Origin of the sequence: Burkholderia sp. AU30198, assembly GCF_020419825.1 — a bacterium.
Classification (GTDB): domain Bacteria; phylum Pseudomonadota; class Gammaproteobacteria; order Burkholderiales; family Burkholderiaceae; genus Burkholderia.
On the sequence record NZ_JAIZSA010000020.1, the window covers coordinates 1 to 115343 of the forward strand.

Genomic DNA, 115343 nt, shown 5'->3' on the forward strand with positions numbered 1-115343 from the left:
CGCTGGCGAAGACGCTGCGCGACTGGGTCGGCAAGCAGATCGGGCCGATCGCGAAGCCGAAGGACATCCGCTTCGGCGACAACCTGCCGAAGACGCGCTCGGGCAAGATCATGCGGCGCCTGCTGCGCTCGCTCGCGAAGGGCGAAGCGATCACCCAGGACACGTCCACGCTCGAGAATCCGGCCATCCTCGAACAGCTCACCGAAGTGCGCTGATCGTACCGGTTGCGCATCACGCGCACGAGCCCCTGCGCGGCAATCCCGATTGCCCGCGCAGGGGCTTTTTGTTACATAACGGCATGACCGCTCCGACCCGTTCCGCGCCTGCCGCGCCACCGCCCGTTCCCGAACCGCTCGCGCGTGCCCATGCGCGCTACTGGCGCTTCAACGTCGCGCTGATCGCGGTGCTGATGGTGATCGGCTTTTCGGTGTCGTTCATCGTGCCGTTCTTCGCACCCGCGCTCGCGGGTATCCGCTTCGCCGGGTTCAGCCTGCCGTTCTATGTCGGCGCGCAGGGCGCGATTCTCGTGTATCTCGTGCTGATCGTCGTCTACATCGGGCTGATGCAACGCGCGGACCGGACGCTGCGCCGTGCATACGACGACCATGCGGCGCTGGCCGGCAACGCACGCGGCGGGCGCTGACTCATGCTGACGCATCGACTGATTCGCGCGTATGCGCTCTACACGCTGGGGTTTCTCGGGTTCGTGCTGCTGATGTGGCGGATCGAGCGCGCCACCGGCTCCGGCGTCTGGATCGGCTATGTGTTCCTGTTCGTGCCGATCGCCGTGTATGCGGTGATCGGGCTGCTGTCGCGCACGTCCGATCTCGTCGAGTACTACGTGGCCGGGCGGCGCGTGCCGTCCGCGTTCAACGGGATGGCGACGGCGGCCGACTGGCTGTCGGCCGCGTCGTTCATCGGCCTGGCCGGATCGCTCTATGCCACCGGCTACGACGCGCTCGCGTACGTGATGGGCTGGACGGGCGGGTTCTGCCTCGTCGCGTTCCTGCTCGCGCCTTATGTGCGCAAGCTGGCGCGCTACACGATTCCCGATTTTCTCGGGACGCGCTTTTCGAGTACGGCCGTGCGCGCGCTGGCGGCCGGCGCCGCGATCCTGTGTTCGTTCGTGTACCTGGTCGCGCAGATCCAGGGGATCGGCCTGATCGCGACACGCTTCATCGGCGTCGATTTCGCGATCGGAATTTTCTGCGGGCTCGCGGGCATTCTCGTGTGCTCGTTTCTCGGCGGGATGCGCGCGGTCACGTGGACGCAGGTCGCGCAGTACATCATCCTGATCAGCGCGATCCTGATTCCGGTGTCGCTGATCGCAATGAAGAACGGGCTCGGCCCCGTGCCGCAGTTCAATTACGGCAAGCTGATGGAGCGGGTCGCGGCGCGCGAGGCGCAGGTGCGCGATGCGTCCGACGAACAGCAGGTGCGCGACGCGTATCGCCGGCAAGCCGCGGATATCCAGACGCGGCTCGACCGGCTGCCGGCATCCTATGCGGACGCACGCCGGCACCTCGCCGACCAGCTTGCCGACCTGCGGCGCCACAACGGGCCGCTGCGCGAGATCAGCCAGCGCGAGCGCGAGCTGGCCGACTTCCCGCGCGATCCGGCGGCGGCGCGCGTCGCGTGGACGCAGGCGCGTGACGACCTGCTGGCCCGGGCCGAGCCGCCCGTGCCGATGCACGAGCCGTTTCCCGCCGCGAGCGACGACGAACGCAAGCCGCGCGAGCGGAATTTCCTCGCGCTGCTGCTGTGCCTGTCGCTCGGCACCGCGAGCCTGCCGCACATCCTGACGCGCTACAACACGACCACGTCGGTTGCGTCGGCACGGCGTTCGGTCGGGTGGACCTTGTTCTTCATCGCGCTGTTCTACCTGAGCGTGCCGGTGCTCGCGGTGCTGATCAAGTACGAGATCCTCTCGAACCTCGTCGGGCGGCCGTTCGCCGAATTGCCGGCGTGGGTCACGCAATGGCATCACTTCGAACCCGACCTGATCAGTGTCGTCGAGGTGATTCGCGACGGCATCGTGCACTGGTCGGAAATCCAGATGCAGCCGGACATGGTCGTGCTGGCCGCGCCGGAGATCGCCGGGCTGCCGTATGTCGTGTCGGGGCTGATCGCGGCCGGTGCGCTGGCCGCGGCGCTGTCGACCGCGGACGGGCTGCTGCTGACGATCGCGAACGCGCTGTCGCATGACGTCTATTACTGCATGGTCGCGCCCGACGCGTCGAGCCAGCGGCGCGTGACGATCTCGAAGGTGCTGCTGCTCGGCGTCGCGCTGTTCGCGTCGTATGTCGCGTCGCTCAATACGGGGAAGATCCTGTTTCTGGTCGGCGCCGCGTTCTCGCTGGCGGCCTCGAGTTTCTTTCCGGTACTCGTGCTCGGTGTGTTCTGGAAGCGCACGACGACGCGCGGTGCGATCGCGGGGATGGTGACGGGGTTGGCGGTGTGCGTGTACTACATCGTGTCGACCTATCCGTACTTCACGCAGCTGACGGGGTTCGCGGGGCGCACGTGGTTCGGGATCGAGCCGATCAGTTCGGGGGTCTTCGGGGTGCCGGCGGGGTTTGCGGTGGCGATCGTGGTGAGTCTGTTTGATCGAAAGCCGGATGAATATACACTGGCGCTGGTGGATTACATACGGCATCCGTGACGCGGGAGGCGCGGGCGGAGGCGGGGCGTGGCGGCAAGGTAAAAAGAAAAGCCCCTTGATCCAGGGGATCAAGGGGCTTCATGCATTCTGGCGGAGAGAGGGGGATTCGCCCACACGAGCGCGGGCCGCGGATTCGCTTGCAAGCGAATCCCTTCGAATCCCCCGCGCAAGCCGAACTGTCGGCTTGCTTCTCTCCGGAAACGAAAATGCCCGCTGGCGCGGGCATTGAATTCTGGCGGAGAGAGGGGGATTCGAACCCCCGATAGGCGATTAACCTATACACGCTTTCCAGGCGTGCGACTTAAACCACTCATCCATCTCTCCGGAAGACCGAGAGTATAGCAAACTCTGGCGGCAGTCCGCCACTCCGTCCGACGATCCATGCAAATCGGACGGGTTGCGAGGTCGGCGGCCCGCCAGACAACCGTCGAGCGTGCGGTCGCGCGATCGTGCGATCATGCCCCGTCCGCCTGCATTTTCCAGCCCTTCGTTCAAAGGAAACGCCACGCCATGTCGCCGTCCGCCTTGCTCGCCTTTGCCCTGATCCTGTCCGTCGGCGTCGCGACGCCCGGCCCGACGGTGTTGCTCGCGATGAGCAACGGCTCGCGGTACGGATTGCGTCACGCGATGGTCGGCATGCTCGGCGCCGTCACGGCCGACGTCGTGATGGTCGCGCTGGTCGGGCTGGGTCTCGGGATGCTGCTCGACGCGTCGGAAACGGCATTTGTCACGCTGAAGCTGGCCGGCGCCGCGTGGCTGGCCTATGTCGGCGTGCGGATGCTGCTGTCTGCCGGCGGCCCTGCTGCCGCGCAGGCGCTCGAGCACGCGACGCCCGATCGCCGGACCGCGTTCCTGAAAAGCTTCTTCGTCGCGATGAGCAACCCGAAGTACTACCTGTTCATGTCCGCGCTGCTGCCGCAGTTCGTCGACCGGTCGCACGCGATCGCGCCGCAGTACGCGATCCTCGCGGCGACGATCGTCGCGATCGACGTCGCCGGGATGACCGGCTACGCACTGCTCGGCGTGCATTCGGTGCGCGTGTGGAAGGCGGCCGGGGAGAAGTGGCTGAACCGCGTCAGCGGGTCGCTGCTGCTGATGCTCGCGGGGTACGTCGCGCTGTATCGCAAGGCTGCGAACTGACGCGGCGATGCATCGGGAACACGCCCCCCGCCGAGCGGCCCGGCGATGAAGCCGATCGAGCGCTTCACGCTCGAAACGCACGACGGTCCGTACGAAACGTGGCCGTCGCGCACCCAGGTGCGCGTGAACGGCGCACGTTCCGGCCTCACCGTTTCCGGCTATGTGCTGCTCCGCCAGTTCGAGACGCCGGACGCGTATCTGCTCGTCACTGACTACGACTGCCCGTTCGAGGAGGCCGTCACGTTCACGCTCGTGTCGAAGGATCCATTCAAGGCGCTCGCGCAGCGCACGGTCGGCGCGATGTATGCGTCGTGCCATCTGGACGACATCACGTGGACCGACGACCGGCATTTCAGCGCGACGTTCATGGGGATCGACGGACGCTGGGATTTCACGATTCGTGACCGATCCGTGCCGTTCATCGTGCCTCGGCTCGGCATGAGTCGCGTGCAGGAACGCTAACGCGGAATCGGCGCTCGCGGACGTCTCGTCCGCGCATGCGCACCGCTCGACACCCGCTAAAACAGCCGGTTTCATTTCTCTTTCGCATTGATCAGACGTGTAAGTTTGGCGGTGTCCAAATCTTGCGCAACCAACGCGCATCGCGGCAGGAACGGCGACGGGCGGGCATCGCATCCACCTGCCACATTACAAAATGAATGGTAATTGAAAGAATTCCTTCCCTTGACGCAAGGCGCTCGAGCCATTTATTGTCCGTCTGCCGACCGTGAGAGAGCACGACGGCAATCGCGGATGCGCGCCTCGCGCGCATGACAACACGCAGCAGAAAGCAGAAAAGGAAACGTGGTAGCCACATGAAGCCGCTATTCGATGACAAGAACTCCGATGCGGTCAGCGATCGTCCTTCCACCCCGTCTTCGTCACCCGTCGCAGTGCCTGTTGCCGCTGTCGCCGCCGCCGTTGCCGTGCCGGCAGCACGCCCGGTGGAGAACGTCCGCCTGATCACCGTCGACGAGATCGACCAGCTCGGCGCGACGCAGGGCACGCGGATCGCCGCCTTCTCCCAGCAGATTCTCGCGAGTGTCCGCGCGTCGGATGCCGACCAGTTCGGCGACAAGCTCAACGAACTGATCGCGACCGCGAAGGGGCTCGACCCGCGCGGCGCCGACAAGGGCGGGCTGCTCACGCAGGTCACGCGGCTGTTCCGCTCGACCAAGGAGAAGCTGCTGTCGCAATACGAGTCGGTGAGCAAGCGGATGGACACGCTCGTCGTCGAGCTCGAGAACCATGCGCAGCGCCAGAAGGCCGGCATCGACGAACTCGAGCGGATGTACAACGACAACTACGCGCTGCACCAGGAGCTCGCGCAGTCGAAGGCGCATGGCGAAACGGCGCTCGCAACGCTGCGCGCGCATCTCGCGGCCGGCCAGCAGCCGGCGGACGACGCGTTCGCCGCACAACGCCTGCTCGACGTGAAGCGCAAGGTCGACGCGCTCGAAAGCAAGCTCGACGACCTCGACCGCGCGATGCTGATGTCGAAGCAGCTCGCGCCGCAGATCCGGATGGAGCAGGACCAGAAGCGCACGCTGACGTCGAAGTTCATGACGATCAAGACCGTGCTGATCCCCGCTTGGACCAACGCATTCGCGCTCTACCTCGAGCAGCTCAGCACGAAGCGCGCGGCGGCGCTCGCGAACGCGACGTATGACGCGGCCGACGAGGCGATCCGCGCGCAGGCCGACCTGAACCGCCAGAACGCGCAGGAAGTTGCGAAGCTCGGCCAGCGCCCGGTGATCTCGACCGACACGTTCGAATACGCGCAGCAGCAGCTGTTCGGCGCGTTCGACGACGTCACGCAGATCATCGCCGACGGCAAGCGCCAGCGCGAGCAGGACGCGCCGCGCTTGCGCCAGCTCGAACAGGACCTGATCACCCGATTCGCTCCGAAGCACAACTGAGAGAACTGAGAGAACACCGCATGATTACGCTTGAGAAACGCGCGGCGAAGGTCGCGATCGTCCTCGAAAAACGCCAGATCCTGAAGCCGCCCGTCGTGCGCGTCGGCGCGGCGCTCGACATCTCCGGCTCCGCGAAGCCGCTGTACCAGTCGGGCGTGATCCAGGACACGCACGACCGGATTCTCGGCATCGCACTGAAGTTCGACGACAACGGCGAAGTCGACACGTGGACCTTCACCGAAGGCTACGATCGCCTGCCGACCGCGACGCCGGACAACTACGGCTCGTACATCTCCGATTACGTGCTCGAAGCGCGGATCGACAAGTGGGGCGGCACGCAGTACGCGCCGGTGATGAATGACATCGTCGATTTCTTCTTCCGCGCGCCGGAGCCGTCGCCGAAGCGCGAAGAGAAGCGGGGCTTCCTGAGCCGGCTGTTCGGCGGTGCGGACGACACGCCCGCACCGGCCGTGTCCGCACCGGTGAACGGTCATCTGCCCGCATGGGTGCTGTTCGTCACCGACGGCCAGAACCCGAAGAACGACCGCAAGCGCGTGCGCCAGCTGCTGGCCGAGTCGCAGCACTACCCGCTGTACTGGTCGCTCGTCGGTGTCGGCGATCCGAGCGAATTCGGCTTCCTCGCGGAAGTCGCGGACGAGATGCCGAACGTCGGCTTCCTGCATCTCGAATCGCTCGACGTCAGCGACGAGCAGATCTACGAACAACTGATCACGCAGGAATTCTGCGACTGGGTGCGCGCGAAGTAAGCGCGGCCCGCACGCCTTTTATCCAGAACTCGAATACCCCCATCATGTTGAAAGACTTCAAGATCCCGCTGTCGCTTACGGTGCTGGCGCTGGTTGCGGCCTATCTCCTCGGCGGCGTGAAGGACATGCTGATCGTCGCGGTCCTGTCGGTGCTCGAAATCTCGCTGTCGCTCGACAACGCGGTCGTCAACGCATCGGTGCTCAAGAACTGGTCGGAGAAGTGGCGCAACCGCTTCATGGTGTTCGGCCTGCCGGTCGCCGTGTTCGGCATGCGCCTCGTGTTCCCGCTGCTGATCGTCGCGGTGATCGGCCACATCGGCATGTGGGACGCGCTGACGCTCGCGATCGAGTCGCCGGAGAAGTACGCGGCGATCCTCACGTCCGCGCATCACCAGGTATCCGCATTCGGCGGCGCATTCCTGCTGATGGTGTTCTTCAAGTTCATGCTCGACACCGAGAAGGACGAGCACTGGATCGGCTTCCTCGAAGGCCCGATGAGCCATCTCGGCCGCATCACGGCGCTGGAAGTGGCGCTGACGCTCGCGATCATCATCGTCGCGTCGCTCTACGTGCCGGCAGCCGAGCAGGTGGGCTTCCTGCTCGCGGGTGCGTTCGGCGTGATCAGCTTCGTGATCGCGCACGGCATCGGCGACCTGATCGGCGGCGAGGAGACGGGCACGCGCGTGGTGCGGGAAGGCGTCGCGGGTTTCATGTATCTCGAAGTGCTCGATTCGTCGTTCAGCTTCGACGGCGTGATCGGCGCGTTCGCACTGTCGAACAACATCTTCCTGATCGCGCTGGGCCTCGGCGTCGGCGCGGCCTATATCCGGGAGATGACGCTCGTGCTGCTGAAGAAGGGCACGCTCGCGCAGTACCGCTATCTCGAGCACGGCGCGTTCTGGGCGATCGGTGCGCTCGCAACGATCATGTTCCTCGGCGTGAAGTTCGAGGTGCCCGAGGTCATCACCGGCCTGGTCGGCGCGGCGATGATCGCGGCGGCCGTGTGGTCGTCGATCGTCGTGCAGCGCAAGGAAGACCGGACCGCCGTGGCGGGCGAGTGACCACGCGACACGCGCGGGTCGAAAACCATCAACGAGGGGCCGCGCAGGGCGGCCCGGCATTGCCGCCGGCGCAACGGCGGTTCCAGCAGAAGAGGTTCAGATGATCAATTTGTCGAAAGGCGGTCGCGTCAACCTGTCGAAGGAAGCGCCCGGCACGCAGAAGTTCCGCATCGGTCTCGGTTGGGATGCGAACGCGACGGACACGGGGACGGATTTCGATCTCGACGTGTCGGTGTTCCTGTGCAAGTACGACGCGCAGAGCAATCCGAAGCTGATCTCGGATCAGCACTTCGTGTTCTACAACAGCGAAGTGCGCACGATGGAGCGCAAGGACACCTTCATCCAGCCGGGCGACGATTTCCCGAAGCGCGGGATGCCCGCGTCGAAGTGCCTGGGCGTCGTGCATAGCGGCGACAACCGCACGGGCAGCGGCGATGGCGACGACGAGGTGATCTTCATCGACATGACGAAGCTTGCCGCGGACATCGAGGAAATCTCGGTGGTCGTGACGATCGACCAGGCCGAAGCGCGCCGCCAGAATTTCGGCCAGGTGCGCAACAGCTACATTCAGATCGCCGACGAGGTGTCGGGCGCGGTGATCGCGAAGTACGCGCTCGAGGAAGACTTCTCGATGGAGACGTCGGTGCAGGTCGGCAGCTTCTATCGCCGTGACGGCCACTTCATGTTCAAGGCGGTCGGCGCCGGCTACAACCGTGGCCTGGGCGACTTCGTGCGCGCGTACGGCGGCGCGGTCTGACTGGCAGCAGCCCGGCCGGCGGGATACCGCCGCGCCGGGCAGGAAGCAGCGATGACGAATCCGTCTGACGAGCCGCAACGGCTCGAGTTCGATACGACGCCCGAGCGCACGCCCGGGCGTCTTGCGTTCGACGCGCCACCCGCGGCCGCGACGCCGGTTGCGCGTGCGCCCGAGCGGCCGGCGCCGCAGGTGCTCGACTTCGGGCCGGCGCCCGCGTCCGGTAAGGCCGTGCGCACGGCGCCGGCCGAGGCGGTCGGTCGTGCGGTGTTCGGCGAATCGAACCATCTGCAGCTCGAAGCGTGCTTCCGCGCCGCGCAGGCCAGCTTCCCGAATCTCTACCCCGACTACGCGCCGCGCATCGAGCGACACATCCGGCAACTGGTACCGCTCAAGCTTGCGATGGTCGCGACGATCGGCGACGGTGCGCTGGAGACGGCGGGCAATCTCGTCGAAGCCGTCGCGGCAACGACGCGCGAATTCAACGAACTCGGCGCGGCCGACATGATGGCCGGCATGCTCGCGCAGGCGACGCGCAAGGCCGGCATGTTCGAACGCTGGTTCGGTGCGGCAGCGTCGGGCCATGTCGACTACCGTGCGGCGATCGGGGCGCTCAAGCAGTCGCTCGGCTTCTTCCCGCGCCGCACCGAGGAGCTCGCCGCGAAGGTCTGCCATGCGGAAGAGAACCTCGTGGTCGTGCTCGCGGCGCTGAGCGCGGTGTCGGACGTCGTGCGCGCACCGGACGATGCGGGTGTCGAGCGCACGCTGTTCGACCGCCGCAACATCGTCGGGCAGTCGGTGCAGCAGATCCGCATGCAACCCGCGCAATTGCGCGGGCTCGACGAGCGCGTGACCGATCTGCTGTCGCGCGCCGATCATCTGATGAACGTCGTGCTGCCAGCGGCATTGGCGGCACGGCCGCAGCGCTGAGCGCACGGCTCGGCGGGCACGAATGCGCGCGCTGCGGTGCGCGCATTCGCTGCGCAGGCCACGCCGCGTCACGCCATTTCACGTGCACTGGCGCGAGTCTGCTATCTTCCCGGGCATCTCATTGCTTTCCCGCCGATTCTCCATGACTGACCGCATCGTTGCCGCATTCGATTTCGACGGCACCATCACCACGACCGACAGCTTTCGCCATTTCGTCCGTTATGCGGTCGGCACGCCGCGCTTCGCGTGGGCCGGATTGCGTGCGCTGCCGTGGATCGTCGCGATGAAGGCCGGGCTGCTGTCGCGCGGCGACGCGAAGGCGAAGTTCGCGTCGTTCGCGTTCGGACCGGTGCGCGAGGACGCGCTCGATGCGCAGGCGCGCACGTTCGTCGACAGCTATCTGCCGCGCCTCGTGCGTCCGGAAATGCTCGACCGCATTCGCGAGCATCGCGCACGCGGGCACGAGGTCGTGCTGGTGAGCGCGTCGCCGTCGCTGTATCTGGAGAAGTGGGCGAAGACGGCCGGCTTCGACGCGGTACTCGCGACGCGGCTGGCGTTCGAGCGAGGCACCTTCGCCGGGCGGCTCGACGGCGAAAACTGCTGGGGGCCGCAGAAGGTCGTGCGGCTGCGCGGGTGGTGGGGCAACCGGCCGCCGAAGCAACTGTTCGCTTACGGCGACAGCCGTGGCGACAAGGAAATGGCCGAGCTCGCGAACTGGTCGTGGATCCGCGGGCAAGGGCCGATGCCGCCGATCGGCGGCTGAGTGAGCGGCTGACTACGCGGCTGAGTCGGCGGGCGCCGGAGGCCGGCGTTACGCGTCGGCCTGCGCGTGGCGCGTGCCGCGCGACGGGCGATACACGCCCCAGCGATTCGCCCGCGCGAACGTGCCGACGTCGTTGAAGCGCACGCCGACTTCACGCAGTGCCGCATGCGCGGTGCGCGCGGTCAGCTGGCGGATATAGAACGGGTCGCGCACCACGAAGTGATGGATCGCGTGCGTGCTGCCGAAATTGAAGCAGAACAGCTGGAACGGCAGCATCCACCACGGGTTGAGCACCTGGGTCTGCTGGATCACGTTGCGCGAATCGATGTCGCCGAAGTAGTGCATGTTCGAGCTGACGAAGTTGATGCAGAAGCTGCGCACGAAGTTCGGCCCGAGCCACACCACGGCCAGGAAATCGACGACGCTCATCGCGCGCTCGACGAGGGCCGGCACCGTCACCGGGTAGCCGAACGCATGCAGTGCGAACAGGCCGACGTGATAGACGATGAACGCGTGCCACAGCACGTAGTACACGTGACCGACCGGCATGTACGACGACACCTGCTCAACGCGCAACTGCAGGCGCTCGGACGGATCCTGCACCGGCTGCGCGGCCACATACTGCTTCACCTTGCGGCGCATCGCGGCCGGCCGCAGCACGACGGCGAGCATGCCGTCCGCGATCATCAGCAGGCGCTTCACGCCCCAGCGCTCGCCGTTGGTGATGCCGAATTCCTCGAGATCCGATTCGCCGCCCGACACCTTGTGATGATGCAGGTGCATGCGCCGCCGCGTCCACGGGTTGATCGTGCCGGGCCGCGTGAGCCAGCACAGCGCCATCATCAGGTGATAGGCCCACGGCGTCTTCTTGAAGTACATCAGGTGGATCAGGTCGTGCTCGAGCTCGTGGATCAGCGACGTGACGAACGCGGCGAGCGGCAGCGCGACGTACCATGCGATCGCGCCGCGCGCATACAGCCAGGCGATCGCGAGCATCGCGCTCACCGAGACGGCCATCACGGTCGCGCCGACGAGGTTCTGGTTGTCGAGCAGCGGAATGCGCGCGCGGATTGCGTCGCTCGCGGCGTTGACCTCGCGGCGGACGTACGCGACCTTGTCCGCGTCGTTGCGAAAGGCGGTTCGTGCGGGTTGGCTCATCGACCGGGATTCCTGCGGAAAGGGTGGGGCGCAATGCCGATGTGACAAGCATAGGCGCGCGCCGGACCGCACGCGAGGGCCGCCGGTGCCAATGGCGGTGTCATTTCGGGCCACGATGGCCGGCCGGCGAGGCTAGAGTCCCGCCCCGGTGTCATTGCGGGCCAGCAACGCTACAATCCGCCGAAACCGCTCCGGAGTCCGCCGCATGGTCCTGTCCGTCCCGGATGCCGCGCGCCAGCTGAACAAGGCGACGGTGTCGTCCGCGTATGCGCTGTTCATGCTGATGCTGGCAGAGGAGCGCGGCATCGACGGCGGCCGCATTCTGGCCGGCTCGGGCGTCGAGCGCGACCGGCTCGCGCAGCCCGATGCGCGTATCACGCCGCTGCAACAGGCGGCGATCGTATTCAACCTGCTCGACGCGACGGACGACCCGTCGATCGCGATCGAGATCGGCCTGCGCAGCAGCCTGACGAAAGCGGGACTGATCGGCTTCGGGCTGATGAGCTGCGCGACGCTCGGCGAGGCGATTTCGCTCGGCATCCGCTACCTGCCGACACGCGTGCCGTTCTTCTCGGTGCGGCTCGCGCAGCTCGACGGAATCGTCGACATCGACGTGCTCGAAGCGTTTCCGCTCGGCCGGCTGCGTCAGTTCGCGGTCGAGAACTTCCTGGTAGAGACGGCGATCCTGTTCAATTCGCTGCTGTATCCGGTGCCGGGGCGCACGCTGCAGTCGCGTGCCGAACTCCATTTCGAATGGCCCGAACCGCCGTGGTTCGAGCGTTATCGCGCGCGGCTGCCGCGCTGCCATTTCGACGCGAGCACGAACCGTATCCGCTGCGATGCCGCGCTGCTGGACGAACCGATCGGCACCGCGAACGCGCATACCGCGCAGATGATCGTGCAGCAGTGCGAGGCCGAACTTGCGCGGCTCGGCTATGCGGAAAGCATCGTCGAGCGCGTGCGCAACCTGCTGATCTGCGGCGAGGGCGGCTATCCGTCGGTCGACGACGTCGCGCGCGAACTGCATGTGTCGGCGCGTACGCTCAAGCGCAAGCTCGCCGAGTATGGCGCGACCTACTCGGCGCTGCTCGACGAGATCCGGCTGCGCGACGCGCTGCGGCTGCTCGAGGGGACACGGCTGCCGGTCGACGAGATCGCCGCGCGTGTCGGCTATACGGATCGCGCCAATTTCACGCGCGCGTTCAAGCGCTGGACGGGCGTCGCGCCGAGCGAGCGGCGCTGAACGCGGGCATGCACGGGCCTGCCGAGGCATGCGCCGCGTGTCACTGCTTCAGACGATCGCGACCCAGTTCGCACCGCGCCCGCCGGCCACGCGCGCGCGCGGCGACAGCGCGCCGTCGTCCGGCGCGATCGCGTACACCGACACGTATTCCGACTGTTCGCCGCAGGCGACGAGCCAGCGCCCCGACGGGTCGATCGCGAACCCGCGCGGCTGCGTCTCGGTGGCGGTCGCGTGCGCGGGTTCGAACGTGCCGTCTTCGGTGCGGCGATAGCAGAGCAGGCGGCTCGACGTGCGTTCGCTGACATAGGCGAAACGCTCGTCGGGCGTCAGGTGCAGGTCGGCGGCCCAGACTGATGGCTCGACGGGCGCGGGCGGCCGTGCATGACCTTGCGCGAGTTCGGCGACGGCCGGATGGCGTGCGCTCACGTGTGCGTCGCTGAGCCGGCCGGTGTCGGGATCGCGCGCGAACGTCGCGAGCGTGGCCTGGAATTCGCTGACGACGACGAGCGCACGGCCGTCATCCGCGAACTGCAGGTGACGCGGGCCGAACCCGGCCGGCACGCGCGTTTCGCCGTGTTCGAGCGCGCGCAGGCCGGCCGCGTCCTCGACGAGCGCAAAGCTGAACACGCGATCCGAGCCGAGCGAACTGACGTACGCGAAACGGTTGTCCGGCGACACGATTACCGAGTGCGCGTTCGCGATGCCGCCGGCGACCTGCAGCGGCGTGCCGTCGCCGTCGCGCACGCGCGCGGCGTCGTAGAGGCTCAGCGAATTCCCGCCATACGACGCGCCGAGCAGCCAGCGGCCGCTGCGGTCGAGCGACAGGTACGCGTGGCTCGCGTCAATCGCGGTCGCGCCGATGCGCACGAGCGCACCGGTGGCCGGTACGACGCGGAACGCGACGATCGTCGGCTGTTCGCCGCGCGTCGCGACGTAAAGCCGCGCGCGGTCGGCCTGCACGGCGATCGGCATCGCGACGTCGGCTGCGTGATAGCGGGCGAGCGGCGCGAGCGTGCCGTCGCCGGCGAGGGAGAACGTGGCGAGATCGCCGTCTGCGGCATTCGAGACGACGACGGTCAGGCGGTCAGTGTTCGGCATGGCGGAGCATCGAAGCGTTCGTGAAGGAGTCGTCGGCCGGCAGGCCGCGCGGCGGATCGCTGCGCCGGTGCGTGCGCGCGAACAGCGCGGCGACCGCGGCGACGAGCGATGCGATCGCGAGCGCATACAGCCCGCCCGTGATCGACCCCGTATGTTGCTTCAGATAGCCGAAGGCCGTCGGTGCAACGAAGCCGCCGAGGTTGCCGACCGAGTTGATCAGTGCGATCACGGCCGCGGCCACGCGCGTGTCGAGATAGCCCTGCGGGATCGGCCAGAACAGCGACGACGCGGCCTTGAAGCCGAGCGCGGCGAAGCAGATCGACGCGAACGACCATACCGGATCGTGCGAGGTCGACGCGAACAGCCCGCATGCGGCGAGCACGAGCGCGCACGCAAGCCAGCGCTGCGGATGCTTCCACTTCGACGACAGCACCGCGAAGCCGTACATCGCGCCGATCGCGATCATCCACGGAATCGTGTTGTACAGGCCGACCTGGAAATCGGTGAGGCCGCCCATCTTGCGGATGATCGTCGGCAGCCAGAACGTGGCCGCGTAGATCGTCAGCTGGATCGAGAAATACAGGAAGCAGAACAGCATGATCTGCGGATCGCGCAGCAGCGCGGTGGCGCGCACCGGTACGTTCGAGCGGACGTCGCGTGTCGCGCGCTCCTCGTCGAGCGCGTTCTGCAGCGCCGTGCGCTCTTCGGCCGTGAGCCAAGTGGCGTCGCGGATATGCGATTTCAGCAGCAGCCAGCTCGCGCCGCACAGCGCGACCGAGAACAATCCTTCGATCAGGAACATCCATTGCCAGCCTTCGAGGCCGAAACCGCGGATCGACAGCAGTGCGCCGGTGACGGGCCCGGACAGCACCGACGCGAATGCGGAGCCGCCGAGAAAGATCGCCATCGCCTTGCCGCGTTCCTGCGGCGGCAGCCATTGCGACAGGTACAGCACGACGCCGGGGAAGAAGCCGGCCTCGGCGACGCCGAGCAGGAAGCGCAATGCGTAGAACGACGTGTCGTTCCACACGAACGCCATCGCGGCCGCGACGATGCCCCATGTCGCCATGATCCGCGCCAGCCACACGCGTGCGCCGTAGCGCTGCATCAGCAGGTTCGACGGCACTTCGAACAGCGCGTAGCCGACGAAGAACAGCCCGGCGCCAAGGCCGTACGCGGCCGCGCCGATGCCGATCGACGCCTCGAGGTGACGATCGACGAAGCCGACGTTCACGCGGTCGATGTAATTCGCGATGAACATGATCAGCACGAGCGGCAGCACATGCCACTTCACTTTCGAGACGGCGGACGCGAGCGGGTCGCGTCCGGGCAGGGCGGGCGAGGGCGGGTTCAAGCGTGTCTCCGGTCGGGCGGCGACGGACGGGGTGGTGGCCCACGTCCGCGTCTGGGTGGCGGTCGGTGTAGTATGTCGTCGTATGACATGGTACGCCTGAGACACGATGAAGACGTCGCGGGTTTACCCGAAAAATGCCTAGATATTGGGGAATTTCATGAGATCGGTCGATTATTGTGTCATGTCTGATGACGTATGACGTGAAATGAGTTTGCGCCAATCGCCGGATACCCGGTCGCGACCCGTGCACGTGGTGCATCGACCGGGCAGCCTGCCCGGCGCCCGCCATCGCGGCCCTCGCGGCCGTTACGCCATCGACACGACGCTGTTGAGCAGCGTCTTCACGAGCACGGCCTGCCGCGTCGCGCCCGTTTTCGCGAAAATGCCGCGCAGGTGTGCGCGGGCGGTGTTCTTCGTGGTGCCCGTCGCGGCGGCCGCTTCGTCGAGCGTCAGCCCGTCGACGAGCAGCAGCGCGATTTCGGTTTCCATCGGCGTGAGCCGGAACAGCCGGTGCAGCATGTCGCGGGACGTCTGCGGCGACGATGCCGGATCACGGACGAACACCGCGACGGCCGGCCGGTGCTGGCGGTCCTCGGCGCCGCGGTAGGGCGCGAGCGGGCGCAGCAGCACGCTCAACGGCATTGCGCCGCCGGGGCGCGACAGCGTGGTGGCCTCGATGCGCGCGAGCGCGCCCGCGTGGAAATGCTCGAGCGCGGCCTGCAGCGCCTTCTGCAGCCGCCGCTCGTCGAGCGGGCACGATGCATGGAGCCGCTCCTGGCGCATGCACAGCCCGTCCTGCTGCTCGATCAGCCGCTCGGCGATGCGGTTGCGCTTGATCACGCGGCCGTCCTCGTCGACGATCGCAGTGCCGACATCGAGCCGGTCGACGGTGCCCGCGTACAGCGCGCGTTCGGCATCGAGCACGTCGAACGCCGCGTGCAGTTCGACTGCCCGCTGCAGGTGCGGCAGCAGCGTCGCGACCTGCGCGCGCTCGGCCGCGTCGAAATCTCGGCCGCCGTGCGCGCGGCTCACGAAGAACGCGCATTCGACGCCGCGTTCGCCGCGCAGGTTCGCGCCGAGGATGTAGCGCAGGTCGAGCGGCTGCAGGTACTGCCGGTAGAAATCGTGCGCGCGCCACGCGGTTTCGCCGAACAGCCGGTCGGCCGTGAAGACCTGGCCGGGCGGCTGGTCGAGAAACGGACACAGCGCGTAGAACTGCTCGCTGTACGACGGCTCGCCGGGCAGCAGCGGGCCCTGCGCCGACGCATTGATGATGAGCCCGTGCCGTGCGCTGCCCGGATTGCGCAGCACCAGGGTCGTGAAACTCGCGTCGAGCCGCGCGCGGACCGCTTCGAGGAAGCCGGCCCACGGGGTCGGCTCCGACGGGCCCTGATAGACGAGCCCGAGCCACGCGCTGAGTTCGCGCGCCGTCCACGCCGCGTCGTCGAAACCGTCGTGTGCGGCCGGATCGCCGGGCGCCAGCGCGATGGGCATGCTCGTGTTCTCCTGATCGGGATGAAGGATTCCCGGACCAGCATACCGGCCGGCTGGCCGCCCGCGTCACCCGAACGGAGTAGGCGACGCGGGCAGGCGGGCAACCGCCGGGCTGCCCGCTTGCGGTGCTTACGCCGCGCGCTCGCGCAGCAGGTACGCGACGATGCGGTCGGCCGCTTCTTCCGGCGACTCGGCCACCGTATCGACGCGCAGTTCGGGCTGCGCGGGCGGTTCGTACGGCGAATCGATGCCCGTGAAGTGCTTCAGCTCGCCGCGCCGCGCCTTCCTGTACAGCCCCTTCGGATCGCGCTCCTCGGCGACCGCGAGCGGCGTGTCGACGAACACCTCGACGAACTCGTCGGGGCCGACCATCGCACGCGCCATGTCGCGTTCCGCGCGGAACGGCGAGATGAACGACACGAGCGTGATGAGCCCAGCGTCGAGCATCAGCCGCGCGACTTCTGCGACGCGCCGGATGTTCTCCACGCGATCGGCCTCGGTGAAGCCGAGATCGCGATTGAGCCCGTGCCGCACGTTGTCGCCGTCGAGCAGGTACGTGTGCTTGCCGAGCGCGTGCAGCCGCTTCTCGACGAGGTTCGCGATCGTCGACTTGCCGGCGCCCGACAGCCCTGTCAGCCACACGATGCGCGGCGTCTGCGCCTTCTGCGCGGCGCGCGCGGCGCGGTCGACGTCGACAGCCTGCCAGTGCACGTTGTGCGCGCGGCGCAGCGCGAAGTGCAGCATCCCGGCGCCGACCGTATCGTTGGTGAAGCGGTCGATCACGATGAAGCCGCCCGTGTGGCGGTTGCGGTCGTACGGATCGAACGCGACGGGGCGGTCGAAGCTCAGGTTGCACACGCCGATCTCGTTGAGCGCGAGCGTGCGCGCCGCGAGATGCTCGCGCGTGTTCACGTCGATCTTGTACTTTGGCGTCGCGCAGGTCGCGCCGACCGTCTGCGTGCCGAGCTTCACGAGATACGGGCGGCCGGGCAGCAGCGGCTCGTCGTGCATCCACACGAGCGTCGCCTCGAACTGGTCGGCTACCTCGGGCGGCGCATCCGCGCGCGCGATCATGTCGCCGCGGCTGATGTCGATCTCGTCGGCGAGCGTGAGCGTCACCGCGTCGCCGGCGCGCGCGACGTCGCTTTCGCCACCTTGCGTGATCACCGACGCGACGCGGCTCTCCTTGCCGGACGGCAGCACGCGCACACGTTCGCCGACACGGATCTCGCCCGACGCGATGCTGCCCGCGTAGCCGCGGAAATTCAGGTGCGGGCGGTTGACCCACTGTACCGGCAGCCGGAACGGTTCGTCGCGCGTCACGCGCGCGGCGAGCGGCAGCGTGTCGAGATGCTGCATCAGCGTCGGGCCCGCGTACCACGGCATCCGCGCGCTCGGCGCGATCACGTTGTCGCCGCGCAGCGCCGACATCGGGATGCTGACGATTTCCGCCAGCCCGAGTTCGGCCGCGAACGCGCGGTAGTCGGCGTCGATGCGCTCGAACACGGCGCGGTCGTAGTCGACCAGGTCCATCTTGTTGATCGCGAGCACCACGCGCTTGATGCCGATCAGCGCGACGAGGTGGCTATGGCGGCGCGTCTGCGTGAGCACGCCCTTGCGCGCGTCGATCAGGATTACCGCGAGATCGGCGGTCGACGCGCCGGTGATCATGTTGCGCGTGTACTGCTCGTGGCCGGGCGTGTCGGCGACGATGAACTTGCGTCGCGCGGTCGCGAAGAAGCGGTACGCGACGTCGATCGTGATCCCTTGCTCGCGTTCGGCCGACAGGCCGTCGACGAGCAGCGCGAAATCGAGTTCGCCGCCCTGCGTGCCGACCTTCTTCGAATCGACTTCGAGCTGGGTCAACTGGTCGTCGAACAGCATGTTCGATTCGTAGAGCAGGCGACCGATCAGTGTGCTCTTGCCGTCGTCGACGCTGCCGCACGTGATGAAGCGCAGCAGATCCTGGGTTTGCGCATCGTCGTCGGCGAGCGCGGCGGAATGGGGGCGCGCGAGCGTGTCGGGCGCGGTGAGAACGTGTGCCATCAGAAATATCCCTCCTGTTTCTTCTTTTCCATCGAACCGGCCGAATCGCTGTCGATCAGTCGTCCTTGCCGTTCGGACGTGCGCGTCTCGCGCATCTCCTGCAGGATGTCGTCGAGCGACGTCGCGTCGCTGTCGATCGCGCCCGTCAGCGGATAGCAGCCGAGTGTGCGGAACCGTACCTTGCGCATCTGCGGCACTTCGCCTTCGCGCAGCGGCAGGCGTTCGTCGTCGACCATGATCAGCGCGCCGTCGCGTTCGACCACGGGCCGTTCCTTCGCGAAGTAGAGCGGCACGATCGGGATCTCGTGAAGCTGGATGTATTGCCAGATGTCGAGCTCGGTCCAGTTCGAGATCGGGAACACGCGCAGGCTTTCGCCCTTGCGCTTGCGTGCGTTGTACAGCGACCAGAGCTCGGGGCGCTGGCGCTTCGGGTCCCAGCGGTGCTGTTCCGAACGCAGCGACACGATGCGCTCCTTCGCGCGCGACTTTTCCTCGTCGCGGCGGGCGCCGCCGAACGCGGCGTCGAAGCCGTAGTGATCGAGCGCCTGCTTGAGCCCCTGCGTCTTCCACACGTCGGTGTGCACGGCCGAGCCGTGTGCGAACGGATTGATGTCGTTCGCGATGCCGTCGGGGTTGATGTGCACGCGCAGATCGAGGCCGAGGCGTGCGGCCGTCTCGTCGCGAAACGCGATCATCTCGCGGAATTTCCAGGTCGTATCGACGTGCAGCAGCGGAAAGGGCGGCTTCGCCGGGTAGAACGCCTTCATCGCGAGATGCAGCATGACCGAGCTGTCCTTGCCGATCGAATACAGCATCACCGGGTTCTCGCTCTCGGCGACCACCTCGCGCATGATGTGGATGCTTTCGGCCTCCAGCCGCTCCAAGTGGGTCAACATCGTTCGTCTCCTTGTTTCATGCCGGTGCCGCGCGACATGTGCGGCGTTTCGTGCATGACACCGACGGTATCGAGCGAGCGGCATGCCGCTCTTCGTCCGGGTGGACTAAACCGCGGCACGGCGGTGGAGCGGATCTTTCCTTAGTCCACCCGGACGAAGTGGCGCGCGGCGGCGGCGCTTAAGGTGAGCGCTCGACCATCGGCGGAGACGACACATGACGGACGACACACGTGCTACGCAATTGCTTTCGGGCCAGACCTGGGCCGATTTCTGCGACACCCTGAAACGCAGCGGACAACAGATCCTGCGCGCCGAAGCGCCGGACGATCCGCTGACACGCGCGGAAGGCTTCCGCTACCTGAGCCGGCTGATGCGCATCGCGCTTGAAATGCACGTCGAGTTTGCGGACGGTGCGTGGCCGGGTTTTTTCTCGCCGTCGCACGAGACCGCGAAGATCGGCGCCGACAATCCCGACAACCTGTACCAGTACGCGCGCCTCGACGGCCGTTGCGAATACCGCGTGACGGGGCGGCGCGGCACGGTGGCTTACCTGAGCTTCGGCACGCAGAAGGGCGGCTACGAGACCGACGGCAAGATGCTGCAGACGGGCTTTCTCGACGCGAAGCAGCTCGAGATCGCGCCGGACGGCAGCTTCGAGATCGTATTGAGTGAGACGCCGCACGCGGGCAACTGGGTGCGCATGGAGCCCGGCACCAACGCGTTACTGGTGCGCCAGACTTTCCTCGACCGTCGCGCGGAAACGCCGGCGCAGTTGAAGATCGAGCGCATCGGTGCCGACGATCGCCCGGCGCCGCTCGACCCGCTCGTGCTGCAGGGCGGCCTCACGCGCGCCGCGCAGTTCGTCGAGCAGACGTCGAAGCTGTTCGCGGACTGGGCCGCGAGCTACCGGTCGCACGTGAATGCGCTGCCACCCGCCGACCAGGCGCTGTGCCAGTCGGTCGGCGGCGATCCGAACATCTACTACTACCACTCGTGCTGGTCGCTGGCCGACGACGAAGCACTCGTGATCGACGTCGACACGGTGCCCGATTGCGATTTCTGGAACGTGCAGCTCAACAACTACTGGATGGAGTCGCTCGATTACCGGCACTTCGATATCTGCGTGAACAAGCACAGCGCACGGCTGAATGCAGACGGCGGCGTAACGGTGATCGTCGCGGCCGCGCGGCCGGGCGACGCGAACTGGCTCGATACGGCCGGGCATCGCACCGGCACGATCTGCTGGCGCTGGGTGGGCGCCGTGCAGCCGGTGCATCCACGCACGCGTGTGGTGAAGCTCGCGACGCTGAAGGAGGCCGCATGAACGCGCCGCTTGACCGGACCCGCACGCTGCTCGCAGCCGACGGGTTGATCGCCGAAGCCGTATCGCGCACGGGCGGGCTCACTGCGTTCGGTGACGGGCCGTATCGCGAAGCGCTCGACGTGATGTGCGCGTCGCTGATCGACGAAGCGAACCTGTCCGCACGCGGTGCGGAGATGATGCGCGAGAAGCTCGTCGGCCAGCTCGTGAACCGGCTCGTCGTCGAGGACTACTTCCAGCGTCATCCGGAGATCGCGGACATTGCGATCGACGATCCGCTCGTGATCGTCGGCCTGCCACGCACCGGCACGACGCTGCTGCAGCGCCTGCTGGCCGTCGACCCGCGGTTTCATTCAGCCGCGTGGTGGGAAACCCGCTACCCGGCACCGCTCGCGGGCGAGACGCTTGCCGAGCCGACGGTGCGCATCGCGCGCGCGCAGGCCGAGGTCGCGACGATGATCGACTGCATTCCACAGATCCTGACGATCCATCCGCTCGATGCGATGCTCGCGGACGAAGAGTTCATGCTGATGGAGCACGCGTTCGTGTGCGCGATGGATTCATACGCGAACGTGCCGCGCTATACGGCCTGGCTCGCGCAACAGGATCTCACGCCGGTCTATACGTACCTGAAACGGATGCTGCAGTTCCTGCAGTGGCAGAAGGCACAGCGCGGCGTCGCGCCGGCCGCGCGCTGGCTGCTGAAGACGCCGCAGCACCTGCATGCGCTCGACGTGCTGTGCCGCGTGTTTCCGCGCGCGCAGGTCGTGCTGACGCACCGCGATCCGGCGCAGACGATTCCGTCGATGGCGAGCATGGCGCACACGCTGTGGCAGATGTATGCGGACGATCCCGATCCACTCGCCGTCGGCGCGCAGTGGAATGCGGGGATGGCACGCGCGATCGGCGCGGCGATGACGGCGCGCGACGCGCTGCCGGCCGACCGGTTCCTCGACGTGCGATTCGAGGACACGGTGTCGAATCCGCTTGGCGTTGCCGAGGCCGTGTATGCCTTTGCCGGCATGTCGCTCGATACGCGGCAGCATGCGGCGATGACGGACTGGATGGCGCGCAACGGCCGCGACAAGCGTGCCGCGCACGACTATTCGATCGCGCGCTTCGGCTTCACCGATGCGCAACTTGCGCGCGACTTCGCCGCGTATCGCGCGCGGCATCTGCGGGCGGCTGGCTGACGGCCGGGCTCGCGAGACCAACGACAACCAGGAGACAAGCCATGTTGCTGAAGGACAAGATCGTCGTGATTTCCGGGATCGGCCCGGGGCTTGGCGTGAAGCTCGCCGTCGAGGCCGCGCGCGAGGGTGCGCGCGGTGTGGTCGTCGCGGCGCGCACGATGGAAAAGCTCGACGACGCCGAAATGCGGATCCATGAACTCGGCGTCGATTGCGACGTGCTGAAGGTGAAGACCGACATCACCGACCGCGCGCAATGCCGGCAGCTCGCGACGCAGGCCGTCGAGCGCTTCGGCCGGATCGACGCGCTCGTGAACAGCGCATTCGTGCACGGCACGTTTCCGGAACCGGTGGAGGAAGCCGACCTCGACGGCTGGCGCACGGTGTTCGACACCAACGTGTTCGGCACGATGGCGCTCACGCAGGAAGTCGTGCCGCACATGAAGCGGCAGCAGCGCGGCGCGATCGTGATGATCAACACGCAGGCGACCCGCAAGCCTTTTGCAGGGGAAGGCGGCTACGCTGTATCGAAGGGGGCGCTCGCGGTTGCGGCAAAATATCTGGCGCGCGAACTCGGCGTGCACGGCATACGCGCGAACAGTATCCACATGGGGTGGATGTGGGGCGTGCCGACGCAGACGTATTTCCGGCAGGCGGCCGCCGAGTACGGGATGACGGAGGCGCAGATCATCGCGCCGATCGCGTCGAACATCGCGCTCGCGAAGCTGCCGACCGACGACGATTGCGCGCGCGCGGCGCTGTTCCTCGCGTCGGACTACGCGAACGCGGTGACGGGCGCGACGCTCGACGCGAACGGCGGCGATTTCATGCCCTGACGATGGAGCAAAGCATCATGCAGGACAACCACGAAGTACAACATTTCTTTGCGTTCAACGGCGATGCGGACGGGCTGTGCGCGCTTCAGCAACTGCGGCTCGCGGAGCGCGTGCGCGGCACGCTCGTGACCGGTGTGAAGCGCGACATCAAGCTGCTCGAGCGGATCGACGTGCGTGCGGGCGATCTCGTCACCGTGCTCGACGTGTCGCACGACCAGAATCGCGATGCGTGCGCGCGGCTGCTGCGCGACGGCGCGACGGTCCGCTATTTCGACCACCACTTCGCGGGCGAACTGCCCGACGGTCCGCGCTTCGCCGCGCATATCGACACGGCGGCCGACGTCTGCACGAGCGCGATCGTGAACCGTCATCTCGGCGGCCGGCACGTGCGCTGGGCAATCGTCGCGGCATTCGGCGACGAGTTGCCGGCGCTCGGCGACGCGCTCGCGCGTGCACACGGGATCGACGAAGCCGAGCGGGGCACGCTCGCCGAACTCGGGCTCTACCTGAATTACAACGCGTACGGAGAGTGTGTCGGCGATCTGCATTTCGACCCGGCGGCGCTCGCGGACGCGATGCTGCCGTGCGTCGATCCGCTCGATTTCGTGCGCGAGACGGCCGTGTTCGCCGCGCTGCGCGACGGCTACCGCGACGACATGGCGCGTGCGTGCGCGCTCGCGCCGCTGCGCGAGGTGCCGGGTGCGGCACTGGTCCGGATGCCTGATCATCCATGGGCGCGGCGCGCGACGGGCATGCTCGCGAACGAGCGGATGCGCAACGCGCCGCATGCGGCGCTCGCGGTGCTGTCGCCGCGCGCGGACGGTGGCCTTGTCGTCAGCGTGCGCGTGCCCGACGGCCGGCCGCTCGGCGCCGACGAGTTCTGTCGCGGCTTTCCGACCGGCGGCGGACGCAAGCGCGCGGGCGGCATCAACCATCTGCCGGAAACCGAGTTCGACGCGTTCGCCGAGCGATTCGAGGCGGCGTTCCGGCTCGATTGACGCAGCGGGCTGCGATGATGCGCACGCCGTGCAGCCATCGCTCGGCGTGCGCATCGTGGCCGGATCAACCGGTCGCGCCCGCGAGCACCGCCGGCACGTTGTGACCGTAGCAGCGCTCCTCGACGCGCTCGGCGATGCGCCAGCCCTGCGCGGTGCGCACGAACCGGTCGACGTACCACAGCCCGAGAAACATCACCTGCGTGCCGCCGTCGGGCAGCACGACCTCCATCGGATTGAAGCAGATCGTACGGCCGCGCGCGGTATCGCCGTCGAGCCGGATCGACAGGTTGCCGACCAGGTGCTGGTACTGCGGAAACTGCGGCAGCACGGCGCGCAGCCACGCCTTGACCTCCGGATAGCGGCCGGCGATGCCGCCCATCGCGCGATAGTCGATCGCCGCATCGGGTGTGAACACTGCATCGAGCGCGTCGAAGTCGCGTGCGTCGATCGCGCTCGAATACGCGACGATCAGCTCGCGGATATCGTGATGGTCGGACAGCGTTTGCAGATCGGGCATCGATGGCTCCCCGTCAGGCGCCGTTGCGCCGGCGTGTCGCATGGAGCGCTTCGGCCCGTTGCTTCACGTCGCGTGCGCACTGGTCGAAGCCCTGTTTCACCCACGCGCCGTGGTTCTGCATGATCGTGTCCGCGTTGATGCCGAGGAACTGGTCGGTCGTGAAATAGCGGCAGCGCTCCGCGTCGATCACATCGATGTACTGGTCGCGGCGCGCAGCGTCCTTGTTGTCGTCGGTCGGGCGCTGCTCCCACGACAGCAGGCGCTCGGGTTCGTACGCGACGAGGATCTCGTTGACGGGAATCACGGTCTCCGTGCCGGGAATGCGCACCTGCATGTGCACGAAATCGCCGAGCTTGCCGGTCGTTTCGAAGCCGACGCAAAACGTGTTCCATTCGCCGTAGCGCGGGAAGTCGGTCAGCACTTCCCAGACGACGGAGGCCGGTGCGTCGATGTCGACGGTGATCGAGGTGACGAGATTCGAGGGTTGGGTCATGGCGGCGTATCGGATGAAGCCGTGCGTACCCGGGTGACGGGCAGCGTCGCGGCGGTCGGAAGGATGCGCGCCGGCATCGGTCGGCGCGCGTGACGGGTGCGGATCGGGACGTGCGGAGTCGTTCGCGGCCGGCACGTGCCGCGCAGCGCGGCGCACCCGACATCGAGCGTAGGCCGGCGCACGCGGCGAAGAATCGTCGGAATGGACTAAGGCGTTTCACCGGGGGCAGCCGGGTGGCGCGACTGCCGTGACCGTCGGCGGCATTGGCCCGCCGGCGCGTCGAACGTCGACACCACGCCGCACAGCCGCGACAATGCGTGTCTCTTTCCGCTTTCGTTATCGAGGTGCCCGTGCCCGCCAAGCCGTCCGTTGCTCCCGCGATCGTGTGGTTCCGCGACGATCTGCGCGTGACCGACCAGCCCGCGCTGACGCGCGCGGTGGCATCGGGCCGGCCGCTCGTGTGCGTGTTCGTCGACGACACGGGCGACGGCGCCGGGCGAGCGCTCGGCGGTGCGGCGCGCTGGTGGCTGCACGGATCGCTGGCCGGGCTCGACGCGGCGCTTGCGCGTCATGGCGGACGCCTGCTGCTGTTGCGCGGCGACGCGCAGCGCGAGATCGAGCGCGTCGTGCACGACACGGGTGCGGCGGCCGTGTACTGGAACCGCCGCTATGCGCAACCTCAGCGCGATGCCGATGCGGCGCTGAAGGCGTCGCTCAAGGCGCGCGGCGTCACGGTCGAGAGCAGCAACGGCAGCCTGCTGAACGAGCCGTGGGAGGTGCTGACGGGCAGCGGCGCGCCGTACCAGGTGTTCACCGCGTACTGGCGCGCGGCGCGACGCGATCGCACGGTCGCCGCGCCGCTGCCGGAACCCGAACGGATCGGGTTTCATCCATGGCCGAAAGCGGTGAGTGACCGGGCGCTGGCGCTCGACGCGCTCGCGTTGCGGCCGCACGCGCCGGATTGGGCCGGCGGCCTGCGCGACGCATGGCCCGTGCCCGACGAAGCCGGCGCGCACGCGCAGCTCGACGCATTCCTGACGACATCGCTCGCCGATTATGCGGATGCGCGCGATCGCCCCGACCAGCCCGCGACGAGCCGGCTGTCGCCGTTCCTGCGCTTCGGCAACGTGTCGCCGCGACAGGTGTGGCATGCGACGCAGGGTGCCGCGAACGCAGGTGGCGCGGTGTGTGCAGCGGGCGCGGACAAATTCCTGAGCGAACTCGGCTGGCGCGAATTCAGCTACGCGCTGCTGTATCACTTTCCGGCGTTGGCAACCGACAACTTCCGCGCGCAGTTCGACGCGATGCCGTGGCGCGACGATCCCGCCGCGCTGCGCGCATGGCAGCGCGGGCTGACCGGCTATCCGCTCGTCGATGCGGGCCTGCGCGAACTGTGGACGACCGGCTGGATGCACAACCGGGTGCGGATGGTCGTCGCGTCGTTCCTGATCAAGCACCTGCTGATCGACTGGCGTGCCGGAGAAGCGTGGTTCTGGGACACGCTGGTCGACGCCGATCCGGCGAACAACGCGGCGAGCTGGCAGTGGGTGGCCGGCTGCGGCGCCGACGCCGCGCCGTATTTCCGCATCTTCAATCCGGTCGCGCAGGGGCAGAAGTTTGATCCGGACGGTGCGTACGTGCGGCGCTGGGTGCCCGAGCTTGCGGGCCTCGACACCGCATCGATCCATGCGCCGTGGGAAGCGTCGCCGCTGGAGCGCGACGCGGCCGGTGTGCGGCTCGGCGTCGACTATCCGGCGCCGCTGGTCGAGCATTCGGCCGCGCGTGCCCGCGCGCTCGATGCGCTGGCTGGATTGCCGAAGCGCCGCTGACCGCACGCGCCGGGTTGCCGCATCAATTGCAGAACGCGACGTGTTCGAGCAATGCGTACGCGACGCCTGAACCGAAATAGGCCGCGCCGCACCACGCGACGAACGCGAGCGTGCCGGCGGCGAGCGCCGCGCGGATCATGCCCATGCCGTGTTGCCCGATGCCGGACGCGCGACGCGCGCATCGTTGATCGGCAGGTGCAGCAACGCCGCGAGTACGCCGAGCGCGATCGAGCCGATCCACAGCGGCATATACGAATGTGTCGCGTCGTACACGAGCGCACCGAGCCAGACGCCGAAGAAGCTGCCGAGCTGGTGCCCGAAGAACACGAAGCCGAACAGCGTCGCGATGTAGCGCACGCCGAACACCTGCGAGATCACGCCGTTGGTCAGCGGCACGGTGCCGAGCCACGTGAACCCCATCACGGCCGCGAACACGTAGACGCTCGCGGGCGACAGCGGTGCGGCAACGAACGCGGCCATCGTGAGCGCGCGCACGAGATACAGCACCGACAGCACGTACTTGCGCCGCAGCAGCCCGCCGAGATGACCGCACGCGTAGGTGCCGGCCACATTGGTCAGCGCGATCAGTGCGAGCGCGACGCTTGCGTGGCGCGCCGGCAGCCCATGGTCGAGCAGGTAGGCGGGAAGATGCGTCGCGATGAATGCGAGCTGGAAGCCGCACGCGAAGAAGCCCGCGTTCAGCAGCCAGAAGCCGCGATGCGCGAACGCCTCGCGCACGGCTTCGCCGATCGACTGGTCGGGGCCGGCGGCGCCGGCGGCCTGCGCGGGCCGGTCGCGCAACAGCACGGCGAGCGGCGCGAGCAGCACCGCGACGAGCGCCAGCGCGATGAACGCATGCCGCCAGCCGATGCCGCCGATCAGCGTCTGGGCGACGGGCACCATGCAGAACTGGCCGAGCCCGCCGATCGCGCCAGCGACGCCGAGCGCCCAGCCGCGCCGGTCGGGCGGAAACAGGCGGCTCAGCGCGCCATAGATCGACGCGAACGCCGAGCCCGACAACGCGATACCGATCACGAGCCCGGCGCCGACCGTGAACATGCCGGTCGTCGCCGCATGCGCCATCGTGACGAGCCCGGCCGCATACAGCAGCATTCCGGCGACGATCACGCGCAGTGAGCCGAAGCGATCGGCGACCATGCCCGTGAACGGCTGCGCGACGCCCCAGATCAGGTTCTGCAGCGCCAGTGCGAGCCCGAACGCTTCGCGCGACCAGCCGTGGTCGAGCGATACCGGCGCGAGAAACAGGCCCTGCACGTGGCGGATGCCGAGCGCGGCACCCATGATCAGGCCGCCGGCCAGTACGGGCAGCCAGCGGCGGCGGACTTCCTGCTCGATCGGGGTCATGCGTGTCTCCGGATGATGGCGCGCGGCAAAGCGGCCGCGCTCGATCCGATTAGACGATCGGGCCCGTTGTCGCTCAAGCGATCATTCGGTCAGGTTGGCATGCGTGCGGGGAATGCGACGAAGGGCGCGTGGGGTGGGACGGGGGCGCTCGGCAGCGGTCAGGCTTGTTTGCACAGGCCGCGTTTACGTCGATGCCGTGTTGTGCGCGCGCATCGCGGTATCGCATTCGGCCGCTTCGGCGAGCATCCAGTCGCGGACGTCGGCGACTTCGCGGCGCGGGGCCGGATCGTGCTGGAACAGCCAGTACCCGTATGCATCCGACAGCGCCTGTGTGTGCGGCCCGAGCACCGCGAGCCGGCCGTCCGCGAGCATCGGTGCGACGAGCGCGAGGCGCCCGAGCGCGACGCCCTGGCCCGCGATCGCGGCCTGGATCACCTGGTCGTACTGGTTGAAGCGCAGCACGCCTTTCGGGCGCGCGTCGCCGAGCCCGGCCGCGTGCAGGTGCGCGCGCCACTGCAATTGCGGCTGCGGCGGCCCGTCGAATTCGAGCAGCACGTGGTCGGCGATCGCGGCCGCGTTCGTGACGGGCCGCGCGGCGAGCGCAGGATGGGCGACCGGCACGACGATCTCGTCGAACAGGCGCAGCGCGCCGGCCGGCGCACGGTCGCGCGGACAGTAGCGGATCCCGAGGTCGATGCCTTCGGCGCGCAAATCGAGTACCTTGTCGTTCGCGGCGACGCGCAGGTCGATCTCCGGCAGGCGCGTCTGCAGCCGCCCGAGCCGCGGCAGCAACCACAGCGCGGTGACGCCGATGCTCGCGGTGATCGTGACGGGCTGGCGCTCGCGCGCGGCGGCGAGCGACGCGACGGTGTCCTGCAGGCTGTGCAGTGCCGCATCCGCGACGCGAAACAGCCGCTCGCCTTCCGGCGTGAACGCGATCTTCCGGTAGCCGCGCTGCAGCAGCGCGACACCGAGATGCGCTTCGAGCGCGTGTACCTGGCGGCTGACCGCCGATTGCGTGACGCACAGGTCCTGCGCGGCGAGCGTGATGCTCATGCGGCGGCCGACGGCGACGAAACCGCGGACGAGGTCGAGCGACGGGAGACGGACGAGTGGCGTTGACATGCGCGTGACTCATGCGAACGGAGCAGCAAGATTGGTTGAGAACGCGGGGCGCGTCAAGTTCAATGGGGGCTGGTGCGGGCGGTGAGGGGTGGGGCAGGTGCTCGTGAGTTGACGCCAATGCCGGCCGTGAAGCTCGGGTACGAGTAGATGCTTAGGCGCCTACCGGGATCGCCCGCGAAGTATGGGGGCCGAGTAAGCGCTGAAGCGCTGACTCCAACCAACCACGCCACGGGACCGAAGTAAGCGCTAAAGCGCCAACTCGGATCGACCGCCGTGGGGTTGGAGTAAGCGCTGAAGCGCCAACTCCAACCAACCACGCCATGGGACCGAAGTAAGCGCTGAAGCGCTAACTTCGGTCGACAGGAGACAAGATGACGATTTCGAACGAAGGCAACGGAATGACGCAGGGCACCCGCGCGGCAGACGCATTGCCACCCGAGCCCGTGACGCTGCGCGCAGCCGACGGCTACGAATTGCGCGGGCATGTCTGGCGCCATCGCGGCGGCAGTGTCGCGCGGCCCGTGACGGTCATCAATTGCGCGACGTCGGTACGTTGCGACTACTACTTTCGTTTCGCGGCCTGGCTGTTCGCGCAGGGGCGCGACGTGCTCGTCTACGACTATCGCGGCATCGGCGGGTCGCGCCCGGCGCAGCTCGCGAAGTTGCGCGCGAACTGGCTCGACTGGGGGCGGCTCGATTGCGAAGCCGCGCTGCAATACGCACGCGACACGTTTCCGGGCCAGCCGATCGACGTCGTCGCGCACAGCATCGGCGGGTTCGTGCTCGGGCTCGCGGCATCGAACGTCCACGTGCGGCATGCGGTGACGGTCGGCGCGCAGTATGCGTACTGGCGCGATTACCTGCCGGCCGAACGGCGGCGCATGTGGTGGAAGTGGCACGTCGCGATGCCGGTGCTCGCGGCCGTGTTCGGCTACGTGCCCGCGAAACGGCTCGGCTGGATGGAGGACACGCCGCGTGGCGTCGCGTTGTCGTGGGTGCGCTCGCAGGCGCGCTTCGAGGAGGGCTATACGAGCGGCCTGCTCGCCGAACCCGCCGCGAGCCGCGCCGCGTTGCCCGCCCGCTTCGCGGGGCTGTCGGCGCCGATGCTCGCGATCGGCCTCGACGACGACGGGTTCGGCACGGTCGAGGCGATCGAGCGGCTGGTCGGCTACTACACGGGCAGCGACGTCGCGCATCTGCGGATCGCGCCGGCCGACATCGGCGTCGATGCGATCGGCCATTTCGCGTTTTTCCACAGCCGCTTCACCGACACGCTGTGGCCGCTTGCGCTGTCCTGGCTGCAACACGGTGTGCTGCCGGCCGATGCGCCGGGCAAAGTGCATGCACTTCACCCGGCATCGCGCGGGCGGGGAGCGGGCAGCGGTGTGCCGGGCGTCGTCGCGAACGGGTGACGGCCGCGCAACGCAGGCGCAGGCCGGGAGCACAAGTGCCAGCGCGGCGCACGGTGCCGGCGCTGACGCCGGCGGGCCGCAACGGCTCGCCGCACCGCTCGATCGATTAACATCGAACGTTTCATTCCACAGGCCGCCGCCCGTCGATGCTCGTCCCGTCCGATTCCGCTTCCCCGTCCGAACCCCCTCGCGCCTGGCGCATGCAGAGTCTCGACGCGCCGCCCGCCGCGTGCCGCGCCGGCGTGCGGATCGCGCGTGTCGATTTCGACTGGCGTGTGCCGCTCGCGTCGCCCGCGTATGCGGCACTCAGCGATGGCGAGCGCGCGCGGGCCGCGCGTTTCATGCGGCATGAGGATGCGGTGCGCAGCGCCGCGACGCGTGCCGCGCTGCGCGACGTGCTCGGTTCGGCCCTCGGCATCGCGCCGCAGGCGGTGGCGATCGTCGTCGACGCATCGGGGCGGCCGTCGCTCGACGGCATGCATCGCACATCGCTCGACTTCAACGTGTCGCATGCGGGCGACCATGCGCTGCTTGCGTGGGCACCCGCGGGCCGCGTCGGCGTCGATATCGAATGCTGCAATCGCGTGGCCGACTGGCGTGCGCTGACGCGCGAAGTCTGCGCGCCCGCCGAGGCCGCCTATCTCGACTGCCTGCCGCTTGCCGCGCGCGCCGGCGAATTCATGCGCGTCTGGTGTGCGAAGGAGGCGCTGCTCAAGGCGCTCGGCACGGGCATCGTCGGCGGGCTGAGCGCGTTCGCGGTCGTGCCGCCGCGCGATGGCGCGACTCCCGCGACGACGGTCGTCGAGCCGGCCGCGCCCGCCGCCGGTGTCGCGGCGTTCGATGCGGCGTGGCTCGACGCTGCCCCCGGCTACGCGGCGTGCGTCGCGTGGACGCGTGCGTGAGCCGGGATCAGCGCGCGGCGCTCATGCGAGCGGCGCGTCGTTCGGCGCCGCATAGCGCGCGTTGATCGCGTTGCTCATCGCGAAGTCGAACGACAGCCCCTTCGGCGGCACCGGCTTCATGAACCACGTGTCGTAGAGCGCGTCGATCTCGCCGCGCTTCATCGACTGCGCGAGCACGCCGTCGACGAGCGCCTTGAACTGCGGATCGTCCTTGCGCTTCATGAACCCGCAGGCTTCCGACGATTGCGGCGTGCCGACGATCTGCCCGTCGGCCGGCTTCGCGGCGCGCTGGCGCACGCTCGCGAGCAGCACGTCGTCCATCATGTACGCGGCCGTGCGGCCCGATTCGAGCGTGAGATGTCCTTCGCCGCAATCCTTCACGCTGATGCGATCTGAATGTTGCCAAAAATAAAATAAATACAACAAACATTAAGCGCCGGATCACATGGGCCGATCCGGCGGGCCGTCCCGGGCATCAGGGAAACTCCCAAGTCGAAATCGGTGAAATACGGGTTGTCTAGACAAGTTGGCGTGGCTACACTTCAATCCATTCCGAACTTGTCTAGACAGGATTGCTCACATGATTACGTTGACCCCCGGCCACCTGACCCTCCCGCAACTGCGCCAGATCGCACGTGAATCCGTGCAGCTCGCGCTCGACCCGGCCAGCTTCGCGAAGATCGACGCCGGCGCGAAGGCTGTCGCCGACATCGCCGCGAAGGGCGAGCCGGCCTACGGCATCAACACCGGCTTCGGCCGCCTGGCCAGCACGCACATCCCGCGCGACCAGCTCGAACTGCTGCAGAAGAACCTCGTGCTGTCGCACGCGGTCGGCGTGGGCGAGCCGATGGCACGCTCGTCGGTGCGTCTGCTGATGGCGCTGAAGCTGTCGAGCCTCGGCCGCGGCCACTCGGGCATCCGTCGTGAAGTAATGGACGCGCTGATCAAGCTGTACAACGCGGATGTCCTGCCGCTGATCCCGGTGAAGGGCTCGGTCGGCGCATCGGGCGACCTCGCGCCGCTCGCGCACATGTCGGCCGTGCTGCTGGGCGTCGGCGAAGTGTTCATCCGCGGCGAGCGTGCAAGCGCGATCGACGGTCTGCGCGTCGCGGGCCTCGCGCCGATGACGCTGCAGGCGAAGGAAGGCCTCGCGCTGCTGAACGGCACGCAGGCATCGACCGCGCTGGCGCTCGACAACATGTTCTCGATCGAAGACCTGTACCGCACCGCGCTCGTCGCGGGTGCGCTGTCGGTCGACGCGGCAGCCGGCTCGGTGAAGCCGTTCGACGCACGCATTCATGAACTGCGCGGCCATCAAGGCCAGATCGACGCGGCTGCGTCGTATCGCGACCTGCTCGAAGGTTCGCCGATCAACCAGTCGCACCGCGATTGCGACAAGGTGCAGGATCCGTACAGCCTGCGCTGCCAGCCGCAGGTGATGGGCGCGTGTCTGGACCAGATGCGCCATGCAGCCGACGTGCTGCTGGTCGAAGCGAACGCCGTGTCGGACAACCCGCTGATCTTCCCGGATACCGGCGAAGTGCTGTCGGGCGGCAACTTCCACGCCGAGCCTGTCGCGTTCGCGGCCGACAACCTCGCGCTCGCCGCGTCGGAAATCGGTGCACTGGCCGAACGCCGCATCGCACTGCTGATCGACGCGACGCTGTCGGGCCTGCCCCCGTTCCTCGTGCGGGACGGCGGCGTGAACTCGGGCTTCATGATCGCGCACGTGACGGCTGCCGCACTCGCATCGGAAAACAAGACGCTCGCGCACCCGGCATCGGTCGACTCGCTGCCGACCTCCGCGAACCAGGAAGACCACGTGTCGATGGCGACGTTCGCCGCGCGCAAGCTCGCCGACATCGCGGACAACACGAAGCACATCCTCGCGATCGAACTGCTGGCCGCCGCGCAAGGCGTCGACCTGCGCGCGCCGTACCACACGAGCCCGAAGCTGGCGCCCGTGATGGAAACGATCCGCGGCAAGGTCGCGCACTACGAGCTCGACCACTACTTCGCGCCGGACATCGCCGTGATCGCGAAGCTGGTCGGCGAGCGCGCGTTCGCGAAGGTTGCGCCGTTCTCGTTCGCATCGGAACAGTAAGCCCATGAGCGCGCCGGTCTACCAGGAGATCAAGGACTTCATCCTGGGCCGCATCCACGCAGGCGAGTGGGAGGAGGGCGACCAGGTGCCGTCCGAGAACGAGCTGGCGCGCGAATTCAAGGTGGCGCGCATGACCGTCAACCGCGCGCTGCGCGAGTTGACGGCCGAGCAGGTGCTCACGCGCATGAAGGGCGCGGGCACCTACGTCGCGCGGCCGAAGTACGAGTCGACGCTGGTGGCGATTCGCAGCATCTCGGAGGAAGTCGGTGCACGCGGGCATGCGTATCACGCCAGCGTGCTCGGCCTCGACACGATCCGCGCCGACGAGGCGCTCGCCGACGAGATGCAGGTGGCCGTACGCACGAAGCTGTTTCATTCGCAGGTGCTGCACTTCGAGAATGACGAGCCCGTGCAGCTCGAAGAACGATGGGTGAATCCGGCGGTCGCGCCGGATTACGCCGAGCAGGATTTCACGAACACGACGCCGAACCTGTACCTGATGCGCGCGGCTCCGCTGCAGCGCGTCGAGTACCGGATCGAAGCGGCGGCCCCGGCGCCGGAACGGCGCGAGCAGCTGCGGATGGACGACGTCGAGCCGTGTCTGGTTTTACATCGACGCACCTGGTCGCAGGGCGTCGTCGCCTCGGTGGCGAATCTGTGGCATCCCGGCAGCCGATACCGCTTCACCGGGCATTTCTGATTCCTATTTGATAGTCATTTTCCTTCGGGAGCAGTCGTCATGAACCATCCGAAACACATCGATCCCCGTCTCGATCCGACGCGCACGATCCGCGCGCCGCGCGGCAACGAGAAAGTCTGCAAGACCTGGCTGGCCGAAGCGGCCTACCGGATGATCCAGAACAACCTCGACCCGGAAGTCGCCGAGCATCCGCATGCGCTCGTCGTGTACGGCGGCATCGGCCGCGCGGCACGCAACTGGGAATGCTACGACCAGATCCTCGCATCGCTGAAGGATCTCGAAGAGAACGAGACGCTGCTGATCCAGTCGGGTAAGCCGGTCGGTGTGTTCCGCACGCACAAGGATGCGCCGCGCGTGCTGCTCGCGAACTCGAACCTCGTGCCGCACTGGGCGAACTGGGATCACTTCCACGAGCTCGACCGCAAGGGCCTGATGATGTACGGCCAGATGACGGCCGGCAGCTGGATCTACATCGGCAGCCAGGGCATCGTTCAGGGTACCTATGAAACGTTCTTCTCGGTCGCGAACCAGCACTTCAACGGGGATCCGTCGGGCTGCTGGATCCTGACGGGCGGCCTGGGCGGCATGGGTGGCGCGCAGCCGCTCGCGGCAACAATGGCCGGCTTCTCGATGATCGCAGTCGAATGCGACGAGACGCGCATCGACTTCCGCCTGAAGACGCGCTACGTCGACAAGAAGGCGACGACGCTCGACGAAGCGCTCGGCATGATCGAGGAAGCGAAGCGCACCGGCAAGCCGGTGTCGATCGGCCTGCTCGGCAACGCGGCCGACGTGTTCCCGGAACTCGTCAAGCGCGGCATCACGCCGGATTGCGTGACCGACCAGACGAGCGCGCACGACCCGATCAACGGCTACCTGCCGCAAGGCTGGACCGTCGCGCAATGGCGCGAAGCGCAGAAGGTCGATCCGCAGAGCATCGTGAAGGTCGCGAAGCAGTCGATGGCCGTGCAGGTGCAGGCGATGCTGGATCTGCAGGAACGCGGCGCGGCGACGCTCGACTACGGCAACAACATCCGCCAGATGGCGCTGGAAATGGGCGTCGAGAACGCGTTCGACTTCCCGGGCTTCGTGCCGGCGTACATCCGCCCGCTGTTCTGCGAAGGCAAGGGCCCGTTCCGCTGGGTCGCGCTGTCGGGCGATCCGGAAGACATCTACAAGACCGACCAGAAGGTGAAGGAGCTGATCCCCGACGATCCGCACCTGCACAACTGGCTCGACATGGCACGTGAACGCATCGCGTTCCAGGGCCTGCCGGCGCGTATTTGCTGGGTCGGCGTGAAGGATCGCTATCGCCTCGGCCAGGCGTTCAACGAGATGGTCAAGAACGGCGAACTGAAGGCCCCGATCGTGATCGGCCGCGACCACCTCGACACCGGCTCGGTCGCGAGCCCGAACCGCGAGACGGAATCGATGAAGGACGGTTCGGACGCAGTTAGCGACTGGCCGCTGCTGAACGCACTGCTGAACACCGCAGGCGGCGCATCGTGGGTGTCGCTGCATCATGGCGGCGGCGTCGGCATGGGCTTCTCGCAGCACTCGGGCGTCGTGATCGTCGCCGACGGTACCGCCGAAGCGCACGAGCGTCTCGGCCGCGTGCTGCTGAACGACCCGGCGACGGGCGTGATGCGCCATGCGGATGCCGGCTACGAACTCGCGCAGCAGACGGCCCGCGAAGCCGGCCTGAAGCTGCCGATGCTCGGCCGCTGAGCATGACGGCGCTCCACCAGGCGCCGGCGACCGCGACGATGATCCGCGCAGCGGATCTCGTCGCGTCGCCATGGAAGAACGGCGGCGGCGTGACGCGCGAAATCGGCGCGTTCCCGCCGGGCGCCGCGCTCGACGCGTTCGCGTGGCGCGTGAGCGTTGCCGACGTCGGCACGGCCGGGCCGTTCTCGCGTTTCGACGGCATCGACCGCACGCTCGTGCTGCTGTCCGGCGCGGGCATGACGCTCGCCGAGGAAGGCGGCGCCCGCCACGTGCTCGACGCACCGCTGGCCCGCGCGGATTTCGCGGGCGAGGTGGCGATCGACGCGACGCTGCATGACGGCGCGACGCGCGACTTCAACCTGATGACGCGCCGTTCGGCCGCGCGCGGCGCGCTCGACGTATGGCGCGCAGGCGCGCACCGCATCGAACGTGCCGATACCGTGCTGCTGTATTGCGCGGCTGGCGAAGCCGCCGTTGAAATCGACGGCGCACGCTACACACTGGAAGAAATGGACACGCTGCGGCTCGACGGGCCGCAGCGTGCGTTTGACGTCGTCATGAGCGGTAGCGGCGCGTTGCTCGCCGTGTCGCTCGCCATCGGCGAACGAGACTGAACGCATGAAACCGACTGTCTGGCATCACCTGAGGCTGTGTCCGCACGGCCATCCCGACGAGACGATCGACGACGCGGCGATCGCCGTCGACGAAACCGGCACGATCGTCTGGCTCGGCGCGATGTCCGCGCTGCCGCACGGTTACGCCCACTGGCAGCGCGAGGATCTGCACGGCGCGTGGGTGACGCCGGGCCTTGTCGACTGCCATACGCACCTCGTGTACGGCGGCACGCGTGCCGACGAATTCGCACAGCGCCTCGCGGGCGTCAGCTACGAGGAAATCGCGCGGCAGGGCGGCGGGATCGTGTCGACGGTGCGCGCGACGCGCGCGGCCGACGAGACGACGCTGTTCGTGCAGGCCGCGGCACGCCTGCAGCCGCTGCTCGCCGAAGGCGTGACCGCGATCGAGATCAAGTCGGGCTACGGGCTCGACCTCGCGAGCGAACGCAAGATGCTGCGCGTCGCGCGCCAGCTCGGCGAACGCTTCCCGGTCACCGTCTACACGACCTTCCTCGGCGCGCACGCGCTGCCGCCCGAATACGCGGGCCGCGCGGATGCGTATATCGACGAAGTGTGCGACCGGATGCTGCCGGCGCTGGCCGACGAGGGGCTCGTCGACGCGGTCGACGTGTTCTGCGAACGCATCGGCTTTTCGCTCGCGCAGACCGAGCGCGTGTTCGAAGCCGCGACGCGACGCGGGCTGCCCGTGAAGCTGCATGCGGAGCAACTGTCGAACGCGGGCGGCACGGCGCTCGCCGCGCGCTACCGCGCACTGTCCGCCGATCACCTCGAATTTCTCGACGAAGCCGGCATCGAGGCGATGAAGGCAGCCGGTACGGTTGCCGTGCTGCTGCCCGGCGCGTACTACTTCATTCGCGAGACGCAACTGCCGCCGATCGAGCTGCTGCGCAAGCACGGCGTGCCGATCGCGCTCGCGACCGATCACAACCCCGGCACGTCGCCGCTCGAATCGCTGCTGCTGACGTTGAACATGGGCTGCACGCTGTTCCGCATGACGGTGCCCGAGGTGCTGCAGGGCGTCACGCGCCATGCGGCCGCGGCGCTCGGCCGCGCGGATCGCCACGGCGCGCTCGAGGTCGGCCGCCAGGCCGACTTCGCCGCCTGGTCGGTCGGCTCGCTGGCGGAGCTCGCCTACTGGATCGGCCGGCCGCTGTGCGAGCAGGTCGTACGCGGCGGCACGACCGTGTTTCGCCGGATGAATGGATAGCCTCATGACCGACACCACGTTGTTTGCAGACCATGCGTACCTGCCCGATGGCTGGCGCCGTAACGTGCTGCTGCGCTGGGACGCGGCCGGCACGCTGACCGGCGTGACGCCCGACACCGACGCGCCCGCCGGTGTCGCGCGTGCCGCCGGGCCGGTGCTGCCCGGCATGCCGAACCTGCATTCGCACGCATTCCAGCGCGCGATGGCGGGGCTCACCGAATACCGCGCGAATCCGTCCGACAGTTTCTGGAGCTGGCGCGACCTGATGTACCGCTTCGCGCTGAAGATCACGCCCGACGCGCTCGCGGCGATCGCGCGCTGGCTGTATGTCGAGATGCTCAAGTGCGGCTATACGTCGGTGTGCGAATTCCACTACGTGCACCACACGCAGGACGGCTCGCGCTATCCGCAGATCGCGGAACTCGGCACGCGCGTGATCGACGCCGCGCGCGCGGCCGGCATCGGCATCACGATGCTGCCGGTGTCGTACCAGTTCGCCGGCTTCGGCAACAAGCCGCCGCGCGACGACCAGCGCCGTTTCATCAACACGCCCGACGGCCTGCTCGAGCTGCTCGACGCGATGCGTCGCACGGCGCCGGAGCACGGCGGGCTTCGTTATGGCGTCGCACCGCACTCGCTGCGGGCGGTATCCGAGAACGGGTTGCGCGTGCTGCTCGAAGGGCTGCCTGACGATGCCCCCGTGCATATCCATATCGCCGAGCAGACGGCCGAAGTCGACGACTGCGTGCGTGCCTACGGTGCGCGCCCGGTGCAATGGCTGCTCGATCGTTTCGACGTCGATGCGCGCTGGTGTCTCGTGCATGCGACGCACGTCGACGCGGCCGAAACGGCCGCGCTCGCGAAGCGTCGCGCGGTCGCCGGCCTGTGCCTGACGACCGAGGCGAACCTCGGCGACGGCGTGTTCCCGGCCGTCGACTATCTTGCGCAGGGCGGCGTGATCGGGGTCGGCTCGGACAGCCACGCGTCGGTCGACTGGCGCTCGGAGTTGCGCCTGCTGGAATACGGGCAGCGGCTCGTGCACCGCGCGCGCAACGTGCTGGCGAGCGACACGCAGGCGCATGTCGCCGATCGCCTGTTCGATGCATCGCTCGCGGGCGGCGCGCAGGCCAGCGGGCGGCGGGTCGGTGCGCTGCGCGAAGGGTGCCGCGCCGACTGGCTCGTGCTCGATCCCGATCATCCGGCGGTCGCCGAACACGACAGCGCGTCGTGGTTGTCGGGTATCGTGTTCGCCGAGCATGGCGAGACGCCGGTGCTCGACGTCTACACGGGCGGCGAGCGCGTCGTGAGCGGCCGCCGCCATCGCGACGAAGCCGTCGCGTATGCCGACTACCGCGCCGCGCTGGCGCAACTGCTGCGCTGACGCGCGCAACCGGCGCACGCCGCATGCGTGCGCCGGCAGACCTCCAACGGTGATGCGACATGACTGAACAACCGGCTGTATTCACGCTGAAGCAGGGCACGCTGCCGCTGCTGATCTCGATTCCGCACGCAGGCACGCACATCCCCGACGACATCGCTGCGACGATGACGGCCGATGCGCGTTTCGTCGACGATTGCGACTGGCATCTCGAACGGCTGTACGGCTTCGCGGCCGACCTCGGTGCATCGATCCTCGTGCCGTCGCACGCGCGTTACGTCGTCGACCTGAACCGTCCGCCCGACAACGAGAACCTGTACCCGGGGCAGGACACGACGGGGCTCGTGCCGGTCGATACGTTCGACAAGGCGCCGCTGTATCCGGCGGGCGCGCTGCCCGGCAACGACGAGATCATGCGTCGCCGCGACCGCTACTGGCTGCCGTATCACGACGCGCTGCAACGCGAGGTCGCGCGCCTGAAGCACGAGCACGGCCGCGTGCTCGTGTGGGAAGCGCATTCGATCCGCTCGCACGTGCCGCGCTTCTTCGACGGCCGCCTGCCGGACTTCAACTTCGGCACGTCGAGCGGCGTGAGTGCCACACCGGGCCTGGCAGAGGCGCTGGCCGCGCGCGTGCTCGAACACGGCGGCTATACGGCGGTCGCGAACGGGCGCTTCAAGGGCGGCTACATCACGCGTCACTATGGCGTGCCCCCTACCGGCGTCGAGGCCGTGCAGCTCGAGCTCTCGCAGATCACCTACATGGAAGAGACGCGTCCTTACGCGTATGACGAAACGCGTGCGGCACGGATTGTGCCGCTATTGCAGACGCTCGTCGAAACCGCGCTCGCGCATCGTTGAGCCCGGGCCGCACGGATGCGGCAGCGCGGCGGAGCAGGTGTGTCACGGTCCGCCGGCACGCAGCGTGCTGCACCGATGCAATGCACAACACGGCATCGATCCTCGAGATCGGTGCCGTTTTTTTTCGTCCGGCTTTCGTCTGATCGATGCCGTCATCGGCACCTGAAAATTTGACGCAATTTTTAGGTGATATAAGCTGAATGTTAGGAAGTCGTCACGCGCGCACCGGCGGTGAGGCCATCGATCGTGGCCGCCCTGTGCCGGCCTGCGCTGCGAGACACCTTGCCGACGTGCCGCCGCGCGGCGTTGCCGCATGCGCTTCATCGCGACACGTGTCCTGCCTTCATCCGTCAGTCGAGTACGATCGTGAAAGCCGCCAGCCCTTCGATACGCCGGACGCGAAGTCCGTCGGCGGGCGCGCCGCCTCAGGCCGGGCCGATCCGGCATGCTGATCGCGGCACGCGTGCCGCCTTTTTACGCGAACCTCGTTTCTTCGCCATTTCCCATCGCGGCCTGCGCCGCTTCAATCTCGTGACCGCGCGCGTGTTCAGCGCGGTGCAGTGCGACGGCAGCGCGTCATTGTTGCCCTAGCGTCCTTTTCGGCTTCCGTTCCGGGTCGCACCGCCTGTTGCCGCATCGTCCGCGCGGCAGGATCGCGTGTGAGCATGCGCCGCGTCGCGGTGCGCGCGTGCAGCGCCGGCACGAGCCATCATCGTTCCGCGTGCGAACGAGTCGCGCGCGATTACCGGAGAGACACCCATGCGCATGCGCCCGATCGTAGCCGTTACCGCCGACCGCATCCTGCGCGGGGCGCATCCGAACCACACGGCGGGGGAGAAGTACCTGGCCGCGCTCGTCGATGGCGCCGGCGCGCTTGCGTTCGTGCTGCCCGCGCTCGGTGCGCACCAGCCGGCCGACGCGATCGTCGCGGCAGTCGACGGGTTGCTGTTCACCGGCAGTTATTCGAACGTCGAGCCGCATCACTACGGCGGCGCCGCGAGCGCGCCCGATACGCTGCACGATCCCGCGCGCGACGCGACCGCGCTGCCGCTGATCCGCGCGGCGATCGAAGCGGGCGTGCCCGTGCTCGCGATCTGTCGCGGCATGCAGGAGCTGAACGTCGCCTACGGCGGCACGCTGCATCAGCGACTGCACGCGACGACCGGCTTCGACGATCACCGCGAGCGGCCGGCCGATCCGCTCGAACGGCAGTACGGCCCGGCGCACGTCGTGCAGTTCGCGCCGGGCGGCCTGCTGCAGCGGGTCGCGCGTGGTGCGCAGGAGGCGACGGTCAATTCGCTGCACGACCAGGGCATCGCGCAGCTCGGCGCGGGGCTCGTCGTCGAGGCCAGCGCGCCCGACGGACTGGTCGAGGCCGTCAGCGTGCGCGGCGCGCGCGCGTTCGCGCTCGGCGTGCAGTGGCATCCCGAATGGCGCTACGCGGAACAGCCGCTGTCGCGCGACATCTTCGCGGCATTCGGCGCGGCGTGCCGCGCGCGCATGACGCATCGCATTCATGCGGCCGGCGGCGCGATGCCGTCGCCGGCCGCATCCGACGTCGACTGATAGAGGCCGATCATGCAACCCGAACTGAGCGAATTCCTGCGTCAGCACCGCATCACCGAGGTCGAGGCGATCATTCCCGACATGGCCGGCATTGCGCGCGGCAAGATCATTCCGCGCAACAAGTTCGAATCCGGCGAATCGATGCGCTTGCCGCAGGCCGTGATGGTGCAGACCGTCACCGGCGACTATCCGGAGGACGGCACGCTGACCGGCGTGACCGACCCCGACATGGTGTGCGTGCCCGATCCGTCGACGATCTGCCTGATTCCGTGGGCCGTCGACCCGACCGCGCAGGTGATCCACGACTGCGTACATTTCGATGGCTCGCCGGTCGAGATTTCGCCGCGCTACGTGCTGCGACGCGTGCTCGATCTGTACAAGGAGAAAGGCTGGCAACCGGTCGTCGCGCCCGAGCTCGAGTTCTATCTCGTCGACATGAACGCGGATCCCGACCTGCCGCTGCGTCCGCCGGTCGGGCGTACCGGGCGCGCGGAGACCGGCCGGCAGTCGTATTCGATCGAAGCCGTGAACGAGTTCGATTCGCTGTTCGAGGACATCTACGAATACTGCGAGATGCAGGGGCTCGATATCGAGACGCTGATCCATGAGGTCGGCGCCGCGCAGATGGAGATCAACTTCGTACACGGCGATGCGCTGTCGCTGGCCGACCAGGTGTTCCTGTTCAAGCGCACGGTGCGCGAGGCGGCGCTACGCCACAACATGTACGCGACCTTCATGGCGAAGCCGATGCAGGACGAGCCGGGCTCCGCGATGCACATCCACCAGAGCCTGGCCGACGCGCGCACGGGGCGCAACCTGTTCTCCGACGAAGACGGTGCCGTGTCGCCGATGTTCCACAGCTATCTCGCGGGGCTGCAGAAGTACACGCCCGCCCTGATGCCGATCTTCGCGCCGTACATCAACTCGTATCGCCGCCTGTCGCGTTTCATGGCGGCGCCGATCAACGTGCAGTGGGGCTACGACAACCGCACGGTCGGCTTCCGCATCCCGCAGTCGGGCCCGTCGGCACGCCGCATCGAGAACCGGATTCCGGGCGTCGACTGCAATCCGTACCTCGCGTTCGCGGCGACGCTCGCCGCCGGCTATCTCGGCTTGACGCAACAGCTTGCACCGACCGAGCCGATCGCGTCGGACGGCTACAACCTGCCGTATCAGCTGCCGCGCAATCTCGAGGAGGGCATCTCGCTGATGGCGGCGTGCACGCCGCTGGCCGGCATTCTTGGCGACAAGTTCGTGAAAGCGTACCTGGCGCTGAAGGACACCGAATACGAAGCGTTCTTCCGCGTGATCAGTTCGTGGGAACGCAGGCATCTGCTGCTGCACGTGTGAGCGTGCGGCACTGTTATCCGGAGGAAGCATGACCGATCGAAACGAAGCCTTCTCACCCCATTCGACCGCGGATTACCGCGCGCTCGACGCCGCACACCACATCCACCCGTTCTCCGACATGGGCGCGCTGAACCGCGCGGGCAGCCGCGTGATCGTGAAAGCCGACGGCGTCTACCTGTGGGATTCGGACGGCAACAAGATCATCGACGGAATGGCCGGTCTCTGGTGCGTGAACGTCGGCTACGGCTGCAAGGCACTCGCCGACGCCGCGTATCGCCAGATCCAGGAACTGCCGTTCTACAACACGTTCTTCAAGACCACGCACCCGCCGGTGATCGAGCTTTCCGCGATGCTCGCGGAAGTCACGCCGAAGGGCTTCAACCACTTCTTCTATTGCAACAGCGGCTCGGAGGGCAACGACACCGTGTTGCGCCTCGTGCACCAGTACTGGCGCGTGCAGGGGCAGCCGCGGAAGAGGTATGTGATCTCGCGCAAGAACGGCTATCACGGCTCGACGATCGCTGGCGGCACGCTCGGCGGGATGGGCTACATGCACGAGCAGATGCCTTCGAAGGTCGAGAACATCGTGCACATCGACCAGCCGTATTTCTTCGGCGAAGCGGCGGCCGGCGAAACACCGGAAGCGTTCGGCCTGGCCCGCGCGCAGCAGCTCGAAGCGAAGATCCTCGAACTGGGCGCGGGGAACGTCGCCGCGTTCATCGGCGAGCCGTTCCAGGGCGCGGGCGGCGTGATCTTCCCGCCGTCGACGTACTGGCCGGAAATCCAGCGGATCTGCCGCAAGTACGACATCCTGCTGGTTGCCGACGAAGTGATCGGCGGCTTCGGCCGCACCGGCGAATGGTTCGCGCACCAGCATTTCGGCTTCGAGCCGGACCTGATCACGATGGCCAAGGGCCTCACGTCGGGCTACGTGCCGATGGGCGCCGTCGGCATTCACGAGCGCGTCGCGCGACCGATCATCGACAGCGGCGAATTCAATCACGGCCTCACGTACTCGGGCCACCCGGTGGCGGCAGCCGTCGCGGTCGCGAACCTGAAGCTGCTGCGCGACGAAGGGATCGTCGAGCGCGTGAAGAACGACATCGGGCCGTACTTCCAGCACCGGCTGCGCGATGTGCTGGGCGATCATCCGATCGTCGGGGAGATTGCGGGAGCGGGGCTGGTCGCGGGCGTTCAGCTTGCGCGTGACCGGAACCGGCGCGAGCGGTTCGGCGCGAATGTCGATATCGGCACGATCTGCCGCGACTTCTGCTTCAACGGCAACCTGATCATGCGCGCGACCGGCGACCGGATGCTGCTGTCGCCGCCGCTCGTGATTCGCGAAGCGGAGGTCGACGAGATCGTCGACAAGGCGAAGCGCGCGTTCGATGCGACGGCGGAACGGGTGGGGCGCGCGCAGTAAGCTGGCGCAGTATGCGCGTGCGCGCCTAGAGGCAGGCACGACGCCAAAACGAAAAGGCCCTGCGTCGTGAGACGCAGGGCCTTGAATTCTTTGGTGGGCGGTACTGGGTGGGGGTGTACGATCCCGGACTGTAAAGTGGCGCGGCCGAAAAGCCCGCCGCACCGTGAACGCGTTCCGGAAGACGATGAGGAAGTGGTGTTGCTGACCTCTGCGCGAGCGTCCTCGAACCCGAATCTGGTACCGGCCATCGAGTTTGCGTGAGCGAAGGCTATGCGGTCTGGCAGTGCGATGATCGGCGTCAGCGTGGCCGTATCACGGTAGTCTCCCCGACTGAAGATCACCCGTCATCGCAATCCTGCTGTTAGTGTTTTCCGTGAAGATTTTGGCATCGACGAAGCAATCGCCTGTCGGCGCAGCGCATTGTTCGCTGCCGCGCAAAGATGAGCGCCGGTGCATGGTGAGCCTGTTGTCTGCGCGGTGTCTTCACGATAAGCTCCCGCGACTCCCAACAAACATAATTCTGAGAGATGGCGAATACGTACAAATACGGGATTCATGAGGGCCTAACCCGTGAAGAGCTCTTCTTCCTGATCTTCATCGACGAGACGAGACGGGCAAGGAGCTAGGCATAGATGACGCTGTCGGAGTCGCAATGGTCCTGTCGGGTCAGCGGTTCATTCCGACACGCGGCAAGTTCGGCGGCGCGGTGAAGGGCACTTCGATTGCTTCGATCGTCTCCCGTCGCATGCTGCCGTACGAGCTTAAGCAGCGCATCCTTCCAACCGTGACCTCGTTCACGAGCCTGATCCTGTTGCGCATCAAGTTCACTCGGAATATCGGTGCGTTTGTCGGCCGCGCAATTCCGGGAGTGGGTTGGATAGTCCTGGCGTCCGACGTCACAATGATCTCGTATCGCTCCGTCACGACCTACAACAGCATGGTGAAGCCCGAGGACCGTTTGTATGGCTGATGCGTGGAAGCGCCTCGAAGAGTTCGTTGCTGCCGATGCGGGCAAGCCGCTCGTCGGTCGGCTCGAACTGACGCGAGACACGGACCTCTATCACGATCTGGACATGGAGCCGGACCACATCGATAAACTGGTTAGGCGATGGGCCGTGAAGTTCAGCGTGGACCTGTCCACGTTCGATATCCACTATTACTATCCGGCCGCGAAGCTCGGCATCGGTTCGTTCCTCGCGGCGGTCGTGAAATCCCCGTTCAGCACCTCCGCACGCGAGACGCTGGGCGGCCGGTCGCTGACGCTCGGCATGATGGAAGAGGCGATGGAGCGCGGGCGCTGGGAAGCGTAACGCGACGCGCTTTTGACTTCCGCATCTCCGACCAGAATCTAGCCTCGTAGCGCCTGCCGTCCGGCCGCGCCCACGCGTCGACCGGTGCGACCTGTCGCGAGGCCGTCTAGCGCCGGTTCCTCGCGGCGTCTTCCTTACCGTACATATTGGTGCGTACCGATGGGTCGAGCCGCGAACCGTCGATCGGCCGCAGGGTGTCGGAAGCAGGTCGCGAGAAAGGAGGGGAGGCGAGACTGCCGCACGCGTCCTTCAGGCTAAACCTACGGAGCCTGAGCGATCGTGGTCGGGCGTAACCCACCCTGGGACGCAGAAACTGACGGGACGCAGGGCGGGACTCGAACCGTCCCGTGACGCCGCTGGAAGAGGGGCGTGGAAAAGAAAAAAGGGTTTATGCATTTCTGCATAAACCCTCAATTTTCCGGCATTTCTGCCTTGAATTCTTTGGTGGGCGGTACTGGGATCGAACCAGTGACCCCTGCCGTGTGAAGGCAGTGCTCTACCGCTGAGCTAACCGCCCAAAGAAGAAAAGATTATGTCAGGAATTTTGGGGTCTGTAAAGCACTTTCTGCAAATATTTTCAGACCCGCGCAACGACCGGTCAGCCGGCCGTCGCTGGTTCGACGAGATCGAGGATCGACCCGTCGCGCTTGAGCGTCGCGAGCACGATGCTCGAGTTGATCGACATCACGCCTGCGGCGCGGTGCAGCCGGTTGATCACGAAATCCGAATAGTGATCGAGATCGCGCGCGCGAACCGTCAGCACGTAGTTCGACCCGCCCGTGACGATCTGCGCCGCGATGACCTCCGGCCACTGCTGGATCGCCTCCACGAACCGGTCGTGCCACTCGGGTACGTCCGGCCGCATCGACACATGCACGAGCGCCTCGAACGCGACACCGACCTTCTTCGGCTCGATCGTGCAGCGATACCCGGCAATGGCACCGCGTTCCTCCAGCAGCTTCACGCGCCGCAGGCAGGCCGACGGCGACAGTGCGACCGCGTTCGCGAGGTCCTGATTGCTGATGCGTCCGTCCCGTTCGAGGTGCCGGAGGATCCGCATGTCGGTTCGATCCAGAGTCATTTCGCAGAATCCGGTGAATTTTGAGATGAGATCCGCAGACTCTACTGCAATCGGATTGGTTCGTCATCGAAAAGTGAAGCTCATTCTATTTCGTCCTCGATAACATGCGCCCCATGTCCCGGCAGCTCATCCCGACGCAACGTGGTGCCGCCGGTGGTACCGCCGCCTTCAACCCTTACCGTCATTCCGCCATGTACGAACACGTTCCCGCCTATCCGGGCGATCCGATCCTGTCGCTGTTCCAGGCATTCCAGCAGGATGCGCATCCGCACAAGGTCAACCTGAGCATCGGCCTCTACTACGACGACGCGGGCCGGATTCCCGTCCTCGACAGCACGCGCATCGCGGCCGAGCAGCTACGCGATGCCGGTGCGCCGCACACGTATCTGCCGATGGAGGGGCTCGCCGCGTACCGGCAGGGCGTGCAGCGCCTCGTATTCGGCGCCGATTGCACGGCGCTCGCGGAAGGGCGCATCGCGACGCTGCAGACGCTCGGTGGATCGGGCGCGATCCGGCTCGGCGCGGAATTCGTGAAGCGTTATTTCCCCGACAGCGCGATCTGGATCAGCGACCCGACGTGGGACAACCACCGCGTGATCTTCTCGGCCGCGGGCCTCGACGTGCACACGTATCCGTACTACGACGCATTGCGCAACGACATCCGCGTCGACGCGATGCTCGCCACGCTCGATGCGTTGCCGGCGCGCAGCGTCGTGCTGCTGCAGCCGTGCTGCCACAACCCGACGGGGCTCGACCTCGGCCGCGACGCATGGCGCGCGGTGATCGACGTGCTCGCACGGCGCGGACTGATTCCGTTCCTCGACATGGCGTACCAGGGGTTCGGCGACGGTCTCGCCGACGACGCGTGGGCCGTGCGTGCGATCGTCGATGCCGGGCTGCCCGCGATCGTCAGCAATTCGTTTTCGAAGAACTTCTCGCTGTACGGCGAGCGCGTCGGCGGGCTGTCGGTCGTCTGCGCGAACGCGGGCGAGGCCGCGACGGTGCTGAGCCAGTTGCAGGCCGGCGTGCGCCGCACCTATTCGAGCCCGCCGCTGTTCGGCGCGCAACTCGTGTCGACCGTGCTGAACGACGACGCGCTGCGCGCGCGCTGGGAAGGCGAGGTCGCGCAGGTGCGCACGCGCATCAAGCGGATGCGCGGCGAACTGAAGGCCCGGCTCGATGCGCGGCTGCCGGACCGCGCGTTCGACGCACTCGTCACGCAGCGCGGGATGTTCAGCTACACGGGCATGGCCGCGACCGACGTCGACCGGTTGCGTGCATCGCACGGCGTCTATCTGCTGCGCTCGGGGCGCATGTGCATCGCAGGCCTGAACGATGCGAACGTCGACCACGTCGCGAACGCGATCGCCGAGGTGCTCGGCGTCGCGTCGCGGCGGGCCGCCTGAATTTCCCGACCGCGATCCGAAGGAGGACACGATGGCTGAAACGATCCCGGTCGACCTGCCGCAGCTCGCGCAACCGTTCTCGTGGGCGACCCGCGCGGGCGGGTTGATGTTCACGGGGCACGGGCCGGTCGACGCGTCCGGTGCGATTGCCGGCGACACGATGGCCGAACAGGCGCGCATCACGCTCGCGAATCTCGCGAAGGCCGTTGCGGCGGCCGGCGCGACGATGGACGACGTCGCGCAGGTGCTCGTCTACCTGTCAGACGTGAAGGCGATGCCCGAATTCGATGCCGAATACCGGCGCCACTTCCGCGAACCGTATCCGAACCGGACGTGCGTCGGTGTGCAGGGTTTCGCGCATCCGGCGATGCGCGTCGAACTCGTCGCGTACGTCGCGCTGCCCGCGGCGCGCATCTAGCAGGAACACCGCATTGCGCGGTGTGCAGTCACACAATCATCGACAAACTAGAACAGGACTGGAGGAGAACATGAGGACAATCCATCGATTCGCACTGCCAATGATGGCGGGTGCGCTTGCCGCGAGCGGCGCGATGGCGCAGAGCAGCGTGACGCTGTACGGGATCGTCGACCAGAGCATTCGCTATACGACGCATGCCGACGCGTCGAACGAGGCGAGCGTGCAGATGACCAACGGCGCGATCACGAACAGCCGCTGGGGGCTGAAGGGCAGCGAGGCGCTCGGCGGCGGGCTGAAGGCGATCTTCCAGCTGGAGAGCGGCTTCGAGCCGCAGAACGGGCAGCTCGACGGCGCGCTGTTCGGCCGCTACGCGTATGTCGGCCTCGCGAGCGACTGGGGTACCGTGAAGCTCGGCCGCCAGGCGACCGAGGCGTTCAACCTGTTCGGCGATCTCGATCCGCTGACGGTCGGCAACTACACGGCCAACATGTGGCCGTATTTCCTCACGCAAGGGCGGGCGAGCAACGTCGTCAGCTACGACGGCACGTTCGGCGGGCTGAACGTCGGCGCGAGCTACGGCTTCGGCGGCGTCGCGGGCAGCCTCGGCGCGAACGCGTACTGGGGCACGCACGTGTCGTACACGCAGGGCGGGCTGATGGTCGGCGCGACGTACCAGCAGGTGCGCGACCTGAACAGCCGTGCGCAGCAGGCGTGGGGCGCGGGCGCACGCTACGCGTTCGGCGCGGCGACGCTGTACGCGGGCTATCTCGGCGGCATCGACCGCACGGGCATGCTCGACCAGCAGCTGCTGAACGCGCCGGGCCGCGACGTGACCTACGGAGCGTTCGCGGACAACCCGCGTCGCGACGCGATCTTCTATACGGGCGCGAGCGTCAAGGTTACGCCGGCCGTGTCGGTGACGGGCGTCGCGTATTACGACGACATCCGCAACGTCAACGGCGTTGCCGGCAACGGCGGCAAGCGCTATACGGGCGTGCTCGAGGCCGAGTACGCTCTGTCGAAGGCCACGCAGGTCTACGCGACGGTCGACTACAACCGCGTGACGGGCGGCGCATTCACGGAAATGCCGGGACGCGGCAACCAGACGGGCATCGCGGCCGGCCTGCGGCACCTGTTCTGAGCACGCGGCGCGCGGCGGCCGGCCGGTCCGGCGCCGGCCCGCGCGCTGTTGACGTTCCGACCGGACAATCGCTTTCGAACGAGGTCACTCGATGCAACCAGAAGGGCAATTCCAGCATATCGCGGCGCGCGAGCAAGGCCTGCGCCGCACGCTTTCCGCACGGCAGATGGCGATGATCGCGATCGGCGGCGCCATCGGCACCGGTCTGTTTCTCGGCAGCGGCTTCGCGATCGGCTTCGCGGGCCCGAGCGTGCTCGTCAGCTACGCGATCGGCGCGTTCATCTCGCTGCTGCTGATGGGCTGTCTTGCGGAGATGACGGTCGCGCACCCGACCTCCGGTTCGTTCGGCGCGTATGCCGAACACTATGTGAGCCCGTGGGCCGGATTCCTCGTGCGCTACGCGTACTGGGCGTGCATCGTGCTCGCGGTCGGCACCGAGGTCACCGCGATCGCGCTGTACATGAAGTACTGGTTCCCGGGCGTGCCGGGCTGGCTGTGGATCGTCGGGTTCTCCGCGCTGCTGGTGTTTGTCAACGCGCGCAGCGTCGACGTGTTCGGCGCGGTCGAGTACGGCTTCTCGGTCGTGAAGATCGCGGCGATCGTCGGCTTCATCGCGCTCGGCGCCTATGTCGTGTTCGGCAATCCGGGGCTGGTCGGCGACGGTGCCGCACGCGCGGGATTCCACCATTACACGGATCACGGCGGCTTCTTCCCGAAGGGGGCGTGGGGCACGTGGGTCGCAGTGATCGTATCGATCTTCAGCTACCTGAGCATCGAGATGATCGCGGTCGCGGCCGGCGAAGCCGAGGATCCCGAGCGCGCGGTCACGCGTGCGTTCCGCTCGACGATCGTGCGGCTCGTGCTGTTCTACCTCGTGACGCTCGCGCTGATGCTCGCGATCGTGCCGTGGACGGCGGCGGGGCGCGACGAAAGCCCGTTCGTGAAGGTGATGGAGGCGATCCACCTGCCGGGCGCGGCCGGGCTGATCAACTTCGTCGTGCTGATCGCCGCGCTGTCCGCGATGAACAGCCAGCTCTACATCACGACGCGGATGATGTTCAGCCTGTCGCGTGCGGGCCATGCGCCGAAGGCGCTAGGAGAAGTGAACGCGCGCGGCGTGCCGTTCGGCGCGCTGATGCTGTCGACGCTCGGCATCGCGCTGGCGACCGTGCTGAGCGTGCTGTATCCGGACGCGTCGTTCACGATCATGATGGCGGTGTCGATGTTCGGCGCGCTGTTCACGTGGATGATGATCTTCGTCACGCACTACTGTTTCCGGCGTCGCCGGGCGGCCCTCGGCCTGCCGGCGCCCGCGTTCCGGATGCGCGGTTTTCCGCTGCTGACGCTGCTCGGCGCGGGCCTGATGCTCGCGGTGATGGTGACGACCTACTTCACGGCCGAATTCCACATGACGCTGATCTTCGGCATTCCGTTCCTGGTTGCGCTGTCGGTCGTGTACGCGGTGTGGTATCGGCGCGCGCAGCCGGTACTCCAGCCCGACGCGAAGTCGTGACGTAGCGGTGGGGGCGTGCGCTCAGCCCGCGAGCGCGGGCAATGCGTCGATCGATGCGCGCACGTAATCCGCGAAGCGCAGCGCGACCGGTTCGGCCGTGCCGCTGCGCTTCAGCGCGAGCGTGCGCGATTCGAGCGACGCATCCTTCAGCGGCCGGAACGCGAGCCGGTCGCTCTTCACCTGCTGCAGCACGCGCGGCACGAGCGCGACACCCATCCCGAACTCGATCATCGACAGGATCGTCTGCCACAGCCGTGCCTCGTGGCGGATCAGCGGGCTGAAGCCGGCGTTCACGCATTGCGCGATGATCAGGTCGTGATAATGCGGTGCCGCTTCGCGCGGGAACAGGATGAACGGTTCGGCGGCCAGCGCGGCGAGCGCGACCTGCTTGCGCTTCGCGAGCGGATGCGCGGCCGGCAGGCAGCACACGAACGGTTCCGCATAGACGGGCGTCGATTCGACCTCGGGCGGGACGTGGCCCCAGTGCGCATAGCCGAGATCGATCTGGCCGCGCTGGATCGCCTGCACCTGCGCCTGCGTGTTCATTTCGCTCAGCACGACCTCGACACCGGGGTAGTCGGCCTCGAAGCGCCGCACGGCATCGGGCAGCCCGCGATACAGCATCGAATGAACGAAGCCGATCCTCAGCCGGCCCGCAAGACCGGACGCGGAGCGCACCGTCAGGCGTTCGGCCTCGGCCGCCTGCAGCAGCAGCCTGCGCGCTTCGCCGAGCAGCACCTCGCCCGCGTTGGTGAGCGCGACGGTCTTGTTGGTGCGCGAGAACAGCTGGACGCCGAGCGCGTCCTCGAACTTGCGGATGTCGAAACTCAGCGCCGGCTGCGAGATGAACAGGCGCTTCGCCGCGCGCCCGAAATGCAGCTCCTCGGCGACCGCCACGAAGTAGCGCAACTGCCTCAGTTCCATGGTGTCTCCTCGCGGCGTCGGCATCGATAAGCGATATCTATCGTACCGGATAAATCCTGTATTGGACGCTTATCGATCGCGCGCCTACGCTCTGCGGAAGGCTTTGCACGGGACTGGCCAGGCGCCGCGGCGGCGCCGCCAGCCGACGTGCAGGCAACCCAGGAGACGCACGCATGAACGACACCGCTCGCACGCCGGACGCCGGCGCATCCAATATCCCCGACAGCCGGGGCATCAATTTCTTCTCGGTCGATCCCGATCTCGGCGCGTTGCTGAAGCTGCATCTCGGCGATGCGCACTATGCCGAGCTGGCGCCGCGGCTGCACGCGCTCGGTGCGCGCGTGTCGGGCGAGCTCGACGAATGGGCGTCGCGCGCGGACAAGCACCCGCCCGTGCTCGAGCACCGCAATCGGCGCGGCGAGGCCGTGCAGCGGATCGACAAGGATCCCGCGTATGTCGCGCTCGAACGCGTCGCGTATGCCGAACTCGGGCTCGCGTCGCTGAGCCACGGCGCCGAATCCGTCCCGCCGCTCGTCAAGTACGCGCTGACGTTCCTGTTCGTGCAGGCGGAGTTCGGGCTGTGCTGCCCGGTCAGCATGACCGATTCGCTGACGCGCACGCTGCGCCGCTTCGGCGATCCGGCGCTCGTCGCGCGCTACCTGCCGATGCTTGCGTCGCGCGACTTCGACACGCTGTACCAGGGCGCGATGTTCATGACCGAGCAGGCGGCCGGCTCCGACGTCGGCCGGATCGCGACGCGGGCGACGCGCGAGACGGACGCGCACGGCGAGACCGTCTGGCGCCTGACCGGCGACAAGTGGTTCTGCTCGAACGCGGATGCCGACCTCGCGATGGTGCTCGCGCGGCCCGACGGCGCGCCGGACGGCATCAAGGGACTCGCGCTGTTCCTGCTGCCGAAGACGCTGCCGGACGGCACGCGCAACCGCTACCGGATCGTGCGCCTGAAGGACAAGCTCGGCAGCCGTTCGATGGCGAGCGGCGAGATCGCGCTCGAAGGTGCGCAGGCGTACCTGATCGGCGAGATCGGCCGTGGTTTTCATCAGATGGCCGACATGATCAACATGTCGCGGCTGTCGAACGGCGTGCGCGCGGCGGGGCTGATGCGGCGCGCGCTGAACGAGGCGCTGCACGTTGCCGCGCACCGCGAAGCCTTCGGCCGCAAGCTGATCGAGATGCCGCTGATGCAGCGCCAGTTGCTGAAGATGCTGCTGCCGGCCGAGGCCGCACGCACGATGTTCATGCAGATCGCGCTGCTGCTGCCGCAGGCCGATACGGGCGACGAGCAGGCCGCGCGCTGCGTGCGGATCCTGACGCCGCTGATCAAGTTCCGCGCGTGCCGCGACGCGCGGCGCGTGACCGGCGATGCGATGGAGGTGCGCGGCGGCACCGGCTACATCGAGGAATGGAGCGACGCGCGCATCGTGCGCGACGCGCATCTCGGCTCGATCTGGGAGGGCACGAGCAACATCGTCGCGCTCGACGTCGCGCGGGCCGCGCAGCGTGAGCAGGCGCTCGATGCGCTGCGCGCGTTTCTCGGCGATCGCCTCGGCGCGGCGCCGCTGCCCGACGCGAGCCGCGCGGCGCTGCGACGCATTCTCGCGCGTGCCTGCGATGCGCTTGCGCGGGTCGCGGCCGAAGGCGACGACGCTCGCGTGCGGCAGGCCGCGTCCGCGCTGTACTACGCGAGCGCGGCCGTGCTGATGGCCTGCGAGGGCGCGCGGCTCGCGCCGGATTTCCGGCGGCTCGCGCTCGCGCATCTGATCGTGCGCCACAAGCTGCTGCCGGTCGATCCGCTCGCGCCGGCATCGAGCGACGACGAATCGGCCGCGTACGGCGCACTGCTGCGCGGCACGCCGATCGCGCTCGATACCGCGCTCGACCTGCTGCCGGAGGTCGAACGATGAGCACGACGCGTGGCGCACTGGACGGCCTGAAGGTCGTCGACCTGAGCCGTGTGCTCGGCGGCCCGTACTGCACGCAGGCGCTCGCCGACCACGGCGCGACGGTGGTCAAGATCGAGCCGCCGGACGGCGACGAGACGCGCGGCTGGGGGCCGCCGTTCCTTGGCGATACCGCGTGGTATTTCATGGGCGTGAACCGCAACAAGGAAGGGCTCGCGCTCGACCTGTCGCGCGACGAGGGGCGCGTGATCCTGTGGCGCCTGCTCGAAGAGGCCGACGTGCTCGTCGAGAACTTCAAGCCCGGCACGCTCGCGCGCTGGGGGATGGACTACGCGCGCGATTTGAAGCCGCGCTTCCCGCGCCTGATCCACTGCGCGGTGACGGGCTTCGGCGAAGGCGGCCCGCTCGGCGGACTGCCCGGCTACGACGCGGTGATCCAGGCGATGGCGGGGCTGATGAGCGTCAACGGCGAACGCGACGGCGACGCGACGCGCATCGGTCTGCCGATCGTCGACATGGTCACGGGCCTCAATGCGCTGGCCGGCATCCTGCTGGCGCTCGCCGAGCGCGAGAAGAGCGGGCAGGGCCAGTCGATCGATATCGCGCTGTACGACTGCGGCGTGTCGCTGCTGCATCCGCACCTGCCGAACTTCTTCGGTTCCGGGCGCGTGCCGGAGCGCAGCGGCAACGCGCATCCGAACATCGCGCCGTACGACAGCTATCGCACGGCGACCGTGCCGATCTTTCTCGCGATCGGCAACGACCGGCAGTTCGCGCGGCTCGTCGCGCATCTCGGCGTGCCGGCGCTCGCGGACGATCCGCGCTTCGTCGACAACCGCAGCCGCTGCGCGCACCGGCCAGAGCTGAAGGCCGAACTGGAAGCACGGCTTGCCGCGCACGCATGCGAGCCGCTCGCGCGCGACCTGATGGCCGCCGGCGTGCCGTGCGGGCCGGTGCGCACGGTGGCCGACGTCGCGCACGATCCGCATGCGCTGCACCGGAACCTGTTCGTCGAGATCGGCGCGTATCGCGGCACGGCGTCGCCGGTGAAGCTGTCGCGCACGCCGGCCACCTATCGTTCGCCGCCGCCCGCGCTGGGCGGCGATACGCGCGCGGTGCTCGATCGCCTCGGCGTCGATCCCGCGCTCCAGCAGCAACTGCTCGACGCCGGCGTGCTGAAGATCGCACCCGACCGGACGTGACCGACCGGCGCGCGCGCCGGTGAGCCTGGCCGGCCGACGAAGCGGAACGTCAAGCAGCGCAACGTCAAGCAACAACGCCAGCCGGCGGCGCAATGCCGGCCATCCGGCAACGCGCGCGCCAGTCGTGCCGCCGATCACAAACATGGAGACATCGATGAGCCGTCAGCAATCCCCGACCGCCGCGCCGCAGCCGCGGCCCGGCCGCGCCGCCCTCGCGGCGTTCGTCGGCACCACGATCGAGTGGTACGACTTCTACATCTACGGCACGGCGGCCGCGCTCGTGTTCGGCAAGGTGTTCTTTTCGAGCACGATGGATCCCGGCGTCGCGACGCTGCTGGCGTTCGTCACGTTCTGGGCCGGCTTCGCCGCGCGGCCGCTCGGCGGCATCGTGTTCGGGCATCTCGGCGATCGGGTCGGCCGCAAGACGGCGCTCGTGATCACGCTGGTGATGATGGGGCTGGCCACGACCGGCATCGGCCTGCTGCCCGGCTATGCGCAGATCGGCGTCTGGGCGCCGGCCGGCCTCGTCGTGCTGCGCGTGCTGCAGGGCATCGCGGTCGGCGGCGAGTGGGGCGGTGCGGTGCTGATCGCGAGCGAGAATGCGCCGAAACATCGCAGCATCCTGTATGCGGCGTTCGCGCAGCAGGGCTCGCCGACCGGCAACCTGCTGGCCACGGCCGCGTTCTTCGCGCTGAGCGCGCTGCCGACCCCATCGTTCCTGATGTGGGGCTGGCGCATTCCGTTCCTGCTGTCGGCCGTGCTCGTGATCATCGGCATGGTGATCCGGCTGAGGCTCGAGGAGTCGGCCGACATGCAGCGCGTGCTCGCGCGCAAGCGCACCGTGAAGCTGCCGTTGCGCGACGTCGTGCGCGATCACTGGGTGGTCGTGCTGCTCGCGGCCGGCACGCTGCCGGTGATCAACGTCACGTATTTCCGCAGCACGTTCGCGCTGTCGTGGGCGACCAAGGAGCTTGGCTACGCGCAAGGCACGTTCCTCGGCATCCTGTCGATCTCGCTCGTCGTGCAGTTCCTGATGCAGCCGGTCGGTGCGTGGTTCGTGTCGAAGGTCGACATGCGCCGCGCGATGTGCTGGATCCTGATTCCGGAAATCGTGCTGATGCCCGTGATGTTCCACGCGCTCGCGACGCGTTCGTACTGGGTGGCGGTCGCGGGCATGTGCATCTCGACGATTCCGTCGGCGATGTTCTATGGCGCGGTCGGCGGCGTGCTCGCGCGCGTGTTCCCGGCGAACATCCGTTACACGGGGCTGTCGCTCGCGTATCAACTGAGCGCGCTCGTCGTCGGCGGCGGCACGCCCGTGCTCGCGCAGGCGATCCTCAATGCGACCGGCAGCATCGTCGGCGTCGCGGTCGCATCGGGGCTTTACGCGTTCGTGTCGCTCGTCTGCATGCTGGCGCTGCTGAATCGCACCGGGTATCGCGCGGACGAATTGTCGACGGCCGAGCGCAGCGACGCGGCCGAATGGGGCACCGAAGGCGGCAGCGCGGAACCCGCGGCCGACGGGAACGGGCAGCCGGGCGAGGGCGGCGCGCTGAAGCCAGCCAACTGAGCGGTACGGCATACCGCCCCGCGCGAGGCCGGAACACGCCGAACGCGGGCCCCAAAAGAAAACGGCACCGTGCGAATCACGGTGCCGTTTTCTCCGGAGCGAGTGGCCGGCAACTTGCGCCGGCCGCGCGCCAACGCGTCTTCAGCCTTCCGTCGGCGGCACGTAGCCGGATGCCTGGTCCGCGCCGTCGCCGAAGAAGTACTTTTCGGTCTGCTTCATCAGGTACTGGCGCGCGCGCGGGTCGGCCATGTTCAGGCGGTTTTCGTTGATCAGCATCGTCTGCTGCTTGAGCCAGCCTTGCCACGCTTCCTTCGAGACGCTCTCGTAAATGCGCTTGCCGAGTTCGCCCGGCAGCGGCGGGAAATCGAGGCCTTCGGCTTCCTTGCCGAGCTTCGCGCATTGGATCATTCGAGCCATCGTGTACTTCTCCTGTAATCGGTCTGGGGGAGGGCAGTCGTGCCTGCGCTCAGAGCTGCTTCATCAGCACGAGCGACTTGCGCTGCCAGTTATAGAGTTTGCGACGGTCTTCCGGCAGGTCGTCGACGCTGACCTTGACGAAGCCGCGCTTGAGGAACCAGTGCTCGGTGCGCGTCGTGAGCACGAAGATATGCGTGAGGCCGCGCGCGCGGGCGCGCTGCTCGATGCGCTTGAGCAGGCGTTCGCCGTCGCCCGAGCCCTGCGCTTCCGGCGCGACCGTCAGGCACGCCATCTCGCCGATCTTCTCCTGCTGGTACGGATACAGCGCCGCGCAGCCGAACAGCACGCTGTCGTGCTCGATCACCGAGAAGTGGTCGATGTCGCGTTCGATCTGGTGACGGCCGCGCCGCACCAGCGTGCCGTCCGACTCGAGCGGCTCGATCAGCGACAGGATGCCGCCGACGTCGTCCGGCGTGGCCTCGCGCAGGCTTTCGAGGTTCTCGTACGAGATCATCGTGCCGACGCCATCGTGCAGGAACAGTTCGAGCAGCATGCTGCCGTCGAGCGTTTGCGGGATCAGGTGCGCCCGGGTCACGCCGCCGCGGCACGCGCGGATCGAATGCTTGAGGAAGAACGCGTCGTCGCCTTGCACGTTGCCGGAGTCGAGGAGGTCGGCTGCCGCGTCGAGCGACATTTCGCGGACCAGCTCGCCTTCCTCGCCGATGATGCCCGGCCCTTCGGTCAGGAAGATGATCTTGTCGGCGCGCAGCGCGATCGCGGCAGCCGAAGCCACATCTTCCATCGACAGGTTGAACGCCTCGCCGGTCGGCGAGAAACCGAGCGGCGACAGCAGCACGAGCTTGCGGCTCGCGAGCGAATGGCGGATCGATTCGGCGTCGATCTTGCGCACGATGCCCGTATGCGCGAAATCGACCCCGTCGAGAATCCCCACCGGCCGCGCGGTCACGAAGTTGCCCGACACGACGCTGATGTGCGCGTGCGCCATCGGCGAGTTCGGCAGACCCTGGCTGATCGCGGCCTCGATGTCGAGACGCACTTCACCGGCCGCTTCCTTCGCGGATTCGAGCGCGCGCGCATCGGTGATGCGCAGCCCGTGCGAAAACTCGGATTCGACACCGTGCAGGCTCAGCTGCTCCTCGACCTGCGGGCGCGAGCCGTGTACCAGCACGATCTGGATACCCATCGCCTGCAGCAGCGCGATGTCGGACACGAGCGCGTTCAGGAGCCCCTGCTGCACCACCTCGCCGCCAAACCCCACGACGAACGTGCTGTTGCGGAACTTGTGGATATAGGGCGCGACGGAGCGCATCCAGTCGACGAACTGCGCGTGACTGGCGGCCGAATCGTCGGCGGCCGGCGGCGTCGTGGCGCCGGTCTGGGCGGGGGGGAGGTCGGTTTGGGAATTCATGGGCGGGATTATAATGCGCCCCCATGTCGAATGTTTCTAAAAGTCCCGCGCCGACGCGGGCCAATACGCCGTCGGCCCGGCACCCGGATGGTGCGGCCGATGCACGCGAGCAGCAGGGCCAGCCGTCGCGCCAGCAGCAGGACAAGCCGGCAGGCACGCCGGCACACGCACCGCGCGGGCCGCGCGGCGATGCGCGCCAGCCGGCCGCGAAGGGCGCACCGCAGGCAACGGGCGAGCGCCCCCCGCGCCGCGAGCGTCCGCCGCGCGCCGTCGTCGCGCCGAACCCCGTCCCGCCGATCACGTACCCCGAAAGCCTGCCCGTGTCGGGCAAGCGCGATGAAATCGCGCGCGCGATCGCCGGCCATCAGGTTGTCATCGTCTGCGGCGAAACCGGCTCGGGCAAGACCACGCAGCTGCCGAAGATCTGTCTCGATCTCGGTCGCGGCCTCGGCGCCGGCGGCACGGGCCTGATCGGCCATACGCAGCCGCGCCGTCTCGCCGCGTCGTCCACCGGGCGCCGGATCGCCGAGGAACTCGGCACGCCGTTCGGTGAAGTGGTCGGCTACAAGGTGCGCTTTACCGACAATCTCGCGCCGGGCGCGTCCGTGAAGCTGATGACGGACGGGATCCTGCTCGCCGAGACGCAGACCGATCCGTTGCTGAAGGCGTATGACACGCTGATCATCGACGAGGCGCACGAGCGCAGCCTGAACATCGACTTCCTGCTCGGCTACCTGAAGGAAATCCTGCCGAGGCGGCCGGACCTGAAGCTGATCGTCACGTCTGCGACGATCGACGCCGATCGCTTCGCGCGCCATTTCGGCACCGACGAGCGCCCCGCGCCCGTGATCGAGGTGAGCGGGCGGCTGTATCCGGTCGAGATGCGCTACCGGCCGGTTGCCGAGGATCGCCCGGCCGTGAAGAACGCGGAAGGCACGGGCGGCCGCGACCGCGTGAAGACCGCGCGCGAAGCCGAGCGCGACCTGATGGACGCGATCGTCGACGCGGTCGACGAGCTGTGCCGCGAAGGCCCCGGCGACGTGCTGGTGTTCCTGCCCGGCGAGCGCGAGATCCGCGAAGCGGCCGAGGCACTGCGCAAGCACCACCCGCCGCACACCGAGATCCTGCCGCTGTTCGCGCGACTCTCGGCGGCCGACCAGGACAAGGTGTTCAAGGCGTCGAACGCGCGCCGGATCGTGCTCGCGACCAACGTGGCCGAAACCTCGCTGACGGTGCCGGGCATCCGCTACGTCGTCGATACCGGCCTCGCACGCGTGAAGCGTTATTCGTACCGGAACAAGGTCGAGCAGCTGCAGGTCGAGTCGATCTCGCAGGCGGCCGCGAACCAGCGCGCGGGCCGCTGCGGCCGTGTGGCCGATGGTGTCTGCATTCGCTTGTACGAGGAAAGCGACTACCAGGCGCGCGCGCGCTTCACCGATCCGGAAATCCTGCGCTCGTCGCTCGCGTCGGTGATCCTGCGGATGAAGTCGCTGCATCTGACGGCGATCGAATCGTTCCCGTTCCTCGAGCCGCCGCCCGGCCGCGCGATCGCGGACGGCTACCAGTTGCTCAACGAGCTCGGCGCGGTCGACGACGACAACGCGCTGACGCCGCTCGGCCGCGAACTCGCGCGACTGCCGCTCGACCCGCGCGTCGGCCGGATGATTCTTGCCGCGCGCGATCAGCAGTCGCTGCGCGAGGTGCTGATCATCGCGAGCGCGCTGTCCGTGCAGGATCCGCGCGACCGCCCGATCGAAGCGCAGGAGCAGGCCGACCAGGCGCACCGCCGGTTCGCCGACGAACGTTCCGAGTTCCTGCAGTGGCTGAAGATCTGGGCGTGGTTCGAGGAGGCGGTGGCGCACAAGAAGTCGAACCGCCAGCTCGTCGACGCATGCCGGCAGAACTTCCTGTCGCACCTTCGGCTGCGCGAGTGGCGCGACGTCCATTCGCAGCTGCTGACCGTCGTGCGCGAGCACGGCTGGCGGCTGAACGAGGTCGAGGCGACCCACGAACAGGTCCATCTGGCCCTGTTGACGGGCCTGCTCGGCAACCTCGGCATGAAGGCCGACGACGATCCGCACTATCTCGGCGCGCGCGGGATCAAGTTCTACCTGTGGCCGGGCTCGGTGCTCGCGAAGAAGGCCGGCCGCTGGGTGATGGCGGCCGAGCTCGTCGAGACGAGCCGGCTGTACGCGCGCTGCCTCGCGAAGATCGAGCCCGAATGGGTCGAGAAGATCGGCGCGCACCTGCTGAAGAAATCGCTGTCGGAGCCGCACTGGGAAAAGCGCCCGGCGCAGGTCAGCGCGTACGAGCGCGCGACGCTGTACGGGCTGCCGATCTACCACCGCCGGCGCGTCGCGTTCGGCAAGCAGGACCCGTCGCGGGCGCGTGAGCTGTTCATCCGCGGCGCGCTGGTCGAAGGCGAGTTCGACACGAAGCTCGCGTTCTTCGCGCACAACCGCAAGCTGCTTGCCGACATCGAGCAGCTCGAGCACAAGTCGCGCCGCCAGGACGTGCTGGTCGACGACGAGCTGATCTACGCGTACTACGACCAGGCGATTCCGGAAGGGATTCACACGGGCGCCGCATTCGAGCGCTGGTATCGCGACGAGGTGAAGAAGGGCGGCCAGCCCGAGGACAAGCTGCGGCTGCTGTACCTGTCGCGCGACGACCTGATGCGCCACGAGGCGGCCGGCGTGACGACCGAGCTGTTCCCGAAGCGCGCGACGATGGCCGGCGTCGAGATGGCGCTCACGTATCACTTCGAGCCCGGCACGCCGCGCGACGGCGTGACGCTCGCGGTGCCGCTGTATGCGCTGAACCAGGTCGACGCGCGTCGCTGCGAGTGGCTCGTGCCGGGGATGCTGAAGGAAAAGGTGCAGTTGCTGCTGAAGTCGCTGCCGCAGAAGCTGCGCCGGCATTGCGTGCCGCTGCCCGAGTACGCGGCCGGCTTCGTCGAGCGGATGGGCCGCGAGCGCTTCGGCGCGGGCGGGCTGGTCGAGGCGCTGATCGCCGACGTGCGCGGCGAGACGCAGATCGCGATGAAGACGGCCGACTTCAAGCTGGAAACGCTGCCCGCGCACCTGTTCATGAACTTCAAGGTGATCGACGAGCACGGCCGCCAGCTCGCGATGGGGCGCAATCTCGCGCAGCTTCGCCAGGAGCTCGGCGCGCAGGCGCAGCAGCAGTTCCAGAAGATCGCGGCGGCGTCGACGATCGCGGCGGGCGGCGATGCCGATGACGGCCAGCCCATCGGCCAGGCGCCGGCGGCGGTTGCCGCGACCGGTACCGCCGGCCGTAACGCCAAGGCCGGCAAGGGCACGGCGCCGCAGACGGCCGCTCCGGCGGAAGCCGGCGCGACCGCGCTGTACGAGAACCTGACGACGTGGAATTTCGGCAAGCTGCCCGAGCTGCTGGAAATCCGCCGGCGCGGCCAGACGCTGTACGGCTACCCGGCGCTCGTCGATCGCGGCACGCATTGCGACGTCGAGGTGTTCGATTCGCCGGAGGAGGCCGCGCGCATCCACCGGGCCGGCCTGCGGCGGCTGTTCGCGCTGCAGTTGAAGGAGCCGATCAAGTTCCTCGAGAAGAACCTGCCGGGCCTGCGCGAGATGGCGATGCAGTACATGTCGCTCGGCACGCAGGACGAGCTGCGCGACCAGCTGATCGACACGGCGCTCGACCGCGCGTGCCTGCAGGACCCGCTGCCCGACGACGACGCGAGCTTCCATGCGCGCCGCGACGAGGGCCGCAGCCGCCTGAACCTGCTCGCGCAGGAAATCGCGCGGCTGGTGGGGCAGATCCTGGCCGAATACGCGGGGCTCGTGAAGAAACTCGCGCAGGCGAAGCCGTTCGCGCAGGCCCACGCGGACCTGCAGCAGCAGCTGGCCGCGCTGGTCGGCAAGCGCTTCGTGATCGACACGCCCTACGCGCAACTGGCGCACTTCCCGCGCTACCTGAAGGGCATCGCGCTGCGGATCGACAAGCTGAAGGCCGATCCGGCGCGCGACGCGAAGCAGTCGGCCGACCTGTTGCCGCTGGCCCAGCAGTACCAGCGCGCGGTGTCGCAGCGTGGCGGCGTCGCCGATTTGCGGCTCGCGGAATTCCGCTGGCTGCTCGAGGAGCTGCGGATTTCGCTGTTCGCGCAGGAACTGCGCACGCCGATGCCTGTCTCTGTCAAGCGTCTGCACAAGGTCTGGGAGTCGATGCAGCGCTAGCGCAACATCGGTTTCCCGGGCCCGCACCGGCGGCCGGCCCCGGCCGGCCGCGCGGCGCCTGCCGCGCCGGCCGACAGGGCCGCCGCGGCGTGCGTCGAAGTGGCGCAATGCCGGCTTCGGTCAACCGGCCGGGCCGGTTGTACGTTTTACAATGACGGTTGTTCCACGACGTGAGTCTTCATGCGCACTTTCCTTTCCCTCGGCCGCACGCTCGCGCTGGCCGCCGCCGTGCTGGCACCCGCCGCACACGCGAATAACGTGATCATCCTCAATTCGGCCGAAGCGACGCTTTCGCTGATTGACCAGCAGACCCGCCAGGTCGTCGGCACGATGCCGACCGGCAAGGAACCGCACCACCTGATGGCGACGCCCGACAATTCGTCGCTGATCGTTGCAAATTCGGTCTCGAACAGCCTGATGTTCCTCGATCCGAAGACGGGCAAGCTGCAGCGCACCGTCGAAGGGATCGACGATCCTTACCAGCTCGGCTTCTCGCCCGACCGCAAGTGGTTCGCGGCCGCCGGCCTGCGCCTCGACCGCGTCGACATCTACGGCTACGACGGCCGCGACCTGAAGCTCGTGAAGCGCGTGCCGCTGGAAGTGATGCCGAGCCACCTCGCGTTCACGAAGGACAGCAAGACGCTGCTCGTGTCGCTGCAGGTCTCCGGCGAGATCGCGGCGATCGACCTGCCGACGCAGACGGTCAAGTGGAAGATGAAGGTCGGCAAGGTGCCGGCTGGCCTGTGGCTCACGCCGGACGACAAGTACCTGCTCGTCGGGATGACCGGCGCGGATTACGTCGCGGTGGTCGACTGGCGCAACCAGAAGGTCGTCAAGCAGATCTATACGGGCAAGGGCGCGCACAACTTCCGCTCGCTCGCCGACGGCACGCACGTCGCGGTGACGAACCGGGTCGCGAACACGATCAGCATCATCGACGAGAACACGCTCACCAACGTCGGCGACATCACCGGCCTGCTGCCGGGCCCGGACGACATGGAGCTGTCCGCCGACAAGAAGACGCTGTGGGTGACGTTCCGCTTCGCGAAGAAGGTCGGGATCATCGATCTTGCTTCGCGCAAGCTGGTGCAGACGATTGCCGTCGGCCGCTCGCCGCACGGCATCTATTTCTACGACCGCGCGCCGTGGCGCGCCGCGAACGGCGCGTGACGGGCGGGGGAGAGCGATGCTGCACCTGATCGATGCATTCGTATCGGATATCCAGACCTGGCTGTACGTCGACGTCGTGCAGCCGCTCCTCTTCAAGTTCAACCTGATGGACTATGACGAGGACACCTACGACGCGCTGTACTGGGTGATCGTCGGCGCGCTGCAGATGGTCCTGATGTTCGTGCTGCTGCGCCCGCTCGAGGCGCTGCTGCCGGTCGAGCGCTGGACGAACCGCCGTGCCGTGCGGGTCGACGTGATCTACACGGCGATCGCGAAGCTCGGCATCTATTCGCTGTTCTTCTTCTTCGCGCTGCAGCCGCTGTTCGACAACTTCCAGGCGTGGCTGCGCCTGCACGGCGTGGCGAACCTCAACCTCGACTACCTGTGGCCGGGCGTGACCTCGAAGCCGATTGTCACGTTCGTGATCTATCTCGTCGTGCTCGATTTCGCCGGCTACTGGTATCACCGCTGGCAGCACAAGTTCGGCATCTGGTGGGAGCTGCACGCCGTGCATCACAGCCAGCGCCAGATGTCGCTGTGGTGCGACGACCGCAACCACGTGCTCGACGACGTGATCCAGTCGTGCTTCTTCGCGGCGATCGCGCTCGTGATCGGTGTGACGCCGTCGCAGTTCGTCGTGCTGACCGCGTTCACCAACTTCATGCAGAGCATTCAGCACACGAATGCGCGGCTGCCGTTCGGCTGGCTCGGCGAGCGCCTGCTCGTGAGCCCGATCTTCCACCGCCGCCACCACGCGGTCGGCTACGGCCACGAAGGCACGAAGTACGGCTGCAACTTCGGCGTGCTGTTCCCGTGGTGGGACATGATGTTCGGCACCGCGTCGTGGAACCGCACGGTCGAGCCGACCGGCATCCGCGACCAGGTCGAGGGCGTGTCCTACGGCGAAGGCTTCTGGGCGCAGCACGGCCTCGCGTTCGTGCGGATCTTCCGACGCCTGTTCCCCGCCAAGCGCGGCGCGGCATCGGCCTGATCCGGCCATTCCCACGTTGAGCGGCTCTCCCACGCGGCCCGCATGCGCTTTGGCGCATGCGGGCCGCGTGGTTTATCCTTTCCCCGTTTTTCTCCGTCGATACAGGCTCGCATGAACGACTTGCTGCGTTCCTTCGTCCGGGCATTGGCGAGCGCACTGCATCCGCGCATGCTCTGGCTCACCCTGATGCCGTTTCTGGTCTCGGCCGTCCTGTGGGGCGTCGTGCTGTGGTTCTCGTGGCAGACGCTGCTGGACCTCGCACGCGGCGCGCTCGACGGCTTCGTGCTGACCGCCATGCTGTATCGCGCGTTCGACGCGATCGGCATGTCGCAGCTGCATGCGGTCGTCGCGCCGTTCGTGGTCGTGTCGCTCGCGATCCCGCTGATCGTGCTGACCGTGCTGCTGCTGATCGCGACGATTTCGATGCCGGTCGTGATCAAGCACCTGTCGAACCGGCAGTTCGCGGCGCTCGAGTCAAAGCGCGGCGGCACCTTCTTCGGCAGCGTGTTCAATTCGCTGGGGGCGGCGATCGCCGGTGTGATCGTGCTCGTCGTCACCATTCCGCTGTGGCTGATTCCGCCGTTCTTCGCGCTGCTGCCGCCCGTGATCTGGGGCTGGCTCACGTATCGCGTGATGACCTACGACGCGCTGGCGCTGCACGCGAGCCGCGACGAGCGCCGGGCGCTCGTGCGGCAGCACCGCTGGCCGCTGATCGGCATTGGCGTCGCGACCGGGCTGCTCGGCACCGTGCCGACCTTCGTGTGGGTATCGTCGGTCTGGATGATGGTGCTGTTTCCGTTCGTCGCGGCGGCCATGATCTGGGTTTACGCTTTCATCCTCGTCTTCTCGGCGCTGTGGTTCGGGCATTACTGCCTGCGCGCGCTGGAGGACCTGCGTGCGAGTTCGCGCGCCACCGCAATCGACATGGGGCAGGCATGAGCATCGGCATCATCATCATCGGCGACGAAATCCTTTCGGGCCGCCGGCAGGACAAGCATCTGGCGAAGGTCATCGAGCTGCTCGGCGCGCGCGGCCTCGCGCTCGACTGGGCCGAATACGTCGGCGACGATCCGGCGCGCATCACGGCGACCCTCGCACGCGCGATCGCGTCGGGCGACGTCGTGTTCTCGACGGGCGGGATCGGCGCGACGCCGGACGACCACACGCGCCAGTGCGCGGCCGCCGCGCTCGGCGTGCCGCTCGAGCTCCATCCGGACGCGAAGGTGCTGATTTCGGAGCGGATCCGCGAAACGCACACCGATCCGGCCACGCCGGTCGACTTCGAGTCGCCGGAGAACCAGCACCGCTTCAACATGGGCGTGTTTCCGGTGGGCGCGACGATCATCCCGAACGGCTACAACCGGATTCCCGGCTTCTCGGTCGGCGACCTTCACTTCGTGCCGGGCTTCCCGGTGATGGCGTGGCCGATGATCGAATGGGTGCTCGATACGAAGTACGCGCACCTGCATCACGCGACGCCCCACGCGGAGCGCTCGCTGTACGTGTTCGAGCTGCCGGAATCGACGCTCACGCCGCTGATGGAGCGCATCGAGCGCGATTTCCCGGGCGTGCGCGTGTTCAGCCTGCCGAGCGTCGGCGATGCGGAGCGCGGCGGAATCTACGCGCGCCGTCACATCGACCTCGGCGTGAAGGGCGAGCCGGAAGCGGTTGCAGCCGCGTACGTGAAGCTGCGCGAAGGCGTGCACCTGCTCGGCGGCGACGTTGTCGAACCCGAGACGCCGCGCGCCTGAGCGGCCCCTCGGCAGGCCGCACAAAAGCCACGGGCCGCGCAACGCGGCCCGTCATCGGCATGTCATCGCCCGGCTCGACGATAAGGTTGTCGCAACCGGCTGGAGCGGCGCGCCGTCAGGCGCCGATCCACGGCAGTTTCCGGAAGCACCAGCCTTCGACCGTCTTGCGGTGGCCTTCGGCGTCCTTCGCGCCCTCGAAGCCTTCGAGCAGGTCGAACGCCTTCGTGAAGCCGGCCTGCGTGGAGGCGATCGCGGCGAGCTTCGAGCGCGCGGCACTGCGGCACAGGAACAGGATGGGCGCATCGGCCGGGAGGGCCGCCTTCAGTTCGTTGACGAATTCGGCGTTCGGCACGCCGCCCGGGTAGCGCGTCCATTCGAGGTGCAGGTACTGGCCGTCGCCGACGAGCGGGCGGCCGATCCAGTCGAGTTCGGCGCGGGTGCGCACATCGACGAGGCGCGCCGACGGGTCGAGCTGCAGCAGTTCGAAAGCCTCGGCCGGCAGCAGCGCCCCGGCGTAGTTGAGCGCGCCTTGTGCGCGGCGTTCGTCGGCCTTCGCGTAAAGCTGGTCGAGCGTACTCATGGCAGGGAGTCTCCTATCGGTCAAACGAACATTCTAGCGCGGCGTCGCGGCGCGGATGTCCGTGTAGGGTACGGTGTGCGCACCCCACACGCGTTCACCAAAAGGGTGCAGAATGGCGCGCATGCACCAGAATGATTCCGTGGGCGCGGCGCATTGCACCGATTGCACCATCGAGGTGCTTTCGGTCGGCTGGCGGTGCGAAGCCGAGCCCCGGAATTGCGCAGCACAGCCCCGTCGTGACGAGCGCTGGCGCGATTCGCGCCAGTCTTGCGCGTAGGTGGCACGGAAGCTGCTTTATAGGATTCGGTCGAATCGGGGCGCGCTGCGCAAAAGCAAGACCCCGGTCAGCTCGATAAACGAGGCGGTTCCCAGTCCGCCGGAATTGTTCAATCAGGAGAAGAGGTTATGAGTAAAACCGTCGCCGACGTCATGCAACTCGTGAAGGACGAGGACTGCAAGTTTGTCGATTTCCGCTTCACGGACACGCGCGGCAAGGAACAGCACGTGTCGGTGCCGGTTTCGGCGTTTGACGAAGACAAGTTCGAAAGCGGTCATGCATTCGACGGCTCGTCGATCGCCGGCTGGAAGGGCATCGAGGCGTCGGACATGCTGCTCATGCCGGATCCGAACGCCGCCTTCATCGACCCGTTCTATGAAGAGTCGACCCTGGTGCTGACCTGCGACGTGGTCGAACCGGCCGACGGCAAGGGTTACGAGCGCGACCCGCGTTCGCTCGCGAAGCGCGCGGAAGCGTACCTGAAGAGCACGGGCATCGGCGACACGGCCTTCTTCGGTCCGGAGCCGGAATTCTTCATTTTCGACTCGGTCCAGTGGAGCACGGACATGTCGGGTTGCTTCGTGAAGATCAACTCGGAAGAAGCACCGTGGTCGTCGGCGAAGGAATTCGAAGGCGGCAACACGGGCCACCGTCCGGGCACGAAGGGCGGCTACTTCCCGGTCGCACCGGTCGACACGTTCCAGGACATGCGTTCGGAAATGTGCCTGCTGCTCGAACAGCTCGGCATCCCGGTCGAAGTGCACCACCATGAAGTGGCGGGCCAGGGCCAGAACGAAATCGGCACGAAGTTCTCGACGCTGGTCGAGCGCGCCGACTGGACGCAATGGTCGAAGTACATCATCCACAACGTCGCGCACTCGTACGGCAAGACGGCGACGTTCATGCCGAAGCCGGTCGTCGGCGACAACGGTTCGGGCATGCACGTTCACCAGTCGATCTGGAAGGACGGCCAGAACCTGTTCGCAGGCAACGGCTACGCCGGCCTGTCGGAACTGGCGCTGTTCTACATCGGCGGCATCATCAAGCACGCCCGTGCACTGAACGCGATCACGAACCCGACGACGAACTCGTACAAGCGTCTGGTCCCGCACTTCGAAGCACCGGTCAAGCTCGCCTACTCGGCACGCAACCGTTCGGCATCGATCCGCATTCCGCACGTGTCGAACCCGAAGGGCCGCCGTATCGAAACGCGCTTCCCGGATCCGATGGCGAACCCGTACCTGTTGTTCTCGGCACTGATGATGGCAGGCCTCGACGGGATCCAGAACAAGATCCATCCGGGCGAAGCCGCGGACAAGAACCTGTACGACCTGCCGCCGGAAGAGGATGCAAAGATCCCGACCGTGTGCGCGGGCCTCGACCAGGCACTGGAAGCGCTCGACAAGGATCGCGAGTTCCTGACCCGTGGCGGCGTGTTCACGGACAGCATGCTCGACGCGTACCTTGCGCTGAAGGAGCAGGAGCTGGCGAAGTTCCGCATGACGACGCACCCGATCGAGTTCGAGATGTACTACTCGCTGTAATCGGCGATGGCGCTTCGATTCAGCGCCGTCCTGCCGGTTCGTTCCCGTCGCGCGGCCTGCGACGGGAACGGCGGAGTCTGAAAGGGGCGGCGTCCAGCCGTCCCTTTTTTGTTCCGACGATTTTCCTTTTCCGGCCCGTTGAGGCGCGACAAGCACGCAGATGGTTCTGAAGAATCTGATCAAGGCGAAAACGGGGCAGCCCGAGCGACAGACGGACGACGAGCGGCTCGCGCGCTCGGGCCTGCTGGCGGGGCTGGAAGCGCTGCCGACGGTCGTGATCGTGCTCGACCGCAAGACGCTGCGGATCGCGTTCGCGAACCCGTCCGCGGAGGCGATGCTCGACATCTCGCGCCGGCAGCTCGCGCAGCGGCCGTGGGGCGAGATTTTTCCGAACGCGAACGAGCTGGCATCGACGATCACCGCGATCGGCGAGGAACGCTTTCACGCGACGCACCTCGATACCGTGCTCGACCGGCCCGGCCGCGAACCGCTGCATGTGCATGCGATCGTCGGCTTCCTCGAGACCGCGCCCGATTTCGTGCTCGTCGAGCTGTTCGAGAACGAGCGGCAGTCGCGCACCGATCGCGAGGAGCGCATTCACGACCTGACCGCGGTCAACAAGCAACTGATCCGCAACCTCGCGCACGAGATCAAGAACCCGCTCGGCGGCATTCGCGGCGCAGCCCAGCTGCTCGAATTCGAGCTCGGCGAGCGCGAGCGTGGCGAGTTGCGCGAATACACGCAGGTGATCATCAAGGAGTCCGACCGCCTGCAGACGCTCGTCGACCGGTTGCTGGAGCCGCATCGGCATCCGCACATCGTCGGCGACGTGAACATTCATGAAGTATGCGAACGCGTGCGCGCGGTGATGCTCGCGGAATTCCCGCGCGGTCTCACGATCGAGCGCGACTACGACGTGAGCGTGCCGGACCTGCGCGGCGACAAGGAGCAACTGATCCAGGCGCTGCTCAACATCGTGCGCAACGCCGCGCAGGCGCTGCGCGACCGGATCGCGCAGGGCGACGCGAAGATCGAGCTGCGCACGCGCATCGCGCGCAAGGTGACGATCGCGAAGCGCCTGTACCGGCTGGCACTGGACTTGCACGTGATCGACAACGGGCCCGGCATTCCGGAGGAAATCCGCGACCGGATCTTCTACCCGCTCGTGTCCGGGCGCGACGACGGCAGCGGCCTCGGCCTGACGCTCGCGCAGACGTTCGTGCAGCAGCACGACGGGATGATCGAGGTCGAAAGCCGGCCCGGACGTACCGAATTTCAGATCCTGCTACCGCTCGACCATTGAGCGGCGGCATGGCGATTCACCAGATTTACCAATATCTGACCGACCTATGAAGCCGATCTGGATAGTAGACGACGACCAATCGATCCGCTGGGTGCTCGAAAAGGCGCTCGCCCGGGACAGCTTCGCGACGAAGAGCTTCGCGAACGTGCGTGACGCGCTGGCCGCGCTCGACCACGAGACACCGCAGGTGCTCGTATCCGACATCCGGATGCCGGGCGGCTCGGGCCTCGAGTTGCTGCAGGCGATGCACGAGCGCCTGCCGGGCCTGCCCGTCATCATCATGACGGCGTTCTCCGATCTGGACAGCGCCGTCGCGGCGTTCCAGGGCGGTGCGTTCGAATATCTCGCGAAGCCGTTCGACGTCGACAAGGCGGTCGAGCTGATCCGCCGCGCGGTGGAAGAAAGCCTGCGCGCCGGCGCGCCGCAGGACGAGCGCGTGGCCGAGGCGCCCGAGATGCTCGGCCAGGCGCCTGCAATGCAGGACATGTTCCGCGCGATCGGCCGCCTGTCGCACTCGGCCGCGACCGTGCTGATCACCGGCGAATCGGGCACCGGCAAGGAGCTCGTCGCGCGTGCGCTGCACCGTCACAGCCCGCGTGCGAACGGGCCGTTCATCGCGCTGAACACCGCGGCGATTCCGAAGGACCTGCTCGAATCCGAGCTGTTCGGCCATGAGCGCGGCGCGTTCACCGGCGCGCAGACGACGCGGCAGGGCCGCTTCGAGCAGGCCGAGAACGGCACGCTGTTCCTCGATGAAATCGGCGACATGCCGTTCGACCTGCAGACACGCCTGTTGCGCGTGCTGTCGGACGGGCAGTTCTATCGGGTCGGCGGGCACAACCCGTTGCGCGCGAACGTGCGCGTGATCGCCGCGACGCACCAGAATCTCGAATCGCGCGTGCGGCAGGGGCTGTTCCGCGAGGACCTTTACCACCGGCTCAACGTGATCCGGCTGCGCCTGCCGGCGCTGCGCGAACGCAGCGAGGACATCGCGCTGCTCACGCGCCACTTTCTGCAGAAGAGCGCGCGCGATCTCGGCGTCGAGCCGAAGCGCGTGTCCGACGACGCGCTGGCTTACCTCACGTCGCTGGCGTTTCCCGGCAACGTGCGCCAGCTCGAGAACCTCGCGAACTGGCTGACCGTGATGGCGCCCGCGCAAACGGTCGAGATCAAGGACCTGCCGCCCGACCTCGTGCCGGCCGGTGCGCCGGTGGTCGCGACGGGCGACGGTGCGGACGCGCACTTCAGCGGTGGCGATACGGCGCTCTCGCAACCGGCGATCGGTGCGGTACCGGTGGCGTCCGCGCCTGTCGCGGCCGCGCCGAACGGCGGCGCGCCGGCTGGCTATCCGGTCTGGGAGCATGGCTTGCGCACCGAAGTCGCACGGCTGTTGCGCGAGAACTCGGCCGACGTGATGGACGAACTCGCGCGCCGCTTCGAGGCGGCCGTGATCCGCGAGGCGCTCGACTTCACGCGCGGACGCAAGGTCGAGGCCGCGGAGCGGCTCGGCATCGGCCGCAACACGATCACGCGCAAGATCCAGGAACTCCATCTGGAGCCCTGAGCACGATTCGCGGCATGCGCTGGCATCGCGCATGCCGCAATCGGACATAATCGCGGTTTGCACGCAGCGTGCCATTCCGCCCATCCGCAATGTCCGATTCTTTCCGCTGGCCCACCGGGGCCGACCCGTTCCGTTTCCTCGAAGCGCTCGACAGCAAGCGCGCCCGCACGTGGGTCGACGAGCAGAATGCGCGCACACGCGCCGCGCTGCGTGACGACGACGCGTATCGCGCGCTGACGGCGCGCCTCGCCAAAGCGTACCTGCCGCGCGAACGCCCGGTGATTCCGACCCGCTGGCGCGACTGGGCGTATGACCTGTGGCAGGACGATCTCCATCCGAAAGGGCTTTGGCGCCGCACGCGCTGGGATGACTGGCGTGCGGGAAAACCGGCGTGGGAAACGCTGCTCGACGTCGACGCGCTCGGTGCGGAGGAGGGTGAGTCGTGGGTGTTCGAGCAGGACTCGATCCTGTATCCGGACGGCGATCGCGCGCTGCTGTCGCTGTCGCCGGGCGGCGCCGACGCGGTCGTCGTGCGCGAATTCGATCTCGTCGAACGGCGCTTCGTCGACGGCGGCTTCACGATCGACGAGCCGGGGCATCACACGGTCGGCTGGATCGATCGCGATACCGTCTACGTGAGCTGGGATCGCGGCGAAGCGCATGCGACCGCGGCCGGCTATCCGTATGAAGCGCGCCGCTGGGTGCGCGGCACGACGCTTGCCGATGCGCCGGTCGTCTTCCGCGGCGAACCCGACGACATCAGTGCCGGCGCGGGGTTCGATCCGATCGACAACCGCCACGTCGCGTGGCGCAGTGTCGACTTTTTCGATTCACATGCGTACCGCTTGACCGACGCGGGCGAGTGGGTACGTTACGACGTGCCGACCCATGTCGAGGTCGGATTCTGGGAAGGCTGGCTCGTGCTGGAGCCGCGCCTCGACTGGGATTGCGACGGCGTGCGCCATGCGGGCGGCTCGCTGCTCGCGATCCGCGAGCAGGCGTTCCTGGCCGGGTCGCGCGCACTCACGACGCTGTTCGCGCCGCAACCGTCGACGTCCGCGTGCACGTGGACGCACACGCGCACGACGTTGATCGCGAGCTGGCTCGACGACGTGCACAACCGCACGATGCTATGGCAGCCGAGCCAGGCCGACGACGGCACGTGGACGTGGGATGCGCGGCCGTTCGAGTGGCCGGGGCCGTGCGATGCGCAAATCGACGTCGAGCCCGTCGAATCGACGCTGAATGACGAGATTTACGTAGACGTCGACACCTATCTCGATCCGCCTGAATGCTGGCTGGCCGATCTTGCGGATCGCGCGGACGATGCGCCGTCGCGCCGCGTGCTGCTCGACCGGCCGCCGGTGCAGTTCGACGCGGCCGGGCTCGTCGTGCGCCGCGCGAACGCGCGCTCGCAAGACGGCACGATGGTGCCGTACACGCTGATCGGGCCGCGCGATGCACTCGACGTGGCCGACGGTGTCGCGCGTGTTGCGCGGCCGTGCCTGCTGTCGGGCTATGGCGGGTTTGCGATCCCGAACCTGCCGGGCTACAGCGATGCGTTCGGTATCGGGTGGCTCGAGCGCGGCGGCGTGATGGCGTTCGCGCACATCCGCGGCGGCGGCGAGTTCGGGCCGCGCTGGCACGTCGATGCGCAGCGCGAACACCGCCAGCGTTCGTTCGACGATTTCATCGCGGTGGCCGAGGATCTGGCCGCGACCGGCGTAACGACCGCCGCGCAGCTCGGCATCGAAGGCGGCAGCAACGGCGGGTTGCTGGTCGCCGCGTGCATGGTGCAGCGGCCGGAGCTGTTCGGCGCGGTGCTCTGCCGTGTACCGCTGCTCGACATGCGGCGCTACCCGAAGCTGCACGCGGGCGCCGCGTGGCTCGACGAGTACGGCGACCCGGACGATCCGCACGAAGGCGCGGCGCTGGCCGCGTACTCGCCGTATCACCGCATGCGCGAAGGCGTCACGTATCCGCCGCTACTGCTGACGACGTCGACGCGCGACGACCGTGTGCATCCCGCGCATGCGCGCAAGATGGCCGCGCGCATGCATGCGCTCGGTCATGAACGGGTGTGGTACTGGGAGAACACCGACGGCGGCCACGGCAGCGCCGACGATCTGGAACGCGCGGAAGCCGACGCGGCGGAATTCGGGTTCCTGTGGGCCCATCTCGGGCCGGCGCCCGCGCGGCGCTGAGCGCGCGCGGGCGGATTGAACGATCAGCCGACGACTGCGACGACAGGCGTGTGGTCGGACGGCTGTTCCCACGTGCGCGGCGTGCGATCGACTTCGCACGACGTGCACGTCTCGGCGAGTGCCGGCGACAGCAGCACGTGGTCGATGCGCAGCCCCGCGTTGCGGCGGAACGCCATCATCCGGTAGTCCCACCACGTGAAGGTCTTCTCCGGCTGTTCGAAGCGGCGGAACGCATCGACGAAGCCGAGCTCGATCAGTTGCGCGAAATGCGCGCGTTCCTGCGGCGACACGAGGTTCTGGCCTTCCCATTTCGCGGGGTCGTGCACGTCGCGGTCTTCCGGCGCGATGTTGTAGTCGCCGAGCAGCGCGAGCTTCGGGTAGCGCTGCAGCTCGGTGCGCAGCCATGCCTGCAGCGCGTCGAGCCATTGCATCTTGTAGACGAACTTGTCGGAGTCGGGTGCCTGGCCGTTCGGGAAATACGCGGACACGATGCGCACGCCGTCGACCGTCGCGGCGACCACGCGCTGCTGCGGATCGTCGAAACCGGGGATGTTGCGCACGACATCCGCTTCGTCGACGGACAGCGTGTCGCGCGCGAGGATCGCGACACCGTTGTAGGTCTTCTGGCCCGTGAACCAGCTGCGGTAGCCGGCGGCTTCCAGCTCGGCGCGCGGGAATTTCTCGTCCGGCAGCTTCAGTTCCTGCAGGCACAGCACGTCGGTTCCGCTTTGCGCGAGCCAGTCGAGCACATGCTGCTTGCGGACGTTGAGCGAGTTGACGTTCCAGGTGGCGATTTTCATGAACGGGAGTGTGCGTGCGGGGTGAATGCGAAGGCCGCCATCTTACCGCGAGCACGCGATGCGAACGCGCGCATCGTGCGGGGCGGGGGAGGCGCCGCGCGCCGCTGTTTCGATGAATGAAGAAGAAATTGTGACAAAGGTGTTGACGTGAGTGCTACCTCACCCTATAATTTATTTCTCTGACGCGGGGTGGAGCAGTCTGGCAGCTCGTCGGGCTCATAACCCGAAGGTCGTAGGTTCAAATCCTACCCCCGCAACCAAGCACACCAGACGATGTGCAGCGCAAGTGACCGATGCGCGCTTCGTCGACAGGAACCCGGCCCCGTGCCGGGTTTTTTGTTTTCTGCGTCCGAATGTTATTTCGGCGCGCCCGTGCTCCCGGGCAGGAAGCCGTTCTCGAGCCGATAAGTCGACGTGTTGACGAGCGTAGCCCGTGCATTCGGCGTACCGGCCAGCACCGCGCACCTGTCCTTGCCCGTATTCAGCCGGATCGACCGTTCGGTCGTCGGATAGTCCACATCCTTCAGATAGAAATGCGGCAGTGACGTCGTGTACCGTGCATACGGCACGCACGGCCGCTTCGTCGGGTCGCTTGATGCACCGTTGAACGGGAAGTACTCATCGAACAGGTAGGCCGAACTCGACAGGCCGCCCCAGTCCGCCGGTACGGCGATGCTGCCGGTCGGCCTCGTGACGCCGGTGGCGACGTCCGTGATGAAGCCTTCGACGGTCGAGCGCCCGTCGTTGCGATCGGCCTGCGTATGGACGACTTGCAGCCGGTACGCATGACCCGGTTTCCATGCGTAGGCGAGCGAGCATGATGTTCCCGCGCCGCCGTCGGCGCCACCGCGGCAATTCGTGGACAACGGCGTCGTGCCAGTGCCGAATGCGCTGAAGATCACGAGATTGCTGCCTTGGGTGCGCGGCTGGATGCCGGTATAGATCGCGTGCCCGCCGTGCTCGGACGACAACTGGTTGGCCCAGTAGTAACTGGCATTGACGTTGGTCGGCACGACCTCGGGTGTGATATCCCATGCCATGCGGTCGAAACCGCCGTTGGGCGTCGCCGTGGCCGACGCAGTGATATTGGGATCGGCGTGCGCGTCGAGCATGGTCGACACGGCGAGCAGCGCACCGACCACGGAGCTGAATCTGTTCATGTCCAGGTTCCTGTTGGTGGAAAAAGAGATTGCACGAGCAGCGTCGATTGCAGCGACTCCGCTCGCATACCAATTTGCGTTCACTTTATTACCAATGGATAACCGGTCGCGTTGGCGAGGCCGCATGGTGCGCGTCGCCCGATTCGCGGGCTGTGCCAGCCGAGCCCCGTGCAGCGGGCGAGAGCAAGGTGTTGCGAACAGGGCGACGAGGGCGCCGGAATGGTGATTCCCGTCACACGGAATAATCCGGCCGCGAAAATGCGGTGATGGTTGCCGGCGAGCGTGGCGGCATCCGGCCGAACGCCGTGCGACGGCGCGCGGGTGTCAGCCCGCCGCCCACTCGACCGCCGCCTTCGCATGCAGCGCGGTCGTATCGAACACCGGCAGCGGCGAATCGTCCGCGCCGATCAGCAGCGTGATTTCCGTGCAGCCGAGGATCACCGCCTGCGCGCCGTGCTGCGCGAGCGTATCGATGATCCGCACATACGTCGCGCGCGATGCCGGCGAGATGATGCCGTGGCACAGCTCGTCGTAGATGATCCGGTGCACGTCGTCACGCCCGCTTTCGTCGGGCACGAGCACGTCGAGGCCGAACTTCTCGCGCAGCCGCTCCGCGTAGAACGGCAACTCCATCGTATAGCGCGTGCCGAGCAGCGCGACGCGCTCGACGCCCGCATCGCGCAGCGCCGCGCCGGTCGGATCGGCGATATGCAGGAACGGCAGCGTCACCGCGGCTTCGATCGCGTCGTGGACGCGATGCATCGTATTGGTCGTCAGCACGACGAGATCGGCGCCGGCCGCTTCGAGCTGTCGCGCGGCGCCGGCCATCCGTTCGCCGAGCGCGACCCAGTCGTGCGTGCGCTGCAGCGCTTCGATCTCCGCGAAATCGACCGTGACCAGCACGCTCTTCGCATTGTGGTGGCCGCCGTGCAGCGCCTTCGAATGACGATTGATCATCCGGTAATACTCGGCCGACGATTCCCAGCTCATCCCGCCGATCAGTCCGATCGTCTTCATCCGTCACCTGTGCGTTTCGTGTCTTGCGGCTGACGAGTATAGGCGCCGCTGCCCGCGCAGGGCCGGTACGATCCGCGCAAAGCGGGCCGGTACGGTGCCGCCGGGCATGGCAACACGCGACAGTTGAAACCGGCACTGTGTTTTTGTACAGTATCGGCACCGTGAACCCGACCATCATTCCGCCTGCCGATCCGCACGCACCGCCGCCGGGCGACGCGCTGCCGCGCATGCGCAAGATCATTCATTGCGATTGCGACTGCTTCTACGCGTCGGTCGAGATGCGCGACGACCCGTCGTTGCGCAACCGGCCGCTCGCGGTCGGCGGCCGGCCCGACCAGCGCGGCGTGATCGCGACCTGCAACTACGAGGCGCGGCGCTACGGCGTGCATTCGGCGATGTCGTCGGCGCTGGCGATGCGCAAGTGCCCGGACCTGCTAATCCTGCCGTCCGCGATGGACAAGTACCGCGCGGCGTCGCGGCAGATCATGGCGATCTATCGCGACTACACACCCGACGTCGAGCCGCTGTCGCTCGACGAGGCCTACCTCGACGTCAGCGGGTCGGAGCGCTGCCAGGGCAGTGCGACGCTGATTGCACGGGAGATCCGCCAGCGCGTGTACGACACGGTCGGCGTGACCGTGTCGGCCGGCGTCGCGCCGAACAAGTTCATCGCGAAGATCGCGTCCGACTGGAACAAGCCCGACGGGCTGTTCGTCGTGCGGCCGCACGAGATCGACGCGTTCGTCGCGGCACTGCCGGTACGCAAGCTGCATGGCGTCGGCAAGGTGACGGCCATGCGGCTCGACCGGCTCGGCATCCAGACCTGCGCGCAGTTGCGCGATTGGCCGCTGATCGACCTGCACCGCGAATTCGGCGCGTTCGGGCGGCGGCTGTACGAACTGTCGCGCGGGATCGATGAGCGGCCCGTGCAGGCCGACCAGGAGCGCAAGTCGGTCAGCGTCGAGACGACCTACGTGACCGACCTGACGACGCTCGAACAGTGCGCGGATGAAATCCGCCGCCTCGTCGTGCAACTCGACGCCCGGATCGAACGGGCGGGTGCTGCGCGGTCGATCCGCAAGCTGTACGTGAAGATCCGCTTCGCCGATTTCCAGCGCACGACGGTCGAGTGCGTGGCCGACGCGACGAATGCGGACACCGCCGTCACGCTGCTCGCGAAGGGGCTGCAACGGCGTGCGCAGGCGGTGCGGCTGCTGGGCGTCGGCGTGCGCATCGACGAGGATACCGCCGAGCGCCACGGGCAGTTCTCGCTGTTCGACGACGAAGCCGGCAACACGAACGATGCCGACCACGCGGATGACGCTGGAAACGAAGCGCCGGCACCATGAAAAAAGGCACCGCCGCAGCGGTGCCTTTCGATGCGCCCGGAAGAACCGGGCAGGGCGCCGTGCTCAGTGCGCGGGCGCGGCCATCCCGTTGTGGCGCAGCAGCGCGTCGATCTGCGGCTCGCGGCCGCGGAACGCCTTGAACGAATCCATCGCCGGGCGGCTGCCGCCGACCTCGAGGATTTCACGTCGATAGCGCGTGCCGGTCGCCGCGTCGAGCACGCTGCCGCTCGCGGCGGCCGCTTCCTCGAACGCTGCGTATGCATCGGCCGACAGCACTTCGGCCCACTTGTAGCTGTAGTAGCCGGCCGCGTAGCCGCCCGCGAAGATGTGGCTGAACGTGTTCGGCCAGCGCGAGAACGCGGCTTGCGGGATCACGTGATAGCGCTCGTTGATCTCGCGCGCGAACGCGGTCACGCCGGTGGCGCCCGCCGGGTCGAAGTCGACGTGCAGCAGCATGTCGAACATCGAGAACACGATCTGGCGCAGCGTGCCGAGCCCGCTCTGGAAATTCTTCGCGGCGATCATCTTGTCGAACAGCTCGCGCGGCAGCGCGGCGCCCGTGTCGACGTGCGACGACATCGACGACAGCACGTCCCATTCCCAGCAGAAGTTTTCCATGAACTGCGACGGCAGCTCGACGGCATCCCATTCGACGCCGTTGATGCCCGACACGCCGAGCTCGTCGACGCGCGTGAGCATGTGGTGCAGCCCGTGGCCGAATTCATGGAACAGCGTGATGACTTCGTCGTGCGTGAAGCACGCGGGCTTGCCGCCGACCGGCGCCGAGAAGTTGCAGGTGAGATAGGCGACCGGCGTCTGCACGGTGCTGCCGCGCTTCGCGCGCGAACGCGCGTCGTCCATCCATGCGCCACCGCGCTTGCCTTCGCGGGCGTACAGGTCGAGATAGAACTGCGCGACGAGCGAGCCGTCGCGGTTCTCGACGCGGAAGAAGCGCACGTCCTTGTGCCACACCGGCGCGTCGTCCGGCTTGATCTGCACGCCGAACAGCGTCTCGGTGACGGTGAACAGGCCCTTCAGCGCGGCCGGTTCCGGGAAGTACTGCTTGACCTCGTTTTCCGAGAACGCATAGCGCTGCTCGCGCAGCTTTTCGGCCGCGTATGCCACGTCCCACGGCGCGAGTTCGGCGAGGCCGAGTTCCTTCGCGGCGAACGTGCGCAGCTCGTCCCAGTCCTTGTCCGCGTGCGGGCGCGCGCGCGTCGCGAGATCCTCGAGGAACGCGATCACCTGCTGCGGCGATTCGGCCATCTTCGGTGCGAGGGACACTTCGGCGAAGTTGCGGTAGCCGAGCATCTGCGCCTCTTCGCGGCGCAGCTTCAGCGCATCGGTGACGATCGCCGTGTTGTCCCATTCGGCCTTGCCGTCGCCGTACTGCGGCCCGAGTTCCGATGCGCGCGTCGCGTAGGCGCGGTAGAGCGTCTCGCGCAGCGCGCGGTTGTCCGCGTATTGCAGCACCGGGAAGTACGACGGGAAGTGCAGCGTGAATTTCCAGCCTTCCTTGGCATCCTTTTGCGCGGCTTCACGGGCGGCTTCGATCGCGTCGCCGGGCAGGCCGGCCAGTTCGGCCTCGTCCTGCACGATGTACGCGTACGCGTTGGTCGCATCGAGCACGTGATCGGAGAATGCCTTCGACAGCGCGGCCTGCTGTTCCTGCAGTTCGGCGAAGCGCGGCTTCTGGTCCTCGGGCAGCTCGGCGCCCGACAGGCGGAAATCGCGCAGCGCGTTGTCGAGGATCTTCTTGCGTTCGACGGACAGCGTCGCGTATTCGGCGCTCGCGGCGATCGCCTTGTACTTCTCGTACAGCGCGAGGTTCTGGCCGACGCTCGACCAGAATTCGGTCACGCGCGGCAGGTTCTCGCCGTAGGCGGCCCGCAGTTCGGGCGTATCGGCGACCGCGTTCAGGTGGCCGATGATGCCCCAGGCGCGACCCAGCGGCTCCGTCACGTGCTCGACCGTCTCGACAATGGCTGCCCAGGTTGCCGGCGTCGCGGCCGCGCTTGCCGTTTCGACCGCGCGGTTGGCGGCATCGAGCAGCGTGTCGAGCGCGGGCGTCACGTGTTCCGGGCGGATCTCGCCGAAGCGGGGCAGGCCCGAGAAATCGAGAAGCGGGTTGGTATTGGCGCTGGCGGACATAAGACTCCCTGTCTGTTGCCGGATGAACCGGAGTGAAAAGGGTAAGGCGCGCACGGCAACGCAGCGCCCGATATCGACATTATTGGGGCGCATCGCGCGCTTTCCAATCGTTAGTTTCTAACGACGCGATTGACGCGGGGGTGAAGGCGGGAGGGAGGGGCGCCAGGTGGCGCGACCGGCGCGGTGTGGCCGGCGAGGCGCCGGCGCGCAGTTGCGCGCGCCGGCTGAACGGGCAGGGGGTCAGGCGGCCGCGTCGGCGGCGCGCTCGGCGGCTTCGATCGTGTTGATCAGCAGCATCGTGATGGTCATCGGGCCGACGCCGCCCGGCACCGGCGTGATGTGGCCGGCCACTTCCTTCACGCCCGCGAAGTCGACGTCGCCGCACAGCTTGCCCGCGTCGTCGCGGTTCATGCCGACGTCGATCACCGTCGCGCCGGGCTTCACCATGTCGGCGGTCAGGATGTTGCGCTTGCCGACCGCGGCGACCACGATGTCGGCCTGTCGCGTGTGCGCAGCGAGGTCGCGCGTCTTGCTGTGGCAGATCGTCACGGTCGCGCCGGCGTCGAGCAGCATCATCGCCATCGGCTTGCCGACGATGTTCGAGCGGCCGATCACGACCGCGTTCGCGCCCTGCAGCGGGATATCGTGCGCCTCGAACATCTTCATCACGCCGTACGGCGTGCACGGGCGGAACAGCGGCTTGCCGGTCATCAGCGCGCCCGCGTTCGCGATGTGGAAGCCGTCGACGTCCTTCTCCGGCGCGATCGCCTCGATCACCTTGTGGCTGTCGATGTGCTTGGGCAGCGGCAGCTGGACGAGGATCCCGTGGATCTTCGGATCACGGTTCAGTTCGTCGATGCGCGCGAGCAGGTCGGCCTCCGACAGCGTGTCCGGGTACGCATCCTTCAGCGAGAAGAAGCCGTTGTCCTCGCACGCCTTGATCTTGTTGCGCACGTAGACTTCGCTGGCCGGGTTGGCGCCGACGAGGATCACCGCGAGGCCGGGCTGGTGGCCGCGCGCGGTCAGGGCGGCGGCGCGTTCGGCGGCCTGGGCGCGCAGGGTCTTCGAGAGGGCGTTGCCGTCGATGAGGAGGGCTGTCATGGTGGTGGGTTCTGCCGGGAAGTTGGAATGCGGGCGTGCGGCGCCCGAGGGGCACCGCAGCAAAGCACGGAATTATACCGTCCGCCTGCCGCCGTCCGACAGCGAATGCACGGGAAGCGTCATGGCTGCGGCGCTCGCGCGCCGGGAAAAACGCCGCCGCGCGAGTGGGCCGCATCGCGCGACGGCGGTGGCGCGGCCCGCCGGGCAGGGCTGCCCGGGCCGCGCGGCAACAACGCTCAGGCCTGCTTCTTCGACAGCGCGAGGCGCAGCAGGTCGGCCACCGTGTTGACGTTGAGCTTTTCCATGATGTTCGCGCGGTGCGCTTCGACCGTCTTGATGCTGATGCCGAGATCGTCGGCGATCTGCTTGTTCAGGCGGCCCGCGATGATCCGTTCGAGCACCTGCTGCTCGCGCGCGGTCAGCTTCGACAGGCGTTCGCTCGCGGCACGCTGTTCCTGAACGCTCTTGCTTTCGTTTCGGGCCTTGTCGAGCATCCGCTCGACGAGCTTGCGCAACTCGGCTTCGTCGAACGGTTTCTCGATAAAGTCCATCGCACCCTTTTTCATCGTCGAGACGGCCATCGGCACGTCGCCGTGACCCGTGACGAAGATGATCGGCAGCGCGGCGTTGTCGGCAATCAGGCGTTCCTGCAGCTCGAGGCCGCTCATGCCCGACATCCGTACGTCGAGGATCAGGCAAGCGATCTGGCCGGCCTGCTGTGCAGGCTGGTAGGCATCCAGGAACTGCTCGGCGCTCGAGAAGCATTGCACGCGATAGCCGTTCGCCTCCAGCAGCCAACGCAGCGAGTCCCGTACGGCCTCGTCGTCGTCGACGACAAAGACGGTTTCCTGTGTGGTGGTGACAGGGCTATTCATAGTTCTCCCGTAACAGTATGTGATGCCGATGCCTCGCGCCCCCCTCGGCCGAGATCAGCGGGTTCCCCAATGGGCAGGCTGCAGTGGAACGTTGCGCCGGAAATGCGGCCATCCGGCTCGACGTTGTTGACCACCCACAGACGCCCCCGATGCGATTCGATGATCGAACGGCAGATGTTCAGCCCCATGCCCATGCCATCGGACTTGGTGCTGTAAAACGGTTCGAACAGGCGCTCGGCGGTCGCTTCGTCGACGCCCGGGCCCTGGTCGATCACGCGGATGTCGACGAAGCCCGCCTCGATGTCGGCGGTGACGCGGATCACGCCGTCCGCCGACGCCGGCTTCACGTCGGCCATCGCTTCGGCCGCGTTCTTCATCAGGTTCACGAGCACCTGCTCGATCAGCACGGGGTCGACATAAATAATAGGCATTCTTGCGAGGATTTCCGTGACGATCCGGATCCTGCGCTTCCTGGCCTCGATTTCGGCGAGCCCGACCGCGTCGGCGACGATGTCCGCGACCCGCGCCGGCTGGCGCTTCGGCTCGCTGCGCTTCACGAATTCGCGGATCCGCTTGACGATCATCCCCGCGCGCAGCGCCTGCTGCGCGGTCTTTTCCAGCGCGGGCTGCAGCGTCTCCGGCGTACCGCGGCCGCTCTTCACGAGCGCGAGCGTGCCCGAGCAGTAGTTGTTGATCGCGGCGAGCGGCTGGTTCAATTCGTGAGCAATCGACGACGCCATTTCACCCATCGTCATCAATCGGCTCGTGAACTGCAGTTTCTCTTCCTGCTGGTGCGCGAGTTCCTGTGCCTTCTTGCGGGTCGTGATGTCGGTCGCGATCTGCATCTGCGCGAGGTGGCCGTCCACCCACTGGATGTACTGGCGGCGCACCTCGAACCACTTCTGGATGCTCTCGACGTACACCTCCTGCGCGTCGGCGGTGCTGCTCGTCAGCGCGGCGGCCGGCAGGCCCGCGAACGCGTCGACCATGTCGATCGAATCGGACGATGCCTGCGCGCGGTCGAAGCCGCCGCCCGACAGCTCGAGATGGCCGTCCGGACGAATGCCGAACAGGTGGCGGTAGTAGCGGTTCGCGAACAGCAGCTCGGCCTCGTCGGCGGCCAGCACCGACACCGCGGCGTCGAGGCTTTCGAGCACCGTCGTGAAGCGCTCATGGGCGGCCGCGAGTTCTTCGCGCGCGCGCTTCGGCTCGGTGATGTCGGTCATCGACGACATCCAGCCGGTCTGGCGGCCCGAGCTGTCGATCAGCGGCGACACGTACAGGCGCGCATGGAACAGCGTGCCGTTCTTGCGCCGCACGCGCAGCTCGAAGCCCGAGCTCGGCGCCTTGCCGCGCAGCGTCATGTCGAGCTGGCGCTGCATTTCCGGGTACGCGTCGCGCGGCCAGTACGGGAACGGCGCGACTTTGCCGACGAGGTCGGTCTCGTCCCAGCCCGTCATCCGGCAGAACGCGGGGTTCACGTGCGTGATGCGGCCGTGCATGTCGAGCACGCGCATGCCGATCAGCACGGAGTTTTCCATTGCGCGGCGGAAGAACGCTTCCGCATACAGCGCCTGCTGCGCCTCGAAACGCTGGCGCGTGTGCTTCCACAGGCTCCAGAGGCTCCACAGCACGAAGCACGACAGGCCGGCCACGAGCCACACGAGCGTGTTGTTGGTCAGGTTCGTGAGCTGCGGGAATGCGTACACACGCACGGTCAGCCCCTGGCCGGGCGGATCGAGCGGCAGGTCGTAGTGCGAGTCGCGCGGCAGGCGCGGGCGGGTGGAGGTGGACGACAGCTCGCGGTTGTTCGCGTCGGTGATCGAGATCTTGTACTTCGACGACAGTTCCTGCGGGATGTCGTGCTTCAGGATGCCTTCGACCGAGAACACCGCGGCGATCGAGCCGAGGTACTCGCGGTCGCCGCGCATCACGGGCGTCTGCAGCGTGATGAAGCCGTTGCCGAAGTCGTCGTAGATCAGCGGCGAATAGGCCTGGCGGCGCGTGCTGCGCGCGTCGTCGTAGGCGCCGCGCACGGCGTCCTGCATCTGCGCTTCGCCGGGCTTCGCGAGCCGCTGGCCGAGCAGCGGCGGATGCACGGTCGGCCAGCGCTGCACGCCGGGCGACGTGTACCAGTTCAGGTAAAGGATTTCCGGATGCGTCTGCATCACGTCCGCGACGGCCATCTGGAACGCGTTCTGGTCGAGGCGGCCGGACGCGAGATCGCGCGACAGCGCCTGGAGCTGTTCCTGCGCTCCCGTCATCGACAGGCGGATCTGCTGCTGGGCCCACGCGACGTTACGGAACAGGGTGTCTTCCTGCTGTTGCTGCTCGCGGCGATTGAGGCTCCACAGAATGAGGCTCATTACCACCAGGAACACGAGGATCGACAGCAGTGGCGTCAGCAAATAGGAATTGGACCACCACGGTCCGTGGTGCCAACGGGACGGCTGCGACTCCGCCGGCGGGCCCGACGGTCGCGCCGAGCGTGCGAAAAGCCGATCGGTCAACATGGCAGGATTGTAGCGCAGCGCAATACATGGAAAACCTATACCGGATATGTTGAACGGAAACGGATTTGTTCAGCCGGGACGTGCCGGAGAGCCCCGAATGATGGGTGCGGCGCAGCAATATTTCGTATTGCGAGAAAAGATCTCATAATTCGAAAATTTTGTTGCGCGTGCCCGTACCCGCTCATTACAATCCGCTGGAGCTTGCCCGCAGCCGGTCGCGTCGCGTCGTCTGCACGAGAGCGATCCTCACATTCCAGGACCCAGGAGACGAGAATGTCCGCTGTACCGAACGAAGTGATGAAATATGTCGCCGCCGAACATGACGACGACCCGCAAGAAACCGTCGAGTGGCTGGAGTCGCTCGATGGCGTGATCTCCTCCGTGGGCACTGGCCGCGCGCACTACCTGATTGAAAAGCAGATCGAATTCGCCCGCGTGCACGGCGAACACCTGCCGTTTTCCGCGAATACCCCGTACATCAACACGATCCCGGTCGCCGCGCAGGCGAAGATCCCGGGCGACCAGGACATCGAGCACCGCATCCGTTCGTACACGCGCTGGAACGCGCTGGCGATGGTGCTGCGTGCCGGCAAGGACACGAACGTCGGCGGCCACATCGCGTCGTTCGCGTCGGCCGCGACGCTCTATGACGTCGGCTACAACCACTTCTGGCACGCAGCGTCCGACCAGCACGGCGGCGATCTCGTGTTCGTGCAGGGGCACTCGTCGCCGGGCGTCTACTCGCGCGCGTTCCTGCTCGGCCGCCTGAAGGAAGAGCAGCTCGACAATTTCCGCCAGGAAGTCGACGGCAACGGCATCTCGTCGTACCCGCACCCGTGGCTGATGCCGGATTTCTGGCAGTTCCCGACCGTGTCGATGGGCCTCGGCCCGATCATGGCGATCTACCAGGCCCGCTTCATGAAGTACCTGCAGGCGCGCGGCATCGCGAAGACGGAAGGCCGCAAGGTGTGGGCATTCCTCGGCGACGGCGAGACGGACGAACCGGAATCGCTCGGCGCGATCGGGATGGCGAGCCGCGAGAAGCTCGACAACCTCGTGTTCGTGATCAACTGCAACCTGCAGCGTCTGGACGGCCCGGTGCGCGGCAACGGCAAGATCATCCAGGAACTCGAATCGGAATTCCGCGGCGCCGGCTGGAACGTGATCAAGGTCATCTGGGGCAGCCGCTGGGATGCGCTGTTCGCGCGCGACAAGTCGGGCGCGCTGATGCGCCGCATGATGGAAGCCGTCGACGGCGAATACCAGACGTACAAGTCGGAGTCGGGCGCGTTCGTGCGCGAGCACTTCTTCAACACGCCTGAACTGAAGGCGCTGGTCTCCGACTGGTCGGACGACGACATCTGGGCGCTGAACCGCGGCGGCCACGATCCGCACAAGATCTACGCGGCGTTCCACGAAGCCAGCAACACGAAGGGCGCGCCGACCGTCATCCTCGCGAAGACCATCAAGGGCTACGGGATGGGCGAGTCGGGCCAGGCGATGAACATCACGCACCAGCAGAAGAAGCTGCCGGTCGAGCAACTGAAGAAGTTCCGTGACCAGTTCCGCCTGCCGATCACCGACGAGCAGATCGCCGACGTGCCGTACCTGAAGTTCGAGGAAGGCTCGAAGGAGCTCGAATACATGCGCAAGCAGCGCATGGACCTCGGCGGCTACCTGCCGCACCGTCGCCAGAAGGCGACGTCGCTGCCGGTGCCGGTGCTCGACGCGTTCGAGCCGCTGTTGAAGGGCACGGGCGAAGGCCGCGAGATCTCGACGACGATGGCGTTCGTGCGGATCCTGAACATCCTGCTGAAGGACAAGACGCTCGGCAAGCGCGTCGTGCCGATCGTCCCGGACGAATCGCGTACGTTCGGCATGGAAGGCCTGTTCCGCCAGATCGGTATCTGGAACCAGCAGGGCCAGAAGTACGTGCCGGAAGATTCCGACCAGCTGATGTTCTACAAGGAATCGGAAACCGGCCAGATCCTGCAGGAAGGCATCAACGAAGCGGGCGGCATGTGTGACTGGATCGCAGCGGCGACGTCGTACTCGACGCACGGCGAGATCATGGTGCCGTTCTACATCTTCTATTCGATGTTCGGCTTCCAGCGGATCGGCGACCTCGCCTGGGCCGCAGGCGACATGCGTTCGCGCGGCTTCCTGCTCGGCGGCACCGCGGGCCGCACGACGCTGAACGGCGAAGGCCTGCAGCACGAAGACGGCCACTCGCTCCTGTGGGCGGCATCGGTGCCGAACTGCGTGAGCTACGACCCGACCTTCGGCTACGAACTGGCCGTGATCATCCAGGACGGCCTGCGCCGCATGGTGCAGGACCAGGAAGACGTGTACTACTACGTCACGGTGATGAACGAGAACTACGAGCACCCGGCGATCCCGCAGGGCGAGCACGTGGCGGCCGACATCATCAAGGGCATGTACGCGTTCAAGAAGGCCGACGCCGACCAGAAGGCACCGCGCGTGCAGTTGCTGGGTGCGGGCACGATCTTCAACGAAGTGATCGCCGCTGCCGACCTGCTGAAGAACGACTGGGGTGTCGCTGCCGATCTGTGGAGCGTGCCGAGCTTCACCGAGCTCGCGCGTGAAGGGCACGAGATCGAGCGCTGGAACCTGCTGCATCCGACCGAAGAGCGTCGCCTGTCGCACGTGCAGAAGTGCCTGAAGGACACGCAGGGCCCGGTCATCGCATCGACCGACTACGTCCGTGCGCTGGTCGACCAGATCCGCGGCCAGATCGATCGCCGCTTCGTCGTGCTGGGCACGGACGGCTTCGGCCGCTCGGATACCCGCGAGAAGCTGCGTCACTTCTTCGAAGTCGACCGTCATTGGGTCACCGTCGCCGCGCTCAACGCGCTGGCCGACGAAGGCACGATCGAGCGCAAGGTGGTCGCGGACGCGATCGCCAAGTACAACCTCGATCCGTCCAAGCCCAACCCGATGACCGTTTAACGCACACGCCGTGTGATGCTGCGCGCCGCTCCCGCGAGGGGCGCGCGCGGCCATGGAGACAGAAACAGATGAGTCAAGCGATCGAAGTGAAGGTGCCGGATATCGGCGATTACAAGGATGTGCCGGTGATCGAGATCGGCGTGAAGGTCGGCGATACGGTCGAGCCGGAGCAGTCGCTCGTCACGCTCGAGTCGGACAAGGCGACGATGGACGTGCCGAGCCCGGTAGGCGGCGTCGTGAAGGAAATCAAGGTCAAGGTGGGCGATTCCGTGTCGGAAGGCTCGCTGATCATCCTGCTCGACGGCGGCGCCGCGGCGCAGGCGAACGGCGCGGCAGCGCCCGCCGCCGCTCCGGCTCCGGCGGCAGCGCCGGCACCGGCTGCTGCTGCACCGGCGGCCGCACCGGCAGCAGCCGGCGGCACGCTCGAAGTGAAGGTTCCGGACATCGGCGACTACAAGGACGTGCCGGTGATCGAGATCGGCGTGAAGGTCGGCGACACGGTCGAGAAGGAGCAGTCGCTCGTCACGCTCGAATCGGACAAGGCGACGATGGACGTGCCGAGCCCGGCCGCCGGCGTCGTGAAAGAGATCAAGGTGAAGGTGGGCGATTCCGTGTCGGAAGGCACGCTGATCGTGCTGCTCGACGCGGCAGGCGCAGCGCCCGCCGCGGCCGCACCGCAGGCGAGCGCACCGGCACCGGCCGCTGCGGCGCCGGCACCGGCCGCCGCACCCGCACCGAAGGCTGCGCCGGCACCGGCTGCTGCACCGGCCGCGGCCGCTGCACCGTCGGGCGAATACCGCGCGAGCCACGCATCGCCGTCGGTGCGCAAGTTCGCACGCGAACTCGGCGTCGAAGTCGCACGCGTGCAGGGTTCGGGTCCGAAGGGCCGCATCACGAAGGAAGACGTCACGGGCTTCGTGAAGGGCGTGATGACCGGCCAGCGCGCAGCACCGGGCGCGGCAGCCGCGCCGGCAGGCGGCGGCGAGCTCAACCTGCTGCCGTGGCCGAAGGTCGACTTCTCGAAGTTCGGCCCGTTCGAAGCGAAGCCGCTGTCGCGCATCAAGAAGATCTCGGGCGCGAACCTGCATCGCAACTGGGTGATGATCCCGCACGTCACGAACAACGACGAAGCGGACATCACCGAGCTCGAAGCACTGCGCGTGCAACTGAACAAGGAGCACGAAAAGGCGGGCGTGAAGTTCACGATGCTCGCGTTCGTGATCAAGGCGGTCGTCGCCGCGCTGAAGAAATTCCCGACCTTCAACGCAAGCCTCGACGGCGACAACCTGGTGTTCAAGCAGTACTACCACGTGGGTTTCGCGGCGGATACCCCGAACGGCCTCGTCGTGCCGGTGATCCGCGATGCGGACAAGAAGGGTCTCGTCGACATCGCGAAGGAAATGGCCGAGCTGTCGAAGGCCGCACGCGACGGCAAGCTGAAGCCGGACCAGATGCAGGGCGGCTGCTTCTCGATCTCGTCGCTCGGCGGGATCGGTGGCACGAACTTCACGCCGATCATCAACGCGCCGGAAGTGGCGATCCTCGGGTTGTCGCGCGGCCAGATGAAGCCGGTGTGGGACGGCAAGCAGTTCGTGCCGCGCCTGACGCTGCCGCTGTCGCTGTCGTATGACCATCGCGTGATCGATGGCGCGGAAGCCGCGCGGTTCAATGCGTATCTCGGCGCGTTGCTCGCGGATTTCCGTCGCATCATTCTTTGATGAGCGGGGAGGGGCTCGCGGGGGCGTGGTTTTTTGTCGGTTGTCCATGCCCTGTCGTTGAACCTGTTTTGCTTACGGTCTATTAGCGTCGCCCCTGCGCGGGGCGGCGGTCACTTTTCTTTGTCTTCCAAAGAAAAGTAACCAAAAGAAAGGCGCGTCCTTGGGCGGACAGCAAAGGTGGTTCTGCCCAGGTTCGCGTTCTTTTGTCAGGCCGTAGTCGGGTTCATTCGCGGGTTCCTCCCCCTCTGTCTGCAGTCAATCAAGAAGGGGACAGTAATGAGTCTCATCGAAGTCAAGGTTCCGGATATCGGCGATTTCAGCGGCGTCGATGTCATCGAAGTCAACGTGAAACCCGGCGACGTGATCGAAAAAGAGCAAACGCTCATCACGCTCGAATCCGATAAAGCCTCCATGGAAGTGCCCAGCGACGTCGCCGGCACCGTCAAGGAAATCAAGGTCAAAGCCGGCGAGAAAGTCTCGCAAGGCACCGTCATCGCCATCGTCGAAGCAGCAGCAGGCGCCGCCGCACCCGCGAAAGCACAGGAACCGGCCAAGCCCGCAGCAGCTGCGCCGGCACCGGCCGCCGCCGCTCCGGCACCCGCGCCGCAAGCCGGCAGCTACGCAGGTGCCGCCGACATCGAGTGCGACATGCTCGTGCTCGGCGCCGGCCCCGGCGGATACTCGGCCGCGTTCCGCGCTGCCGACCTCGGCATGAAGACCGTGCTCGTCGAACGCTACTCGACGCTCGGCGGCGTGTGCCTGAACGTGGGCTGCATCCCGTCGAAGGCGCTGCTGCATACGTCGCTCGTCGTTGAGGAAGCCGCGGCGCTCGCGTCGCACGGCATCACGTTCGGCAAGCCCGAGATCAACCTCGACAAGCTGCGCGACTTCAAGTCGGGCGTCGTCAAGAAACTGACGACGGGCCTCGCCGGCATGGCGAAGGCACGCAAGGTCGAAGTGGTCACGGGCGTCGGGTCGTTCGTCGATCCGTATCACATGGAAGTGCACGGCGAGAACGGCAAGAAGGTCGTCCGCTTCAAGCAGGCGATCATCGCGGCCGGTTCGCAATCGGTGAAGCTGCCGTTCCTGCCGGAAGACCCGCGCATCGTCGATTCGACCGGCGCGCTCGAACTGCGCCAGCAGCCGAAGCGGATGCTCGTGATCGGCGGCGGCATCATCGGTCTCGAAATGGCGACGGTCTACTCGACGCTCGGCGCCGAGATCGACGTCGTCGAAATGCTCGACGTCCTCATGAACGGCGCGGACCGCGATCTCGTCAAGGTCTGGGAAAAGTACAACGCGAAGCGCTTCGGCAACGTGATGCTGAAGACCAAGACGGTCGGCGCGGAAGCGAAGGAAGACGGCATCTACGTGACGTTCGAGGGCGAGAAGGCGCCGGCGGAGCCGCAGCGCTACGACCTCGTGCTCGTCGCGGTGGGCCGTAGCCCGAACGGCAAGAAGATCGGCGCCGACAAGGCCGGTGTGGCCGTGACGGATCGCGGCTTCATCGACGTCGACAAGCAGATGCGCACGAACGTGCCGCACATCTTCGCGATCGGCGATATCGTCGGTCAGCCGATGCTCGCGCACAAGGCCGTGCACGAAGGCCACGTCGCAGCGGAAGCCGCGCACGGCGAAAAGTCGTACTTCGATGCGCTGCAGATCCCGTCGGTGGCCTACACCGATCCGGAAGTGGCCTGGGCCGGCAAGACGGAAGAGCAGTGCAAGGCCGAAGGCATCAAGTACGGCAAGGCCGTGTTCCCGTGGGCCGCTTCGGGCCGCGCGATCGCGAACGGCCGCGACGAAGGCTTCACGAAGCTGATCTTCGATGAGGAAACCCATCGCGTGATCGGCGGCGGCATCGTCGGCCTGAACGCGGGCGACCTGATCAGCGAAGTGTGCCTCGCCGTCGAGATGGGCGCGGACGCGGAAGACATCGGCAAGACGATCCATCCGCACCCGACGCTCGGCGAATCGGTCGGCATGGCCGCCGAACTGTACGAAGGCGTCTGTACCGACCTGCCGCCGCAACGCAAGAAGTAACGCGACCGGCACGGCCGGTCAGGTGCCGGCCATGAAAAACGCCGCCGCTCGGGAAACCGGGCGGCGGCGTTTTTATTGCTGCATGACCAGGGCAGGGTGGGGCGGCCTATGCCGAAGGCGTGGGTCCGCGCACACGCAGAACGGCGGGGTCTACTTCGCCGCCTTGACGAATTGCGGAGCGACGCCGAGTTTTTCGCGGAGTTGCCTGATGAACGCGTGTAATTCGTCGCGTGGCGCGGCAGCGCCGTGCGGCGGGGGCGTCTCGCCCATCGAGACCTCGATCGTGAGGTAGGATTTGTTCGGACTCGATTTCGCCGGCGTCACGACGATCAAGTAGCGGTAATGGCTGGTGTTGTCTTCTCCAGCGATCACGTGTTCGTCGGAAATCACCACCGTTCCATTCTTCGTCAACCATGACCGGGCCGCATCCACGATGCCGGCAAAGGGTAGCTCGACCGCGTACATTTCCATCGGTGGCGTTTCTGCCGGTTGAGACGTCGCGGCGGGCGGGGCGGCCGTGGCCCGGCCAGGCATCGCAAGCGCCGCGACGGAAATGGCCGTGGCGACGGTGATGGATCCGAGCGTTCTGTACATGAAGGAAAAGAGAAGGCGAAACGTTCTTCTTCGGGATGGGCATGCGTGATGCCACACAACGAAAGAGGGCAATGACCGGCAGCGATTGTCGCCCGATTGCATGTTCTGGCGCCAGAAATGAAAAAGCCGCGCTTGTGCGCGGCTCTTTCAGGAGCAGGGGACGCTTACGCGGCCGGCTTGCTCGTACGACGTGCAGCAGCGGCGGTAGCAGCCTTCGTTGCGACGGCAGCAGCAGCGTTGAAGTTCGTTTCAGCGATTTCGACGGCTTGCTTCGTGGCCTTCTGAACCGTTTCGTACGTGGTGTTCGCAGCGTTCAGTGCCGACTTCAGGGCAGCGACAGCCGTTTCCGAACCAGCCGGGGCATTCTTCGCGACGTTGTCGACGAGTGCCTGGACCTTCTTGTTCTGCTCTTCGAATTGCGCTTCGGCAACCTTCGTGAACTCGGCTTGCGTCGACGATGCGATTTCATACAGGTGACGGCCGTACGACAGCACCTTTTCCGCGACCGGCTGCGACAGGCTGGCTTGCAGCGCGATCAGTTCCTGTGCGTCCTTCACCGACAGCAGACGCTGTGCGTTTTCCTGGCTCTCGGCCAGCGTCGACTTCACGACCTGCAGGTTGAGTTCGATCAGCTTTTCGACGCCTTCGAATGCCTTGGTCGTCAGACCGAACAGGCTTTCGAGGTTGGCTTTCTGGGCGGCGGCGATTTGCTCGGGGGTCAGCAAGGACATGTCAAGCTCCTGAAAAGCGATCGCGTCGATCGCAGGGGAAAGGGCACTACGCTGGGGAACCTCGGATGCGCGTGCTTTGTGCAACGCAGCAATGAGGCTTATTTTAGGGCAGACAAAACCATTGTCAAGTATTTTTTGTGCGTTGCACAATCGTGACAAATTATCGATAAAACAACGAGTTATCGTGCCCGTCCGGAATCGGTTTCATGCGTGTTCCCAGATGGTGCGCACGACCGTGGGGCAGGCGCGGCGCACCATGATCATGCACAGGTAAACCTGACAGGCCTGTGGAACGTTATCCTTCTGTTCCTGTCGAAAAACGCGCCGTTTCGATGCGCGTACCGTGGCGACGTGCCGCCGCCACGGCCGAGACTGGCGCCCCTGGCACCCCGAGCGCCGGATACGTAGTTTCCCCGCTTTAAATCGCCTCCGAAGTGACGTTATCTCAATTAACCGTGTGTAATCGGGAGACGGGTACTGTCGGGCAGCGCATCCCATGAATTTTTTCGATGGGAGCGGGAGGGTTCATTGGTCAGAGGTTGGCCGACCCTTACATTCCGGTTTAACGACGATCGGTAAGTGCCTAATATTGCTCTTTTTTTCAGCTTTAACTACACTTGCGGAAACCTCCCGCCCGCTTTGTCCAGACCCCAATGAAAGCCGAATCGTTTTCACCGCGCAGATTGTTGCAGAGCATGACGCTCGGCACGGCTGTGTCGGTCGCAGTCGCCTTGCTGGCGACCACCGCGACCGTCGCGCCTGCTGACGCCTTTGCCGCCACTGCGAAGACCCAACAAGCCGCCAAGAAAAAGGCTGTCGCTCCTGCTTCGTCCGCGAAGAAGAAGTCTGCCAAGGCCAGCTCCGACAAATCCGCCAAGGTCGCCGCAGCCGATGCGCCGCGCGCGAAGGCATCGCGCAAGCGCGTGACGCTCGCGTCGAACGTGCATGGCGGCCATCACGGCGCAGTCCGCAAGGTCGCGTTCCAGCCGCGCCGGCCGACCGTCGGCCAGGCGTTCGGCCTGCACGACACGCCCGACGCGCTCGCGCTGCGTTCGAGCGTCGCGTACGTCGTCGACCAGAACTCGGGCGAGCCGCTGTTCGACAAGAATTCGCACGCCGTCGTGCCGATCGCGTCGATCTCGAAGCTGATGACGGCGATGGTCGTGCTCGACTCGAAGACGCCGATGACCGACCAGATCGAAGTCACCGACGAAGACCGCGATTACGAGAAGGGCACGGGCTCGCGCCTGTCGGTCGGCTCGGTGCTGTCGCGTGAAGACATGCTGCACATCGCGCTGATGGCGTCGGAAAACCGTGCGGCCGCTGCGCTGTCTCGCTACTACCAGGGCGGCCGTCCGGCGTTCATCGCCGCGATGAACGCGAAAGCGAAGTCGCTGGGCATGACCGACACGCACTTCGAGAATTCGACGGGTCTGTCGAGCTCGAACGTGTCGAGCGCGCGCGACCTCGTGAAGATGGTCAATGCGGCGTACCAGTACCCGATGATTCGTCAGTTCTCGACCGATCGCACCTACGAGGTGTATACGGGCAAGCGCAACCTGGTCTACAACAGCACGAACGCGCTGATCCGCGGCAACGGCTCGTGGGACATCGGTCTGCAGAAGACGGGCTTCATCAACGAAGCGGGCGAATGCCTTGTCATGCAGGCGACGATCCACGGCAAGCCGATGGTGATGGTGCTGCTCGATTCGTTCGGCAAGTATTCGCGCTTCGCCGATGCGGCGCGCCTGCGCAACTGGCTCGATGCCGGTGGCGGCGAGCGCCTGACGGCGGCCAACACGCCGAACGGCGGGACCTGATCGCACGCTGGCGTGGCGGTTCGCCGCGCGCCGACGGCTGAAAAAAAGCCCCGCAATCGCGGGGCTTTTTCATTGGGTGCGCGGGAGCGGTTTACGCCTGCCGCTGCAGCCCGTCGACATCCTTCGCGGGCGCCGGCCGGTAGCCGAGCGATTCCGAAATGGTGAGGGCCGTCCGGCTCAACTGGCCGAGCCACGCATCCTGCAGGCGATCGGCCGGTGCCGACAGCGACAGGCCCGCGACGAGCTTGCCCGAATCGTCGTAGATGCCGGCCGCGATACAGCGCACGCCAAGCTCCAGCTCCTCGTTGTCGCGTGCGCACGATTGCTGACGGACGATCGTCAGCTCGCGCTCGAGCTTCGCGATGTCGGTGATGCTGTTCTGCGTATGACCGGACAGCCCCGTGCGCGTCGCATAGGCGCGCACGCGCGACGTTTCGTCGGCCGCGAGGAACAGCTTGCCGACCGACGTGAGGTGCAGCGGCGCGCGGCCACCGATCGCACGGACGACCTGCATCCCCGAACGCTCCGAATACGCACGCTCGATGTAGACGATCTCGTCGCCCTGGCGTACCGACAGGTTCACGGTCTGCCCGGTAAGACGGTGCAGTTCGCGCATCGGCATCAGCGCCGCGTCGCGTACCGACAGGCGCGCCTTCACGAGGTTGCCGAGCTCCAGCAGCCGCATGCCGAGGCGGTACGTGCCGGGATCGGAGCGGTCGACGAGACGGCAGGTCACCATGTCGTTGAGGATGCGGTGCGCGGTCGACGGGTGCAGCTCCGTCCGCTGCGCAAGCTCCTTCAGGCTGACAGGGTCGCTGTGCGCGGCGAGCGCGTCCAGCAGCCGCATCATGCGTTCGATCACCTGGATCGACGTTTTTGAATCCGGGGTGGGTTGGCTCATGTCGGGGGAGAAATCGGTTGACGCGTCAAGCGGTGTTGCAACGATTGTATCTCGTATCGTGAAAAAAGCGAACGCCGTTCGAGGAAATCCTCGTTTCGCGCGGTGCGGGCTTGCGCGCGAGCGGCGTTGGTCTTGCCGGCCAAACGGCGGATAATGAGAGCCGTTTTCTCGAAGGAGCACGTATGCGAGTCGGTTTGTTCGTGACCTGCCTGGTCGATCTGATGCGCCCCGAAATCGGTTTTTCGGCGCTCAAGCTGATTCGCGACGCCGGCTACGAGGTGATCGTGCCGCCCGCGCAGACTTGCTGCGGCCAGCCGGCCTACAACTCGGGCGACCGCGCGCTGGCGCGCGATCTCGCGGAAAAGACATTGCGCGAGTTCGAACAGTTCGACTACGTCGTCGCGCCGTCGGGGTCATGCGGCGGGATGATTCGCGCGCACTACGGCGACCTGTTCCGCGACGACCCCGAGCTGATGGGGCGCTATACGCGGTTCCAGCAGAAAGTCTACGAACTGACCGATTTCCTGGCGAATGTCGCGAAGGTGTCGCTTGCGCCGGGCGAATTCACGGGGCCCGTCACCTATCACGATTCGTGCTCGGGCCTGCGCGAGCTCGGCGTGAAGGCGCAGCCGCGCGCGCTGCTCGCGCAGCGCGGCATCGCGGTTACCGAGATGAAGGACTGCGAGCACTGCTGCGGCTTCGGCGGCACGTTCGCGGTCAAGTACGGCGACATTTCGGCGGCCATCGCGGACGAGAAATGCGCGAACGTGCGCGCGTCGGGTACGGGCGCCGTCGTGCTCGGCGATCTCGGCTGCATGCTGAACATCGAAGGGCGGTTGCGCCGCACCGGCGACCGCGACACGCGCGTGCTGCACGTCGCGCAGGTGCTGGCGGGCGACGTCTGACGCCCGGTTCCGCTCACTTTTCCCCGATACCGCGATGCAAGTTCAATCGATGCATTTCAAGGCGCGCGCCGGCCAGAAGCTGGCCGACCAGCGCCTGCAGCAGAACCTGAAGAAGTTGTCGACGAAGTTCGTGTCCGCGCGCGCCGATGCGATGACCGCGATCGACTTCCCGGCCACGCGCGCCGCGCTGAAGGCTCGCCGCAACCGCGCGCTGGAGAACCTCGACGTGTGGCTCGAGGCGTTCGAGCGCGAGGCGACGCGGCGCGGCACGACGGTGCTGTTCGCCGAAACGACCGCGGACGCCGCGCGGCTCGTGGCCGACATCGCGCGCCGTCACGACGTGAAGAAGGTCATCAAGACCAAGTCGATGGTGTCGGAGGAAATGCGCCTGAACGCGGTGCTCGCGGAGATGGGCGTGCAGTCGATCGAGACGGATCTCGGCGAATACATCCTGCAGATCAACGACAACGAGCCGCCGAGCCACATCATTGCGCCCGTCGTGCACAAGGACAAGGACGAGATCGCCGACCTGTTCGCGCGCACGCACCATCGCGAGCGGCTCACCGAGATTCCGGACATGACGCGCGAGGCGCGCGAGGTGCTGCGCCCGCATTTCATGTCGGCCGACATGGGCGTGACGGGCGGCAACTTCGTGATCGCCGAGACCGGCTCGGTCGCGATCGTGACGAACGAAGGGAACGAGGGGATGTGCACGGTGATGCCGCGCGTGCATGTGGCGGTGACGGGCATCGAGAAGGTGCTGCCGACGCTCGAGGATCTCGCGACCGCGATGCGCCTGCTGCCGCGCTCCGCGACGGGGCAGAAGACGTCGAACTATTTCTCGCTGCTGACCGGGCCGCGAGGCCCGGGCGACGAGGACGGCCCCGAGCACAACTACGTGGTGCTCGTCGACGGCGGCCGCACCGGGCTGATCGGCGGCGAGTTCCAGGAGATGCTGCGCTGCATCCGCTGCGGCGCATGCATGAACCATTGTCCGGTTTATCAGAAGGTCGGTGGCCATGCGTACGGCTGGGTCTATCCGGGGCCGATGGGGTCGGTGCTGACGCCGAGCTACGTCGGGCTCGACCGCGCGCTCGACCTGCCGCAGGCCGCGACGCTCTGCGGGGAATGCGACAGCGTGTGCCCGGCCGGGATTCCGTTGTCGCATCTGTTGCGCACGCTGCGCGAGAAGCAGGTCGAGCGGCACCTGCGGCCGTGGCGCGAGCGGGCGGCGCTCGCCGCATGGGGCTTCGTCGCGCGCCGGCCGATGCTGTACGCGCTGACGACCAAGCTCGCGGTGCGCATCCTCGAACGGCTGGGCGGCAACGGCGGCACGCTGCGGCGCTTGCCGATGATGGGTGGCTGGATGGATACGCGCGACATGCCGACCCCGACCGGGCGCACGTTCCGCGAGCTGTACGCGGCGTCGCAAAGCCACCTCGGCTGACGACTGTTCATCCGGCGACAACAGTGCGTTCGCTATTTGTATATTTATCTCGATAGGTGCGGTCTATAGAATCCTGTCTGTAGTCCCCGGAATTGGGTTTCGGGGTACGAGGTCAAGGAGGTCCGCATCATGAGAAAGACAATATCGATGTACTGGCCGCTGGCAATCGTCGTTCCGCTGGCTGCGGCTGCCTATCTGCATGCGATGGCCGATGCGCCGTCGCGTGGTCCGCTCGCGGTTCACCAGGCATCCGCCGAATTGGCGCGTACGGTGTCGTTCGGGCTGGTCGGCGACGCGGCGAAGCCGCTGCCGGCGGCATCCGGCGACGTCGTGCTCGCCGCGCCGAAGGCGCTGTAAGGCACGGCGCCGTCGCTTTGCGCGGCGGCGCGATTTCGGCCGCCTTTGTATAATGGCGTGCTCTTCTCCCACGCGGTCCGCCGCGGCTTTCCGATAGTGCGATGAACCGCGTTTCGATCTGTTTCGTCTGTCTTGGCAACATCTGCCGTTCGCCCACCGCGGAAGGCGTGATGCGCCACCAGGTCGATGCGGCCGCGCTGGCCGACCGGATCGCGATCGATTCGGCCGGCACCGGCGACTGGCATGTCGGCGAGCCGCCCGATACGCGTGCGCAGGCGGCCGCTCGCGGCCGCGGCTACGATCTGTCGGCGCTGCGCGCACGGCAGGTGAGCGCGGCGGATTTCGAGCGCTTCGACCTGCTGCTCGCGATGGACGAGGCGAATCTCGCGGAGTTGCGCCGCCGTTGTCCGCCGCAGCATCGCGACAAGGTGCGCCTGCTGATGGAATTCGCGCCGGACTCGACCGAAACTGAAGTGGCCGATCCGTATTTCGGCGGCGCACAGGGCTTCGAGCAGGTGCTCGATCAGGTCGAGCGTGCATGCGCGGGCCTGCTGGAGACGCTCCGGGCCCGCACGGCGCGCTGATCGAACGATATTCAGCGGTCTGCGAATACCCTATCAAAGACATGGATACTTGACTAAAATCGTCAAATATTTATACTTGACCAAAATCGTCAAGATTGCAGTCCCCTAGACACCATGAGACTCACCACTAAAGGCCGTTTCGCCGTCACGGCGATGATTGACTTGGCACTGCGCCAGGAGCAGGGCCCGGTGACGCTTGCAGGCATCAGCCAGCGCCAGCGGATTTCGCTCTCGTATCTCGAACAGCTGTTCGGCAAGCTGCGCAGGCATGAAATTGTCGAATCCGTGCGCGGCCCGGGCGGTGGCTACAACCTCGCGCGTCGCGCGCAGGACGTCACCGTTGCCGACATCATCATCGCGGTCGATGAACCGCTCGACGCCACGCAGTGCGGCGGCAAAGGCACGTGCGACGGCTCGAAGCAGCCCGACGGCCATTGCATGACGCACGAGCTGTGGTCGACGCTGAACCAGAAAATGGTCGAATACCTCGATTCGGTGTCGCTGCAGGATCTCGTCGATCAGCAGCGCGCTCGCGAGGGCGCACCCGCGGTGCTGCGCGACCGACGCACGCCGGAGCCCGCCGCGGCGCCGGCCGAGCCGGTGCGCACGATGCCGCTCGGCCCCAATTCGGTGTTCAACATCGCGAGTTCGTGAGCGCGAAGGCGCCGCCATACCCCATAACGCACATAGTCCCTGCACAGAATTCCCGGAGCGACAGATGACCCAAGACACTCTCCACCTGCCCATCTATATGGATTACAGCGCGACGACGCCGGTCGACCCGCGCGTGGTCGACAAGATGGTGCCGTACCTGCGCGAGCAGTTCGGTAACCCGGCGTCGCGCAGCCACGCGTATGGCTGGGATGCGGAGCGTGCGGTCGAGGAAGCGCGCGAGAACGTGGCCGCGCTCGTGAACGCGGATCCGCGCGAGATCATCTGGACGTCCGGCGCTACGGAATCGGACAACCTCGCGATCAAGGGTGCCGCGAACTTCTACAAGGGCAAGGGCAAGCACATCATCACGGTGAAGACCGAGCACAAGGCCGTGCTCGATACCTGCCGCGAGCTCGAGCGCGACGGTTTCGAAGTCACCTACCTCGACGTGAAGGATGATGGCCTGATCGACCTCGACGTGTTCAAGGCCGCGCTGCGCCCGGACACGATCCTCGTGTCGGTGATGCACGTGAACAACGAAATCGGCGTGATCCAGGACATCGAGACGATCGGTGAGATCTGCCGCGAGAAGGGCATCGTGTTCCACGTCGACGCCGCACAGTCGACCGGCAAGGTCGCGATCGACCTCGCGAAGCTGAAGGTCGACCTGATGTCGTTCTCGGCGCACAAGACCTACGGCCCGAAGGGCATCGGCGCGCTGTACGTGCGCCGCAAGCCGCGTGTGCGCATCGAAGCGCAGATGCACGGCGGCGGCCACGAGCGCGGCATGCGTTCGGGCACGCTGGCGACGCACCAGATCGTCGGCATGGGCGAAGCGTTCCGCATCGCACGCGAAGAAATGGCGACGGAAAACGAGCGCGTCCGCATGCTGCGCGACAAGCTGCTGCGCGGCCTGTCGCAAATCGAGGAAACGTACGTGAACGGCGACATGGAGCGCCGTGTCCCGCACAACCTCAACATCAGTTTCAACTTCGTCGAAGGCGAGTCGCTGATCATGGCGATCAAGGACGTCGCGGTGTCGTCGGGCTCCGCATGCACGTCGGCGTCGCTGGAGCCGTCGTACGTGCTGCGTGCGCTCGGCCGCAACGACGAGCTGGCACACAGCTCGATCCGCTTCACGGTCGGTCGCTTCACGACGGAGCAGGAAGTCGATTTCGTGATCAACCTGCTGAACAGCAAGATCGCGAAGTTGCGCGAACTGTCGCCGCTCTGGGAAATGCACCAGGATGGCATCGATCTGTCGACGATCGAATGGGCCGCACACTGAGCGCCGGATTGAACATACCCGCGGGCGGATTCGCGCACGCAGACGTAACGAGTCAAGGAGTCTGAGTCATGTCTTACAGCAACAAGGTTCTGGATCACTACGAAAACCCGCGCAACGTCGGTTCGTTCGCGAAGGACGACGACACGGTCGGCACGGGCATGGTCGGCGCGCCGGCCTGCGGCGACGTGATGAAGCTGCAGATCCGCGTCGGCGCGGACGGCGTGATCGAAGACGCGAAGTTCAAGACCTACGGTTGCGGTTCGGCGATCGCATCGAGCTCGCTCGTCACCGAATGGGTGAAGGGCAAGACGCTCGACGAAGCACTGTCGATCAAGAACACGCAGATCGCAGAAGAACTCGCGCTGCCGCCGGTGAAGATTCACTGCTCGATCCTCGCGGAAGACGCGATCAAGGCAGCCGTGGCTGACTACAAGAAGCGTCACGACACCAAGGAAGGCGATCAGGCAGCAGCCTGAGCGGCATCGAGCAGCTTGAGAAGGACCGCGGCGAGCCCCGGGTGGCGTGCCGCGGCAAGGACATCATGGCAATTACACTGACCGAAAAAGCAGCACAGCACGTCCAGAAATACCTCGTCCGTCGCGGCAAGGGTGTGGGCCTGCGGCTTGGCGTTCGCACGACCGGGTGCTCGGGGCTCGCGTACAAGCTCGAGTATGTCGACGAGCTGGCTCCCGAGGATCAGGTGTTCGAGAGCCATGGCGTGAAGGTGATCGTCGATCCGAAGAGCCTGGCCTACATCGACGGCACCGAGCTCGATTTCGCACGCGAAGGCCTGAACGAAGGGTTCAAGTTCAACAACCCGAACGTGAAGGACGAGTGCGGCTGCGGCGAATCGTTCCGCGTGTGACCACGCGGATCTCCGCGCGATGCGGGCAAGAGGCGGCACGGGCCGCCTTTTTAATGTGCGGCGTTTGCCGCGCGACGAACCGGAATTGAACGCGACGATGGTCTCGCTGAAAGACAGCCACTTCGACCTGTTTCACCTGCCGGCGCAATTCGCGCTCGACGAGACGGTGCTCGACGCCGCCTATCGGACGGTGCAGACGCAGGTGCATCCGGACCGCTTCGCGGCGGCCGGCGATGCGCAGAAGCGCATCGCGATGCAATGGGCAACCCGCGCGAACGAGGCGTACCGCACGCTGCGCGATCCGCTGAAGCGCGCGTCGTATCTGCTGTCGCTGCGCGGCGTCGACATCGGTGCGGAAAACAACACCGCGATGGAGCCGGCGTTCCTGATGCAGCAGATGGAGTGGCGCGAGGGCATCGAGGATGCCGCGGCCGCCCGCAACGTCGACGCGCTCGACGCGCTGCTCGCCGAGTTGCGCGAAGAGCGGCGCGTGCGGGTGGAGCGCCTCGGCACGCTGCTCGACAGCGGCGCCGATCAGGCGGCCGCCGAAGCCGTGCGCCAGCTGATGTTCATCGAACGGGTCGCGTCGGAAGTGGGCGCGCAGATCGAGCGCCTCGAAACTTAACCGCGTGCCTTGCGGCACGCGCAGCAAACGGGCCGAGCGCCCGAACGAACCAAGATGGCTTTACTGCAAATTTCCGAACCGGGCATGGCGCCGGCGCCGCATCAGCGGCGACTCGCCGTCGGGATCGATCTCGGCACGACGAACTCGCTCGTCGCGGCCGTACGCAACAGCGTGCCCGAAGTCCTGCCGGACGAAGCGGGGCGCGTGCTGCTGCCGTCGGTGGTCCGCTATCTCGAGAAGGGCGGCCGCCGCATCGGTCACGAGGCGAAAGAGCAGGCCGCGACCGATCCGCGCAACACGATCGTGTCGGTGAAGCGCTTCATGGGCCGCGGCAAGGCCGAAGTCGAAGGCGCGGCGAACGCACCGTACGAATTCGTCGATGCGCCGGGCATGGTGCAGATCCGTACGATTGACGGCGTGAAGAGCCCGGTCGAAGTGTCGGCCGAGATTCTCGCGACGCTGCGCTATCGCGCGGAAGATTCGCTTGGCGATGACCTGGTCGGCGCGGTGATCACGGTGCCCGCGTATTTCGACGAAGCACAGCGCCAGGCGACCAAGGATGCCGCGCGCCTCGCGGGCCTCAACGTGCTGCGCCTGCTGAACGAACCGACCGCCGCGGCGATTGCCTATGGTCTCGACAACGGGGCCGAAGGCCTCTACGCGGTGTACGACCTCGGCGGCGGCACGTTCGACCTGTCGATCCTGAAGCTGACGAAGGGCGTGTTCGAAGTGCTGGCCGCAGGCGGCGATTCCGCGCTCGGCGGCGACGATTTCGACCATGCACTGTTCGGTCATGTGCTCGCGCAGGCCGGCATCGACGCGAAGACGCTCGCGCCCGAGGACGTGCGTCTGCTGCTCGACCGTGTGCGCGTGCTGAAGGAAGCGCTGTCGTCCGCGCCGCAGGCGTCGCTCGACGTCACGCTGTCGGGTGGCGCGCACCTCGTGCAGACGATCTCGCACGACACGTTCGCGTCGCTCGTCGAGCCGCTCGTGCAGCGCACGCTCACGCCGACCCGCAAGGCGCTGCGCGACGCGCAGGTCACGCCGGCCGACATCAAGGGCGTCGTGCTCGTTGGCGGCGCGACGCGCATGCCGGTGATCCGCGACGCGGTCGCGAAATATTTCGGCCAGCCGCCGCTCGTGAACCTCGATCCGGACCAGGTCGTCGCGCTCGGCGCGGCGATCCAGGCCGACCTGCTCGCAGGCAATCGCGGCACCGGCGACGACTGGCTGCTGCTCGACGTGATCCCGCTGTCGCTCGGTGTCGAGACGATGGGCGGCCTCGTCGAGAAGATCATTCCGCGCAACTCGACGATTCCGATCGCGCGCGCGCAGGAATTCACGACCTTCAAGGACGGCCAGACCGCGATGGCGATCCACGTCGTGCAGGGCGAGCGCGAGCTCGTCGCCGACTGCCGGTCGCTCGCGCGTTTCGAGCTGCGCGGCATTCCGCCGATGACGGCAGGCGCCGCACGCATTCGCGTGACCTACCAGGTCGACGCGGACGGCCTGCTGTCGGTGTTCGCCCGCGAGCAGTTGTCGGGCGTCGAGGCATCGGTCGTCGTGAAGCCGTCGTACGGTCTTGCCGACGACGACATCGCGAAGATGCTCGAGGACAGCTTCAAGACCGCCGAAATCGACATGCGCGCTCGCGCGCTGCGCGAAGCGCAGGTCGAGGCCGAGCGGATGCTCGAGGCGACGCAGGCTGCGCTGGCGGCCGACGGCGAACTGCTCGACGCGGACGAACGCACGCAAGTCGACACGCTGGCCGCGGCGCTGCGCGCGGTGGCGCAAGGCGACGATACGAGCGCGATCGAAGCGGCGACCAAGGCGCTGGCCGACGGCACCGACGAATTCGCGGCGCGCCGGATGGACAAGAGCATCAAGCGCGCGCTGTCGGGCCGCCGGCTCGACGAGCTCTGAACTCACGCACTGCGCATCGGCCGGCGACGGCCCGCGCGATAATGAACCGTGCGGCGCCTGGCGCCGCACCCTGACTGACGGAACGGACATGCCTCAACTGGTAGTGCTGCCTCACGTCGAACTGTGCCCGGATGGCGCGGTGATCGACGCGACGCCCGGCAAGAGTATCTGCGACAACCTGCTCGAACACGGGATCGAGATCGAGCATGCATGCGAGAAGTCGTGCGCGTGCACGACGTGCCACGTGGTGATCCGCGAAGGCTTCAACGATCTGACGCCGTCCGAAGAGGACGAAGACGATCTGCTGGACAAGGCGTGGGGCCTCGAGCCGACGTCGCGCCTGTCGTGCCAGGCGCTCGTGAAGGAAGATTCGGACTTGGTGGTCGAGATTCCGAAGTACTCGATCAACCACGCGAAGGAAAACCACTGACAGGAACCGGAGGCAGGCGATGAAATGGACCGATTCGCGTGAACTAGCCATTGCGCTGGCGGACAAGTACCCGGACATCGACCCGCAGCGGATCAACTTCGTCGACCTGCGCCAGTGGGTGCTGGAGCTCGACGACTTCGACGACGATCCGAAGCATTCCGGTGAGAAGATCCTCGAAGCGATCCAGGCGCACTGGATCGACGAATCGGACTTCGACGACGAAGACTGAACCCGGCGTGCGCCGCAACGGCGCAGACGGTCGGCAATAAAAAACGGCTCGTGAGCAATCGCTCACGAGCCGTTTTCATTTTCAGGCCGATTCCCTGCGCACATTACGCGGGCAGGGGATCACGCGATCACGCGCCGACCAGCGACCCGTTCTCGATCCGCACGCGCTGGCCCTGGCCGAACGGCGGCTGCTGGTTGTGGTACGTGAACGTGCGCGTCGCGCCGCTCTCCATCTGCACTTGCACCTGGTAGTCGGTTTCCGCGCGCACCTGCTTTTCGACCTGGTTGCCGGCCAGGCCGCCACCCAGTGCGCCGATGATCGTCATCGCGGTGCGGCCGTTGCCGTGACCGAACTGGTTGCCCAACAGGCCGCCCGCCGCGGCGCCGCCGACCGCACCGATGCCCGAGCTCTGGCCGGGTGTGCGGACCGGGGTGATCGCGACGACCGTACCGCAGCTCTGGCAGTAGGTCTGCGCGGGTGCCGACGGTTGCTGCGCGTATTGCGGCGGTTGCGGTGCCGTGGTGTGACGGCGGTGCGGCGCAGCCGGACGCGGCGCGGGTTTCGGCTCGGCCTGCGCGACGGCGGCCTTCTGCTGTGCTGCAGCCTGTTCGGCTGCCTGCTGCTGGGCCTGCGCGGCGAGCGCGGCGCTGGCGGCCGCGGCCGTATCGACGGCCGGCTGCGATGCGATCAGCGCGGCCTGGGTCTGGCCGTTCTGCTCGTTGCTGCTACTGGCCTTCGGGAACACGCCCGTGATCGCTGCCGTGGCCGCGAGGCTGGCGACGATGACGGCGCCGGCGGCGGTGGCGATGAGCGGGTGGAGGCGTTGCTTTTGCGGCGTGGTCTGATTCTGGTTGTCCATTTTTTTCTCCGATGTCGATCCGGATCGGCACATCGGTGCCGGGCCGGACCCCACGCCCGGGAGCGAGCAGACTTGGCGTTCCTGCGCCTCGTTCTGGTCCCGTGGTCATGCGTGGTGACGCAACAGGAGTGTCATCCACCGGCGCGCGGCGCACCGTATCAAGGTGTAACGAATTGCAGCGGGGCACAGGCGGTCGTTACCGGGAAAACCCGAAGAAGGCCGTTGCGACGAGGGGATAAAACGGGGGAGGATCGAAAGCCGGCGGACGCCGGCTGGCGGGATTTACGCGTCGTTACAAAGCTGACGCGTGCGCGCCGCGGGGCGCGGCGCACACGCGGGCGCAGCGATCAGTCTTCGCGGCGCAGATGCGGGAACAGCAGCACGTCGCGGATCGTCGGGCTGTTGGTCAGCAGCATCACGAGACGGTCGATACCGATCCCGCAGCCGCCGGTCGGAGGCATCCCGTATTCGAGCGCGCGGATGTAGTCGGCGTCGAAGAACATCGCTTCCTCGTCGCCTGCATCCTTCTGTTCGACCTGCTTCTTGAAGCGCGCGGCCTGATCTTCCGGATCGTTCAGCTCCGAGAAGCCGTTCGCGATTTCGCGGCCGGTCATGAACAGCTCGAAACGCTCGGTGATGCCCGGCACCGTATCCGATGCGCGTGCGAGCGGCGACACCTCGACCGGGTAGTCGATGATGAAGGTCGGCTCCCACAGCTGCGCTTCGGCCGTTTCCTCGAACAGCGCGAGCTGCAGCGCGCCGATACCCGCGTTCAGGAACGCCGGCTGCGACACGTCGACGCCGAAGCGCTTCAGTTCGGTGCGCAGGAACGCGTCGTCCGACAGCTGGCCGGCGGTGTAGTCCGGTGCGTACTTCTGGATCGCCTGCGTGATCGTCAGGCGGTGGAACGGCTTCGCGAGGTCGAGCTCGCGGCCCTGGTACTGGATCGTCGCGGTGCCGAGCGCATCGATCGCCGCCTGGCGGATCAGTTGCTCGGTGAAGTCCATCAGCCAGCGATAGTCGGTGTACGCGGCGTAGAACTCCATCATCGTGAATTCCGGGTTGTGACGCGGCGACACGCCTTCATTCCGGAAGTTGCGGTTGATCTCGAACACGCGTTCGAAGCCGCCGACGATCAGGCGCTTCAGGTACAGTTCCGGCGCGATGCGCAGGAACATCTGCATGTCGAGCGCATTGTGATGCGTGACGAACGGCTTCGCGGCCGCGCCGCCCGGGATCGGGTGCAGCATCGGCGTCTCGACTTCCATGAAGTCGGCGTTGTCCATGAAATTGCGGATCGACGCGATCGTCTTGGTGCGGGCGCGGAACGTGTCGCGCGTTTCCGGCGTGACGATCAGGTCGACGTAGCGCTGGCGGTAGCGCATTTCCTGGTCCGACAGGCCGTGGAACTTGTCCGGCAGCGGGCGCAGCGCCTTCGACAGCAGGCGCAGCTCCTTGCACTGGACCGACAGCTCGCCCTTGTTGGTGCGGAACAGCACGCCGCGCGCGGCGACGATGTCGCCGAGGTCCCACTTCTTGAATGCGTCGTAGGTTTCCGCGCCGACGTCGTTCGGCGTCACGAAGAACTGGATCTGGCCCGAACCGTCCTGCACCGTCGCGAAGCTCGCTTTGCCCATCACGCGCTTGAGCATCATGCGGCCGGCCACGGCCACCTCGACCTGCTTCTCTTCGAGGGCCGCCTTGTCCGAGTCGGCGAAATCCGATTGCAGATCGGCTGCGTGATGCGTCGGGCGGAAATCGTTCGGGTAGGCGACGCCTTGCTCGCGCAGGGCGTGCAGCTTCTCGCGGCGCTCGGCGATGATCTGGTTTTCGTCCGCGGTGACGGCGGGCTGCGTTTGGGTCGGTTCGGTCATGATGGTCGGAATTCGGAGTGGTGCGGCAACGCAAACGGGAAGGGCAAGGGGGCGCGACCCGGCAGGGCCGCGCCGCGGCGCTTACACGCCCTGTTTGAGGCTCGCGCTGATGAAGTCGTCGAGGTCGCCGTCGAGGACGGCCCGCGTGTTGCTCATTTCGACGTTCGTGCGCAGATCCTTCACGCGGCTCTGGTCGAGCACGTACGAACGGATCTGGTGGCCCCAGCCCACATCGGTCTTGCTCGATTCGAGCTTGTCCTGTTCGGCCTGGCGCTTGCGCATTTCAACTTCGTACAGGCGCGACTTCAGCATCGCCATCGCTTCGGCGCGGTTGCGGTGCTGCGAGCGGTCGTTCTGGCACTGCACGACGATACCGGTCGGCATGTGCGTGATCCGCACCGCGGAGTCGGTCTTGTTGATGTGCTGACCACCCGCGCCCGATGCGCGGTACGTGTCGATGCGCAGGTCGGCCGGGTTGATCTCGACTTCGATCGAGTCGTCGATTTCCGGATAGACGAACACCGACGAGAACGACGTGTGGCGGCCGCCCGACGAGTCGAACGGCGACTTGCGCACGAGGCGGTGGATGCCCGTTTCGGTGCGCAGGAAGCCGTATGCGTATTCGCCCGTGACCTTGACCGTCGCGTTCTTGATACCGGCGACGTCGCCGTCGGAATCTTCGAGCACCTCGGCCTTGAAGCCCTTGCGTTCGCAGTAGCGCAGGTACTGGCGCAGCAGCATCGACGCCCAGTCGCACGCCTCGGTGCCGCCGGCGCCGGCCTGGATGTCGATGAAGCAGTTGTTCGGGTCGGCCGGGTTCGAGAACATCCGGCGGAACTCGATGTCGCCGACGCGTGCCTCGAGCTTCGCAGCGTCTTCTTCCGACGCGACGAGCGTGTCCTCGTCGCCTTCCTCGCGGGCCAGCTCGAACAGGTCGAGCGCGTCGCGCAGGTCGCTATCGAGCACGGTGAGCGTCGTGACGACGCCTTCGAGCAGCTTTTTCTCGCGACCGAGCGCCTGGGCGTTCTTCGAATCGTTCCAGACGTTCGGGTCTTCGAGTTCCTTGTTGACTTCGGTCAGACGCGCAGCTTTGGCGTCGTAGTCAAAGATACCCCCGGAGCTCGCCCGCGCGGTTGCGCAGGTCGAGCAGGGAGCTTTCGATCGCGTTGAGACGTTCCGCTTCCATGATCGTTCGCTTTTCTTGCTTCGTAAAAAAGCGGAATTATAGCCGATCGGCGGGGTTGCCCGGTGACGCAAACGGTGCTCGCACCCGCGCCGCGGCCCCGTCCGGCGCGGCGTGCATGCAGCGGCGGGCAGTGCGGGCCGGGCGGCCCGCGCTCAGCCGGCCGCGTGTTCGACGATCAACTGGACGCGCGTGACGCCGTTCCAGGTGTCGGCGACGAGGCGGTATGCGACCAGCGCGCTCTCCGGCAGCGGCTCCGTGTGGTTGAACCAGATCGCGCTGAAGCGCTGGCGGCCGCGTGCAAGCTGCAGCTTCAGGTGTTTTTCCTTCACGAGCGACTGCGACACGACGTCGAATTCGCCCGAGAAAAGCGGGGCCGGAAACCCCTGCCCCCAGACGGCCTCGTCGAGCAGCCCGACGAACTGCGGCGTGAAGTACGCGTCCTCGAGTTCGCCGTCGGTTTCGATCACGCGGGCGAGCGCGTCGTCGGACAGCCATTCGCGCGCGACGGCCTCGAACGCGGCCGCGAAGCGCGGCACGTTCTCGGTGTCGAGCGTGAGGCCGGCCGCCATCGCGTGGCCACCGAACGCGACGATCAGGTCCGGTTCGCGTTTCGACACGAGATCGAGCGCGTCGCGCAGGTGGAAGCCGGCGATCGACCGGCCTGATCCCTTGACCCGCTTGCCTTCGTCGTCCGCGTGCGCGAACGTGAACGACGGGCGGTGGAATTTTTCCTTGAGCCGGCCGGCGACGATTCCGATCACGCCCTGGTGCCACTCGGGGTTGAAGAGGGTGATCGTGCACGCGTCGGCCGGATCGACGTCGGCGAGATCGGCGAGCGCCTGCTGCTGCATGCCGGCCTCGATCTCGCGGCGCTCGCGGTTCATCACGTCGAGCTGCTGCGCGAGATCCCACGCGCGGCCGATGTCGTCGGTGATCAGGCACTCGATACCGAGCGACATGTCGGAGAGCCGCCCGGCGGCGTTCAGGCGAGGGCCGAGGCCGAAGCCGAGGTCGAAGCCCGACGCGGTGCGCGCTTCGCGCGCGGCGGCGCGGAACAGCGCGGCGATGCCGGGCTGCATGCGGCCGTTGCGGATGCGCTGCAGCCCCTGCGCGACGAGCACGCGGTTGTTGCCGTCGAGCCGCACGACGTCGGCGACGGTGCCGAGCGCGACGAGGTCGAGCAGGCCGTCGAGGCGCGGCTCGGCTTCCTTGCTCGCGAAGGCACCGCGGCGGCGCAGCTCGGCACGCAGTGCGAGCAGCACGTAGAACATCACGCCGACGCCCGCGAGGTGTTTGCTCGGGAACACGCAGCCGGGCTGGTTCGGGTTGACGATCGCGCGCGCGGCGGGCAGCGCGTCGCCGGGCAGGTGGTGGTCGGTCACGAGCACGTCGATGCCGCGCGCGTTCGCGGCTTCGACGCCCGCCACGCTTGCGATCCCGTTGTCGACGGTGATCAGCAGGTCGGGCTTGCGCGCGGCCGCGAGTTCGACGATCTCGGGCGTGAGGCCGTAGCCGTATTCGAAACGGTTCGGCACCAGGTAGTCGATCTGCGCGCCGAACATCCGCAGGCCGCGCACCGCGACCGCGCAGGCGGTCGCGCCGTCGCAGTCGTAGTCGGCGACGACCAGCAGGCGGCGCTTGTCGGCGATCGCGTCGGCGAGCAGCGACGCCGCGTCGGCGCAGCCTTTCAGCTCGGTGGGCGGGACGAGGCGGGCCAGCGCGGTCTCGATGTCGGCGGGGGACTGCACGCCGCGCGACGCGTACAGGCGCGCAAGGACGGGGTGCAGGCCGTGGCGCGCGAGCACTTCGGCGTCGGCGGGCGCGACGGGGCGGGTAACGATCCGGGTCATACGGGGTCTGCTTGTTATTCGAACAGGGAGGCCAGCGCGCGGCGGCGCCAGAATTTGCGCAGGTCGCCGCGCGTCGCGTGCAGCGTGACGGAACTCGTGTCGCCGCACAGCGTGAAATCGACGCTCACGAGCTCGCCGTTCTGCAGCGCGGCGAGGGCCGGCGCGAACCAGTCGCGCTCGAGCGCGGCGAGTCCGTCGTGCCAGCGCGCCCAGTCCTGCTCGATGAACGGGGTGGTCAGCGCGGGCAGTTCGACGAGCGTCGCACCGTCGGCGGCGGGCAGCGTGCCGAACGCGGCCGGCGGCGCACCGGCGTCGGCTTGCGCGGCGCGCGCGAGGCCGAGCGCCGAGGGCGACGCGGACAGCACACGCGCGAACGGCTTGCCGACCGGCTTCAGCGTGCCCTGCGCATGGAACCAGATCGAATTGACGGCTGGCAGGCCACGCGCCTCGCGGGCTTCGTTGACCGGATGCTGGAACCACGCCATCTGCACTTCGTTCTGCAGCTTCATCCACATCCGCGAGCGTTCGCCCGTATGCGCCTCGTGCGGCAGCCAGATCTCGATGTTGCGGCCGCTCGCGCGTAGCGGCGCGGCGCCGGCGAGGCGGGCGAGCTGCTCGCTCGACAGATACCAGCGTGACGGGTTCGGCGCCTCGAGCCGGACGCCGAGCTCCTCGATCAGCGGCCGCGCAACCGCGAGCAGCGCGGCTGCGTCGCCTTCGTCGAGCGCGAGGGCCGCGGGATCGACGAGCACCAGGTGATCGTGCGCGATTTCGACGTGGACGGGCTCGACGCAGGCCCACGCGTGCGCGCCGGGGTCGCCGCCGTCTGCCAGCAGCATGTAGGGCGCGAGCGGCGCCTCGTCCGCGGCGTTGCCCTGGGTTGCGCCGAACTGGCGGGCCAGCCAGCGCTCGTGCGGCAGCGTACGCTGGAAGTCTTCACCCGCCACGCGCTCGACGAGGCTGGCGCGGGCGAGCAACTTTTCGAGCGCGGGGCTGTCCAGCGTGTGCAGGGACGAGGCCGCATCGGCCGCCGACGGCAGCGCGAACGGAACGAGAAAATGGAGGCGTCGGTCGTGCATGATGGTGCGCATTGTATGGCAAACTGCGCGCGTGATCGGGCCGGCTGACGGCCCGCTCGCGTCCGGCGGCCGTTTTTCGACCGTGCCCGGGCCGGTGGCCGCCACCGGGCGGCGGTCCGGCCGCGGGGCGCCTCCCCGCCGTAACCAGCAGAAAGGATTCGCTTGAAACTTCCGTACGAATGGCAGATCGGCTGGCGCTATACGCGCGCCGGCAAACGCACGACCGGTAACGGCTTCATTTCCTTCATCGCGCTCGTGTCGATGCTCGGGATCGCGCTCGGCGTCGCGGCGCTGATCGTCGTGCTGTCGGTGATGAACGGCTTCCAGAAGGAAGTGCGCGACCGCATGCTGTCGGTGCTCGCGCACGTCGAGGTGTTCTCGCCGACGGGCTCGATGCCCGACTGGCAACTGACCGCACAGGAAGCGCGCCGCAATCCGTCGGTGATCGGCGCGGCGCCGTACGTCGACGCGCAGGCGCTGCTCACCCGCCAGGACGCGGTGAGCGGCGTGATGCTGCGCGGCGTCGAGCCGACGCTCGAGCCGCAGGTGTCGGACATCGGCAAGGACATGAAGGCGGGCCAGCTCGGCGCGCTCGTGCCGGGCCAGTTCGGCATCGTGCTCGGCGATGCGCTCGCCGGCAACCTCGGCGTGACGGTCGGCGACAAGGTCACGCTGGTCGCGCCGGAAGGGTCGATCACGCCGGCCGGCATGATGCCGCGGCTGAAGCAGTTCACGGTCGTCGGCGTGTTCGAGTCCGGGCACTACGAATACGACAGCACGCTCGCGATGATCAACATCCGCGACGCCGAGGCGCTGTTCCGGATGGCCGCGCCGACCGGCGTGCGGCTGCGGCTGAAGGACATGCAGAAGGCGCCGGACGTGGCGGTCGAGCTGTCGCATACGCTGTCGGGCAGCCTGTACATCCGCGACTGGACCCAGCAGAACAAGACGTGGTTCTCGGCCGTGCAGATCGAGAAGCGGATGATGTTCATCATCCTCACGCTGATCATCGCGGTGGCCGCGTTCAACCTCGTGTCGTCGCTCGTGATGACGGTGACCAACAAGCAGGCCGACATCGCGATCCTGCGCACGCTCGGCGCGCAGCCGGGGTCGATCATGAAGATCTTCGTCGTGCAGGGCGTGACGATCGGCTTCGTCGGCACGGCGTCGGGCGTCGCGCTCGGCTGCCTGATCGCGTGGAGCATCCCGTGGCTGATCCCGATGATCGAGCATCTATTCGGCGTGCAGTTCCTGCCGCCGTCCGTGTACTTCATCAGCGAGCTGCCGTCCGAACTCGTCGCGAGCGACGTGATCCGGATCGGGCTGATCGCATTCGCGCTGTCGGCGATCGCGACGCTCTATCCGAGCTGGCGCGGGGCGAAGGTGAAGCCGGCGGAGGCGCTCCGCTATGAATGATCGCGCGACCGCATTCGCGGATTCACGACAACACAACAAACAGGATTCGGCAGGTATGCAGGATTACGTGCTTCAGGCGCGCGGGGTCACGAAGGCGTTCGTGCAGGGCGGCTTCAACGTGCAGGTGCTCAACAATACCGAGCTGACGGTGCGGCGCGGCGAGAAGCTTGCGGTCGTCGGTGCGTCGGGTTCCGGCAAGAGCACGCTGCTGCACGTGCTCGGTGGGCTCGACGAGCCGAGCGCGGGCGAGGTGTCGCTGCTCGGCAAGCCGTTCACGCAACTCGCCGAGCGCGAGCGCAACGAACTGCGCAACCGCGCGCTCGGCTTCGTCTACCAGTTCCATCACCTGCTGCCCGAGTTCACCGCGCTCGACAACGTCGCGATGCCGCTGCGCATTCGGCGGATGACGACCGAGGACGCGCGCGAGCAGGCCCAGACGATGCTCGAGCGTGTCGGTCTCGGCCCGCGTGCGAAGCACCGTCCGGGCGAGCTGTCGGGCGGCGAGCGGCAGCGCGTCGCGATCGCGCGTGCGCTGGTCACGAAGCCCGCGTGCGTGCTCGCCGACGAGCCGACCGGCAACCTCGACGGCACGACGGCCGATACGGTGTTCAACCTGATGCTGGAACTGTCCGAGACGCTCGAAACGAGCTTCGTGATCGTCACGCACGATCCCGATCTCGCCGCGCGCTGCGACCGCATCATGCGGCTGCGCGACGGCGTGCTGCACGAGGAGCCGGCGCTGCCGGTGTAAGAAGCGAACGCGCGTGGCCGGCTGCCGGATGGGTTCCGGTGCGGCGCCAGCGCGCAGGACATGCCGCCATGTGGATCGACACGCACTGCCATCTCGATGCCGCCGAGTTCGACGCCGACCGCGACGCGGTCGCGCACGCGGCGCGCGCGGCCGGCGTGTCGCGCATCGTGATCCCGAGCGTCGGGCGCGACAACTTCACGACGGTGCGCGAGCTCGCGCAACGCACGCCGGGCGCGGTCTATGCGCTCGGCATCCATCCGATGTATACGCCACGCGCCCGTGACGAGGATCTCGACCTGCTGCGCATGGAGATCGAGGCGAGCCTCGACGATCCGCGCTTCGTCGCAATCGGCGAGATCGGCCTCGACTATTTCGTGCCGGGGCTCGACGAAGACCGGCAGCAGTTCTTCTACCAGGGGCAACTGAAGCTCGCGCACGAATTCGACCTGCCCGTGCTGTGCCACGTGCGCAAGTCGCAGGATCGCGTGCTGGCCGGATTGCGCCGGTTCGGCGTACGGCGCGGCATCGCGCATGCGTTCAACGGCAGCTTCCAGCAGGCCGAAGCGTATCTCGCGCAAGGGCTGCATCTCGGCTTCGGCGGCAACGTAACCTTCTCGCGCGCGCTGCAGATTCGCCGGCTCGCCACGGAGTTGCCGCTCGATGCGATCGTCGTCGAGACGGACGCACCCGACATCGCGCCCGAATGGGCGTACAAATCCCGCAACACGCCCGACCAGGTGCCGCGCATCGGCGACGTGCTCGCCGAACTGCGCGGGCTCGACGCCGGCGCAGTGTCCCTATGCACTTCGGCTAACGCGCTCGCCGCGCTGCCGCGACTCGCACTTTCGTCCGCATAATCGTTGCCGGAAGGCGCCGCATTCGCAATGGCGGCGCCGGGTCGACGAGGAGGGGCGATGCGCGTGTGGTGGATCGCGTTCGCGCTCGGTGTGGTCGTACTGCAGCGGCAGGCGGCGCTGCCGGGTGCGCTCGCATGGACGATCGGTGTGGCCGTGCTCGCGGGCTGCGCAGTGCCGGGCGTGTGGTGTATGCGTCGCCAGCGTACGCGTAGGACCGCCATGTTCGGATGGATGCTGTGTGCGCTCGCGGCCTGCGATGCAGG

At 67.0% G+C, this 115343-nt stretch carries 98 protein-coding genes, 3 tRNA genes and 3 pseudogenes (1 of these 104 running past the window's edge); 70 read left to right on the forward strand and 34 right to left on the reverse strand.

Annotated features, from left to right (window positions below; translation table 11 throughout):
• The 3 genes from LGN19_RS32445 to LGN19_RS32455 form a co-directional block, all read left to right on the forward strand.
• Nucleotides 1-215: AMP-binding enzyme (locus LGN19_RS32445; protein ID WP_413227259.1), on the forward strand; the 215-nt coding region annotated here is incomplete at its 5' end.
• Nucleotides 216-298: 83 nt separating this feature from the next.
• Nucleotides 299-643: a DUF4212 domain-containing protein gene (locus LGN19_RS32450; protein ID WP_122945861.1), complete on the forward strand. Its 345-nt coding sequence runs from the start codon at nt 299-301 to the stop codon at nt 641-643.
• 3 nt (nt 644-646) lie between these two features.
• The gene (locus LGN19_RS32455) at nt 647-2662 is read left to right on the forward strand and encodes a sodium:solute symporter family protein (protein WP_122945860.1); all 2016 of its coding nucleotides are present in this window, start codon (nt 647-649) and stop codon (nt 2660-2662) included.
• Nucleotides 2663-2895: 233 nt separating this feature from the next.
• Here the strand turns inward: LGN19_RS32455 and LGN19_RS32460 are convergent.
• Nucleotides 2896-2986: transfer RNA gene (locus LGN19_RS32460), tRNA-Ser, on the reverse strand.
• Nucleotides 2987-3172: 186 nt separating this feature from the next.
• Here LGN19_RS32460 and LGN19_RS32465 point away from each other — a divergent pair.
• The 8 genes from LGN19_RS32465 to LGN19_RS32500 all read left to right on the forward strand — a co-directional run bounded on the left by LGN19_RS32465 (nt 3173) and on the right by LGN19_RS32500 (nt 9996).
• The gene (locus LGN19_RS32465; RefSeq protein ID WP_175222687.1) at nt 3173-3802 is read left to right on the forward strand and encodes a LysE family translocator; all 630 of its coding nucleotides are present in this window, start codon (nt 3173-3175) and stop codon (nt 3800-3802) included.
• A gap of 45 nt (nt 3803-3847) precedes the next feature.
• Entirely contained in the window at nt 3848-4264 is a 417-nt protein-coding gene (locus LGN19_RS32470) for a hypothetical protein (protein ID WP_175222686.1), read from the forward strand.
• 353 nt (nt 4265-4617) lie between these two features.
• Complete coding sequence (locus LGN19_RS32475; RefSeq protein ID WP_122945857.1) at nt 4618-5721, forward strand: toxic anion resistance protein; 1104 nt, start codon at nt 4618-4620, stop codon at nt 5719-5721.
• Between the two features lie 20 nt (nt 5722-5741).
• Nucleotides 5742-6488, forward strand: a complete 747-nt coding sequence (locus LGN19_RS32480; protein ID WP_226219347.1) for a VWA domain-containing protein — start codon at nt 5742-5744, stop codon at nt 6486-6488.
• Nucleotides 6489-6532: 44 nt separating this feature from the next.
• Entirely contained in the window at nt 6533-7549 is a 1017-nt protein-coding gene (locus LGN19_RS32485) for a DUF475 domain-containing protein (protein WP_122945855.1), read from the forward strand.
• A 100-nt stretch (nt 7550-7649) separates the two neighbouring features.
• Nucleotides 7650-8306 carry a TerD family protein gene (locus LGN19_RS32490; protein WP_089425818.1) on the forward strand — a complete coding sequence of 219 codons (657 nt, stop codon included), beginning with the start codon at nt 7650-7652 and terminating at the stop codon, nt 8304-8306.
• Between the two features lie 51 nt (nt 8307-8357).
• Entirely contained in the window at nt 8358-9233 is an 876-nt protein-coding gene (locus tag LGN19_RS32495; protein ID WP_226219349.1) for a hypothetical protein, read from the forward strand.
• A gap of 142 nt (nt 9234-9375) precedes the next feature.
• Nucleotides 9376-9996 carry an HAD family hydrolase gene (locus LGN19_RS32500; protein WP_122945852.1) on the forward strand — a complete coding sequence of 207 codons (621 nt, stop codon included), beginning with the start codon at nt 9376-9378 and terminating at the stop codon, nt 9994-9996.
• Nucleotides 9997-10044: 48 nt separating this feature from the next.
• Here the strand turns inward: LGN19_RS32500 and LGN19_RS32505 are convergent, their stop codons facing one another.
• Nucleotides 10045-11154 carry a fatty acid desaturase gene (locus LGN19_RS32505; protein ID WP_226219351.1) on the reverse strand — a complete coding sequence of 370 codons (1110 nt, stop codon included), beginning with the start codon at nt 11152-11154 and terminating at the stop codon, nt 10045-10047.
• 205 nt (nt 11155-11359) lie between these two features.
• On the opposite strand from LGN19_RS32505, the gene LGN19_RS32510 reads away from it, so the two are divergent.
• Nucleotides 11360-12397, forward strand: coding sequence for an AraC family transcriptional regulator (locus LGN19_RS32510; protein WP_226219353.1), 1038 nt, complete (start codon nt 11360-11362; stop codon nt 12395-12397).
• A gap of 48 nt (nt 12398-12445) precedes the next feature.
• Here the strand turns inward: LGN19_RS32510 and LGN19_RS32515 are convergent, their stop codons facing one another.
• The 5 genes from LGN19_RS32515 to cysD form a co-directional block, all read right to left on the reverse strand.
• A complete protein-coding gene (locus tag LGN19_RS32515) occupies nt 12446-13495 on the reverse strand; it encodes a lactonase family protein (protein ID WP_226219355.1) in 1050 nt (349 codons plus the stop codon).
• Nucleotides 13482-14849: an MFS transporter gene (locus LGN19_RS32520; RefSeq protein ID WP_226219357.1), complete on the reverse strand. Its 1368-nt coding sequence runs from the start codon at nt 14847-14849 to the stop codon at nt 13482-13484. The genes LGN19_RS32515 and LGN19_RS32520 overlap by 14 nt, the downstream gene beginning before the upstream one ends.
• 306 nt (nt 14850-15155) lie before the next feature.
• Nucleotides 15156-16343, reverse strand: a complete 1188-nt coding sequence (locus LGN19_RS32525) for a helix-turn-helix transcriptional regulator (protein ID WP_226219359.1) — start codon at nt 16341-16343, stop codon at nt 15156-15158.
• A 129-nt stretch (nt 16344-16472) separates the two neighbouring features.
• Nucleotides 16473-18389: a sulfate adenylyltransferase subunit CysN gene (gene cysN, locus LGN19_RS32530; RefSeq protein WP_226219360.1), complete on the reverse strand. Its 1917-nt coding sequence runs from the start codon at nt 18387-18389 to the stop codon at nt 16473-16475.
• Nucleotides 18389-19369, reverse strand: coding sequence for a sulfate adenylyltransferase subunit CysD (cysD, locus tag LGN19_RS32535; protein WP_226219362.1), 981 nt, complete (start codon nt 19367-19369; stop codon nt 18389-18391). The genes cysN and cysD overlap by 1 nt, the downstream gene beginning before the upstream one ends.
• Before the next feature lie 130 nt (nt 19370-19499).
• Between cysD and LGN19_RS32540 the strand changes: the two genes are divergently transcribed.
• Genes LGN19_RS32540 through LGN19_RS32555 form a run of 4 tightly spaced genes read left to right on the forward strand, consistent with a single transcriptional unit; the run spans nt 19500 to nt 23630 of the window.
• Nucleotides 19500-20609: a DUF1214 domain-containing protein gene (locus tag LGN19_RS32540; protein WP_226219364.1), complete on the forward strand. Its 1110-nt coding sequence runs from the start codon at nt 19500-19502 to the stop codon at nt 20607-20609.
• Complete coding sequence (locus LGN19_RS32545) at nt 20606-21799, forward strand: sulfotransferase family protein (RefSeq protein WP_226219366.1); 1194 nt, start codon at nt 20606-20608, stop codon at nt 21797-21799. The genes LGN19_RS32540 and LGN19_RS32545 overlap by 4 nt, the downstream gene beginning before the upstream one ends.
• 41 nt (nt 21800-21840) lie before the next feature.
• Nucleotides 21841-22632, forward strand: a complete 792-nt coding sequence (locus tag LGN19_RS32550; protein ID WP_226219367.1) for an SDR family oxidoreductase — start codon at nt 21841-21843, stop codon at nt 22630-22632.
• A gap of 17 nt (nt 22633-22649) precedes the next feature.
• Complete coding sequence (locus LGN19_RS32555; RefSeq protein ID WP_226219369.1) at nt 22650-23630, forward strand: acetyltransferase; 981 nt, start codon at nt 22650-22652, stop codon at nt 23628-23630.
• A 64-nt stretch (nt 23631-23694) separates the two neighbouring features.
• Here LGN19_RS32555 and LGN19_RS32560 read toward each other — a convergent pair whose 3' ends face one another.
• Together LGN19_RS32560 and LGN19_RS32565 are read right to left on the reverse strand one after the other, a co-directional pair.
• A complete protein-coding gene (locus LGN19_RS32560) occupies nt 23695-24147 on the reverse strand; it encodes a nuclear transport factor 2 family protein (RefSeq protein ID WP_226219371.1) in 453 nt (150 codons plus the stop codon).
• A 13-nt stretch (nt 24148-24160) separates the two neighbouring features.
• Complete coding sequence (locus LGN19_RS32565) at nt 24161-24640, reverse strand: SRPBCC domain-containing protein (RefSeq protein WP_226219372.1); 480 nt, start codon at nt 24638-24640, stop codon at nt 24161-24163.
• A gap of 350 nt (nt 24641-24990) precedes the next feature.
• On the opposite strand from LGN19_RS32565, the gene LGN19_RS32570 reads away from it, so the two are divergent.
• Nucleotides 24991-26469, forward strand: coding sequence for a cryptochrome/photolyase family protein (locus LGN19_RS32570; protein ID WP_226219443.1), 1479 nt, complete (start codon nt 24991-24993; stop codon nt 26467-26469).
• A 22-nt stretch (nt 26470-26491) separates the two neighbouring features.
• On the opposite strand, the gene LGN19_RS39680 is transcribed toward LGN19_RS32570, so the two are convergent.
• From LGN19_RS39680 to LGN19_RS32580, 3 genes are all read right to left on the reverse strand, one after another.
• Complete coding sequence (locus LGN19_RS39680; RefSeq protein WP_260431426.1) at nt 26492-26614, reverse strand: hypothetical protein; 123 nt, start codon at nt 26612-26614, stop codon at nt 26492-26494.
• Nucleotides 26605-27834 carry an MFS transporter gene (locus tag LGN19_RS32575; RefSeq protein ID WP_226219374.1) on the reverse strand — a complete coding sequence of 410 codons (1230 nt, stop codon included), beginning with the start codon at nt 27832-27834 and terminating at the stop codon, nt 26605-26607. Before LGN19_RS32575 ends, LGN19_RS39680 begins: the two co-directional genes overlap by 10 nt.
• A 183-nt stretch (nt 27835-28017) precedes the next feature.
• Complete coding sequence (locus LGN19_RS32580; RefSeq protein WP_226219375.1) at nt 28018-28959, reverse strand: LysR substrate-binding domain-containing protein; 942 nt, start codon at nt 28957-28959, stop codon at nt 28018-28020.
• A 371-nt stretch (nt 28960-29330) separates the two neighbouring features.
• On the opposite strand from LGN19_RS32580, the gene LGN19_RS32585 reads away from it, so the two are divergent.
• Both LGN19_RS32585 and LGN19_RS32590 read left to right on the forward strand, forming a co-directional pair.
• Entirely contained in the window at nt 29331-30371 is a 1041-nt protein-coding gene (locus tag LGN19_RS32585; protein ID WP_226219377.1) for an alpha/beta fold hydrolase, read from the forward strand.
• A 146-nt stretch (nt 30372-30517) separates the two neighbouring features.
• A complete protein-coding gene (locus LGN19_RS32590) occupies nt 30518-31273 on the forward strand; it encodes a 4'-phosphopantetheinyl transferase family protein (RefSeq protein WP_226219379.1) in 756 nt (251 codons plus the stop codon).
• Nucleotides 31274-31294: 21 nt separating this feature from the next.
• Here the strand turns inward: LGN19_RS32590 and LGN19_RS32595 are convergent.
• A pseudogene (locus LGN19_RS32595) lies at nt 31295-31660 on the reverse strand (amino acid ABC transporter substrate-binding protein); the annotation flags it as partial.
• A gap of 193 nt (nt 31661-31853) precedes the next feature.
• On the opposite strand from LGN19_RS32595, the gene hutH reads away from it, so the two are divergent.
• From hutH to LGN19_RS32660, 13 genes and pseudogenes are all read left to right on the forward strand, one after another.
• Entirely contained in the window at nt 31854-33377 is a 1524-nt protein-coding gene (gene hutH, locus LGN19_RS32600; RefSeq protein WP_226219381.1) for a histidine ammonia-lyase, read from the forward strand.
• A gap of 4 nt (nt 33378-33381) precedes the next feature.
• Nucleotides 33382-34077: a histidine utilization repressor gene (gene hutC / locus LGN19_RS32605; protein WP_011352609.1), complete on the forward strand. Its 696-nt coding sequence runs from the start codon at nt 33382-33384 to the stop codon at nt 34075-34077.
• Between the two features lie 39 nt (nt 34078-34116).
• A complete protein-coding gene (gene hutU / locus LGN19_RS32610; RefSeq protein ID WP_226219383.1) occupies nt 34117-35805 on the forward strand; it encodes a urocanate hydratase in 1689 nt (562 codons plus the stop codon).
• A 2-nt stretch (nt 35806-35807) separates the two neighbouring features.
• Nucleotides 35808-36419, forward strand: a complete 612-nt coding sequence (locus LGN19_RS32615; RefSeq protein ID WP_226219385.1) for a HutD family protein — start codon at nt 35808-35810, stop codon at nt 36417-36419.
• A 4-nt stretch (nt 36420-36423) separates the two neighbouring features.
• Complete coding sequence (gene hutI / locus LGN19_RS32620) at nt 36424-37647, forward strand: imidazolonepropionase (RefSeq protein ID WP_011352606.1); 1224 nt, start codon at nt 36424-36426, stop codon at nt 37645-37647.
• A gap of 4 nt (nt 37648-37651) precedes the next feature.
• On the forward strand, nt 37652-39028 hold the full coding sequence (locus tag LGN19_RS32625; protein WP_122945833.1) for a formimidoylglutamate deiminase: 1377 nt from the start codon (nt 37652-37654) through the stop codon (nt 39026-39028).
• A gap of 59 nt (nt 39029-39087) precedes the next feature.
• On the forward strand, nt 39088-39885 hold the full coding sequence (gene hutG / locus LGN19_RS32630; protein WP_226219387.1) for an N-formylglutamate deformylase: 798 nt from the start codon (nt 39088-39090) through the stop codon (nt 39883-39885).
• 366 nt (nt 39886-40251) lie between these two features.
• On the forward strand, nt 40252-40476 hold the full coding sequence (locus LGN19_RS32635; RefSeq protein ID WP_122946728.1) for a hypothetical protein: 225 nt from the start codon (nt 40252-40254) through the stop codon (nt 40474-40476).
• 168 nt (nt 40477-40644) lie between these two features.
• On the forward strand, nt 40645-41451 hold the full coding sequence (locus tag LGN19_RS32640; protein WP_122945831.1) for a gamma-glutamyl-gamma-aminobutyrate hydrolase family protein: 807 nt from the start codon (nt 40645-40647) through the stop codon (nt 41449-41451).
• 12 nt (nt 41452-41463) lie between these two features.
• Nucleotides 41464-42801 carry a glutamine synthetase family protein gene (locus tag LGN19_RS32645; protein ID WP_226219389.1) on the forward strand — a complete coding sequence of 446 codons (1338 nt, stop codon included), beginning with the start codon at nt 41464-41466 and terminating at the stop codon, nt 42799-42801.
• 28 nt (nt 42802-42829) lie between these two features.
• Nucleotides 42830-44224, forward strand: coding sequence for an aspartate aminotransferase family protein (locus LGN19_RS32650; protein WP_226219391.1), 1395 nt, complete (start codon nt 42830-42832; stop codon nt 44222-44224).
• A 527-nt stretch (nt 44225-44751) separates the two neighbouring features.
• Nucleotides 44752-45194 (forward strand): annotated as a pseudogene (locus LGN19_RS32655) (STM2901 family protein).
• Complete coding sequence (locus tag LGN19_RS32660) at nt 45187-45534, forward strand: DUF1493 family protein (RefSeq protein WP_174961144.1); 348 nt, start codon at nt 45187-45189, stop codon at nt 45532-45534. Before LGN19_RS32655 ends, LGN19_RS32660 begins: the two are co-directional and overlap by 8 nt.
• A 442-nt stretch (nt 45535-45976) precedes the next feature.
• Here the strand turns inward: LGN19_RS32660 and LGN19_RS32665 are convergent.
• Both LGN19_RS32665 and LGN19_RS32670 read right to left on the reverse strand, forming a co-directional pair.
• Nucleotides 45977-46051, reverse strand: a tRNA-Val gene (locus LGN19_RS32665).
• An 81-nt stretch (nt 46052-46132) separates the two neighbouring features.
• Nucleotides 46133-46615 (reverse strand): Lrp/AsnC family transcriptional regulator, encoded by a 483-nt coding sequence (locus LGN19_RS32670; protein ID WP_122945815.1) that lies wholly within the window; start codon nt 46613-46615, stop codon nt 46133-46135.
• A 191-nt stretch (nt 46616-46806) separates the two neighbouring features.
• Here LGN19_RS32670 and LGN19_RS32675 point away from each other — a divergent pair, with 191 nt between their 5' ends.
• The 4 genes from LGN19_RS32675 (at nt 46807) to LGN19_RS32690 (ending at nt 51093) form a co-directional block, all read left to right on the forward strand.
• Nucleotides 46807-48021, forward strand: coding sequence for an amino acid aminotransferase (locus tag LGN19_RS32675; protein WP_226219395.1), 1215 nt, complete (start codon nt 46807-46809; stop codon nt 48019-48021).
• Nucleotides 48022-48052: 31 nt separating this feature from the next.
• A complete protein-coding gene (locus LGN19_RS32680) occupies nt 48053-48439 on the forward strand; it encodes a RidA family protein (protein WP_043190431.1) in 387 nt (128 codons plus the stop codon).
• A 70-nt stretch (nt 48440-48509) separates the two neighbouring features.
• Entirely contained in the window at nt 48510-49580 is a 1071-nt protein-coding gene (locus LGN19_RS32685; protein WP_413227260.1) for a porin, read from the forward strand.
• 91 nt (nt 49581-49671) lie between these two features.
• On the forward strand, nt 49672-51093 hold the full coding sequence (locus LGN19_RS32690; RefSeq protein ID WP_122945813.1) for an amino acid permease: 1422 nt from the start codon (nt 49672-49674) through the stop codon (nt 51091-51093).
• 21 nt (nt 51094-51114) lie between these two features.
• Here the strand turns inward: LGN19_RS32690 and LGN19_RS32695 are convergent, their stop codons facing one another.
• Complete coding sequence (locus LGN19_RS32695) at nt 51115-52017, reverse strand: LysR family transcriptional regulator (RefSeq protein ID WP_226219397.1); 903 nt, start codon at nt 52015-52017, stop codon at nt 51115-51117.
• Between the two features lie 173 nt (nt 52018-52190).
• Between LGN19_RS32695 and LGN19_RS32700 the strand changes: the two genes are divergently transcribed.
• From LGN19_RS32700 to LGN19_RS32710, 3 genes are all read left to right on the forward strand, one after another.
• Nucleotides 52191-53942, forward strand: a complete 1752-nt coding sequence (locus LGN19_RS32700; RefSeq protein WP_226219399.1) for an acyl-CoA dehydrogenase family protein — start codon at nt 52191-52193, stop codon at nt 53940-53942.
• Nucleotides 53939-55141: a CaiB/BaiF CoA transferase family protein gene (locus LGN19_RS32705; protein WP_226219401.1), complete on the forward strand. Its 1203-nt coding sequence runs from the start codon at nt 53939-53941 to the stop codon at nt 55139-55141. Before LGN19_RS32700 ends, LGN19_RS32705 begins: the two co-directional genes overlap by 4 nt.
• A 154-nt stretch (nt 55142-55295) precedes the next feature.
• Entirely contained in the window at nt 55296-56711 is a 1416-nt protein-coding gene (locus LGN19_RS32710; protein WP_122946724.1) for an MFS transporter, read from the forward strand.
• 141 nt (nt 56712-56852) lie between these two features.
• On the opposite strand, the gene LGN19_RS32715 is transcribed toward LGN19_RS32710, so the two are convergent.
• Together LGN19_RS32715 and argA are read right to left on the reverse strand one after the other, a co-directional pair.
• Nucleotides 56853-57128 carry an oxidative damage protection protein gene (locus LGN19_RS32715; RefSeq protein WP_006478357.1) on the reverse strand — a complete coding sequence of 92 codons (276 nt, stop codon included), beginning with the start codon at nt 57126-57128 and terminating at the stop codon, nt 56853-56855.
• Between the two features lie 49 nt (nt 57129-57177).
• Complete coding sequence (gene argA / locus LGN19_RS32720) at nt 57178-58557, reverse strand: amino-acid N-acetyltransferase (RefSeq protein ID WP_175222662.1); 1380 nt, start codon at nt 58555-58557, stop codon at nt 57178-57180.
• Between the two features lie 23 nt (nt 58558-58580).
• Between argA and hrpA the strand changes: the two genes are divergently transcribed.
• From hrpA to LGN19_RS32745, 5 genes are all read left to right on the forward strand, one after another.
• Complete coding sequence (hrpA, locus tag LGN19_RS32725) at nt 58581-62774, forward strand: ATP-dependent RNA helicase HrpA (RefSeq protein ID WP_226219403.1); 4194 nt, start codon at nt 58581-58583, stop codon at nt 62772-62774.
• A gap of 180 nt (nt 62775-62954) precedes the next feature.
• Nucleotides 62955-63944 (forward strand): beta-propeller fold lactonase family protein, encoded by a 990-nt coding sequence (locus LGN19_RS32730; RefSeq protein ID WP_027786950.1) that lies wholly within the window; start codon nt 62955-62957, stop codon nt 63942-63944.
• Between the two features lie 16 nt (nt 63945-63960).
• Nucleotides 63961-64935, forward strand: coding sequence for a sterol desaturase family protein (locus LGN19_RS32735; protein WP_226219405.1), 975 nt, complete (start codon nt 63961-63963; stop codon nt 64933-64935).
• A 111-nt stretch (nt 64936-65046) separates the two neighbouring features.
• Nucleotides 65047-65874: an EI24 domain-containing protein gene (locus tag LGN19_RS32740; protein WP_122945806.1), complete on the forward strand. Its 828-nt coding sequence runs from the start codon at nt 65047-65049 to the stop codon at nt 65872-65874.
• Nucleotides 65871-66686, forward strand: a complete 816-nt coding sequence (locus tag LGN19_RS32745) for a competence/damage-inducible protein A (RefSeq protein WP_226219406.1) — start codon at nt 65871-65873, stop codon at nt 66684-66686. The genes LGN19_RS32740 and LGN19_RS32745 overlap by 4 nt, the downstream gene beginning before the upstream one ends.
• 115 nt (nt 66687-66801) lie before the next feature.
• Here the strand turns inward: LGN19_RS32745 and LGN19_RS32750 are convergent, their stop codons facing one another.
• Nucleotides 66802-67266, reverse strand: coding sequence for a rhodanese-like domain-containing protein (locus LGN19_RS32750; protein ID WP_226219407.1), 465 nt, complete (start codon nt 67264-67266; stop codon nt 66802-66804).
• A gap of 405 nt (nt 67267-67671) precedes the next feature.
• On the opposite strand from LGN19_RS32750, the gene glnA reads away from it, so the two are divergent.
• From glnA to LGN19_RS32770, 4 genes are all read left to right on the forward strand, one after another.
• On the forward strand, nt 67672-69087 hold the full coding sequence (gene glnA, locus LGN19_RS32755) for a type I glutamate--ammonia ligase (protein ID WP_122945803.1): 1416 nt from the start codon (nt 67672-67674) through the stop codon (nt 69085-69087).
• 160 nt (nt 69088-69247) lie between these two features.
• Nucleotides 69248-70390 carry a nitrogen regulation protein NR(II) gene (gene glnL / locus LGN19_RS32760; protein WP_122945802.1) on the forward strand — a complete coding sequence of 381 codons (1143 nt, stop codon included), beginning with the start codon at nt 69248-69250 and terminating at the stop codon, nt 70388-70390.
• A 46-nt stretch (nt 70391-70436) separates the two neighbouring features.
• The gene (gene ntrC, locus LGN19_RS32765) at nt 70437-71954 is read left to right on the forward strand and encodes a nitrogen regulation protein NR(I) (RefSeq protein ID WP_122945801.1); all 1518 of its coding nucleotides are present in this window, start codon (nt 70437-70439) and stop codon (nt 71952-71954) included.
• An 89-nt stretch (nt 71955-72043) separates the two neighbouring features.
• A complete protein-coding gene (locus tag LGN19_RS32770; protein WP_226219408.1) occupies nt 72044-74158 on the forward strand; it encodes a prolyl oligopeptidase family serine peptidase in 2115 nt (704 codons plus the stop codon).
• Nucleotides 74159-74181: 23 nt separating this feature from the next.
• Here the strand turns inward: LGN19_RS32770 and xth are convergent, their stop codons facing one another.
• The gene (gene xth / locus LGN19_RS32775; protein WP_043190389.1) at nt 74182-74958 is read right to left on the reverse strand and encodes an exodeoxyribonuclease III; all 777 of its coding nucleotides are present in this window, start codon (nt 74956-74958) and stop codon (nt 74182-74184) included.
• A 183-nt stretch (nt 74959-75141) separates the two neighbouring features.
• Between xth and LGN19_RS32780 the strand changes: the two genes are divergently transcribed.
• Nucleotides 75142-75218: transfer RNA gene (locus tag LGN19_RS32780), tRNA-Met, on the forward strand.
• 96 nt (nt 75219-75314) lie between these two features.
• On the opposite strand, the gene LGN19_RS32785 is transcribed toward LGN19_RS32780, so the two are convergent.
• A complete protein-coding gene (locus LGN19_RS32785) occupies nt 75315-76118 on the reverse strand; it encodes a DUF3472 domain-containing protein (protein ID WP_226219410.1) in 804 nt (267 codons plus the stop codon).
• Nucleotides 76119-76442: 324 nt separating this feature from the next.
• On the reverse strand, nt 76443-77135 hold the full coding sequence (locus LGN19_RS32790) for an aspartate/glutamate racemase family protein (RefSeq protein WP_226219412.1): 693 nt from the start codon (nt 77133-77135) through the stop codon (nt 76443-76445).
• A 137-nt stretch (nt 77136-77272) separates the two neighbouring features.
• Here LGN19_RS32790 and dinB point away from each other — a divergent pair, with 137 nt between their 5' ends.
• Nucleotides 77273-78484 carry a DNA polymerase IV gene (gene dinB / locus LGN19_RS32795; RefSeq protein WP_226219413.1) on the forward strand — a complete coding sequence of 404 codons (1212 nt, stop codon included), beginning with the start codon at nt 77273-77275 and terminating at the stop codon, nt 78482-78484.
• 63 nt (nt 78485-78547) lie between these two features.
• Here the strand turns inward: dinB and LGN19_RS32800 are convergent, their stop codons facing one another.
• The 4 genes from LGN19_RS32800 to fixL all read right to left on the reverse strand — a co-directional run bounded on the left by LGN19_RS32800 (nt 78548) and on the right by fixL (nt 85124).
• Nucleotides 78548-80635: a M3 family metallopeptidase gene (locus LGN19_RS32800; RefSeq protein ID WP_226219415.1), complete on the reverse strand. Its 2088-nt coding sequence runs from the start codon at nt 80633-80635 to the stop codon at nt 78548-78550.
• Nucleotides 80636-80875: 240 nt separating this feature from the next.
• Nucleotides 80876-81736: a bifunctional methylenetetrahydrofolate dehydrogenase/methenyltetrahydrofolate cyclohydrolase FolD gene (folD, locus tag LGN19_RS32805; protein WP_122945796.1), complete on the reverse strand. Its 861-nt coding sequence runs from the start codon at nt 81734-81736 to the stop codon at nt 80876-80878.
• A 236-nt stretch (nt 81737-81972) separates the two neighbouring features.
• Nucleotides 81973-82611 (reverse strand): oxygen response regulator transcription factor FixJ, encoded by a 639-nt coding sequence (fixJ, locus tag LGN19_RS32810; RefSeq protein WP_043190376.1) that lies wholly within the window; start codon nt 82609-82611, stop codon nt 81973-81975.
• Nucleotides 82608-85124, reverse strand: coding sequence for an oxygen sensor histidine kinase FixL (gene fixL / locus LGN19_RS32815; RefSeq protein ID WP_226219417.1), 2517 nt, complete (start codon nt 85122-85124; stop codon nt 82608-82610). The genes fixJ and fixL overlap by 4 nt, the downstream gene beginning before the upstream one ends.
• 273 nt (nt 85125-85397) lie before the next feature.
• On the opposite strand from fixL, the gene aceE reads away from it, so the two are divergent.
• The 3 genes from aceE (at nt 85398) to lpdA (ending at nt 91855) form a co-directional block, all read left to right on the forward strand.
• The gene (gene aceE / locus LGN19_RS32820) at nt 85398-88094 is read left to right on the forward strand and encodes a pyruvate dehydrogenase (acetyl-transferring), homodimeric type (RefSeq protein WP_226219419.1); all 2697 of its coding nucleotides are present in this window, start codon (nt 85398-85400) and stop codon (nt 88092-88094) included.
• A gap of 68 nt (nt 88095-88162) precedes the next feature.
• On the forward strand, nt 88163-89812 hold the full coding sequence (aceF, locus tag LGN19_RS32825; RefSeq protein WP_175222660.1) for a dihydrolipoyllysine-residue acetyltransferase: 1650 nt from the start codon (nt 88163-88165) through the stop codon (nt 89810-89812).
• A gap of 276 nt (nt 89813-90088) precedes the next feature.
• Entirely contained in the window at nt 90089-91855 is a 1767-nt protein-coding gene (lpdA, locus tag LGN19_RS32830) for a dihydrolipoyl dehydrogenase (protein ID WP_226219421.1), read from the forward strand.
• A gap of 150 nt (nt 91856-92005) precedes the next feature.
• Here lpdA and LGN19_RS32835 read toward each other — a convergent pair whose 3' ends face one another.
• Entirely contained in the window at nt 92006-92449 is a 444-nt protein-coding gene (locus LGN19_RS32835) for a hypothetical protein (RefSeq protein WP_226219423.1), read from the reverse strand.
• Nucleotides 92450-92613: 164 nt separating this feature from the next.
• Complete coding sequence (locus LGN19_RS32840) at nt 92614-93180, reverse strand: phasin family protein (protein ID WP_043190358.1); 567 nt, start codon at nt 93178-93180, stop codon at nt 92614-92616.
• A 653-nt stretch (nt 93181-93833) separates the two neighbouring features.
• Between LGN19_RS32840 and pbpG the strand changes: the two genes are divergently transcribed.
• A complete protein-coding gene (pbpG, locus tag LGN19_RS32845) occupies nt 93834-95000 on the forward strand; it encodes a D-alanyl-D-alanine endopeptidase (RefSeq protein WP_122945791.1) in 1167 nt (388 codons plus the stop codon).
• Nucleotides 95001-95091: 91 nt separating this feature from the next.
• Here pbpG and LGN19_RS32850 read toward each other — a convergent pair whose 3' ends face one another.
• Nucleotides 95092-95901 (reverse strand): IclR family transcriptional regulator, encoded by an 810-nt coding sequence (locus tag LGN19_RS32850; RefSeq protein WP_050013008.1) that lies wholly within the window; start codon nt 95899-95901, stop codon nt 95092-95094.
• Nucleotides 95902-96083: 182 nt separating this feature from the next.
• Between LGN19_RS32850 and LGN19_RS32855 the strand changes: the two genes are divergently transcribed.
• From LGN19_RS32855 to iscX, 12 genes are all read left to right on the forward strand, one after another.
• A complete protein-coding gene (locus LGN19_RS32855; RefSeq protein ID WP_069248359.1) occupies nt 96084-96806 on the forward strand; it encodes a (Fe-S)-binding protein in 723 nt (240 codons plus the stop codon).
• A 34-nt stretch (nt 96807-96840) separates the two neighbouring features.
• A complete protein-coding gene (locus LGN19_RS32860; protein ID WP_043190348.1) occupies nt 96841-98253 on the forward strand; it encodes a lactate utilization protein B in 1413 nt (470 codons plus the stop codon).
• Between the two features lie 129 nt (nt 98254-98382).
• A complete protein-coding gene (locus LGN19_RS32865; RefSeq protein WP_175222658.1) occupies nt 98383-98610 on the forward strand; it encodes a hypothetical protein in 228 nt (75 codons plus the stop codon).
• 101 nt (nt 98611-98711) lie between these two features.
• Complete coding sequence (locus LGN19_RS32870; RefSeq protein ID WP_122945789.1) at nt 98712-99194, forward strand: low molecular weight protein-tyrosine-phosphatase; 483 nt, start codon at nt 98712-98714, stop codon at nt 99192-99194.
• A gap of 114 nt (nt 99195-99308) precedes the next feature.
• Nucleotides 99309-99848, forward strand: a complete 540-nt coding sequence (iscR, locus tag LGN19_RS32875; protein WP_122945788.1) for a Fe-S cluster assembly transcriptional regulator IscR — start codon at nt 99309-99311, stop codon at nt 99846-99848.
• A gap of 64 nt (nt 99849-99912) precedes the next feature.
• Nucleotides 99913-101136, forward strand: coding sequence for an IscS subfamily cysteine desulfurase (locus LGN19_RS32880; protein WP_122945787.1), 1224 nt, complete (start codon nt 99913-99915; stop codon nt 101134-101136).
• Nucleotides 101137-101204: 68 nt separating this feature from the next.
• The gene (gene iscU / locus LGN19_RS32885; RefSeq protein ID WP_006481982.1) at nt 101205-101612 is read left to right on the forward strand and encodes a Fe-S cluster assembly scaffold IscU; all 408 of its coding nucleotides are present in this window, start codon (nt 101205-101207) and stop codon (nt 101610-101612) included.
• 65 nt (nt 101613-101677) lie between these two features.
• Nucleotides 101678-102001, forward strand: coding sequence for an iron-sulfur cluster assembly protein IscA (gene iscA / locus LGN19_RS32890; protein ID WP_014896627.1), 324 nt, complete (start codon nt 101678-101680; stop codon nt 101999-102001).
• Nucleotides 102002-102098: 97 nt separating this feature from the next.
• Nucleotides 102099-102626 carry a Fe-S protein assembly co-chaperone HscB gene (gene hscB, locus LGN19_RS32895; protein WP_011352560.1) on the forward strand — a complete coding sequence of 176 codons (528 nt, stop codon included), beginning with the start codon at nt 102099-102101 and terminating at the stop codon, nt 102624-102626.
• Between the two features lie 54 nt (nt 102627-102680).
• The gene (hscA, locus tag LGN19_RS32900; protein WP_226219425.1) at nt 102681-104549 is read left to right on the forward strand and encodes a Fe-S protein assembly chaperone HscA; all 1869 of its coding nucleotides are present in this window, start codon (nt 102681-102683) and stop codon (nt 104547-104549) included.
• A gap of 88 nt (nt 104550-104637) precedes the next feature.
• A complete protein-coding gene (gene fdx / locus LGN19_RS32905) occupies nt 104638-104979 on the forward strand; it encodes an ISC system 2Fe-2S type ferredoxin (RefSeq protein ID WP_122945786.1) in 342 nt (113 codons plus the stop codon).
• A 19-nt stretch (nt 104980-104998) separates the two neighbouring features.
• Entirely contained in the window at nt 104999-105208 is a 210-nt protein-coding gene (iscX, locus tag LGN19_RS32910; RefSeq protein WP_122945785.1) for a Fe-S cluster assembly protein IscX, read from the forward strand.
• A gap of 127 nt (nt 105209-105335) precedes the next feature.
• On the opposite strand, the gene LGN19_RS32915 is transcribed toward iscX, so the two are convergent.
• The 5 genes from LGN19_RS32915 to LGN19_RS32935 all read right to left on the reverse strand — a co-directional run bounded on the left by LGN19_RS32915 (nt 105336) and on the right by LGN19_RS32935 (nt 112056).
• On the reverse strand, nt 105336-106067 hold the full coding sequence (locus tag LGN19_RS32915; protein ID WP_226219427.1) for a glycine zipper 2TM domain-containing protein: 732 nt from the start codon (nt 106065-106067) through the stop codon (nt 105336-105338).
• 347 nt (nt 106068-106414) lie between these two features.
• On the reverse strand, nt 106415-107941 hold the full coding sequence (gene lysS / locus LGN19_RS32920) for a lysine--tRNA ligase (protein ID WP_122945783.1): 1527 nt from the start codon (nt 107939-107941) through the stop codon (nt 106415-106417).
• Nucleotides 107942-108022: 81 nt separating this feature from the next.
• Nucleotides 108023-109127 (reverse strand): peptide chain release factor 2 gene (prfB, locus tag LGN19_RS32925; protein ID WP_174959459.1). Its coding sequence is split into 2 segments (ribosomal slippage): nt 108023-109045 and nt 109047-109127, totalling 1104 coding nucleotides; the frame shifts between segments, so codons are not numbered across the junction.
• Between the two features lie 152 nt (nt 109128-109279).
• Nucleotides 109280-110977, reverse strand: coding sequence for a single-stranded-DNA-specific exonuclease RecJ (recJ, locus tag LGN19_RS32930; protein WP_226219429.1), 1698 nt, complete (start codon nt 110975-110977; stop codon nt 109280-109282).
• A gap of 14 nt (nt 110978-110991) precedes the next feature.
• Nucleotides 110992-112056, reverse strand: a complete 1065-nt coding sequence (locus LGN19_RS32935; RefSeq protein ID WP_226219432.1) for a regulator — start codon at nt 112054-112056, stop codon at nt 110992-110994.
• Between the two features lie 162 nt (nt 112057-112218).
• Between LGN19_RS32935 and LGN19_RS32940 the strand changes: the two genes are divergently transcribed.
• The 4 genes and pseudogenes from LGN19_RS32940 to LGN19_RS32955 form a co-directional block, all read left to right on the forward strand.
• Nucleotides 112219-113472, forward strand: coding sequence for a lipoprotein-releasing ABC transporter permease subunit (locus LGN19_RS32940; RefSeq protein ID WP_174959465.1), 1254 nt, complete (start codon nt 112219-112221; stop codon nt 113470-113472).
• Nucleotides 113465-114223: a lipoprotein-releasing ABC transporter ATP-binding protein LolD gene (lolD, locus tag LGN19_RS32945; protein ID WP_374730318.1), complete on the forward strand. Its 759-nt coding sequence runs from the start codon at nt 113465-113467 to the stop codon at nt 114221-114223. The genes LGN19_RS32940 and lolD overlap by 8 nt, the downstream gene beginning before the upstream one ends.
• Before the next feature lie 68 nt (nt 114224-114291).
• Nucleotides 114292-115080, forward strand: coding sequence for a TatD family hydrolase (locus LGN19_RS32950; protein WP_226219434.1), 789 nt, complete (start codon nt 114292-114294; stop codon nt 115078-115080).
• Nucleotides 115081-115137: 57 nt separating this feature from the next.
• Nucleotides 115138-115343, forward strand: a pseudogene (locus LGN19_RS32955) (DNA internalization-related competence protein ComEC/Rec2) (it continues 2289 nt past the right edge of the window).

Coding starts and splice junctions, on each gene's coding strand:
- LGN19_RS32735 (WP_226219405.1), top strand. CDS start 63,961: ATGCTGCACCTGATCGATGCATTCGTATCGGATATCCAGACCTGGCTG.
- LGN19_RS32800 (WP_226219415.1), bottom strand. CDS start 80,635: ATGTCCGCCAGCGCCAATACCAACCCGCTTCTCGATTTCTCGGGCCTG.
- aceE (WP_226219419.1), top strand. CDS start 85,398: ATGTCCGCTGTACCGAACGAAGTGATGAAATATGTCGCCGCCGAACAT.
- hrpA (WP_226219403.1), top strand. CDS start 58,581: ATGTCGAATGTTTCTAAAAGTCCCGCGCCGACGCGGGCCAATACGCCG.
- LGN19_RS32710 (WP_122946724.1), top strand. CDS start 55,296: ATGAGCCGTCAGCAATCCCCGACCGCCGCGCCGCAGCCGCGGCCCGGC.
- LGN19_RS32540 (WP_226219364.1), top strand. CDS start 19,500: ATGACGGACGACACACGTGCTACGCAATTGCTTTCGGGCCAGACCTGG.
- LGN19_RS32745 (WP_226219406.1), top strand. CDS start 65,871: ATGAGCATCGGCATCATCATCATCGGCGACGAAATCCTTTCGGGCCGC.
- lolD (WP_374730318.1), top strand. CDS start 113,465: ATGAATGATCGCGCGACCGCATTCGCGGATTCACGACAACACAACAAA.
- iscU (WP_006481982.1), top strand. CDS start 101,205: ATGTCTTACAGCAACAAGGTTCTGGATCACTACGAAAACCCGCGCAAC.
- hutH (WP_226219381.1), top strand. CDS start 31,854: ATGATTACGTTGACCCCCGGCCACCTGACCCTCCCGCAACTGCGCCAG.
- LGN19_RS32935 (WP_226219432.1), bottom strand. CDS start 112,056: ATGCACGACCGACGCCTCCATTTTCTCGTTCCGTTCGCGCTGCCGTCG.
- LGN19_RS32950 (WP_226219434.1), top strand. CDS start 114,292: ATGTGGATCGACACGCACTGCCATCTCGATGCCGCCGAGTTCGACGCC.
- LGN19_RS32525 (WP_226219359.1), bottom strand. CDS start 16,343: ATGCCCATCGCGCTGGCGCCCGGCGATCCGGCCGCACACGACGGTTTC.
- LGN19_RS32580 (WP_226219375.1), bottom strand. CDS start 28,959: ATGTCAACGCCACTCGTCCGTCTCCCGTCGCTCGACCTCGTCCGCGGT.
- LGN19_RS32700 (WP_226219399.1), top strand. CDS start 52,191: ATGAACGACACCGCTCGCACGCCGGACGCCGGCGCATCCAATATCCCC.
- LGN19_RS32675 (WP_226219395.1), top strand. CDS start 46,807: ATGTACGAACACGTTCCCGCCTATCCGGGCGATCCGATCCTGTCGCTG.
- cysD (WP_226219362.1), bottom strand. CDS start 19,369: ATGCCGCTCGCTCGATACCGTCGGTGTCATGCACGAAACGCCGCACAT.
- cysN (WP_226219360.1), bottom strand. CDS start 18,389: ATGGCACACGTTCTCACCGCGCCCGACACGCTCGCGCGCCCCCATTCC.
- LGN19_RS32850 (WP_050013008.1), bottom strand. CDS start 95,901: ATGAGCCAACCCACCCCGGATTCAAAAACGTCGATCCAGGTGATCGAA.
- LGN19_RS32680 (WP_043190431.1), top strand. CDS start 48,053: ATGGCTGAAACGATCCCGGTCGACCTGCCGCAGCTCGCGCAACCGTTC.
- glnL (WP_122945802.1), top strand. CDS start 69,248: ATGGTTCTGAAGAATCTGATCAAGGCGAAAACGGGGCAGCCCGAGCGA.
- xth (WP_043190389.1), bottom strand. CDS start 74,958: ATGAAAATCGCCACCTGGAACGTCAACTCGCTCAACGTCCGCAAGCAG.
- hutG (WP_226219387.1), top strand. CDS start 39,088: ATGACTGAACAACCGGCTGTATTCACGCTGAAGCAGGGCACGCTGCCG.
- fixJ (WP_043190376.1), bottom strand. CDS start 82,611: ATGAATAGCCCTGTCACCACCACACAGGAAACCGTCTTTGTCGTCGAC.
- LGN19_RS32645 (WP_226219389.1), top strand. CDS start 41,464: ATGCAACCCGAACTGAGCGAATTCCTGCGTCAGCACCGCATCACCGAG.
- LGN19_RS32585 (WP_226219377.1), top strand. CDS start 29,331: ATGACGATTTCGAACGAAGGCAACGGAATGACGCAGGGCACCCGCGCG.
- LGN19_RS32550 (WP_226219367.1), top strand. CDS start 21,841: ATGTTGCTGAAGGACAAGATCGTCGTGATTTCCGGGATCGGCCCGGGG.
- LGN19_RS32545 (WP_226219366.1), top strand. CDS start 20,606: ATGAACGCGCCGCTTGACCGGACCCGCACGCTGCTCGCAGCCGACGGG.
- LGN19_RS32840 (WP_043190358.1), bottom strand. CDS start 93,180: ATGTCCTTGCTGACCCCCGAGCAAATCGCCGCCGCCCAGAAAGCCAAC.
- LGN19_RS32450 (WP_122945861.1), top strand. CDS start 299: ATGACCGCTCCGACCCGTTCCGCGCCTGCCGCGCCACCGCCCGTTCCC.
- LGN19_RS32660 (WP_174961144.1), top strand. CDS start 45,187: ATGGCTGATGCGTGGAAGCGCCTCGAAGAGTTCGTTGCTGCCGATGCG.
- fdx (WP_122945786.1), top strand. CDS start 104,638: ATGCCTCAACTGGTAGTGCTGCCTCACGTCGAACTGTGCCCGGATGGC.
- lpdA (WP_226219421.1), top strand. CDS start 90,089: ATGAGTCTCATCGAAGTCAAGGTTCCGGATATCGGCGATTTCAGCGGC.
- LGN19_RS32785 (WP_226219410.1), bottom strand. CDS start 76,118: ATGAACAGATTCAGCTCCGTGGTCGGTGCGCTGCTCGCCGTGTCGACC.
- LGN19_RS32615 (WP_226219385.1), top strand. CDS start 35,808: ATGACGGCGCTCCACCAGGCGCCGGCGACCGCGACGATGATCCGCGCA.
- LGN19_RS32510 (WP_226219353.1), top strand. CDS start 11,360: ATGGTCCTGTCCGTCCCGGATGCCGCGCGCCAGCTGAACAAGGCGACG.
- LGN19_RS32880 (WP_122945787.1), top strand. CDS start 99,913: ATGACCCAAGACACTCTCCACCTGCCCATCTATATGGATTACAGCGCG.
- LGN19_RS32685 (WP_413227260.1), top strand. CDS start 48,510: ATGAGGACAATCCATCGATTCGCACTGCCAATGATGGCGGGTGCGCTT.
- folD (WP_122945796.1), bottom strand. CDS start 81,736: ATGACAGCCCTCCTCATCGACGGCAACGCCCTCTCGAAGACCCTGCGC.
- LGN19_RS32865 (WP_175222658.1), top strand. CDS start 98,383: ATGAGAAAGACAATATCGATGTACTGGCCGCTGGCAATCGTCGTTCCG.
- LGN19_RS32690 (WP_122945813.1), top strand. CDS start 49,672: ATGCAACCAGAAGGGCAATTCCAGCATATCGCGGCGCGCGAGCAAGGC.
- LGN19_RS32560 (WP_226219371.1), bottom strand. CDS start 24,147: ATGCCCGATCTGCAAACGCTGTCCGACCATCACGATATCCGCGAGCTG.
- LGN19_RS32575 (WP_226219374.1), bottom strand. CDS start 27,834: ATGACCCCGATCGAGCAGGAAGTCCGCCGCCGCTGGCTGCCCGTACTG.
- aceF (WP_175222660.1), top strand. CDS start 88,163: ATGAGTCAAGCGATCGAAGTGAAGGTGCCGGATATCGGCGATTACAAG.
- iscX (WP_122945785.1), top strand. CDS start 104,999: ATGAAATGGACCGATTCGCGTGAACTAGCCATTGCGCTGGCGGACAAG.
- glnA (WP_122945803.1), top strand. CDS start 67,672: ATGAGTAAAACCGTCGCCGACGTCATGCAACTCGTGAAGGACGAGGAC.
- LGN19_RS32705 (WP_226219401.1), top strand. CDS start 53,939: ATGAGCACGACGCGTGGCGCACTGGACGGCCTGAAGGTCGTCGACCTG.
- iscA (WP_014896627.1), top strand. CDS start 101,678: ATGGCAATTACACTGACCGAAAAAGCAGCACAGCACGTCCAGAAATAC.
- LGN19_RS32860 (WP_043190348.1), top strand. CDS start 96,841: ATGCAAGTTCAATCGATGCATTTCAAGGCGCGCGCCGGCCAGAAGCTG.
- LGN19_RS32740 (WP_122945806.1), top strand. CDS start 65,047: ATGAACGACTTGCTGCGTTCCTTCGTCCGGGCATTGGCGAGCGCACTG.
- LGN19_RS32480 (WP_226219347.1), top strand. CDS start 5,742: ATGATTACGCTTGAGAAACGCGCGGCGAAGGTCGCGATCGTCCTCGAA.
- LGN19_RS32495 (WP_226219349.1), top strand. CDS start 8,358: ATGACGAATCCGTCTGACGAGCCGCAACGGCTCGAGTTCGATACGACG.
- hutI (WP_011352606.1), top strand. CDS start 36,424: ATGAAACCGACTGTCTGGCATCACCTGAGGCTGTGTCCGCACGGCCAT.
- LGN19_RS32855 (WP_069248359.1), top strand. CDS start 96,084: ATGCGAGTCGGTTTGTTCGTGACCTGCCTGGTCGATCTGATGCGCCCC.
- hutC (WP_011352609.1), top strand. CDS start 33,382: ATGAGCGCGCCGGTCTACCAGGAGATCAAGGACTTCATCCTGGGCCGC.
- LGN19_RS32625 (WP_122945833.1), top strand. CDS start 37,652: ATGACCGACACCACGTTGTTTGCAGACCATGCGTACCTGCCCGATGGC.
- pbpG (WP_122945791.1), top strand. CDS start 93,834: ATGAAAGCCGAATCGTTTTCACCGCGCAGATTGTTGCAGAGCATGACG.
- LGN19_RS32485 (WP_122945855.1), top strand. CDS start 6,533: ATGTTGAAAGACTTCAAGATCCCGCTGTCGCTTACGGTGCTGGCGCTG.
- hutU (WP_226219383.1), top strand. CDS start 34,117: ATGAACCATCCGAAACACATCGATCCCCGTCTCGATCCGACGCGCACG.
- LGN19_RS32790 (WP_226219412.1), bottom strand. CDS start 77,135: ATGAAGACGATCGGACTGATCGGCGGGATGAGCTGGGAATCGTCGGCC.
- LGN19_RS32490 (WP_089425818.1), top strand. CDS start 7,650: ATGATCAATTTGTCGAAAGGCGGTCGCGTCAACCTGTCGAAGGAAGCG.
- LGN19_RS32670 (WP_122945815.1), bottom strand. CDS start 46,615: ATGACTCTGGATCGAACCGACATGCGGATCCTCCGGCACCTCGAACGG.
- LGN19_RS32730 (WP_027786950.1), top strand. CDS start 62,955: ATGCGCACTTTCCTTTCCCTCGGCCGCACGCTCGCGCTGGCCGCCGCC.
- iscR (WP_122945788.1), top strand. CDS start 99,309: ATGAGACTCACCACTAAAGGCCGTTTCGCCGTCACGGCGATGATTGAC.
- LGN19_RS32915 (WP_226219427.1), bottom strand. CDS start 106,067: ATGGACAACCAGAATCAGACCACGCCGCAAAAGCAACGCCTCCACCCG.
- LGN19_RS32640 (WP_122945831.1), top strand. CDS start 40,645: ATGCGCATGCGCCCGATCGTAGCCGTTACCGCCGACCGCATCCTGCGC.
- LGN19_RS32750 (WP_226219407.1), bottom strand. CDS start 67,266: ATGAGTACGCTCGACCAGCTTTACGCGAAGGCCGACGAACGCCGCGCA.
- LGN19_RS32650 (WP_226219391.1), top strand. CDS start 42,830: ATGACCGATCGAAACGAAGCCTTCTCACCCCATTCGACCGCGGATTAC.
- LGN19_RS32565 (WP_226219372.1), bottom strand. CDS start 24,640: ATGACCCAACCCTCGAATCTCGTCACCTCGATCACCGTCGACATCGAC.
- LGN19_RS32515 (WP_226219355.1), bottom strand. CDS start 13,495: ATGCCGAACACTGACCGCCTGACCGTCGTCGTCTCGAATGCCGCAGAC.
- argA (WP_175222662.1), bottom strand. CDS start 58,557: ATGAATTCCCAAACCGACCTCCCCCCCGCCCAGACCGGCGCCACGACG.
- LGN19_RS32455 (WP_122945860.1), top strand. CDS start 647: ATGCTGACGCATCGACTGATTCGCGCGTATGCGCTCTACACGCTGGGG.
- recJ (WP_226219429.1), bottom strand. CDS start 110,977: ATGACCCGGATCGTTACCCGCCCCGTCGCGCCCGCCGACGCCGAAGTG.
- ntrC (WP_122945801.1), top strand. CDS start 70,437: ATGAAGCCGATCTGGATAGTAGACGACGACCAATCGATCCGCTGGGTG.
- LGN19_RS32870 (WP_122945789.1), top strand. CDS start 98,712: ATGAACCGCGTTTCGATCTGTTTCGTCTGTCTTGGCAACATCTGCCGT.
- LGN19_RS32770 (WP_226219408.1), top strand. CDS start 72,044: ATGTCCGATTCTTTCCGCTGGCCCACCGGGGCCGACCCGTTCCGTTTC.
- LGN19_RS32500 (WP_122945852.1), top strand. CDS start 9,376: ATGACTGACCGCATCGTTGCCGCATTCGATTTCGACGGCACCATCACC.
- hscA (WP_226219425.1), top strand. CDS start 102,681: ATGGCTTTACTGCAAATTTCCGAACCGGGCATGGCGCCGGCGCCGCAT.
- LGN19_RS32470 (WP_175222686.1), top strand. CDS start 3,848: ATGAAGCCGATCGAGCGCTTCACGCTCGAAACGCACGACGGTCCGTAC.
- LGN19_RS32465 (WP_175222687.1), top strand. CDS start 3,173: ATGTCGCCGTCCGCCTTGCTCGCCTTTGCCCTGATCCTGTCCGTCGGC.
- LGN19_RS39680 (WP_260431426.1), bottom strand. CDS start 26,614: ATGGGCATGATCCGCGCGGCGCTCGCCGCCGGCACGCTCGCGTTCGTC.
- LGN19_RS32835 (WP_226219423.1), bottom strand. CDS start 92,449: ATGTACAGAACGCTCGGATCCATCACCGTCGCCACGGCCATTTCCGTC.
- LGN19_RS32475 (WP_122945857.1), top strand. CDS start 4,618: ATGAAGCCGCTATTCGATGACAAGAACTCCGATGCGGTCAGCGATCGT.
- LGN19_RS32555 (WP_226219369.1), top strand. CDS start 22,650: ATGCAGGACAACCACGAAGTACAACATTTCTTTGCGTTCAACGGCGAT.
- LGN19_RS32715 (WP_006478357.1), bottom strand. CDS start 57,128: ATGGCTCGAATGATCCAATGCGCGAAGCTCGGCAAGGAAGCCGAAGGC.
- LGN19_RS32505 (WP_226219351.1), bottom strand. CDS start 11,154: ATGAGCCAACCCGCACGAACCGCCTTTCGCAACGACGCGGACAAGGTC.
- lysS (WP_122945783.1), bottom strand. CDS start 107,941: ATGACCGAACCGACCCAAACGCAGCCCGCCGTCACCGCGGACGAAAAC.
- LGN19_RS32695 (WP_226219397.1), bottom strand. CDS start 52,017: ATGGAACTGAGGCAGTTGCGCTACTTCGTGGCGGTCGCCGAGGAGCTG.
- LGN19_RS32590 (WP_226219379.1), top strand. CDS start 30,518: ATGCTCGTCCCGTCCGATTCCGCTTCCCCGTCCGAACCCCCTCGCGCC.
- fixL (WP_226219417.1), bottom strand. CDS start 85,124: ATGTTGACCGATCGGCTTTTCGCACGCTCGGCGCGACCGTCGGGCCCG.
- hscB (WP_011352560.1), top strand. CDS start 102,099: ATGGTCTCGCTGAAAGACAGCCACTTCGACCTGTTTCACCTGCCGGCG.